The following is a 110,440-nucleotide window of genomic DNA, read 5'->3' on the forward strand; positions in this document are numbered from 1 at the left end:
ATCTGGGCGGCGATGCCGGTGGCCAGGTAGGAGCCGACGAGGACGATCATCGCGATGAGCGAGGCGCGGCCGGGGGTCTTGGCGGAGCCGGTGGTCTCCTCGTTGGTGGCCAGGCAGGCGTCCCAGCCCCAGTACATGAAGATCGAGAGCGAGAGTCCGGCGGTGAAGGCGCCCATGGACTCGACCGCGAAGGGGTTCATCCACTGCCAGGAGAAGTCCAGGCCGGTGTCGAAGCTGCCGGCGGAGGCCTTCTGGAAGGCCATCGCGACGAAGATCGCGAGGACCGCGAGCTGGAGGCCGACCAGGGTGTACTGGACGCCCTTGGTGGCGGTCATGCCGCGGTAGCTGATCGCGGTGGCGACGGCGATGAGGGTGAGGCAGGTGAGGATGTGGACGGGCTTGCTGTCGTCCAGGGCGGCGATCGACGGATTGCCGGTGATCTCGCCGGCCAGCAGCCAGAAGTAGGAGGTGGCGACGCCCGCGAGGTTGGAGAGCACGATGATCGTGGCGATCACCAGGCCCCAGCCACACATCCAGCCGATCCGCGGGCCGAAGGCCTTGACGGTCCAGGTGAAGGAGGTGCCGCAGTCGGGGACGGCCTTGTTGAGCTCGCGGTACGCGAAGGCGACCAGGAGCATCGGGATGAAGCCGGCCAGGAAGACCGCCGGCATCTGGACGCCGACCTCACCGGCGGTGGAGCCGAGGGTCGAGGTCAGGCAGTAGACGGGGGCGACGGTGGAGATGCCGATGACGGCACTGCCCACCAGTCCGACGGACCCCTTGCCGAGGCCCTTGCCGCGAACGCCGCCGTCTTCGGCGACGCCGCTTACCGTGTCTCCGACCTGAGGCCGAACGTCCAGCTGTGTCATGGGTCAGGACGTTAGAGGGTGCGGTTTCCTGATCCGGAAGACTTAAGTCCAGAACTCCACAGGACCAAATCCCTTGGAATCCCGAGATCAAGACCGTTCACGAACATGTAATACAAGGTTCACTCAGGCATCCATCCGGCCATCGACAGGCCGTGGAGCCACCCTTCCGGAATGCGGAAACCGCACCTGTGCCCGTTTTGCCCCATTCAAAACTTTCCCATGGCAATTTTCTGGGCCCGCAGCACCAGGGCACCGCCCGCCGGACCGGCCCCACGGCCACGGCGGACGGCCCCCTCGACGCGGATACCGTCAGTAACGCGCGCCGCGGCCCCTCATCGGGACCCTCGTCGGGCCCCTCATCCCGGCCACACCAGTGACTGGATCTCGCTGTACGCGTGCAGTGCGTACGAGCCCACGTCCCGGCCCACCCCGCTCTGCTTGAAGCCCCCGAACGGCGCCTCCATGTTCCGGCCGATCGTGTTGACCCCCACCCCGCCCGACCTCAGCCGCCGCGCCACCCGGAACGCGCGCGCCGAGTCCCCGGACCAGACGTAGCTGATCAGGCCGAACTCGCTGTCGTTCGCCAGGCGGACCGCTTCCTCCTCCCCCGCCTCGCCGTCCCCGTCGAAGGGGACCACCACGACGACCGGGCCGAAGATCTCCTCCCGGACCACCCGCATGTCGCTCGTGCAGTCCACGAGCAGCGTGGGCGCCACGTAGAAACCGCGGCCCTCCCCCACCACCGGGCGCTCCCCGCCGTACGCGATCCGCGCCCCCTCCTTGCGGCCCAGCTCCACGTACGACTCCACGCGGTCGCGGTGCGCCGCCGAGATCACCGGGCCGACCACCGTGCCGCGCTCGCGCGGGTCACCGACCTTCATGAAGGCCAGGTAGCCGGTCAGCTTCTCCACCAGCTGCGCGTACACCGACCGGTGGACGACCACCCGGGTGGGGGCGGTGCAGATCTGGCCGCTGTAGAAGGAGAACGTCGTCCCGATCCCCATCACCGCCGCGTCCAGGTCGGCGTCGCCGAAGACGACCGCCGCGCCCTTGCCGCCCAGCTCCATCAGCTGCCGCTTCATGGTCCGCCCGCACACCTCGGCGATGCGCCGGCCCACGCCCGTCGAGCCGGTGAAGGACACCATGTCCACGTACGGGGAGTCCACCGCCGCCTCGCCGACCTCCACGGACGCGCCCGAGACCACGTTCACCACCCCGGCCGGGACCCCCGCCTCGTGCAGGGCCTCGGCCATCTTGAACACCGACAGCGGATCCTGCGGGGCCGGCTTCACCACCACCGTGTTGCCCATCGCGAGCGCCGGGGCGACCTTCCCCGCCGGGTTCGCCCACGGGTTGTTGTACGAGGTCACGCAGGTCACCACCCCGACCGGCTGGCGCACCTCCAGCGCCCCCAGGATGGCCGCCTTCCCCATCGGGCCCGCCTCGGTGACCTGCGGGGGCAGCCCGCGCTCCACCGGCTCCAGCGCGCCCTTCGCGTACCGCCGGAACCGCGCGACCCCGACGCCGACCTGCATGCCGCGCGCGATGCCCGTCGGCGCGCCCGTCTCCGCCTGCGCCAGCTCCGCCCACGGCTCGAACTCCCGCTGCATGACGTCCGCGGCCCGGTCCAGGATCGCCGCCCGCTCCTCGGGGCGGGTACGGGACCAGGTGGTGAAGGCCTCCGCGGCCGCCCGGGCCGCCTCCTCGACCTGCGCGCGGGAAGCCTCGGGGGCCAGGCCCACCACCGACTCGTCCGACGGGTCGACGACCTCGTAGTGCCCGGCGGCGGGCTCGACCCACTCGCCGCCGATGTACAGCTTCTGCGGTCCCTGGCCCCTCATCGGGTGCTCACCGTCCTCGTGTCCCGGCCCGAACGCAGCACGGTCCCCGGGACCGCGCCCGTCACCTCGTCGTCGCGGACGGTCTCCACGCCGTTGACCCGCACCGACACGATCCCGATGGCGCGGGCGTCCAGGCGCGGGCTGTCCCCCGGCAGGTCGTGGACCAGCGTCGCCGGACCCGCCTCGATCCGCTCGGGGTCGAAGAGCACCAGGTCCGCGTGGAAGCCCTCGGTGATCCGGCCGCGCTCGCGCAGCCCGAACAGCTGCGCCGGGTCGTCGGTCAGCATCTTCACGGCCTGCTCCAGGGGGACCAGCTTGCGGCCGCGCAGGCAGTCGCCGAGGAACCGCGTCGTGTACGGGGCCCCGCACATCCGGTCCAGGTGCGCGCCGGCGTCCGAACCGCCCAGCATGACGTCCTCGTGCTGCCAGGTCTCGGCCCGCAGGGCCCAGCTGGCGGGGTCGTTGTCGGTGGGCATCGGCCACAGGACGGTGCGCAGGTCGTCGTTGGCGCAGATCTCGACGAGGCACTGGAAGGCGTCCTGGCCGCGTTCGGCGGCGATGTCGTTGACGACCCGGCCGGAGAGGCCCTCGTTCTCCTTGCTGTACGTGTCACCGATGACGTACCGGCCGAAGTTCGCGAGGCGCCGGAACACCCCGGCCTCCTTGCTGTCGGCACGCCGCAGCATCTCGGCGCGGACGTCCGCGTCGAGGAGCCTTTCGATCCGCTCGGGGACGGGGAGCGCGAGGACCTCGCCCCAGCCGGGGATGAGGTTCAGCGCGCAGAAGGTACCGAGGGACATGTTCATGGGGGTGAGGATCGGCATCGTGAGCGCCACGATCCGGCCGCCGGCGGCGCGGGCACGCTCGGAGGGGATCAGCTGGCGCGGGACCCGCTCGGGGACGGACGCGTCGATGGTGAGGACGTTCCAGTTCAGGGGGCGGCCGGCGGTGGCGCTCATCTCGACGAAGAGGTCGATCTCGGCGTCGGAGAACTGGTCCAGGCAGCCCGCGACGATCGCTTCGAGCTGCGTGCCCTCGTGTTCGGCGACGGCGGCGGAGAGTGCGAGCAGCTCGGCGGGGCGCGCGTGACGGGAGGCGACGGGGGCGCCGCTGCCGTCGGAGTGGGTGGAGGACTGGGTGGTCGACAGGCCCCAGGCGCCGGCGTCCATGGCCTCGTGGAAGAGGTCCAGCATCTGCCGCATCTGCTGCTCGGTGGGCTGCCCGCCGACGGCCGCCTCGCCCATGACGTGGCGGCGCAGGGCGCAGTGGCCGACCATGAAGCCGGCGTTGACGGCGATCCGCCCTTCGAGGGCGTCGAGGTACTCGCCGAAGGTCGACCAGGTCCAGTCGACGCCCTCCTCGAGCGCGGCGAGGGCCATTCCCTCGACCTTGCTCATCATGCGGCGGGTGTAGTCGGCGTCCTCGGGACGGTCGGGGTGCAGGGGCGCCAGGGTGAAGCCGCAGTTGCCGCCGGCGACGGTGGTGACGCCGTGGTTCATGGAGGGGGTGGCGTACGGGTCCCAGAACAGCTGGGCGTCGTAGTGGGTGTGGGGGTCGACGAACCCGGGGGTGAGGATCAGCCCGGTGGCGTCCTCGCGGGTCCGGGCGTCTTCCGTGACGGTTCCGGGGGCGGCGATCACCGCTATGCGGCCGTCGCGTATGCCGACGTCTGCGACGCGGGCGGGGGCGCCGGTCCCGTCTACGACGGTCGCGCCCTTGATCAGGTGGTCGAGCATGACGTCCCTTCTGCCGGTGCGCTGCGCTGGGCTGGGGGCTGCGTGGTGGTGGGTGCGGCGCCGCTCCTGGGGCTCCGCCCCAGACCCCGCGCCTCAAACGCCGGCGGGGCTGTAACTTGCTGCTGTCGGCCGGCGGCAGCGAAATCCAGCCCCGCCGGCGTTTGAGGCGCGGGGGTTCGGGGGCGGAGCCCCCGACAGCGGCGCCGCACCCTCACGGGCCGCCGGAGGCTACCGCCCCGGCCGGTGGCCGCCCGGCCGGGGCGTTGGGGGGACGGCGGTCCGGGAAGACGCCGCCCCGGTGCAGGGGCCGCGGCCCCGCTCCCCCGCCGGGTCAGACGGCCTGGCGGAAGCGGGTGGTGCGGTGGACCGGGTCCGTGTCGATGTGCGGGATGACGTGTTCGCCGATCAGCTTGATCGTGGTCAGCGTGTCCTCCTTCGACACCCCCGTCGGCAGGCCGAAGGACAGCTGGTCGGCGCCCGCCTGCTCCCAGCGCTTGCACTGCGCGCGGACCTCCGAGGGGTCACCGCAGATGAGGAGTTCCTCCGCGATGAGCAGCTCGATGATCTCCGCGTTGTACTCGGGGAGGGTCTCCGGCCACTGCGGGATCGCCTCCGGGCGCGGGAAGGTGTCGTGGTAGCGGAAGACCAGCGACTGGAAGCGGTTCATGTTCGCGTTGACCGCGATCTCGACCGCCTTGTCGTGGGTCTCGGCGCAGATCGCGGTCGAGGTGACCATGACGTTGTCGTTGACGAAGGCGCCGATGGCCTTCGCCTCCCGGATCGCCGTCTTGTACTGGTCCAGCACCCATTCCATGTCCGAGACCTTCTGGACGCTGAAGCCGAGGACGCCCAGGCCCTTGCGGGCCGCCATCGCGTAGGAGGAGGGGGAGCCGGCGGCGTACCACATGGCCGGGTGGGCCTTGCCGTACGGCTTCGGGAAGATCTTGCGCGGCGGCAGCGACCAGTGCTTGCCCTGGAACCCCTCGTACTCCTCCTGGAGGAACATCTTGGGGAACTCCGCGATGGTCTCCTCCCAGATCTCCTTGGTGTGGTTCATGTCCGTGATGCCGGGCATGAAGCCGAGGATCTCGTGGCTGCCGGCGCCACGCCCGGTGCCGAACTCGAAGCGGCCCTTGGAGAGGTGGTCCAGCATGGTGACCTTCTCGGCCACCTTCACGGGGTGGTTGACCGGGGCGAGGGGGTTGAAGATGCCCGAGCCGAGGTGGATGCGTTCGGTGGCGGCGGCCAGGTAGCCGAGGAAGACCTCGTTCGCCGAGAGGTGCGAGTACTCCTCCAGGAAGTGGTGTTCCGAGGCCCAGGCGTACTTGAAGCCGGACTGGTCGGCCTGGATGACGTACTCGGTCTCCTCGAGCAGCGCCTTGTGCTCCGCCTCGGGGTCGACCTTGGACCGCGCCTCAGGCACGTATCCCTGCACGAAGAGCCCGAATTCCAAGGGGGTTCACCGTCCTTTGGTTTCTGACGTTGCGTCAGATTTGATGAGTCGACTGTTCCATCGGGAGGGCGGGAGCGTCAATACCTGACGCTCCATCAGAGAATGCTGACGCCCGCCATCCAGCCGCCGTCGATGACGAACGGCTGGCCGGTGATGTACGAGGAGTCCTCGCTGGTCAGGAAGAGCGCCAGCTTCGCTATCTCCTCGGGCTGCCCGACCCGGCCCATCGGCACCACCCGCTTGTACAGCTCGGCCATCGCGTCGCGGGCCTCGTCCGTCATCCCGGCCGGGTCCAGCAGCCCGGGGTTGGCCATGGGGGTGTCCACCGCGCCCGGGCACATGGCGTTGACCCGGATGTTCTTCGCCGCCAGCTCCAGCGCCGCCACCCGGGTCAGCCCGAGGATCGCCGCCTTGGTCGCCGCGTACGAGCCCACGTACGCCATGCCCGTCAGGCCGGTGTACGAGGAGGTGTTGACGATCGTCCCGCCGCCGGCGGCCTCGATCTCGGGGGCCAGCGCCTTGATGCCGAGGAAGGCGCCGACCTGGTTGACCTGCACCACCTGCTGGAACTCCTCCAGCGGGGTCGCGGTCAGCTCGTTGAAGCGCAGGATGCCCGCGTTGTTGACCAGGCCGTCGACCGGGCCGAAGGCCTCCTTCGCGGCGGCCACGGCGGCCGCCCAGTCCTCCTCCCGGCTCACGTCCAGCCGTACGTACCGTGCCCGGTCCTCGCCGATCTCCTTGGCGACGGCCGCGCCCTGCTCGTCCAGTACGTCGCCCAGCACCACCTTCGCGCCCTCGGCGGCGAAGAGCCGGGCCTCCTGCTCGCCCTGCCCGCGCGCCGCCCCGGTGATGATGACGACGCGTCCGTCCAGCTTGCCCATCGGCTTGTCTCCTAGTCGTTGAGGAGCGGGGCCACCTCGGCCCCGAACGCGGTGATCTGGTCGGTGAGTTCGTCCCGGTCGCGGCTTCGGAAGCGGACCTGGATCTGGTCGACGCCGAGGGCCGCGTAGCCGCGTAGGGACTCGGCGAGGGCCTCCGCCTTGCCCGTGAGGGTGCGGCGGCCGGTGTCCCAGCCGGGCTCGCCGACGTACAGGGCCTCGGTGATCGCGCCGATCTCCACGGGGTCGGTGTTCCCGGCCGCCGCGCGGAGCTCGCGCAGGCGGGCGATCTGCGCCGGGAGCCTGTCGCGCGGGTCGCCCTGCGGCAGCCAGCCGTCACCGCGCACGGCGGCCCGGCGGACGGCGGCGGGCGAGGAGCCGCCGACCCAGAACGGGATCCGGGCCTGGGCGGGGCGGGGCAGCTGGCCGAGGTCCCGGAAGGCGAAGCGCTCCCCCGCGAACTCCGGGTACTCCTCGGGTCCGAGCGCCGCCCGCAGCGCGTCCAGGGTCTCGTCGAGGACGGCCCCGCGCCCCTCGAAGTCGGCGCCGAGGACCTCGAACTCCTCCTGGACGTGCCCGGCCCCGACCCCGAGGATCAGCCGGCCCCCGGAGAGGTGGTCGAGGGTCGCGTACTGCTTGGCGGTGACCAGCGGATGGCGCAGGCCGACGATCGCGACGTGGCTCAGCAGCCGTACGCGCTCGGTGACCCCGGCCAGGAAGGCCAGGGTGGCCACCGGGTCGTACCAGACGGTGCTCATGGGGCCGGCGAGCCGGCGCGGGATCGCGACGTGGTCGCAGGTGGCGACGTACGCGAAGCCCGCCCGGTCGGCGGCGCGCGCCACCTCGGCGAGGTCGGCGGCGCCGGCCGGGGCCTCCCAGGGTTCGGCGTAGAGGGTGCTCTGCGACTGGATCGGGAGCTGCATCCCGTACACCAGCCGGCCTTCGGGAAACACGCGTGCCATGCCGGGCCCGCCTCGCCTTCGTCCGCCGGTTCGGCCGCCGGTCCGACTTCGACTGCCGATTCGTCATACCGGTGTCGTGCCGAGCCATCGTCGTAGCTGACGGACCGTCAGGCAAGGGGTCGGGCGAGGCGGGTGGCGTTCCTACTGTGCGCCGGTGGCGTCCGGGGCGGGCGCGGGCTTGGTGTGGAGGATGTCGCGGGCCTGTTCTGCGGCGCGGGCGATGCTCTCGGAGACGAAGTCGAGGTAGCGGGCGATGTTTTCGAGGCGGGTACCGGCCGGGGTGTGGACGCCGAGGACGCCGACGCCCTGCCGCGAGGTCTCGACGAGCTGGGCGGTGGAGCGGGCGCTGGCCATCATCGCCTCGTACCAGACGTCGTCGTCGACGACGTACCGCTCACGGCGGCGCTCGTCGCGTTCGCGGCGGATGAGGCCCTGACCGTCGAGGAACGCCACCGCCTTCGAGATGGACGCGGGGCTGACCTGGAGGCGCTGGACGAGTTCGGCGGCGGTGAGGCTGCCGGAGTCGGAGGTGGTGAGGCAGGTCAGCACCCGGGCCATCATCTTGGGCGCGCCCGTCGCCATGAAGACGGCGGTGAGCGTCTCCTCGTACTCCCGCACCGCCTCCGGGTCGCGGCCGTGGAGCTGCGGGGGCGCTTCCACCCCCCGGGGCGCGGCCGGCTTGCGGCGGTGGGCGCGGTGTTCGGTGGCGCGGTGGGCGATGTCGGGGCGGTAGGAGGAGGGGCCGCCGTTGCGCATCACCTCGCGCGTGACCGTCGAGGTGGGGCGGTCGAGGCGCCTGGCGATCTCCGCGTAGGCGAGTCCGTCGGCCAGCCCCAGACCGATCTGCTGGCGTTCCTGCTGAGTGAGCCTGCCTCCCGGCACCGGAATCTCCCTTCGTGGCGTCCTTGATCTCCGCCAACATAGCGTTCACTTTCAATTCATTGCAATGCGCTGGGGGTTGTTGTTGCGTTAGGCCCCAGCCCCGTTGCAACAATTTCAAGGCTCTGACCTGCAATAACAACGATCCAGCGCAACACAGGTGTTGGCGCTTCTTCGAACGCAACGTAGCTTTTCCATCGTCAGAAACGAACGCAGCGAAGCGATACGAAGGAAGAGCCACCATGCAGAAGTTCGCCACCACCACCGCCGTCTCCGCCGTCCTGGACATCCCCGCGGGCCGGATCCAGTTCATCGCCGCCGACCGCTCCGACGCCACGGTCGAGGTCCGTCCCGCGGACGCCTCGAAGAGCCGTGACGTGAAGGCCGCCGAGCAGGTCCTCGTCTCCTACACCGACGGTGTGCTGCGGATCGCCGCCCCCGAGGCGAAGAGCAAGGTGTTCGGCAACTCCGGCGCCGTCGAGATCACCGTCCAGCTCCCCGCCGGCTCCCGTGTCGAGGCGAAGACCGCGACCGCGGAGGTCCGTGGTGTCGGCCGCCTGGGCGAGGTCGTCCTCGACAGCGCCCACGGCACCGTCAAGCTCGACGAGACCTCGGGTGCCCGCCTCACCCTCCAGGCCGGCGACCTCACCATCGGCCGCCTCACCGGCCCCGCCCACCTCACCACGCAGAAGGGCGACATCACCATCACCGAAGCCACCCAGGGCACCGTCGAACTCCGCACCGAACACGGCAACATCACCATCGGCGCCGCCCGCGGAACCTCCGCCACCCTCGACGCCGGCACCGGCTACGGCCGCATCCACAACACCCTCAGCAACACCGACGGCCCCACCCCCGCCCTCACCGTCACCGCCACCACCACCTACGGCGACATCACCGCCCGCAGCCACTGACCCTCGACTTCTGAAGGAGCACCCGTCATGACCGACCAGACCATCGCCGCGCAGGACCGCCCCGAACTGCAGCAGACGCTCCAGGAGATCGTCGGGCTCGGTTTCACCGGCATACAGATGCGCGTGCACGACCAGCGGGGCGAGTGGGCCGGCAGCGCCGGGGTGCGCGAGCTGGGCGAGACCGCCGCGCCGCCGACGGACGGACACACCCGGATCGGCAGCACCACCAAGACCTTCACCGCCGTCCTGATGCTGCAACTGGTGGGCGAGGGCGCGATCGGGCTCGACGACCCCGTGGCCGACCACCTCCCCAACCTCGGGCTGGACCCGCGGATCACGGTGCGGATGCTGCTCCAGCACACCAGCGGGGTGTTCAACTTCACCGGCGAGTACTACGAGGACGGGACGGTCGTCCCGGGGATCCCGTGGTCGGGCCGGGAATGGGTGGAGGACCGGTTCAGGACCTACCGGCCGGAGGAACTGGTGCGGCTGGCGCTGTCCAAGCCGGTGCGCTTCGCGCCGGGAACGGACTGGAGCTACTCCAACACCAACTACGTCGTCGTCAGGCTGCTCATCGAGAAGCTCACCGGCCGCCCCGCCACCGAGGAGATGCGGCGGCGGATCCTGGAGCCCCTCGGGCTGTCGGGCACCGTGGCGCCGACCACGCAGACGGAGCTCCCCGAACCGCACGCCCACGCCTACTACCGGTACCAGGTCGACGGCCGGGAAGAGACCGCCGACGTCACCCGCCAGAACCCCTCCTGGATCTCCAGCGGCGGCGACATGATCTCCACCACCCGGGACCTCCACACCTTCATCACCGCCCTGCTGGGCGGCAAGCTCCTGCCGGCCCCGCTGCTGGCCGAGATGTTGTCGCCGCACCCCAAGGCGGGCTACGGCCTGGGGCTGATGGTGCAGGACGCCGGGCCGGACGGCGGCAAGGTCGTCACGCACAACGGCGGCATCGCCGGCCACGCGGCGCTGATGTACAGCACGCCCGACGGCAGCACGACCCTCACCGCCGCGCTGAACTACGTCGACGACGCCGCGATGTCCCTGGCGGAGGCGTTCCAGACGGTGGTGCAGCGGCTCGTCGAGGAAGTGTTCGGCGGCGGCGGTTCGGCTGCGGCCTGACGGAACCCCTCGACGCGGGCCTGGCGGGACGGGCAGGCCGGGCCTAGGGTGCGGCGCGTGGATCTGATGCTCACGCTCGTCAGCGGGATCGCGTGGACCGTCGTGTACGTCGAGGCCGTCCGGGTCGGGCTGCGGGACCGGACGTACGCCATGCCCGTCGCGGCGCTCGCCCTCAACTTCGCCTGGGAGGCCACGTACGCGGTGTACGAGCTGCGCTCCGGGCTGTCGCCGCAGGGCGTGGTGAACGTGGTGTGGGCCGGCGCCGACGTCCTGATCATCTGGACGTACCTGCGGTTCGGGCGGGCGGAACTGCCGGAGTTCGTGACCCGGCCGCTGTTCGCGGGGTGGAGCGTGCTGCTGCTGGTCACCGGATTCGCCGTGCAGTGGCTGTTCCTCGCGCACTTCGGGGTGCACGACGCGACGCGCTACTCGGCGTTCCTGCAGAACCTGCTGATGTCCGGGCTGTTCGTCGGCCTCTACGCCGCCCGGCGCGGGCCGCGCGGGCAGTCCCTGGTCATCGCCGTCGCGAAATGGCTCGGCACGCTCGCGCCGACCCTGCTGTTCGGGGTGCTGGAGGGCTCCGGGTTCGTCCTCGGGCTGGGCGTGCTGTGCTCGGTGTTCGACCTCGTGTACATCGGGCTGCTGGTGCGGGGGCGTGCGGTCAGAAGCCCGGCGGGCCCATCACGATGACCGGCTTCGCCGCCGGGTCCAGGGTCTTCAGGAGCTGCTCCATGGCCTGCTTCGGGATGCCGACGCAGCCCTGCGAGGGGCCGTCGTGGTCCACGTGGAGCCAGATGTTGCCGCCCCTGCCCTCGCCGTCCGGTTTGGCCGGGTCGAGCGGGGACACGCCCTGCCTGCGGTTGTAGTCGATCGCCACGACGTAGTCGAAGGAACCCGCCAGGGACTCCCCGTTCACCCCGCGGCCCGAGGGCACGAAGGCGGCGTCCTTGTCGTACGGGAGCCGGGTGCCGGGCGGGGCGGGCAGCAGGCCGCCCGCGTCGGTGAGGGAGAAGACGCCCTGCGGGGAGGTCAGGTCCCCGTACTCGCGCTCGCTGGACCAGCCCTTGGCGCCGTTGCGGGCCGGCCACCGCGCGGTACGGGTCCAGTCAGCGGCGGGCGTGGTTCGCGTGTACAGGGCGGCCTCCGACTCCGAGGAGTCCTTCGCCCGGCCCGTGACCAGCACCAGCTGGCGGGAGTCCGCGGGGATCCTGGCGCGGGTGTCCTCGCTGAGTCCGGCCGGGAGGCCGTGGAGCGGGTCCGGGCGGGCGGTGCCGCGCGCGGCCCGGTCCTCGGTCTGCGGGCGGGAGTCCGAGCGGGGCGCGGGAACGGGTGCGCCCGGCTGCTCGTGCAGGGCGTGCACCCAGCCGACGCCGAAGGTCAGCAGGCCCAGGGCGGCGGCGAGCGCGAGGGCCCGCGGCGGCCGGGCGGCGGCCGGGCGGGAGCCCGTACGGGAAGGGCCGGGGGCGCCGGATCCGGAACCGGAACCGGATCGGCGGCCGAAAGCGGAACGGGGACGGGAGCGGGCCCGGGCGTGCTTGCTCATTGTTCCGACCGTACATCAGGTGATCTTCGTTCCCGCCGAACGGAGGGGCAGGTCGGCTCTTTCGGAGGCCGGTGGTGAGGTCCGGTGGTCGGGTCCCGCGGTCAGGTCCCGCGGTCAGGTCCCGCGGTCAGGTCCCGCGGTCAGGTCCGGTGCGGGCGGAGGGCCGGGGCGGACGGCTTGCTGGGCGGGAAGCGGAGGGTGAGGGTGAGGCCGCCGTCCGGGGGAGGGTTGGCCTCGGCGCGCAGCCGGGCGCCGTGGGCCCGCGCGATCGAGGCGACGATCGAGAGCCCGAGTCCGGCGCCCTCGCCCGCCGTGTGGCGGCGTTCCGCGCGGCGGCGGAAGGGCTCCAGGAGGCGGGGGACGTCCCCGGGCTCGATGACGGGGCCGGTGTTGGACACCGTCAGCCGCCCGTCGGGTGAGGTGCTCACGCGCAGCCGGCCGCCCGCGTGGTTGTGGCGTACGGCGTTGACCAGCAGGTTCCTGACGAGGTGTCCGAGCAGTGCCGCGTCGCCGCGCACCGTCAGCGGGGCGAGGTCTGCCGTCGCGGTGATGTCGGGGAGGGGGTGGGCGGACTGCCCGTCGGCGGTCACCTCCCGCAGTTCCGCGGCCACCAGGGCCGCCAGGTCCACCGGGCGCGGGGATTCCAGGCCCTCTTCGGAGACCGCGAGCAGCAGCAGGGACTCCACCAGGTGCTCGCTGGAGTCGGCCACCGCGATGAGGCGCTCCCGGATGCGGGCCACCTTGGCGGGGTCCGGGTCGCCGGAGAGGCCGATCTCGGCGGCGGCCCGCTGGACGGCGAGCGGGGTGCGCAGCTCGTGGGCGGCGTTGGCGGCGAACCGGCGCTGGGCGCCGAGCAGGTCCTCCATCCGGTCGAGCATGCCGTCGAAGGTGTCGGCCAGCCGCTTGAGCTCGCCGGGCGGGGCCTGGAGCCCGATGCGTTCGTGGAGGTTGGCCGCCGACAGCCGGCGGGCCGTCTCGGTGATCACCCCGACGGGGCGCAGGACGCGGCCCGCCATCCACCAGGCCAGCCAGGCCGAGAGGACGGCGAAGAGGGCGAGGGCGATGAGGGAGACCAGGGTCAGTTCGTGCAGGGCGGCCTGCTCGACGGCGTTGGAGATGTTCTGGGTGGCGCTCCACTGCGCCAGCTGCTCGGGGGTGGGGGCGGTGCCGGGCGGCAGTGTCTGCGCGGGGACGGAGGCGGCCGGGTCGTGGGGGAGCTCGCCGAGGTCGACGCGGGCTCCGGGCATGACGGTGGTGACGGCTCCGCTGATGCGGGAGTAGAGGCCCTTGCGGAGCAGGACGTTGACCAGGGCGACGAGGCCGCCGCCCGCGAGGAGCAGCAGGGTGCCGTAGAGGGCGGTGAGCCGGGCGCGCTCGGAGTGGAGCACCGCTCTCATCGCGGGCCGGTGCTCTCGGCGGGGCCGGTGGGGCTGGTGGGGTCCGTGTTCCCGTCGGGGCCGTCGGGGCCGTCGGTGATGCGGTAGCCGGCGCCGGGGACGGTCTCGATCAGCGGGGGCTCGCCCAGCTTGGCGCGGAGCTTGCTGAGGGTGACCCGGACGGCGTTGGTGCTGTAGGCGGTGCCGTCCTCCCACACCTGCTCGATCAGGTCGTCGCTGCTCAGCACCGCCCCCTCGGCCCGTAGCAGGGCTTCCAGGACCGCGAACTCCTTGCGCGAGAGGGCGAGCCGGCGCCCGTCGCGGGTGGCGGAGCGGCGCGCGGTGTCGAGTGCGGTCCCGCGGCGCTCCAGTACGGGCGGCAGCGCGGGGTGCGCGCGGCGGCCGAGGGCGAGGACGCGGGCGAGGAGCTCGTCGTAGGCGAAGGGCTTCGTCAGGTAGTCGTCGGCGCCGAGGCCGAGGCCCTCCACCCGGTCCCGTACGGTCCCGGACGCGGTCAGCATCAGCACGCGCGTGAGCAGCCGTTCGCGCACCACCTGCCGGCAGACCTCGTCGCCGTGCAGGCCGGGGAGGTCGCGGTCGAGGACGAGGACGTCGTACTCGCCGAGCCGCAGGCGCCGCAGCGCCTCGAGGCCGTCGCCCGCCTCGTCGACGGCCAGCGCGTCGCGGCGCAGCCCCTCGGCGATCATCTCCCGGAGGAACTCCTCGTCCTCCACCACCAGAACTCGCATGCCGCCCTCTCTACAGGAGAGCGGCATTTCGTCGTTGTAAGCGGACTGCGAGAGGGAAGCGAAACCCCCCTTTCCCGCACGCTCGGGCCCATGAAGCGATCCCTGACCATGACCACGGCCGCGGCCCTCACCGGCCTGACCCTCTTCGTCACCGCCTGCACGAACGGCAGCGGCGGCGGCAGCGGCGGCGGCTCGGGCGGCAGCGGCGCGAGCGCGGGGGCGGGCGGCGGCGGGACCGACGCCGACAACGCGCTGAAGACGCGCAAGTGCCTGCGCGACCACGGCATAGACGCCCCCGACCCGGAGCCCGGCCAGGACCCGCGCGGGATGACGGTCGGCGCCGGGGCGGACGCGCAGAAGATGGAGGAGGCCATGAAGGCGTGCGGGATGCAGGTCCCGGGCGCCGGGGAGGGGCCCACGCAGGAGCAGAAGGACAAGGAGCTCCGCTGGGTGCAGTGCATCCGCAAGAACGGCGTGGACGTGAAGGATCCCGAGTACAGCGGCGGCATGAAGAGCGGCCTGGAGATCCCCAAGGGGCAGGAGAAGGCCTTCGAGGAGGCCCAGAAGAAGTGCGAAGCGGCCTGATGGGCGCCGAAGCCGAAGCCGGTGCGGGCGCAGCCGATGCGGGCGCAGCCGATGCGGGCGCAGCCGATGCGGGCGCAGCCGATGCGGGCGCAGCCGGCACGGACGCCGCGGACGGGGCCGCTACGGGCGGCCCGCGCGGCCGCCGCCGGCGGCGCGGGGGGTGGCTGCTGGGCACGCTGGCCGCCGTACTGGCCGTCTCGGGCGCGGGCTACGCCGTCCTCGCCCCGCCCGCGCGCGACGGCGGGGTGCAGCGGCGCTCCGACGCCCTGCCGCCACAGACGGCCCCGGTGCAGCGGGGCGACCTCAGCGCCGGGATCCAGGTCGACGGCACCCTCGGCTACGCGCGGGAGCACAGGCTGAGCGCGTCCAGGCCGGGCGTCCTCACCTGGGTCGCGGCGGAGGGCTCTGCGGTGGAACGCGACGGGAAGCTGTACGAGCTCGACGGGAAGCCGGTCCGGCTGATGTACGGGAGCGTCCCCTCGTACCGGCCGATGAAGGCCGGGGACAAGGGCGAGGACGTCAAGCAGCTGAAGCGGAACCTGGTCGCCCTCGGGTACGGGACCGGTCTCGACGCGCAGGACGGCACCTTCACCGCCGGTACCGCGACGGCGGTCAAGCGCTGGCAGAAGACGCACAAGGCGCCGGAGACGGGTGAGGTCGCCCGCGAGGACATCGCCTTCGCCTCGGGCCCGCAGCGGGTCAAGCGCACCGACGCGGCGGTCGGCGACGAGCCGGGGCCGGGCAAGCCGGTGCTGACGGTGACCGGTACCGAGCGGGTCGTCCGGGTCCAGCTGGACGCGGCGAAGGCGGGCGCGGCCCGGACCGGGGACAAGGTGTCCGTACGGCTGCCGGACGGGAGCACGGCGAGCGGGAAGGTCGACGCGGTGGGCGGTACGGCGGGCCCCGAGGGCGGCGGCCAGGACGGCGGCTCCGGCTCCGGCGGGGGCGGCTCCGGTGACAGGAAGGCCAAGGTGGAGGTCGGGGTGGTCTTCGACGACCCGGCCGCCGTCAAGGGCGCCGACCAGTCCCCGGTGTCGGTGAGCCTGACCGGGGAGACCCGTACCGGGGTGCTGTCGGTACCGGTCAACGCGCTGCTCGCGCTGGCCGGCGGCGGCTTCGGGGTCCAGGTCGTCGAGGACGGCCGGGTCCGTGAGGTCCGGGTCGGGCTCGGCATGTTCGGCAACGGCCGGGTCGAGGTGACCGGCGGCGCCCTGAAGGAGGGCATGCGGGTGGGGGTGCCGACGCTGTGAACCGGCACGCGCTCCCCGTCGTCGAACTGTCCGGGGTCTCCAAGGAGTACCCGGGCGGGGTCTCGGCCCTGCGCGGGGTCGACCTGACCGTCCTGAGCGGCGAACTCCTGGCCATCGTCGGCCCGTCGGGCTCCGGGAAGTCCACCCTGCTGCACATCGTCGGCACCCTGGACCGGCCGAGCGCGGGCGGCGTCCGCATCGCCGGCCACGACGTCGCCGCCCTCTCCGACCGGGCGCTGTCGGCGCTGCGCTCGCGGCACGTCGGCTTCGTCTTCCAGTCCTTCCACCTGGTGCCGGGGCTCAGCGCCCGGGCGAACGTCGCGGAGGGGCTGCTGTACTCCGGGCTCTCCCGCAACGAACGCGGGCGCCGCGCCGTACGGGCCTTGGAGCGGGTCGGTCTCGGCGACCGGCTCGAGCACCGGCCGTACGAGCTGTCGGGCGGGCAGAAGCAGCGGGTGGCCATCGCCCGGGCGGTGGCCGGGGAACCGGACCTGCTGCTGGCCGACGAGCCGACCGGGGCCCTGGACTCGGCGTCCGGGCGGTCGGTGATGGAGCTGCTGCGCGAGCTGAACGAGGACGGGGCCACCATCGCCGTGATCACCCACGACCACGAGATCGCCGCGAGCCTGCCCCGGCAGGTCCGCATCCGGGACGGGGAGGTCGTCGCGGACGTCCGGAACCCGCCGGGGCCGGAGGCCACACCATGACCCGTACCCGTACCCGTACGCGTACGCGCGCCGCGAAGCTCCGGCCGCCCCGGCTGTCCCCGCGCGACGTCCTGCACGCCGGGTCGGCGGGCCTGCGCTCGCGCCCCCTGCGGGTGTTCCTGTCGGCGCTGGGCATCGCCATCGGCATCGCGACGATGATCGCGGTGGTCGGGATCTCCTCGTCCAGCCAGGCCAAGCTGCTGCGCGAACTCGACGCGCTGGGCACGAACATGCTGGTGGCCACCCCCGGCCCGGCCGTGTTCTCCGGGCAGGACACCCGGCTGCCCGTCGACGCCCCCGGCATGATCGCCCGCATCGACGGGGTCCGGTCGGTCGGGACGACGGGCGACGTGCCGGTGTCGGTCCGCCGCTCGGAGAACATCCCGAAGGCGGAGACGGGCGGCATCACCGTCAAGGCCGCCAAGGACGACCTGCTGGGCACCCTGCGGGCCCGGCCGCGCAGCGGCGCCTGGCTGAACGGAGCCACCGCCCGCTACCCGTCCGTGGTCCTCGGGCACGTCGCCGCGCAGCGCCTGGGCATCACCGGGCCGGGGCAGCAAGTACTGATCGGGGGACGCTACTTCACGGTGACCGGCGTCCTGGAGCCCGTACCGCTGGCCCCGGAGATCGAGCGTGCGGCGCTGGTCGGCTGGGAGGCGGCCCGGCAGCTGCTGGACTTCGACGGCCACCCGACCGCCGTCTACGAACGCTCGGCGGACGACCGGGTGGCGGCCGTGCGCGCGCTCATGGCGCGGACGGCGAACCCGCAGACCCCGAGCGCGGTGTCGGTGACCGACCCGTCGGCCGCGCTCCAGGCGAAGGCGGCCACGGAGGGCGCGTTCAGCACGCTGCTGCTCGGGCTGGGCGGGATCGCCCTCCTGGTGGGCGGGGTCGGCGTCGCCAACACCATGATCATCTCGGTGCTGGAACGCCGCCACGAGATCGGCCTGCGCCGCTCGCTGGGCGCCACGAAGGGGCAGATCCGGATCCAGTTCGTCACCGAGTCGCTGCTCCTGTCCGGGCTGGGCGGGCTCGCGGGCATCGCCCTGGGCGGGGCCGCGACGGGGGTGTACGCGCGGGTCGGCGGCCTGCCGTGGGTGGTACCGCCGTGGGCGGTGACGGGCGGCTTCGCGGCCACCCTGGCCATCGGCACCCTGGCCGGCCTCTACCCGGCGGCCCGCGCGGCCCGCCTCTCCCCGACCCTGGCGCTCCAGGCGGCGTAGGGCGCCCGCGGGGGTCGGCGCCACGGCGCCGACCCCTCCCCCCGCGGCACCCCCGCGACTTACCCTGAGCCGATGAGAACTCCACGTCAGGCAGCGCGGATCGTGATCGTCTCCCCCAGCGGATCGGTCTTCCTCTTCCGGGAGAACAACATCGAGGTGGGCATCCACTGGCTGCCCCCGGGCGGCGGGATCGATCCCGGGGAGAGCCCCGAGGAGTGCGTGCGGCGCGAGCTGCGCGAGGAGACCGGGTGGACCGACCTGGAGCCGCAGCGGCTGCTGTGCACCTGGGAGCACGACTTCACCCACCAGGGCGTCCCGGTCCGCCAGCACGAGCACATCTACGTCACCACGGGCCCGGACCGCGAACCGGCCCTCGAAGCCCCCGGCATCCACTGGCAGTGGCTCCCGCAGCAGCGCCTGGCCACCCTCGGCGAACCCCTGTGGCCGCCGCGCCTGCCGGACCTCCTCGCGCAACTCCCGGCGGAACCGGTCCACCTGGGGCTGGTGACGTAGCCCCGGACCCTCAACCCCCGTACCCGCTCCGGGTGTTACGGTCACGCCATGTCCAAGTCCGAGATAGACGCGCTGACCGCCGAGTTCTTCGGCGCCTTCGACAACCGGGGCGGCAAGCCCGCCGACGTGGCCCGGATCCGTCGGCTGATGATCCCGGGCGGGGTGATCGTGGCGACCGGCCCGAAGTTCACGGCCTACACCGTGGACGAGTTCGTCGAGCCCCGCGTGGAACTGCTCGGCGGCGGGCGGCTGGTGGAGTTCGCCGAGTGGGAGACCTCCGAACGCACGGACATCGAGGGGGACATCGCGTCCCGGTTCGGCGAGTACCGCAAGTCCGGCGTCCTGGACGGGGAGCCCTACGAGGGCGGCGGGACGAAGACCATCCAGTTCGTCCGCACCCCCGAGGGCTGGCGGATCACCGCCTTCTCCTGGTACGACCGCCCCTGAGCCGGGACGCCCGGGTCAGCGGCCCGCGGCGGCCTTCGCGTAGAGCTGGGCTGCGTAGTCGCCGAGGACCGTGCTCGTGGAGACGTCGTCGGTGTCGCCGCCGGTCAGGATGCCGATGATCTTTCCGTCGCGGCCGATCCAGGCGCTGCCGCTGGTGCCGCCCGGGAAGTCGTCGCAGTCGAAGCGCTGCTCGGTCGGGCTCAGCCGGACCGTGACGGACGTGCAGGTGCGGGGGACCTTGCGGTCGGCGGGGTAGCCCGTCACCGTGACCTCCTCGCCCGCACGGCCGGAGGTGTCCAGGGCGGCCGCCCCGGTGACGTCCTCTATGTTGCGGCCCTTGTCGTCGGGGGCGAGGCGGGCGAAGGCGAGGTCGTAGTCGTCGTCGGTGCCCTCGGCCCAGCGCTCGTCCTCGTAGACCTGCTCGATCTTCCACGTGCCGTACGGGGCGAAGCCGTTGGCGTACGCGGGTGCGAAGACGGCGCCGCCGTCACGTGACTGCTTGCCCTCCAGCAGGCAGTGCCCGGCGGTGACGATCAGGTTCTTGCCGGGGCTGCGCACGACCGTCGCGGTGCAGAAGTGGTCGCCGTCCAGGCCGCCCGTGAACAGGGCCCCGGTGAAGGCGGCGGGGCCGCCGGGCTTGGGGGTCGCGGGGGCGGGCTGGGGGGTCGAGAGCTGAGCCTTGGGTGCTTGCGATCGCGACGGGGTGCCCTGCTTGCCCGCCGACGGAGCCGCCTTGGCCTGCGCGGGGGCAGCCCCTTCGGGCGGCGGGGCCAGCTCGGCCACCACCGCGGACGCACCCAACGCCGCCGCCGCACACAGCACCGCCGTCACCACGGTCCGCTTGTCCACCGCCACGATCCCTCCCCGCTTTGCCCTGGCGAAGCATGCCCCGACGGCCGCCCGGGGTGCAAGGGGAGACGCCGCCTGGCCGGTTCCCAGGGCCCGGGCGTGGCGCAATCGGCACCGGTGCGCCCGCCCGCGCCCCGCCTTCCCCCCTACGCCCCCGGCCAGAGCCCCTCCGGTGTCAGTCCCAGCAGGTCTATCGCGTTGCCGCGGACGATGCGGTCCACCACGTCCGGGGCCAGGTGGCCCATCTGGGCCTCGCCGACCTCGCGGGACTTCGGCCAGGTGGAGTCGGAGTGCGGGTAGTCCGTCTCGTAGAGGACGTTGCCCACGCCGATCGAGTCCAGGTTCTTCAGGCCGAAGGCGTCGTCGAAGAAGCAGCCGAAGACGTGTTCCGCGAAGAGCTCGGACGGCGGGCGCAGCACCTTGTCGGCGACGCCGCCCCAGCCGCGGTTCTCCTCCCAGACGACGTTCGCACGCTCCAGGATGTAGGGGATCCAGCCGATCTGGCCCTCGGCGTACATGATCTTCAGGTTGGGGAAGCGCTCGAACTTGCCGCTCATCAGCCAGTCCACCATCGAGAAGCAGCAGTTGGCGAAGGTGATGGTGGAGCCGACGGCCGGCGGGGCGTCCGCCGAGGTGGACGGCATGCGCGAGGAGGAGCCGATGTGCATGGCGATGACCGTGCCGGTCTCGTCGCACGCCTGGAGGAAGGGGTCCCAGTCGTCCGTGTGGATGGACGGGAGCCCCAGGTGCGGGGGTATCTCGGAGAACGCGACGGCGCGGACCCCGCGCGCGGCGTTGCGGCGGACCTCGGCGGCGGCCAGGCGGGCGTCCCAGAGCGGGACGAGGGTGAGGGGGATGAGGCGGCCGCGGGCGTCGGGGCCGCACCACTCCTCCACCATCCAGTCGTTGTAGGCCCGTACGCCCAGCAGCCCCAGCTCGCGGTCCTTGGCCTCGGTGAAGGTCTGGCCGCAGAAGCGGGGGAAGGTCGGGAAGCAGAGCGCCGACTGGACGTGGTTGACGTCCATGTCCGCGAGGCGCTCGGGAACCGAGAAGGACCCCGGGCGCATCTGCTCGTAGGTGATGACTTCCAGTTTGATCTCGTCGCGGTCGTACCCCACCGCGGTGTCGAGGCGGGTGAGCGGCCGGTGCAGGTCCTCGTACACCCACCAGTCGCCGATCGGTCCGTCGTCGCCCTTGGCCCCCATGACGGGGGCGAACTTCCCGCCGAGGAAGGTCATTTCCTTCAGGGGGGCGCGGACGATCCGGGGGCCGGTGTCGCGGTACCTGGACGGGAGCCGGTCCCGCCAGACGTGGGGGGGCTCAACCGTGTGGTCGTCCACCGAGATGATCTTCGGGAAGGTCTCCATGTTCTCCACCGTAGCGCTGATCTGACGAACCGTCAGCTACTTGGACAGCAGTCGGCCCGCCGTCAGGAGGCGGTCACTCCGCTGCGGGCTGACGTGTACGTGCAACACAGGGCAGACTGACCCTTAAACCGACGGAAGGCAGGGGGGACGCAGATGGACGGCATGCCGGCCATTCCGCACCAGCGGAACCACCCCGAGGCGGCCCGGTCCCGGAAGAACACCGGCGCGCCCGACGCGCCACACGCGCCCGAAGCGCCCGAAGCACCCGAAGCACCCGCGGCGGAGGCCGCCGAGGCCGCGGAAGTGCCCCACGGCTCCCAGGCGCCGCCGTCCCCGCCGCCACCCCCCGTACGCGGAGCCGCCCCGCCGGCCGCGCCCGCCGAACCCACGGCCACGCCCACGCTCGCCCCCGCGCCCGCGCCCGCCGAACCCGCCCCCACCGACAACCGGTTCGCCGTCCTCGGCCCCGTCCGGGCCTGGCGCGGCGGGGAGGCCCTGCCGTCCGGGAGCCCCCAGCAGCGCGCCCTGCTCGCCGTCCTCCTGCTCCGCGACGGCCGCACCGCCACCGCGCCCGAACTGATCGACGCGATCTGGGGCGAGGACCCGCCGCAGCAGGCCCTCGCCACCATCCGCACCTACGCCTCCCGCCTGCGCAAGGTCCTCGACCCCGGCCTGCTCGTCACCGACGCCGGCGGCTACGCGATCCGGCTGCGCCACCAGGAGGCCCTGGACCTCGGGATCGCCCGCAGCCTCGCCGCCGACGCCGAGCAGGCCCGCACCGCGGGCGACCGCGCCCTCGCCCGGACCCTCCTCGCCCGCGCCCTGGACCTGTGGGACGGCGAACCCCTCGCCGGGGTCCCCGGCCCGCACGCCGACACCGAACGCACCCGCCTCGCCGAATGGCGCCTCCAGCTCCTGGAGACCCGCCTCGACCTGGACCTGGAGGTCGGCCACCACGCCGAGGCCGTCTCCGAACTCACCGCCCTCACCGCCGCCCACCCCCTGCGGGAGCGCCTGCGCGAGCTGCTGATGCTCGCCCTCTACCGCAGCGGACGCCAGGCCGAGGCCCTCGCCGTGTACGCCGACACCCGCCGCCTCCTCGCCGAGGAACTGGGCGTCGATCCCCGTCCCGAGCTGTCCGCCCTCCAGCAGCGGATCCTGAACGCGGACGCCGAACTGGCCCGCGCCGAGGACCCCGTCACCGCGGCCGCTCCCGTCCTCGTGAGGCCCGCCCAATTGCCCGCCACCGTCCCGGACTTCACCGGCCGCGCCCCCTTCGTCAGCGAGCTCGGGGAGATCCTCGCGGGCGCTGAGGGCCAGGTCATGGCCGTGTCCGCGCTCGCGGGCATCGGCGGCGTCGGCAAGACCACCCTCGCCGTGCACGTCGCGCACGCCGCCCGCCCGCACTTCCCCGACGGCCAGCTCTACGTCGACCTCCAGGGCACCGAACCCCGGCCCGCGCAGCCCGAGGCCGTCCTCGGCTCGTTCCTGCGCGCGCTCGGCACCCCCGACAGCGCCATCCCCGACTCCGCCGCCGACCGCGCCGCCCTCTACCGCTCCGTCCTCGACGGCCGCCGCGTCCTGGTCCTGCTCGACAACGCCCGCGACGCCGCGCAGGTCCGCCCGCTGCTCCCCGGCACCGCCGGCTGCGCCGCCCTCGTCACCAGCCGGGTGAGGATGTCGGGCCTCGCCGGGGCCCATCTCGTCGACCTCGACGTGATGAGCCCCGATGAGGCCTTGCAGCTGTTCACCCGCATCGTGGGCGCCGAGCGGGTCGGCGCCGAACGCCAGGCCGCCCTCGACGTCGTCGGCGCCTGCGGGTTCCTGCCGCTCGCCATCCGCATCGCCGCCTCCCGGCTCGCGGCGCGCCGCACCTGGACCGTGTCCGTCCTCGCCGCGAAGCTCGCCGACGAACGCCGCCGCCTCGACGAGCTCCAGGCGGGCGACCTCGCCGTCAAAGCCACCTTCGAGCTCGGCTACGGGCAACTGGAGCCCGCCCAGCAGCGCGCCTTCCGCCTCCTCGGACTCGCCGACGGGCCCGACGTGTCCCTGGCCGCCGCGGCCGCCGTCCTCGACCTGCCCGAGCACGACACCGAGGACCTCCTCGAAGCCTTAGTCGACTGCTCCCTGCTGGAATCGGCCGCGCCCGGCCGCTACCGCTTCCACGACCTCGTACGCCTCTACGCGCGTGCGTGCGCCGAACGCGACGAGCAGCCGCCCGGCGGCCGCGAAGCCGCCCTCGACCGGCTCCTGGACTTCTACCTCGCCACCGCCTCCGGGGTGTACGCCCTGGAACGCCCCGGCGACCGCCTCCCGGCCCACCTGTCGGCCACCCGCCACCCCGGCCTCGTCCTCACCGAACCCCGCGCCGCCCTGGACTGGCTGTTCGCCGAGGCCGACCCGCTGCTGGCCTGCGTACGGCAGTCCGCCGGGCGGCCGGGGGCGCTGCGCCGGGCCGTGGACCTGCTGTGGGCGGCCAAGGACCTCGCCGAGTCCGGGGCCAACTCCAAGCAGTACGAGTCGGCCGCCGTGACCCTGCTGGAGGCCGCCCGGGCCGCGCGGGACCCCCGCGCGGAGGGCCGTACCCGCACCACCCTCACCATGGTCCACCTCTTCGCGGGGCGCTTCGCCGAGGCCGACGACGAGGCCCGCCAGGCCATGGACCTGGCCCGCGAGGCCGGCGACCCGCTGCCCAGCTGCTGGGCGCCCAACGACCGCGGGATCATCGCCCTCTACCAGAACCGGTACGAGGACGGGGAGCGCTACCTGCTGGAGGCCATCGAGAACTTCCGGGCCGACGGCAACCACATCGGCGAGGCCAGCGCCCTGTGCAACCTGTCCCGGATCCACGTCGCGCTGGGCCGCCTCACCAGCGCCATCGACCTCGCCCAGCAGGGCATCGCCGTCTACGACCGGATGGGCCTGACCCTGCGCCTGGCCAACGGCCGCTACGCGCTGGGCATCGCCCTCACCCAGGCCGGCCGACTCGGGGAGGCCCTCGCCCAGCTCGGCGAGGCGCTGTCGCTGTTCCACGACAACCGCCAGCCCCTGTGGGAGGGCGTGACGCACTTCCGGCTGGCGGAGGCGCACCTGGCGGCCCGGCGGCCCACGCTGGCCGCCAAGCACGCCGAGCAGGCCATCGCGCTGCGCGGGATCGGCGGGGAGTGGCGCCGGGCGACGGTGCTGACGGTGCTGGGCAAGGCGCTGCGGCGGCTCGGCCAGCCGGACCGGGCGCGGGCCTGCTGGCGGGACGCGGAGACGGTCTTCAGCCAGCTGGGGTCGTCGGAACTGACCGAGGTGCAGGCGCTGTTGGCGTCCGAGCTGGCGGCCTGAGCGGCTGCGGGCCGCTGCTGTGAGCTGCGGCTCCGCCCGATGGACGACACGTTCATCGTTCGTTTATCGCCGCGCGGCATTCTTGAGTGCATCGACCCGGCGCGTCGGGGGGCACCCGGGTCGGCTGAGGACTACCCGTTCGGCGGTCCGCGGGGGAATCGCCGAACGGGCCCTACCACCCATCAGGAGATCCGATGACGACGAACGAGAACAGCCTGCCGCTCGACGGCGACATCAGACCGCTCGACAACCACGCCTCGGGCATCGAGATCAAGCCTCTCGACCCGACGGTCCCGCCGGTCGCACCCGGTGAGACCCCGCTCGACAACCACGCCTCGGGCGAGGAGATCGAGACGCTGGACAACCACGCGTCCGGTCCGCGCCCGTAGCCCGAGCGGCGACTGCACGACGTACGGGGGACGTACGGGGGAAACGTACGGGGGGCCCGCGAGCGGACGTACGGGGGAACGTACGGGGGAATCCGCCCGCGGGACGTACGGAGCACGACGCACGGGGGATCCGCGGGCGGACGTACGGGGGACGTACGGGGGAACCGCCCGCGGAGCGTGCGCAGCACGACGCACCACGCACGACGGGGGAACAGCACGGGGGAACGGCGGCCGCGGTGGCCAGGAGGGGGACCACCGCGGCCGCCGCACGCCCATGCCCGGGGCCGGGCGGGCCGGCTCAGCCCAGCTGGAGGAGGCGTTCCACTCCGCGCGCGGCCTGCGTCAGCGCCGGGGTGAAGCGTTCCAGCTCCCCGCGCACGGTGTGGACGGTCGTCGCGGTCAGGCTGATCCCGCCCACGGCGCTCCCGGCCCGGTCGAAGACGGGCACGCCGACGCAGCGGACCGACACCTCGCACTCCTCCTCGTCCACGGCGTGGCCGCGCTCGCGGATCCCCGCCAGTTCGGCGCCGAGCCGCTCGCGGTCGGTGAGGGTGCGGGCGGTCAGCGCGGGCAGTCCGGCGGTCCGCACGGCCTCTTCGGCCTCCGAGGGCGGCAGGTGCGCGAGCACCGCCTTGCCGACGGCGGTCGCGTGCAGCGGCAGCCGGGTGCCGACGCGGGAGGCCGTCCGGAAGGGGCGGCCGCCGTCGGTCTTCCGGACGCAGATGAGGGCGGGGCCGTCGCGCAGGGCCAGGTGGACGGTGTGGCCGGTGCACTTGTGGAGGAACTCCAGCAGTTCCACGATGCCCTCGCCGTGCTCGGCGCCGACCCCGGCGGCGAGCAGGCGCAGCCGCAGGCCGATGCCGTAGCGGCCCTCGCCGTCGGTGACGGCGTAGCCCTGCCCGACGAGGGAGACCAGGACCCGGTAGGTGCTGGACTTGGGGACCCGGCAGGCGGCCGCCACGTCGGCGAGCCGGTGCGGCCCGCCGGGGGCGGCGAGCACCTCCAAGACGCGCAGGGTCTTCTCCAGGGCGCTGCCGGAGGCCGGTCCCGGGCCGGGCGGGCCTGCCGGGCCGGGCGTGACGGGCGTGACGGGGCCGGGTATGGCGGTCACCACAGAAACCCCAAAGATTGGCAAAATGGACTTTTCCTACTGTACGACACCAGACCCACCCGTCCAGGACAGTCGAAAGTCCTTCCCCCTCCCCGCTCCCCCGGTCATTAGGCTGGGCGGGTGTTCACCTCACAGGGACCCGGCCTGCGCGAACTCGCCGTCCAGGCGCTCTCCTCCGTGGAGCGCGGCTACGACCTCCTCGCGCCCAAGTTCGACCAGACGCCCTTCCGCACCCCCGACCGGATGCTCGACGCCGTCGAGGAGGCCCTCGCCCAGCGGGAGGGCTCCTTCGGCTCGGGCCTGGACCTGTGCTGCGGTACGGGCGCGGCCCTGCCGATGCTGCGCAGGCTGTGCCGGGAGAGGGTCACCGGGGTCGACCTCAGCGCGGGCATGCTGGCCGAGGCCGAGCGGGCGCACCCCGAGGGGGTGGACCTCGTACGGGCCGACGCGCTGGCCCTGCCGCACGCGCTCGACGGCACCTACGACCTGGCGGTGAGCTTCGGGGCCTTCGGGCACTTCCTCCCGGCCGAGCGGCCCGCCCTGTTCTCCGGCGTGCACCGCGCCCTGCGGCCCGGCGGGGTCTTCGCGTTCCCCGTCGGCGCCCCGCTCCCGCTGTCCTCGCCCGTGTGGTGGGCGGTGGCCGGCTTCGACGCGGCGATGCGGGTGCGCAACGCCGTCTGGCGGCCGCCGTTCGTCATGTACTACCGCACCTTCCCCTTCGGGCCGGTCACCGCGGACCTCCGCGCGGCGGGCTTCACGGTGGAGACGACCCCGCTGACCCCCTTCGGGCACCGCCCGGACGGCACCCCCCAGTGGCGGCTGCTCCTGGCCCGCAAGGCGGCCTGACCCCGCCCGGCGGGGTCAGTCGACGGGCCGCAGCGCCCGCTCCGACCGCAGCGCCGCCCGGGCCGCCACGGCGGCGAGGACGGCGGCCGCGGCGAGGGCGAGGCCCGCGGTCAGGGGCGAGGCGTCGGGCGGGGCCTGGTTCCACAGGTACAGCTGGTACTGGGCCTCGGAGGGCAGGCCCAGCAGCTCGGCGATCCAGCGGTGCGGCAGGTACGGCGCCACCGGGAGCATCACGAGCGGCGCGGTCACCAGCAGCGGTCCGGCGCCGAGCGCGAGGGTCCCGACGACGCTGCGCAGCAGGGCGGCCGCGCACCCGGCGAGGGAGACGTAGAGGAACTGGACGAGGAGGGCCGCGGCGAGCGCGCCGAGGGCCTGGCCCCAGGTCGCGGACTCCACGGGCAGCGGATCCGGCGGCAGGGCCGGGGCGGCGCCGCCGAAGCCCGGGCGCGGGGTGGGAGGCCGTACGGGCCACAGCCGGGCGAGCGCCGAGGTGCCCAGCCACAGCAGCAGGCCGGTGGCGAGCTGCGCGGCGAACCCGAGCGTGAGCACGGCCGCCGTCTTGCGCGCCCACAGCACCCCGACCCGGTTCTCGAACAGCCGCAGGGCGCTCCAGGTTCCGCTCTCCAGGCTCTGGCCGGGGCCGGTCGCGACGACCACCGCGGTGAGGAGCAGCCCCAGCAGGGTCGCGGACTGCCAGGCGGCGGCCCGTAGCGCGGCCGGGAGCGAGGTGAGCGCCGCGACGGAGGGGTCGACGGCCCCGTACGGGGCTCCGGCGATCCACAGGCGGGCGACGAGCCCGAGGGTGAGGGCGCTCGCGGCGGCGGCCGCCGCCCACACGGGGAGCGTCCACAGGGCCCGCAACTCCCCCACCCAGGCGGCCCCCTCCCGACGGGCAGCCGTACGCCGGGCTGACCGGCCACGGCCGCCGTCGGCGCGGCGGGCGTCGGAGCGGCGGGCGTCGGAGCGGCCGGTGTCGGAGCGGCGGGCGTCGGAGCGGCCGGTGTCGGCGCGGCCGGTCCGCCTCCGGGTGCCGGCCATCAGGCGCGGTCCCGGGTCCGGTCGAGGCGGGCCATCCCGAGCCAGAGCAGGCCGATGAACCCGAGGGTCGGCAGGACGCGCAGCGCGGCGGGCACGGCGGAGGGGTCGGTGGAGATCCAGAAGTGGTCCCACACCCCGTCCACCGCGCCGAAGCCGACGAGGTCGGCCAGCGCGCCCCCGGGGAGCCAGGCGCCCAGCCCGGGGAGACCGGAGGTGCGGACGACGAGGACCAGCAGCAGCATCCCGGCGAGGACGACGCGCATCGGCCGCCGCAGCAGCCCGGCCAGCACGACCGCGACCGCCGCCGCCCCGGCCAGTACGGCGGCTCCCGCGAGGACCCCGCGCCCGGTGTCGGCGAGGACGGCGCCGAGGCCGCCGGGCGAGGGCAGCGGGTGGGCGCCGCGCCCGTACAGCACCCCGAACGCGGCGGTCAGTACGGAGGAGGCGGCGAGCAGGACCAGGCTCCACAGCCACAGGGCGACGGCCTTGGCGGCGAGCAGCCGGCCGAGGCGGGACTCGTGGAGGAGCAGCGGGACGATGCTGCCCCGGGTCCACTCACCGGCGACGGAGGAGGCCGCCAGCAGGACGAGGAGCACGAGCCCGGGGACGGACGTCAGCAGCCGTACGGTCCACAGCAGGGCCCCGACCGGGTGCTGGGCGTACGCGGCCCGCTCGCCCTGGGCGATGAACCGGTCCTGGATCCGCTCCAGTCCGGCGGCCGTGTGGTGCAGGTCGGCGAGGCATCTCGCCTTCTGCGGCACGGAGTCGCAGGACTCGGGGAGGAATTCGAGGTTGGCCCGCACCGTCGTGATGTTGGAGGAGGCCACGTTCTGGCTGACCCAGGCGCAGTAGAGGGAGCCGAGGGCGAACAGCACGGCGAGGGTGAGGGCGAGCGGATGGCGCAGCAGCCTGCGGGTCTCGGCGCGGACGAGGCGGTTCACCGGCGGCCACCGTCCCCGACGAGCCCGAAGAACCAGTCCTCGAAGGCGTCCGGGCCGCCGCGGGGGTCGTAGCCGAGCGCGTCGAGGGTGCCGGAGGCGACGACCCGACCCTGGGCGAGCATGATCACGCGGTGGCAGATCCGCTGGATCTCGTCGAGCTGGTGGCTGGACACGAGGACGGCGGCCCCGCGCTGCGCCTCCTCGGCCACGATCCGCCGCACCATGCGCAGCCCTTCGGGGTCGAGCCCGTTGGTGGGTTCGTCGAGGATCAGCAGGTCGGGCTGTTTGAGCAGGGCCGCGGCGATGGCGAGGCGCTGGCGCATGCCCTGCGAGTAGGTCCCGAGGCGCCGGTCGGCGGCGCCGGTCAGGCCGACGCGCTCCAGACTGCGGGCTATGCGCCCGCCGTCGGGCAGTCCGGCGGTGTCGAGGAGGGTGCGCAGCATGGCGCGTCCGGTGGACCAGCGGTGGAAGGCGGGCGCGTCGAGCGCGGCCCCGAGCCGGTCGAGCTGGCGGGGGCGCATGGGCAACGGCTCGCCGAACAGCCGGACTTCGCCGGAGTCGGGGGTGGACAGGCCGGTGATCACCCGCATCAGGGTGGTCTTGCCCGCGCCGTTGAGTCCGAGGAGGCCGACGATCTCGCCTGCTTCCACCCCGAGTTGGACCCCTTCCAGGACGGAGTGCTGCCGGAATCTCTTGGTCACGTCGTGACAGGAAAGGATCATCATCGTTCCGGATCTTCAGCTGTTCCGCCGATCCGGTCAAGTGGCTTGAAGCCGCCGGTCGTCACCAGATCCTTTCGAAGGTGAGGCGCAGCCGTTCCTGGTCGGTGAGGTCGTTGCCGTCGCGCAGGCGGGCCATGTCGTTGCCGGAGAGGGAGCGGGCGTAGATCCGTACGTCGTCCAGGGCGCCCGCGTAGAAGGCCTTGTAGTCGGGCTGCGTGCCGAGGTGGACGGTGAAGGTGCCGGTGGGGCGGAAGTCCAGCTGGTCCGGGGCGAGCCGGGTGGTGGCGGGCTTGCCGCCGTCCACGGACAGCTGGAGGCGGTCGCCCTGGCGCTGGAGGACGACGTGGTGCCAGGCGTCGTCGTCGGTGCGGGTGGGGCTGGTGACGGAGGCCGGGCCGGTGCCGGCGTTGACGGCGCCTTCGAGGCGGCCGGTCTCCGGGTCGGCCTCGATGCGGAACTGTTTGGCCTGCGGTCCCTGGCCGTAGCCCCAGACCAGGGGCTGGCGCAGGCCGCTGTCCCGGTCCTGGCCGCGGGTCTTGTACTTGACCCAGGTGGCGACGGCGAAGTCGCCGTCGCCGAGGCGCAGCGCGTCCGGGCAGTCGATCACGCGCAGGAAGTCGTCCTTGCCGTCGAAGCGCATCGCTTTGCCGCCGCCGGGCCGGTTGCCGAGCCGGGGGGCGCCGTGGACGACGGCGTGGTCGCGGTACGGGGTGAGGTCGCTGGTGCGGCGGGGGGTGAGGTCCTCGGCGGCGGTGCGCAGTTCGGCGGGGCTGAAGGCGGTGAACTTGACGTAGCCGTGCGGGGTTCCGTTGGCGGTCTCGTAGACCATGCCGACCTGCCCGCCGGGCAGGACGGCCATGTCGGAGTACCCGGCGCGCTCGCGCAGGACGACGGCGCCGTCCTTGGACCAGGTGCGGCCGCCGTCCTGCGAGGTGCGCACGGCGAGCGTCCAGCGGTCGGCGGACTCCGCGCCGGGGCGGCTGGGCACCGACAGCAGCAGGGGGCCGCCGGGCAGCTGGAGGACCGAGCCGGAGGCGGGCGGGGCCGGGAGCTCGGGGACGGGGAGGAAGCCGGGGGCGGGGAAGGCGGGCGCGGAGACGTCGGCGACGACGGCGGAGAGGCGGTGGTCGGAGGTGCCGCAGGCGGCGGTGGAGCGGGCGTTGACGTAGATCCGGCCGTCGGGGAGCTGGGTGAGGGCGGGTTCGCTGGGCGCCGGGGTGCCCTCGGGGGCGCCCCAGCGGGCACCGGCCTGCCAGGTGAGGCCGCCGTCGTCGCTGTAGAGGAGCTGGGCGCCGGACTCGTTGGACTCGGTGCGGTAGTCGGCGCTGACGACGAGCCGGCCGGGGCGGTCGGGGCGGGTCGGGGTGAGCTGGATGCCGTGGCCGGGTCCGACCGAGATCCAGGCAAGGCCGGCGGGCTTGAGGTGGGGCTGCGGGGCGGGTTCGGTGGTCCAGGTGGCGCCGCCGTCGGTGCTGTGGGTCAGGCGCAGTTCGCGGGGGCCGCGGACGCGGTGGCCGTCGGGGCCGGCGGTCCAGGTGCTGTAGGCGTGGAGCAGGGTGATCCGGCCGGAGGCGGCGTCCACGACGGGGCCGGGGTTGCCGTACGCGCCGGGGTCGCCGGCGCCTCGGACGACCTGCATGGGGCCCCAGGTGCGGCCGTTGTCGGTGGACCGCTTCAGGACCAGGTCGATGTCGCCGATGTCGTTGCAACTGGCGGTGCGGGCCTCGGCGATGGCCAGCAGGGTGCCGTCGCGGGTGGTGGTGAGGGTGGGGACGCGGTAGCAGTCGTAGCCCTCGGTGAAGGCGTTGAAGGGCGCGGAGACGGCGGCGGTCAGGCCGGCCCCCCGCTTGTGGGCGGAGCCCCCGCCGGGGCCGTCCGGGCCGTCCGGTGCGTCGGAGGGCAGGGTGACGGCCGCGAGGACGAGCGCCGCGGCAACGGTGACGACGGCGGCGGCCACGGCCCGCACACGGGTCCGTACACCCAGGCGGAATCGGACAACTGACTGGTTCGGGCTCACCCGTGCAGGCTAACGCGGGTGCGGGAGGGGGCTGCTGACACCCCGGGGCCGGGAGTGTCAGGGGTGACCCGGGGTCGTGGGGTGGGGGTGACCTGGGGTCGGGATCGGGGGGATGCCGGATGCCGGGCGGGCGGCGCGGCGAACATGATCGGTACATGACGAATCGAAGCGGGCGGGCCCGCGGCACGAACCTCACCCGGACCGCCTTCTTCGCGGCCCCCCTGTGCATGCTCGCCTACGGACTGGTCCGGCTCTCCGACCCGGACCACGGCCCGGGCGCCGCCTGGACCGCCGGGCACCTGGCGCTGACGGCCTCGGTGCTGTTGTTCGGCGCCGTCTTCCTGGGCCTGTACCGGATGGCCACCGTGGCCGCCGGGGGCGGGCCGGGCGGGGGCCGGCTCAGTGCGGCGGCCGCGACCGCGACCGGGCTGGCCGGGGTGCTGGCCGTCACCGCCCAGGCGGTCATCGACCTCGTCGTCGGCTTCCGCGCCACCGACCGGGCCGGCATGGACCAGCTCTTCGAGCAGATCCAGAGCCAGCCCGGCGTGCAGCCCGCCGTCTACACCGTCGGCCCGCTCCTGTTCTACGTGGGCCTGCTGTGGCTCACCGTCCAGCTCGCCGCCCAGCGCCGCATCGGCGCCTGGCGTCCGGCGCTGGTCCTGCTCGGGACGGCGGCCCCGGCCGTCAGCCTGGACCTGATCCCGCTCGGCGCCCTCCTGTTCGCCGCGGCCCTCACCCCCCTGGCCCGCGCACTGCCCGCCCCCGGGACGGCTTGGGCCGCCTAGGCCGTCCCGGTGCGGGTGCGGGAGCGGAGTTCGGTCTTCAGGACCTTGCCGCTCGCGTTGCGCGGCAGGGCGGTGACGAACTCGACCTCCCTGGGCACCTTGTAGTTGGCCATCTCGCGGCGGGACCAGGCGATCAGGTCGTCGGCGGTGAGGGTGGCGCCGGGCCGCCGGACCGCGTACGCCTTGCCGACCTCGCCGAGCCGGGCGTCGGGGATGCCGACGACGGCCACGTCGGCGATGTCCGGGTGCAGTCCGAGGAGTTGCTCGATCTCGGCGGGGTAGGCGTTGAAGCCGCCGACGATGAACATGTCCTTGATGCGGTCGGTGATCCGCAGGTTGCCCCGCGCGTCGAGGACGCCGACGTCGCCGGTGCGCAGCCAGCCGTCGGGGGTGACGGCGTCGGCGGTCCCGTCGGGGTCCTCGAAGTAGCCCCGCATGACGTGGTGGCCCCGTACCCGGATCTCACCGGCGCTGCCGGCCGGCAGCGCGGCCCCGTCGGGGCCGGCGATCCGTACCTCGGTGCCCGGGATGGCCCGCCCGGACGTCTCGGACACCACTTCGGCCGGGTCGCCCCGGCGGCACATGGTGACGATGCCGCTGGCCTCGGAGAGCCCGTACGCGGTGAGCACGGTGGCGATGCGCAGTTCGGCGCGGAGCCGTTCCACGAGCTGGAGCGGGACGACGGCCGCGCCGGTGACGACCAGGCGCAGGGCGGACAGGTCGTGGTGGTCGCGCTGGGGGTGGTCCAGGAGGGACTGGTGGAGGGTGGGCGGGCCGGGGAGTACGGAGATCCGCTCGGCGGCGATGTTGGCGAGGACGGTGTCCACGTTGAAGACGGGCTGGGGGACCATCGTGGCGCCGCGCATCAGGCAGGCGATGATCCCGGCCTTGTAGCCGAAGGTGTGGAAGAAGGGGTTGACGATGAGGTAGCGGTCGCCCTCGCGCAGTCCGGCGAGCCCGCTCCACACCTCGTAGCAGCGCAGGGACTGGGCGTGGGTGATGACGGCGCCCTTGGGGCTGCCGGTGGTGCCGGAGGTGAAGATGATGTCGGAGGGGGCGTCGGGGCGGATGGTGGCGGCGCGGGCCCGGACGGCTCCGGCGGGGACGGTGTCCCCGGCCGCGAGGAAGTCCTTCCAGGTGCGGAAGGCCTCGGGGGCGTCGTCGGCGAGGACCACGACCTGTTCGAGGTGCGGCAGCCCGGGCAGGGGGCCGGTGCCGGTGCCTTCGGCGGCGGCGCGGCGCAGGGAGGCCACGTAGGAGGTACCGAGGAAGGTACCGGTGACGAAGAGCAGGCGGGCGCGGCTGCGCTGGAGGACGTAGGCGGCTTCCGTGCCCTTGAAGCGGGTGTTGAGGGGGACGAGCACCGCGCCGGCGGTGACGGCGCCGAGGGCGGAGACGATCCACTCCAGGGTGTTGGGGGCCCAGACGGCGACCCGGTCGCCCGGCTCGACCCCGGCGGCCATGCACGCGGCGGCGGCGCGGTCGACGCGCTCGCCGAGCTGCGCGTAGCTGAGCCGCGTCCGCCCGTCGACGACGGCCTCCCGCCCGCCGAACCGCCGCACGGCATCCCGTACGAGCCCGGCGATGCTCCCCCACCGCAGGTCGCCCCGGGGGTCGCCGTCGCCGTCACCCGCCGCGCCGGAGCCTGCCCCGGCCCGGCCGCCGTCCGCCCCGGCCACGCCCCCGGCGTCGGCTGCGACCCCGGGCACGGCCCCGGGCACCGCCCCCGGCCGGCCGTCGGCGGCGTCGGCGGCGTCCGCCGTGGGTCCCGCCCCCGCACCGCCCTCGGCGGGCCCGGCGGCGCCGGCCGCGCAGGGCTCCGCCCAGGCCCAGGCCCGGCTGGAGGGGGCGCCGGCACGGGATCCCGCCCCCGCCTCCGTGCCGGGATCCGCCGATCCGTCCGCGCCCGCGCCTTCGTCCATCGCCCGGCCCCTCCCTGCGATCCCAGTAGCTGACTATCCGTCAGATTAGCTGTAGCCTTCGCGGCTGTCAGTACTGGCGCACCCCGGAGGTGGCGATGGCGGCAACGCTCAAGGACGCTACGGCAATAGTCGGCATCGGCCAGACCGCCTTTGCGAAACAACTGCCGCAGTCCGAAAAGGAATTGGCCTGCCGCGCCATCCTCGCCGCGCTCGCCGACGCCGGCATCGCCCCGTCCGAGGTCGACGCCTTCGCCTCCTACACCATGGAGGAGACAGACGAGGTCGAGGTGGCGAAGGCCATCGGCGCGGGCGACGTCACCTACTTCTCCAAGGTCGGCTACGGCGGCGGCGGTTCCTGTGCCACCGTCGGCCACCTCGCCTCCGCCGTCGCCACCGGCCAGGCCACCGTCGGCGTCGCCTGGCGCTCCCGCAAACGCGGCTCCGGCCCCCGCCCCTGGAAGAACACCGCCGTCCAGCTTCCCACCCCCGGCCAGTGGACCCGCCCCTTCGGCCTGCTGCGCCCCGCCGACGAGATCGGCATGCTGGCCCGCCGCTACATGCACGAGTACGGCGCCACCCGCGACCACCTCTTCAACGTCGCGATGGCCTGCCGCAACCGGGCCAACGAGAACCCGGCCGCGATGATGTACGAACGCCCGCTGACCCGCGAGATGTACATGACCTCCCGCATGATCAGCGACCCGCTCTGCCTCTTCGACAACTGCCTCGAGACGGACGGCGCGCTGGCCTGCGTGATCGTCTCCGCCGAGCGGGCCCGCGACTGCCGGCAGAAACCCGTCTACGTGCACTCCGTCGCCCAGGGCCTGCCCGCCCAGCACCACGGGATGGTCAACTACTGGAACGACGACCCCCTGTCCGGCCCCGCCTGGACCGCCGCCCGGCACCTGTGGAAGCAGGCCGACTTCGGACCCCAGGACGTGGACGTCGCCCAGATCTACGACGCCTTCACCCCCCTCATCCCGCTCTCCCTGGAGGGCTACGGCTTCTGCGGGCGCGGCGAGGGCGCCGCCTTCACCGAGGGCGGCGCCCTGGAGAGCGGCGGCCGGCTCCCGATCAACACCGGCGGCGGCGGGCTCAGCGAGGCGTACGTGCACGGCTTCAACCTGATCAACGAGGGCGTCAAGCAGCTGCGCGGCACCTCCACCGCCCAGGTGCCGGACGCCGCGACCTGCCTGGTGACGGCGGGCGAGGGTGTCCCGACGTCCGCGATCCTGCTGCGCGCCTGAGGAGGCCCCGCCATGACCACCACACCCGCGACACCCGGAGCACCGGCCGCCACGGAAGAAGCGGCGCTCCTGCTCCCCGTCCCCGACGAGGACGGCGCCCCCTTCTGGGAGTACGCCGCCCTCGGCGAGCTCCGGATCCAGGCCTGCGCCGCCTGCGGCCGGCTGCGTTTCCCGCCCCGCCCCTGCTGCCCGCACTGCCAGTCCTTCGACAGCGAGTGGCGCCCGATGAGCGGGCGCGGCCGGATCTGGTCCTACGTCCGGCCGCACCCGCCGCTGCTGCCCGCGTACGCCGCGCAGGCCCCGTACAACGTCGTCCTCGTGGAACTCGCCGACGCCCCGCACATCCGCCTCGCCGGGAACCTCGTCACCTCGCCCGACGCCCCCCTGGACTCGGTGGACCCGGCCCGGCTGCGCATCGGCGCCCGCGTGCAGGTGGCCTTCACCGAGTCGGGCGGGATGGCGGTGCCGCGCTGGATCCTGGAGAAGCCGTGACGGTGCGGGTGGAACGGGAGAAGGACTCCGGGGTCGCGGTCGTCACCCTGGACCGGGAACCCCGGCACAACGCGATCGACCTGCGGACGGCCGCCGAACTGGCGGCCACCTGGCGGGAGTTCCGCCACGACCCGGACGTGCGGGCGGTCGTACTGACCGGCGCGGGCACGGCCGCCTTCTGCACGGGGATCGACCGCAGCACCGAGGTGGCGCAGCCCGCCTCCCCGTACTCGGTCGACGACCCGCTGCTCACCGTCGGCCCGAAGGCCAACGACCTGTGGAAGCCGGTGGTCGCCGCCGTCAACGGCATGGCCTGCGGCGGGGCCTTCTACCTGCTGGGCGAGGCGGAGTTCATCGTCTCCTCCACCACCGCCACCTTCTTCGACCCGCACACCACCTACGGCATGGTCAGCGCCTACGAGGCCGTCTACATGGCGCAGCGGATGCCCTTCGGCGAGGTCGCCCGGATGTCCCTGATGGGCACGGCGGAACGCCTCTCCGCGCGGCGGGCCCACGAGATCGGGCTGGTCTCCGAGCTGGCGGAGCCGGGTGAGGTCGTCGAGGCGGCGCTGCGGTCGGCGCGGACCCTGGCCGGGTTCCCGACGGAGGGCGTGCAGGGCACCGTACGGGCCCTGTGGTCGGCGAAGCGGGCCGCGCTGGCGCAGGCCCTGGACCAGGCCCCGGCCCTGATCGCCCTCGGGAACCTGCCGGCGGAGCGGCAGGCGGAACTCTTCGCGTCCCGACGGCCGGGCACGGAGTTCCGCCTGCGCTGATCAGGCGCGGGGCTTGGCGGGCGTGGGCGCGGGCCCGGTGGCGGTGGGCGTCGCGCCGGGGCTCGGGTACCCGTCGAGGCGCACCCACCGCCCGGTAACTAAACCGAACGGTGTAGTTGCGGGACTGAACTACACGGTTTAGTCTCTGTGTTGTCGGCGCCGCACCGCCGAAGCGACAGCACCAGCCACCACACGGGGGGAACCACCATGTCCGACTTCAAGATCCTGGCCATCTCCGGCAGCCTGCGCGCCGACTCCCACAACACCGCCCTCCTGCGCGCCGCCCGCAAGCACCAGCCCGGCGGCCTCGACATCGAGATCTACGAGGGCCTGCGCGAGCTCCCGCCCTACGACCAGGACCTCGACAACCCCCAGGACCGCCCCGCGGCCGTCGCCGACCTGCGCCGGCGGATCAACGAGGCGGACGGCCTCCTCATCGCCACCCCGGAGTTCAACTACTCCATCCCCGGCACCCTGAAGAACGCCGTCGACTGGGCCAGCACCGACTGGACGCAGCAGGAGGGCCTGCCCCTGCTGCGCAAGCCCGTCGCGATCCTGGGCGCGGCCCCGACCAACTTCGGCACCGTCCGGGCACAGCTGGCACTGCGCCAGGTGTTCGTGTGGACCGACAGCGACGTGGTCGTGAAGCCCGAGGTGCACCTGTTCCGCTCCTACGAGCGCTTCGACGAGAACGGCAACCTGACCGACGAGACCTCGATCGGCCTGGTCCGCGACCTCCTCGGCGCCCTGAAGACGAAGATCGAGGGCGCGGCCCGATGACCGTGACCGCCGTCGCCCGCCTCCAGGCCCGCCCGGGCCTGGAGCCGGCGGTCCGCGAACAGGCCCTCGCCCTGGTCGCCGCCACCCGCGCCGAACCGGGCAACCTCTCCTACCGCCCGTACGAGGACCCGCTCGCCCCGGGCGCCTGGGTGATCCTGGAGGAGTGGCAGGACGAGGCCGCCTGGCAGGCCCACCTGGCCTCCCCGCACCTCGCCGAAGCCCTCGCCCGCACGGCGTCCCTCCTCGCGGACACCCCCGACGTCCAGGTGTTCACCGCCCCTTCCTGACGCCCCCCCGCACGGCTCGGCCCCGGGGGGGCCTCACCGGCTTCGCGCCGCCGCGCCGGACTCCGCCCGTCGTCCCCCGCGCTCCCCCAGGGCCTGCCCGACGTGTCGGGATACGCCACCCCACACCCGGAAGGCCCCCTTCCATTCCCTGCGCCACCAGCAAAAACACCCCCCACGCCCACCCACCCACCCGGAATCCGTGGTTGCATCCGACCACCGAACCCGGCGGCAAGCCGCACACCCCCACCCGCGTCCCTTCGGTGAGTACGAACCCACCACAAGGAACAGGGCACCAGTGCGCACCACCGCCACCGAGATCACCGTCGACGCCACCCCCGCGCAAGTCTGGGCGACCCTGACCGACCTGCCCCGCTACTGCACCTGGAACCCCGTCGTCCGGCAGGCGGCCGGCGAGGTGGCGGTCGGGGCGCGGCTGGAACTGACGATGTACGCGGAGTCGGGGAAGCCGACCGTCTTCCGCCCGACCGTCCTGACGGCCGTCCCCGGCGCCGAGCTGCGCTGGGCCGGCCGTTTCCTCGTACGCGGACTCCTCGACACCGAGCACTGGTTCCGCCTCTCCGAAGGCCCGGGCCGCACCACGCGCCTGGAGCACGGCGAACGTTTCCGCGGGCTGCTCGCCCCGCTCCTCGGCAGTCGCCTCACCGGCACCGCCCGCAACTTCACCCCCATGAACGAGGCCCTGCGCACCCGCGTCGAATCCGCCCGCAGCGCCCTCTGACCCCCCGGACCCCCGCCGCCCCGTCCGGCACGCGGGGGCCCGGGGCCCGACGTAGTCGGCGCTGATCGTGGCCGGCCCCGGAAACGGCGGCGGCCCCGGCCCCCGGGGAGGGGGCGGGGCCGACCGGCCGGCTGGCGGGGTGGGGATCAGGCGGCGGCGACGACGCCCGAGGAGGCGATCTCGATCTTGGCCTTGGTGCCGCCCGACTGGGTGCCCAGGGACTCGATCTTGTCGACGATCTCCTTGCCCTCGACGACCTCGCCGAAGACGACGTGCTTGCCGTCGAGCCACGAGGTGACGACGGTGGTGATGAAGAACTGCGAGCCGTTGGTGTTGCGGCCGGCGTTCGCCATCGACAGCAGGTACGGGCGGTCGTGCTTCAGGTCGAAGTTCTCGTCCGCGAACTTCTCGCCGTAGATGCTCTTGCCGCCGGTGCCGTTGTGGTTGGTGAAGTCACCGCCCTGCAGCATGAACTGGGGGATGACGCGGTGGAAGCCGGAGCCCGCGTAACCGAAGCCGTGCTCGCCGGTGGCGAGCTCGCGGAAGTTCTTCGCGGTCTGCGGGACGACCTTGTCGAAGAGCTCGAAGACGATACGGCCGGCGGGGGCGCCGTCGATGGTGATGTCGAAGTAGACGTTGCTCATGGGGTCCATCCTGTCACTCCTGGTGCCGTGCGCTACCTGGCGGGGCCCGAGTCGCCTTACGCGCACCGCGTAGCACCCCGCCTCTGCCCTGGCCGGGCCCGCCACCGGGAGCCGCCCCCGGACCCCCGCGCCTCAAACGCCGGCGGGGCTGAAAGACCCTGGGGCTCCGCCCCAGACCCCGCGCCTCAAACGCCGGCGAGGCTGATAAATCCAGCCCCGCCGGCGTTTGAGGCGGGAACGGTGGAAGGGCGGGTAGGGGAACGCCCCGCGTAGCGGCAACGGTCCGCAGACGACAGACGGGCTCGGCCACCCGGACCGGCCCCGCCCGGCCACCGACGGCCGGAGGCCGGCGCAGCGGTGCGAAGCCGGGGAGGCCGCTCGCGGCCGAGCCGCGCGAGCGGCGCGTCGGGAAATGGGCGCGGCGCGTCAAGAAGCGTGCCGGGTGCCCGTGCCCTTCGCCGCGTCCAGGGCGTACACGCAGCGGTCCTTGCTGCACGCGTACACCACGCCCGCCTCCGCCACCGGGGCGCCGGTGATCTCGCCGCCCGTGGCGAGCTTCCAGCGGAGCTGGCCGCCCGCCGCGTCCAGGGTGTAGAGGCAGTGGTCGGCGGAGCCGAAGTGGACCCGGCCGTCGGCGACCGCCGGCGGGCCGGTGATCTCGCCGCCGGCCGCGAACCGCCACTTCGGGGTGCCCGTGACGGCGTCGAGGGTGTAGAGGGCGCTGCCGGCGCCCAGGTGGACGTTGCCGCCCGCCACCAGGACCGGGTCGGAGGCCGGGCGCGGCTCGGTGGCGATGCGCCAGCGGTCCTTGCCGGTGGCGGCGTCCAGGGCGTAGACGGTGCCCAGGTAGTCGGCGAGGTAGACGCCTCCGCCGGTGACGGCCGCGCCGGGCGCGAACGCCGGGGGCGCGAGGAACACGGCGGGGGCCTCGAAGTGCCAGCGGACCCGGCCGGAGGCCCGGTCCACGGACAGGACGCGGGTCCCGGCGGCGACGTAGACGTTGCCGTCGGGGGCGGGGGTGACGCGGACGGGGACGTTGCCGCAGGACGCGGCGTCCCCGACGGGGTAGGACCAGGCTTCCCGGCCGGAGCGGGCGTCGAGGGCGCGCAGCCGGGCGTCCTGCCAGACGTAGACGGTGCCCTCGTGGAGGACGGGGGCGGCCTCGGGGGTCTCGAAGTCGCTCTGGGCGCCGGTCAGCTCCCACAGCTTCTGCCCGTTGGAGGCTTCCCACCCCTGGACGCCGCCGCCGCGCGTGGCGGTGATGACGGTGCCCCGGTCGGCGCGCAGGGCGTACACCCAGGAGTCGGTGGCCAGCCGCCACCGCTCGGCGCCGTCCTTGGCGTCGAGCGCGTACAGGGAGGGGCCGTCGGAGGCGTGGATGCGGCCGTCGGCGACGGCCATGGACCAGGCGACGTCCCGCGTCTTGAACTGGCGGCGGCCGCTGCCGACGTCCAGGGCGTGCACCTCGAAGGAGGTGACGTAGAGCAGGTCGCCGGCGACGGTCGGGGTGCCCCACACCTCGTTGGACATGCGGAAGCGCCACGGCCGCCAGCGGCCGCTGTCCGGGGACGGCCCGGGCGCCGGGACGCCGGTCGCCGCCGACGACGCGGCGGGGGCGGCGGACACCACGGAGGAGGACGCGCCGGGCGGGCGGACCCAGCCCGTGGCGGCGTTCCCGGCGGCGTGCCCGGCCGGGGCGGACGCCGTCGCGCGCGGGCCGGGCCCGATCGGTACGGGGGAGCCGCCGAGCCGGACGGGGGCGCCGGGCAGCGAGGACACCGGGGCCATCGGCGGCCGGTCGGGGCGCGGCGGGGCGGCCTGCCCGGTGCGCGGGTCGACCCACGGGTCGGCGGCGCCGCGCGGCTGGCGGTGCGTGGAGTAGCCCTGCGGGCCGGACGGCGGCCCGGACGGGGACGGGGAGGGCGCCGGGACCACGGGCACGGCGGGCGTACGGTTGCCCGCGCGCCGGGCCTCGATCATGGCGACGGCCCGCGTCGGGAGCCAGGCGGAGGCCGTGCCGCTCTCGTCGCCGCCCTCGAAGAGGTGCGGGGCGAGCTGCGCCTGGAGGTCGGCGGGGGTGGGGCGCTGGGTGGCGTCCATCTGCATGCAGGAGTCGATGAGCGGCCGCAGCTCGTCGGGCAGACCGTCCAGGTCGGGGCCCTCGCGCAGCAGCATGAACACCGTCTCGACCGGGTTCGCCCCGTGGTACGGGGGGTGTCCGGTCGCGGCGAAGACGAGGGTGGAGCCGAGGGAGAAGACGTCGCTGGCGCCCTTGACGCTGCGCGAGTCCTTCGCCTGTTCGGGCGACATGTAGGCGGGGGTGCCGACGGCGACGTTCGTCATGGTCAGGCGGGTGTTGGAGACGCCGCTCGCGATGCCGAAGTCGATCACGCGCGGGCCGTCCTCGACGACGAGCACGTTGGACGGCTTCAAGTCGCGGTGGACCAGTCCGGCACCGTGGATGGACTGGAGCGCCTCGGCGATTCCGGCGGCGAGCCACCGTACGGCCTGCGCGGGCATGGGCCCGCACTCGTTGACGATCTCCTCCAGGGAGGGCGCGGGCACGTACGCGGTGGCCAGCCAGGGCACGGCGGCCCGCGGATCGGCGTCGACGACGGCCGCGGTGTAGAAGCCGGACACGGCGCGCGCCGCCTCCACCTCACGGGTGAAGCGCACCCGGAAGAGCTGGTCCTCGGCGAGCTCGGTGCGCACCGTCTTGATCGCGACCCTGCGGCCGGACGCCGACCGTGCGAGATAGACCAGCCCCATGCCGCCGGCGCCGAGCCGTCCCAGCACCTCGAAGGGGCCGATCCGTCTCGGGTCGTGCTGCGTCAGCTGCTCCACCACTCGCCTCCACACCTCCCCGTACGGGCCACCGTCCGGACCCGTTTCCACCAGCACACGACCAGCTGCGCGCCGGGACGCACACGTCGCACCGGGCGGCGGTCGGCCGGCCCGTGCGGCGGTGTGCACACCCGATTCTGTCAGGCCCGCGCCTGGTCCGGCCCCGGCTCCCGCCGTGGTTTCACGCGCCGGTCCTCACGCGCGGCTCCGAGAGCAGTCCGAAGACGGCCCCCTGGTTGTCGGCGACGACCGCGATCCGCCCGTACGGCGTGTCGAAGGGGTCGGCGGTGACGCGTCCGCCGAGCCGCTGGGCGGTGGCGACGCTCTGGTCGCAGTCGGGGACGGCGAAGTACGCCAGGAAGTGCGCCGGCATGATCTCCGGGAAGGCGTCGGTGATGAGGCTGCGGCCGAGGACGGCACTCTCGCTGCCGGGGGCGCTGCCGGGCGGGGACCAGACGCGGTACTCGATGCCGCTCTCGGCGTCGTCCTGGTCCTGCGGTACGTAGCCGAAGACCTTGGCGTAGAAGACGTCGACGGCGTCGCGGGCGCGGGTGTAGACCTCCGACCAGCAGTACGTGTACGGCTCCTGCTGGGCGTCGAAGCCGTGGTGGGTGCCGGGCTGCCAGAGGCCGAAGACGGCTCCGCCGGGGTCGGCGGCCATCGCGGCGGTGCCGTAGGGGCCGACGGGCTGCGGGTCCATGACCATCTGGCCGCCGGCGGCGCGGATGCGGGCCGCGCAGGCGTAGGCGTCGGAGGTGTACAGGTACACGCCCCAGACGGTGGGCATGCGGCCGTCGGGCTTGGGGGCGAGGGCGGCGACGTTGCGGCCGCGGCTGTAGGCCTGGGTGTAGTGCCCGTACTCGGCTCCCGCGCTGTCGCCGAAGGTCCACCCGAAGAGCTCACCGTAGAAGCGCTTGCCCGCCTCGACGTCCGGGAGCGAGGCGTCGACCCAGCAGGGCGAGCCTTCCGCGAATGCGGCCATGAGCCGGGTCCTTCCGTCCGTCGGACCTTTCAGGCGGGTTTGCGCCTTTTGGCCATGATCTGCCCGAAACTTGTCCACAGCCTGTTGATAAGACTATTCGGGGGATACGCCACGATACGGGTGGGCCTGCCGGGGGCGGGCGGGAGGGGTGCGGGCTCGGTGCGGGCGGGTCGAGGGCGCGGTGCGGACTCGGTGCGGGCGGGGTGCGGCAGGGCCCGGCCCCGGGCCCCGGCCGCACGGCCGGAATGCGTCGCAAAGGCCACCGCGCGGACACTTCCGCCCAGGTCGACGGGGTCCCGGTAGCCGGGTAACCCCATTTGCAGGCGGCCGAATAGCGCGCCGATCCCCCCTCGGTAAGCTGACGGCATGACAGGACAAGTACGCACCGTCGACGGGCGTGTCGCCGGCCGGCGCGGCCAGGCGACGCGGCAGAAGCTGCTCGACTGCCTCAGCGAGATGCTCAGCTCCTCGCCGTACCGCGACGTCAAGGTGATCGACGTCGCCCGCAAGGCCGGCACCTCCCCCGCGACCTTCTACCAGTACTTCCCGGACGTCGAAGGCGCCGTCCTGGAGATCGCCGAGCAAATGGCCACCGAGGGTGCCCAGTTGACGGCGCTGGTCGAGGGCCGAAACTGGGTCGGCAAGGCCGGCTGGGCCGCCGCCGAGGAACTCGTGGAAGGATTCCTGGAGTTCTGGCGGCGCAACGACGCGATCCTGCGGGTCGTCGACCTCGGCGCGGCCGAGGGCGACAAGCGGTTCTACAAGATCCGCATGAAGATCCTGAACTCCGTCACCAACTCCCTCACGGAGTCGATGAAGGAGCTCCAGGCCAAGGGCAAGGTCGACAAGGACCTCAGCCCGGCGGCGATGGCGGGATCCCTGGTCGCGATGCTGGCCGCGGTCGCCTCGCACCAGAAGGGCTTCCAGACCTGGGGCGTCAAGCAGGCCGAGCTCAAGCCGAACCTGGCGCTGCTCGTGCACCTGGGCATCACCGGGAAGAAGCCGACCAAGTGACGGCGGACCCTCCCGAGTGAGGGTCCGCCGGCCTTGCCCGTCCTACGCCAACACCCCTGCCTGTAGCTGTGATCAGTACCTGCGATCAGTACGTGTGACCAGCACCTGTGATCAGCGCCTGTGATCAGCGTCGCCGCTCCAGGCGGAACAGCCTGATCTCGCGCTCGATGCGCGCCTGGTACGTCGCGTACGGCGGCCAGAACCTCAGCACCGCCTGCCATGCCTGGGCGCGCTCGGCCCCCTCCAGCAGCCGGGCCCGTACGGGGATGTCCCGCCCCTGCCAGTTCACGTCCGCCTCCGGATGCTTCAACAGGTTCCCGGTCCATGCCGGGTGGCCGGGGCGGCCGAAGTTGGAGCCGATCAGCAGCCAGCTCGCGCCACCTTCCTCGGGCATGCACGCGAGCGGGGTGGTGCGCGGCTCACCCGTCTTGGCGCCCCGCGCCGTGAGGATCACGCCCGGCAGCATCCGGGCGCTGAGCAGCACCTTGCCGCGGGTCAGCTTGTGCACCGCCTTGTCCATCGCCGGGATGACGTGCGGTGCGATCCTCGCGAACAGCATGGTCGAGGAGACCTTCTGCATCAGTTTGACGCCGGTGGTCACGGGAGACATCAGACGGCCACCCTCTCTGGTGTCGGCGGCGGTGTCGGCGGCCCGGCGAACAGGCCGGCGCTGTGCGCGGCGTGCGCGCGGATCCGGTGGACCGGGCCGAAGAGCAGTTCGTCGGCGGCGGCCCGTTTGAAGTACAGGTGTGCGTCGTGCTCCCAGGTGAAGCCGATGCCGCCGTGCAGCTGTATCGCCTCGCCCGAGGTGATCCGCAGGGCCTCCAGGGCCTGGGCGAGGGCGAGTGCGCCCTGGTCCGGGTCCCAGGCGGCGTAGTAGGCGGCGGAACGCGCCGCCTGGACGTGGACGTAGAGGTCGGCGAGGCGGTGCTTGACCGCCTGGAAGGAGCCGACGGCCCGGCCGAACTGCTCGCGCCCGCGCACGTACTCCACGGTGCGGGCGAGCGCCTGCCCGGCCGCGCCGACCGCCTCGGCGGCGAGCAGGGTGGCGGCGGTGCGTCCGGTGCCGGCGAGGGCGGCGAGCACGCGGGCGGCCTGGGCTTCGCGCCGGCCGTCGGTGCCGCTGCCGGTGCCGATGCCGCTGTCGATGCCGTTGCCGCCGTCCCCGCTTCCCAGCAGTTCCGCGGGGACGTCGCGCAGCTGCACGCGGCCCTGGGGGCGGGTCTCGTCGAGGGTGTTCTGCCGGTCCCGTACGAGGCCGGGCGCGTCCGCCCGTACGAGGAACAGCAGCGCCCGGCTGCGGGCGAAGCCGCCGGTGTGCGCGGCGACCAGGAGCAGGCCGGCGCTGTGGCCGTCCAGCACCTGCGGCACCTCCCCGTACAGCCGCCAGCCCCCGTCCTCGCCGGTCCGGGCCTGGACCCCGCCCGCGCGGCCCCCGCCGGCCCAGTCGCCGGGGGCGTTGTCCCCGGTCAGCGCGAGGGCGGTGGCGAGGGCCGGGCCGGGTACGGCGAGCGCGGCCGTCAGCTCCCCGGAGGCGAGCGCGGGCAGCAGGGCGGAGCGCTGCGCGGCGGTGCCGAGGGCCGTGACGAGCGGGGTGGCGAGCCCGGCGGTGGCCAGCAGCGGGGAGGGCAGCAGCACCCGGCCGGTCTCCTCGCAGGCCAGGGCCAGGTCGGCGGGGGCGCAGCCGACGCCGCCGTACTCCTCGGCGACGGCGAGGCCCGGCAGGCCGAGCTGCCGGGAGAGCTGCTGCCACAGCTCGGGGTCGTGTCCGGCGGCGGTCCGGACGGCGGCTTTGACCTCGTCCGGGCCGCAGCGTTTGCCCAGGATCTCGCGCAGGGTGCGGCGTATCTCGTCCTGCTCCGCGGTGAAGGCGGCGTCCATCGTCGGGCTCCTCCCGGGGGCACCTCCCAGCGGTGGCCGGGGGCGCATCTGACGGGCCGTCATGTTAGGGCTGCGGGGGCGAGAAACACAGGGGGCGGAGGTGTCCGACTGCGGAGCGGGGTCTAGCATCTGACAGACCGTCAGCTGTACCGTCCTGCCCATGCCTGGAACCGAATCCGGACCCGCCCCCGCCGCCCCGCTGCGCCGCCGCCGCGTCGCGGTGGTCGGCGTCGCCCTCTCCGACTGCGGCCGGGTCGACGGCCCGACCCCCTACGCCCTGCACGCGCAGGCCGCCCGGCGGGCACTGGCCGACTCCGGCCTGGACCGGTCCGTCATCGACGGCTTCGCCTCGGCCGGCCTCGGCACCCTCGCCCCGGTGGAGGTCGCCGAGTACCTGGGGCTGCGCCCCACCTGGGTCGACTCCACCTCCGTCGGCGGCTCGACCTGGGAGGTCATGGCCGCCCACGCGGCGGAAGCCATCGCCGCCGGACACGCCAACGCCGTCCTGCTGGTCTACGGCTCCACCGCCCGCGCCGACATCAAGGCCCGCCGCCGCACCTCGAACCTCTCCTTCGGCGCCCGCGGACCGCTCCAGTTCGAGGTCCCGTACGGCCACACGCTGATCTCCAAGTACGCGATGGCCGCGCGCCGCCACATGCACGAGTACGGGACGACCCTGGAGCAGCTCGCCTCGGTCGCCGTCCAGGCCCGCGCCAACGCGGCCACCAACCCGGACGCGATGTTCCGCACCCCGCTCACGGTGGACGAGGTGCTCACCTCCGAGATGATCGCGGACCCCTTCACGAAGCTGCACTGCTGCATCCGCTCGGACGGCGGCTGCGCGGTGCTGCTGGCCGCGGAGGACTACGTACCGGACACCGCGAAGACCCCGGTGTGGGTCCTGGGCGCGGGCAGCGCCGTCTCCCACACCACGATGTCGGAATGGGAGGACTTCACCGTCTCCCCGGCGGCCGTCTCCGGCCGCCTCGCCTTCGAACGGGCCGGCCTGACCCCGGCCGACGTCGACCTCGCGGAGATCTACGACGCCTTCACGTACATGACCCTGGTGACCCTGGAGGACCTCGGCTTCTGCGCGAAGGGCGAAGGCGGAGCCTTCGTCGAGAAGGGCCGCCTGCTCCGCGAGGGCGACCTCCCGGTCAACACCGACGGCGGCGGCCTCTCCGCCTGCCACCCGGGCATGCGCGGCCTGTTCCTCCTCGTGGAAGCCGTCCGCCAACTCCGCGGCGAAGCGGGCCCGGGCCAGGTGACCCGCCGCGACGGCCACCTCCCGGAGGTAGCCCTGGCCTCGGGCACGGGCGGGTGGTTCTGCTCGTCGGGGACGGTGATCCTGGGGCGGGGGTGATTGGGGGGGTGGGGCGGGTCTCTCAGGGGTGCGGCGGGCTGCCTTCGGCTGCCATCCCAGGCATCCGGCCAGCTCAGAGCCCCGTTCCGGGACCAAGGTGCGGCTCTACCCGCACGAAATGACGACGAGAACGCCATCCGGCCCCTCCAGCCCCCTCCAGACGCGTCAGATCGCTACGCGCTCCTCTTTTCTCAGCGACTGCGGCCCGTCCGGGGCTGGTCATAAGCCGCCAACGATCGCTACACAGCCGATGTCATATGGCGGCGAGCAGGCCGGCCGGACGATTCGAACGGGCTGTCGACGAAACGGGACGAAATCGGGACGGTCCCGTCGACGGACTGGCTTGCTCCGCACGGGACCCCCGGGGGAAGGTTTCTTCCGACCCAAGATCAACTTTTGGTGCCCGCAAGCACCGCAACTCAGGGGGAAGACTGTGCAGATCCGTAGGAAGCTCGCCACCGCCGCAGTGACGCTCGCCGTGGCCGGTACCGGCCTCGTCGCCGGGACCGGGTCGGCGTGGGCCGCGGACAACGGCCAGCAGATCCAGATCGACGACGCCTCCCGCAGGGCCCAGTCCGTCTACATCAAGGGGTCCAACCAGAACGGCACCACGGTAGGCAAGTGCTTCAACATCACCCCGGACTCGTCTACGAAGCTGTGGGGCTGGTGGTGGAAGAACACCGTCGAGGTCACCGCTTACAGCTACAACAACTGTGGCGGCGGCCGCATCTCCACCCGCACCGCCTGGATCAACACCACTCAGAGCTGGGGTGACTTCCAGGTCGTCAGCGTCCGCTGACCGACCCACAGCGCACACCGCCCCGGCCGCGACGCGGCCGGGGCGTTCCCGTACCCCAGAACGACCCCAGACGGCCGCCAGCCGCTGAGAAATGAGGAGCGCGTAGCGATCTGACGCGTCTCCCCGCTCCCGATGGCCTTCTCGTCGTCATTTCGTGCAGGTAGGGCTCTGCCTTGGTACGGGAAGGGGCTCTGAGCTGCCCGGATGGGTGGATGGCGGCCGGAGGCAGGTCATCTCTTCGCTGACGGGGCCGCTCCTCATCTCTTCTGCCCCGTCCCGTTTCTTTGGGGGTTTCCCGGCAGTCTTCTGTTTTTCCGGGGCGGGACGGTCTGTCAAGGGTGGCCGAAGGCCATCGCGAAGCGACGCGACGAAGGAGCGCCCTTGACAGGCCGGCCCGACACGGAAGGACGATGAGACTGACGGGAAACCCCCAACCCCTCCCTGAGACCGCCCCGCCGGGACGCTGCCTACCACCCCAGCTCGTCCACCGGCCGCCCGTCCCGGGCTATGCGGAGGGTGTGCGGGGTGTGGTCGAGGTCGATGAGGGTGATGTGGGTGGCGTCGGGCCAGGTGGCCTCCAGGACGCCCTTCGGGTACGCCGCTCCCGGGGCCGGGGCCGCGTACTGGGCCACCGGCCAGCGGCGGGTGGCCGGGAAGGGGCCCGCGTCGACGTAGATGCGCCAGACCGGGTCGGTGAGTGCCGAGGTCTGTTCCACCACCAGGCGGCGGTGCGAGCCGTCCGGGGCGGGGACGTCGAACTCGCGGTCCGGGAACGGGTCGGAGACCAACTCGTAGGCGGGGACGGCGAGTACGCCCAGGACGGCCACCCCCGCCAGGGCCAGCCCGGCGGCCTTGCGGATGTCGGGGTGGCGGGCGTGGAGGAGGGCCGCGCCGACGAGGCAGAGGACGGCCAGGGCCGCGAGGAGCACGGGGTGGTTCAGTTCGGCCAGCAGGGCCGGGCCGCCGGGCCGGTCGTAGAGGGGGGCTGCGACCGCTACGCCCACCGATATGGCGGCGAGGGCGAGCAGCCCGCGCCCCCCAACCCTGTGCATGTCCATGGGCCCGCACCCTAGCCTGGGGGCATGACCAGCGACTTCCACAGCACCCTGCACTCCCTGCGGGTGTGGGACACCCCGCTCCCCGGCTTCGACACCGGGGCGGCGCCGGACGAGCCGCTGCCCCTGTTCCGCGAGTGGTTCGTCGAGGCGGCGCGGGCGGGGCAGGCCGAGCCGCACACGATGAGCCTGGCCACGGTGGACGCGGCGGGGCGGCCCGACGTACGCGTGCTGATGCTGCACGACGCGGACGCGCGCGGCTGGCACTTCGCCTCGCACGCCACCAGCGCCAAGGGCCGCCAGCTGGCCGGGTGTCCGGACGCGGCGCTCGTCTTCTACTGGCCGGCGCGGGGCCGGCAGGTCCGGGTACGGGGGCGGGTGGGGGCGTGTGGGCCCGAGGAGAGCCGGGCGGACCTCGCGGTGCGTTCGCGCGGGGCCCTCGCGGCCGCGCTGACCGGGCGGCAGAGCGAGGTGCTGGAGTCGGCCGGGGAGCTGGCGCGGGCTTCGGCGGCGGCGTGGGAGCGGGCGGGGGCCGAGCCGGACGCGCCGGCGCCGACCTGGACCCGGTACGTCCTGGACCCCGTCGAGGTGGAGTTCTTCCAGGGCGACGCCGCCCGCCGCCACGTCCGGCTCCGCTACCGGCGGGCCGAGCGCGGCGACGGCGGCGACGGGTGGGTGCGCGAGCTGCTCTGGCCGTAGGGCGGGGGTGACGGAACCCCCGCCCGCGCCGGTGCTGCTTCTCGTGCCCGTGCCGCACGTCCCGGCACGGCCCCCGCACGCCGCCCGGTCAATTTCGGTCGCCGCCGGGCCGGGCCGGGAACTAGGCTCGACGCCCATGAGCATCCTGCGGTCGATCCACGGCATACCGGTCCTGATGTGCGCCCCCGAAGGCCCGGCCATCGGCGCCGAACGCGACGCCCTGGACCTCATCGGCGACGCCGGCTACCAGGGCGCCCGCTGGGCCGTCGTCCCCGCCGGGCGGTTCGACGACGCGTTCTTCGAGCTGCGTACGCGGGTCGCCGGCGACATCATCCAGAAGTTCGCCCAGTACCGCGTCGGCCTCGTCGTCCTCGGCGACATCTCCCGCCACACGGACGCGAGTTCGGCGCTGCGCGACTTCGTCCGCGAGTGCAACCGCGGCACCCAGACCTGGTTCCTGGCCGACGCCGATGAGCTCGACGAGCGCCTGAAGGGCTAGGCCGCCCCTCAGGCCGGTCGGAAGACCGCCACCGAGACCCCCTCCGCCGCCTCGCGGAAGGTGACCTGGAGGAGCATGCCGATGCGCAGGGCGCCGTCCGGGCAGTCGACGACCTCCGCCATCATCCGGGGGCCCTCCGCGAGGTCGACGACGGCGGCCGTGTACGGGACGCGGGTGCCGAAGGGCGGGAGGTCGTTGCGGTGGATCACGGACCAGGTGTAGAGGGTGGCGCGGCCACCGGCCTCCTCCCAGGTCACCCGGTCCTCCCCCGCCCAGCAGTGCGGGCAGAACTCGCGGGGGTAGTGGTGGGCGCGGCCGCAGTCGGCGCAGCGGCGCAGCAGGAGGCGGCCTTCGGCGGCGGCGTCCCAGTAGGGGCGGGTGAACTCGTCCGCCTCCGGGAGGTCGTAGCGCGGGGTGTTCGCGGGGGCGTTCGCGGTCACAGGAAGAGTCCGATCGAGGCGTCGAGGGACCAGGCCTGCCAGCCCATGGCGAAGAGCGCGACGAGCGAGATGAGCGCCATCATCGCGTTCTGGCCCTGTTCGGCCCAGTCGTGGATCATCAGCACGAGGTAGAGCAGGTTCAGCAGCAGTCCGCCGATCAGGGCGACCGGGGTGAGGAAGCCGAGCACCAGGCCGAGCCCGAGGGCGAGTTCGGCGTAGACGACGATGTACGCCATGAGTTTCGGGCGGGGCCGGACGACCTTCTCGAAGCCGCCCTTGACGAAGCCCCAGCGGTGTTTGCCGGCGACGTCGGCGGCCCAGGCTATGCCGGTGCCGCGTTCGAACCAGCCCTTCTTGTCCTTGTGCCGCCAGCTCTCCAGCCACCACAGGCCGAGGCCTATCCGCAGTACGGCGAGCCATTCGGCTCCGCTGAGCCAGACGGTCTGCATCGGCAGTCCTCCACCCTCCACCACCACCACCACCTGATCTGACGGTACGTCAGTTCAGCGGATGGCGGCCCATCCCGCAAGCCCCCTACGACGTCCGGCCGCCCCGGAACAGCGCGCCGTACCCCGTCACCGCGCCGACGGGATGCCCCGCCGCCGCCAGGGCCGCCCACAGCAGCACCTGGTTCGCGGTGAGCACCGGCCGCCCGAGGGTGGCTTCGAGGGCCTCGATCACCCCGACCGCGCGGAAGCCGTTGCCGCCGATCACGACCGCCTCGGCCGCGTCGGGGACCTCGCGCGCCACCCAGTCGTGCAGGGCCTGCGGCCGGACCAGCCGCTGCCCGCCGGGCAGCCCGCACGGGGCGGCGTACGCGACCTCGAACCCGGCCTCCTCGTAGTAGCCGCGCCCCAGCTCGTTCAGGGTGGCGTCGAACCACGGCGGATCGACGAGGGCGATCCGCCCGACCCCCAGCACCCGCAGCGCCTCGACGGCGGCCGCGCACGTCGCGACCACCGGCAGCCCGTGGGCCCGCTCCCGCAGCCGGTCCAGCATGTACGCCTCCCCGCGCGCCCCGATCACGTACGCGGAGCTGGTGAAGGCGTAGGCGATGGCCGCCACCGGGGCGGCGGCCAGCAGCACGGCCGCCTCGTCCACGTGCGGGGGCTCCGCGAAGGCCCGGACGGGCGCGAGCGGGATGGTGGCGTCCATCTCACCGCCGTCGCGCATGGCACCGAACGGCACCCGGGCGGCGTGCAGGCCCACCTCCGGCGGGGCCATGGCACGCAGCTCCGACTCGGGGCCCACGTCGGCGTGGGGGGTGAGGACACCGAGGCGGACGCGTACGTCCCATCCGTCGGGCTGCCACATCGCACCGCTCCTCTCCGCTGGGCCGGACCCCCACTGTGCAGCGCACCGCCCCCGGCACGGCGCTGCAACGCCGGACCGCCCGCCCGGACCGCCCGCCCGGGCGGCCCGTACGGCACAGCGCACACGGCCTCAGCCCCTGCGCCCGTCGCGCAGCCGCTTCCAGGCGGCCGCGCCGAGCGTGACGCCCCACACCACGAACAGGGCGTACCAGAAGAGCCCCCAGGCGGCCTGCGGGTGCGCGTCCTGCGCGGCGAAGGCCGGGGCGGAGACGACCCGTTCGGCGGCGAGCAGGTACTGGAGCGCGAAGTACGTGAACCCCCAGAGCGTCATCCCGGCCGAGGCGGCCAGCACCGGGACGGCGAGCAGCCGGCGCGGGAGCCGGCGGCCCCACGGCCGGACCAGGGCCAGCGCGACGACCGCGCCGAGCACGGCGACGCCGCCCATCCCCCAGTAGCCGACGGCGGCCTCCCAGGTGCCGTGCGGGGCCCCGGCGAAGTCGCCGGGGAAGGTGGCCCCGATCCCGGCGCCCCACCAGAAGTGCGGCGCCGCGTACGCGAGGGCCGCCGCCGCGGCCGCGTAGCCCGTCCATCCGTGCCGTACCGCCGTCGCGCCCATGACGTCCCCCGATGTCCCGATGTCCCGTCGGCGGGGGCCCGTCGCCGCCCGCCCGGAACCAGTCTGGCCGGGCACGCCCCCGCCGCGGATCGCCCGCCCGCCCGATCCGCCTCCCCCGCGGGAGGGAGGCGGGGCAGGGCCCGGAGGCGTACGCGACGGCCGCCGTGATCGATCCGCAATCGATTCCCTCCTCGTCCGAGACCCATCAACGCTGTGTGTCGATACGCTCACTCCTCATGCCCGAGCCCGACATGACCGCCACCCAGCCCCGTCCCGTGTACGTGATCGGCGGTGGTCCCGGGGGCCTCGCCGTCGCCGCGGCGCTGCGTTCCCGCGGGGTGCGCGCCGTGGTCGTGGAGAAGGCCGGCTCCGTCGGCACCTCCTGGCGCGGCCACTACGCGCGACTGCGCCTGCACACCACCCGGCGGCTGTCCGCCCTGCCCGGCCTCGCGATACCGCGCCGCTTCGGGCGCTGGGTGGGACGGGCCGACGTGGTGCGGTACCTGGAGAAGTACGCCGAGTTCCACGAGCTGGAGCTGGTCACGGGCGTCGAGGTGACCCGTATCGAGCGCGCCGCCGACGGCGAGGGCTGGACCCTGCACGCCTCGGGCGGCCGGCAGCTCGCGGCGGGGGCCGTGGTCGTGGCGACGGGCTTCAACCACACCCCCGCGCTCCCCGACTGGCCGGGCCGGGACACGTACACCGGTCCGCTGCTGCACGCGTCCGCGTACCGCGATCCGGGGCCGTACGCCGGCCAGGACGTGCTGGTCGTCGGCGTCGGCAACACCGGCGCCGAGATAGCCGTGGACCTCGCCGACGGCGGGGCCGCCCGGGTGCGCCTCGCGGTGCGCACCGTCCCGCACATCGTGCGCCGCTCGACGGCCGGCTGGCCGGCGCAGCGCACGGGGATCCTCGTACGGCACCTGCCGGTGCGGCTCGTGGACCGGCTCGGGGCGCTCACCGCGAAGGCTTCCGTCCCGGACCTGTCGGCGTACGGGCTGCCGCGGCCCGACACCGGCCTGTACAGCAGGGTGAAGCAGGGGGCGATCCCGGTGCAGGACGTCGGCCTGATCGACGCGGTGCGCTCCGGCCGGGTCGAGCCGGTCGCCGCCGTCGCCTCCTTCGACGGCGCCGAGGTGGTCCTCGCGGACGGTACGAGGATCAGCCCGGACGCCGTCGTCGCCGCGACGGGCTACCGGCGCGGCCTGGAGGCCCTGGTGGGGCACCTCGGCGTCCTGGACGAGCGCGGCCGCCCCCTCGCCCACGGCCCCCGCACCCATCCCGGGGCGCCGGGCCTGTACTTCACCGGGTACACGAACCCGATCAGCGGCATGTTCCGCGAACTGGCCCTGGACGCGGACCGCATCGCCAAGGCCCTGTCCCGCAAGCCCCGCCGCCGCCCCTGACCCACCGGGGCCGAAACGGGTCTGGCCCCTTCCCACCCACGTCTGCCACCGTTCCACACACCACCTCCACGACCTTTCCCGCGCAACCCCATTCCTGACGGCGTGTCAGTTGAGTAATCTGACACCACGTCAGCTAAAGCTGATTCCATCGGGGTTCATCGAGCAGGAGCGGGCGAAGCGATGCTTGGATCAACTCACGGCACCCTGACCACCGACCTCCGCGCGCGAGTCGAGGCCTGCGGGGAGAGCCCCAGGACGGCCGTCCACTCCACGGCGGCGCCGTCCGCCGAGGACCCGTCCGCCCTGGACGTCAGCGGACGGCCCCTGCACTCCGATGTGCCCGACCTGGACCGGTTCTTCCGGCCCGAGTCCGTGGCCGTCGTCGGCGCATCCGACACCGAGGGCCGGCCCAACACGGGCATCACCCGGCAGCTCATCGCCTGGGCCGAGCGCGTCGGCGCCCGCATCCACCCGGTCCATCCCACCCGCGCCACCGTCTTCGGCCTGCCCTGCCACGCCTCCGTGGCCGACCTGCCCGAAGAGGTGGACCTCGCCGTCCTCCTGGTCTCGGACCCCCTCCCCGTCATCGAGGAACTCGCCGACACCAAAGTGAAGTTCGCCGTCGCCTTCGCCTCCGGCTTCGCCGAGACGGGCGACGCCGGCGCCGCCGCCCAGACCCGCCTCGCCGCCGCCGTGCAGCGCTCCGGCCTGCGCCTCCTCGGCCCCAACACCAACCTCAACGCCTTCGAGGAATTCCGCGACGACCTCGACGGGCCGGCCATCGCCCTCATCACCCAGTCCGGCCACCAGGGCCGCCCGGTGTACACCCTCCAGGAGCTCGGCATCCGCCTCTCCCACTGGGCGCCCACCGGCAACGAGGCCGACCTCGAGACCTCCGACTTCATCTCCTACTTCGCCGAACAGCCCGAGGTCGGAGCCATCGCCTGCTACGTCGAGGGCCTCAAGGACGGCCGCGCCTTCCTCCTCGCCGCCGACCGGGCCGCCCGCAACGGCGTCCCCGTCGTCGCCGTCAAGGTCGGCCGCACCGAGACCGGCGCCCGCATGGCCGCCTCCCACACCGGCAAGCTCACCGGCGCCGACACCGTCGTGGACGCCGCCATGCGCCAGTTCGGGGTGATCCGCGTCGACGGCCTCGACGAACTCCAGGACACCGCCGCCCTCCTCGCCCGGGCCCGCCCCCCGAAGGCCGACGGGGTCGTCGTCTACTCCATCTCCGGCGGCACCGGCGCCCACTTCTCCGACCTCGCCACCGAGGCGGGCCTCTCCCTCCCCACCCTCTCCGAGGCCAAACAGGCCGAACTCCACCAGTGGATCCCGCCCTACCTCAACGTCGCCAACCCGGTCGACAACGGCGGCCACCCGGTGGGCGACTGGCGCGGCCGCAAAATCATCGACGCCCTCCTCGCCGACCCCACCGTCGGCGTCCTCATCTGCCCGATCACGGGCCCCTTCCCCCCGATGAGCGACAAACTGGCCAAAGACCTCACAGAAGCGGCCGAATCCACAGACAAACTCATCTGCGTCATCTGGGGCTCCCCCGTAGGCACCGAAGAGGCCTACCGCACCACCCTCCTCGGCTCCTCCCGCGTGGCCACCTTCCGCACCTTCGGCAACTGCATCACCGCCGTCCGCGCCTACCTCGGCCACCACCGCTTCACCGCCGCCTACCGCTCCCCCTTCGACGAAGCCCCCCGCACCCCCTCCCCCTCGTACCGCAAGGCCCAGGCCCTGATGCGCCCCGGCCAGCAACTCAGCGAGCACGCCGCCAAGCAGCTCCTGCGCGCCTACGGCATCCGGGTCCCCCGCGAACAGCTGGTCACCAGCGCGGCGGCGGCCGTCCGCGCGGCCGGCCTCGTCGGCTACCCGGTCGTCATGAAGGCCTCCGGCCCCCAGCTGGCCCACAAGACAGAACTCGGCCTGGTCAAGGTCGGCCTCACCTCCGCCAGCCAGATCCGCGACGCCTACCGGGAACTCACCGACATAGCCCGCTACGAGAACATCCCCCTCGACGGGATCCTGGTCTGCCAGATGGTCGAGCGGGGCGTCGAAATGGTCGTCGGCGTCACCCGCGACGACCTCTTCGGCCCGACCGTCACCGTGGGCCTGGGCGGGGTCCTCGTCGAGGTCCTCCACGACGCGGCGGTCCGCGTGCCGCCCTTCGGGGAGGACCAGGCCCGGCACATGCTCACGGAACTCCGGGGGCACGCGCTCCTCGAAGGGGTCCGGGGGGCGCCGCCGGCGGACGTCGACGCGCTCGTCGAGGTGGTCCTACGGGTCCAGCGGATGGCGCTCGAACTGGGGGACGTCCTCTCCGAGCTGGACATCAACCCCCTGATGGTCCTCCCCCGAGGCCAGGGGGCGGTAGCCCTGGACGCGCTGGCCGTCTGCCGCTGACCACCCCGCACGGTCCTCTCCCCGCCCCACCGTTCCCGCCTCAGAGCCGGCGCGGCTCAAACCCCTGGGGCTCCGCCCCAGACCCCGCGCCTCAAACGCCGGCGAGGCTGGATCGCGTAGCCGTTCGCGTGCGGGTCCGCTCCCGGGGGCCAGCCCCCGGACCCCCGCTCCTCAAACGCCGGAGGGGCTGGATTTGGCGGGGCTGGATTTGCTGGCGTTGCCGGGGAATGGGCCCACGCGGGATCAAGGGACCTGGCCCGGATCAGAGACGTGAGACGTGAGGGGTCGGGGACGGGGTGGGGTGTCGTCCGGGATGTAAAACGTGATTTGTTGGCGCGCGGTGCCGCCACACCAACGGAGCTTCGGATCGGGCGCCATAAATCATGCCTATCCCGGACGGCACCCCACCCCGTCCCCGACCCCGCCCCCACCCGCAGCCCCGCCCGGGCACCGGCCACCCCCGAACCCGCCCGGCCAACGCCCACCCCCGAACAGGAGACCCCGTGCCCCACGCCCCCGACGACGAGATCCGGCACCGCCAAGAAGGCAACGTCTCGTGGATCACCCTCAACCGCCCCGACGCCATGAACGCCCTCACCTGGGACCAGCGCGAGCGCGTCATCGCCCTGCTCGCCGACGCCTCCGCCGACCCCGACGTACGCGCCGTCGTCATCACCGCCACCGGCAAGGGCTTCTGCGCCGGCGCCGACCTCCGCGGCTCCCCCGCCCAGCCCGCCGCAGGCGACCGCGTCGCGGGCGACGTCGCCCGGATGATCCGCCAAGGCGCCCAGCGCCTGATCACCGCAGTCCTGGACTGCGAGAAACCCGTCATCGCCGCAGTCAACGGCACCGCCGCCGGCATAGGCGCCCACCTCGCCCTCGCCTGCGACCTCGTCATCGCCGCCGAACCGGCCCGTTTCATCGAGGTGTTCGTCCGCCGCGGCCTCGTCCCCGACGGCGGCGGCGCCTACCTCCTGCCCCGCCTCCTCGGCCCCCAGAAGGCCAAGGAGCTGATGTTCTTCGGCGACGCCGTCCCCGCCACCGAGGCGGCCCGTCTCGGCCTCGTCAACACGGTGGTCCCGGCCGAGGAACTGGAGGCGACGGCCCGCACCTGGGCCGAGCGCCTCGCGCAAGGCCCCACCCGCGCGCTCGCGCTCACGAAGCAGCTGGTCAACGCCTCCCTGGACAGCGACCGCGCCACCGCACTGGCCGCCGAGGCCACCGCCCAGGAGCTCAACATGACCACCGCCGACGCGAACGAAGGCGTGGCCAGCTTCGTAGAACGCCGCACACCGAAGTACACGGGCCGGTAAAAAACTACATCCGCGGATCCGGCTTCAGCAGCGCGAACACCGCCCCCGCCGGGTCGGACGCCCACGCGATCCGCCCGACCTCCGGCACGTCCGCCGCCGGCATCAGCACCTCGCCGCCGTTCCCCTCGATCGCCGTGACGGTGGCATCCGTGTCCGCCACCGCGAAGTACGGCACCCACCGCGGCACCATCGCCGACGCCCCGCCCGCGCCCTCGCCCTGTTCGGCGACCCCGCCGAAGGACCCGTCCTCCTGGTCCCCGTCGGCGATGCTCAGCACCCGGTACGTCATCCCGGGCGCCTGCATCTCGGCGTACCGCCACCCGAAGACCCCCCCATAAAAACGCACGGCCGCGACCGGATCCGGCACGTGCAGCTCCGCCCACACAAAGCTGTTCGGCGCGGAGGTCAGCTCCAGCCCGGCGGTCTTCCCCGGCTGCCAGCAGGCGAACTCGGCGCCCTGCGGGTCGGTGAACTGCGCCAGCCAGCCCTCCCCCATCACGTCCATGGGTTCCATCCGCACCCGCCCGCCCCCGCTGCGCACGCTCTCGGCGGTGGCCCGGACGTCCGGGCTGTTGAAGTGGATCATCCAGGCGGACTTCGCGCCCGCCTCGGTCAGCGGGCCGAGCGCGGCGACGGTCTTGCCCGCCACCTGGAAGAAGCCGTACCCGCCCGCCTCGGGCCCGGCGGAGGCGAACTGCCAGCCGAAGACGGAGGAGTAGAACGCGACGGCCGCGTCGGTGTCGGGGCTGCCGAGGTCGAGCCAGTTGGGGGATCCGGTACGGAAGTCGGTGCCGAGCATGGGCTCCTCCAGAGGGGTGCGCTACGGGGTGCACCCGCCACCATGCCGACCCCCCGCACCCGGGGCCCCGTACGAGCCCCGGACCCCGCCCCGTTTCACCCGTCCGGCGGATCGGCCCGCCGGCCCCCGCACCGGCCCCCACCCCGCCGCCCACACCACCCCGCGCAACCCCTTCCCATCTGACACTCCGTCAGTTTCAATCATCCATGTGATGGGACACGCAGGGATGGCGGCCACCGTCGTCCGATACCTCCGATCGGCCGGCTCCCCCACCTCCACGAGGCCGGGACCCGGGTCCGAGCACCTCGACACGCTCCCCCGCCCCGACCTGCGGGCCGTCGGTGAGGACGAGCGCGCGCCCGTCAGCCCCGCCGAATTCCGCGCGGTCCTCGGCAATTTCGCCAGCGGGGTCACGATCATCACCGCCCCGCCCGCCGAGGGCGAGGACGGCCCGGCCGGCTTCGCCTGCCAGTCCTTCGCCTCGCTCTCCCTGGACCCGCCCCTGGTCACCTTCATGGTGGCCCGTACGTCGACCACCTGGCCGCGCATCGCCCGCGCCGGAGTGTTCTGCGTCAACATCCTCGGGGCCGAACAGGGCGAACTGTGCCGGGCCTTCGCGGTCAGCGGCGCCGACAAGTTCGCCGGGGTGGGCCACCGGCCCGCGCCCGCGACCGGGTCACCGCAGCTCGACGACGCGCCCGCCTGGATCGACTGCCGGATCCACGCCGTCCACACCGGCGGGGACCACCTGATCGTCGTGGGCCGCGTCGAGGCCATGGGCGCCGCCGGCGAGGGCGACCCGCTCCTCTTCCACAAGGGCCGCTTCGGCCGCTTCACACACTGAAGTTGTCGCCGATGCCGGAGGCACACAGCGCGAAGCCGGCGCCGGTGGCACGGTCGAGCGCGACGACCGGCTCGTCATCGAGGACGGCAAGGGCGTACAGCAGACACTTGAACGGCTCCCCGGACAGCTTCGCGACCCCCACGACGGCCGAAAACCGCCCACGACCGAATACCATCCGCGCACCCTGACCGACCCCACGGACAGCCCCTCCGGGCCCTGCCGGACCGCGCACGCAAGCCCGGCAGGACCCGAACCGGAACCGCCCTAGAAGGTCAGCACCCCCCGGGCCACCCGCCCGTGATGCGCGTCGTCGACGGCCTTCGCGAAGTCCTCCACCGGGTAGACCTCGGTCACCAGCTCGTCCAGCAGCAGCTTCCCCTGCCGGTACAGCTCCGCGTACAGCGCGATGTCGCGCTGCGGGCGCGAGGACCCGTACCGGCAGCCCATGATCGTCTTGTCGAGGTACATGGACGAGACGAGGAATGACGCCTCCTCCGTGAAGCCCGGCACCCCCAGCAGGACCGCCTGCCCGTGCCGGTCGAGCAGGTCGATCGCCTGCCGGATCAGCTTCACGTTGCCGACGCACTCGAAGGCGTGGTCCGCGCCCGTCGGCAGGATCTCGCGGACGGCCGCCGTGGTGTCGGCGACGGCCGAGGCGTCCACGAAGTGGGTGGCGCCGAACTGCCGGGCGACCGCCTCCTTCGCCGGGTTGGCGTCCACGGCCACGATGGTCGTGGCCCCGGCGATCCGCGCGCCCTGGAGGACGTTGAGCCCGATGCCGCCGGTGCCGATGACGACCACCGTCTCGCCCCGGTCGACCTTGGCCCGGTTCAGGACGGCCCCGACCCCCGTGAGCACCCCGCAGCCGATCAGCGCGGCCGAGGTCAGCGGGATGTCCTCGGGGATCTTCACGGCCTGTACGGCCTTGACGAGGGTCCGCTCCGCGAACGCCGAGTTGGAGGCGAACTGGAACAGCGGCTGCCCGCCCCGCGAGAAGGGCCGGCCCGGCATCCCGATGGCCTTGCGGCACATCGTGGGCCGGCCCCGGTCGCAGTCGGCGCAGGCCCCGCAGTTGGCCAGGGTGGACAGTGCCACGTGGTCACCGGGCGCCACGTGCGTCACCCCCGCCCCCACCGCCTCGACCACACCGGCGCCCTCGTGCCCGAGCACGACCGGCGGCGGGAACGGAATCGTCCCGTCGATCACCGACAGGTCGCTGTGGCACAGCCCGGCCGCCCCGATCGCGACCAGCACCTCCCCCGGCCCGGGATCGCGGATCTCCAGATCCCCGACGACCTGGGCCTGCTTGCCGTCGAACACGACGCCTCTCACCTGGGCTCCTTAGGCAGGCCGAGCACCCGCTCGGCGATGATGTTCCGCTGGATCTCGTCCGAGCCGCCGTAGATGGTGTCGGCGCGGGTGAACAGGAAGAGCCGCTGCTCCTCGTCGAGCCCGAGTTCGTACGGGGCCCCCTGCGCCCAGAGCCCCGGCCCGGCGGTGGCGGCCGCGCCCCGGACGGCCACCGCGAGCTCCCCGAGGCGCCGGTGCCAGCCGCCCCACAGCAGCTTGGCCACGCTCGGCGCGCCCGGGTCGCCTTCCGCCCCCTGTGCCCCCTGTGGCCCCCGCGCCCCCAGCGTCCGCAGGGCGTTCCAGCGCATGACGCGCAGTTCGGCCCACTGCCGTACGAGGTGTTCGCGCACGACCGGATCCGGGGCGGGCGAGGCCGCGTAGGCGCGGATGACCCGTTCCAGTTCGGCCGCGAAGCCGATCTGCTGGACGAGCGTGGACACCCCGCGTTCCAGGGCGAGCAGCCCCATGGCGACGGTCCAGCCCTGCCCCTCGCCGCCGACGACCTCGGTGGCGACGGCGCCGTCGAGGAAGACCTCGTTGAACTCGGCGGTGCCGGACATCTGCCGGATGGGCCGGACCTCGATCCGTCCGGGCTGGTCCATGCGGACGAGGAGGAAGGACAGGCCGTGGTGGCGGCGGGAGCCGGCCTCGGTGCGGGCCAGGACGAAGCACCAGTCGGCGTCCTGGGCGAGGGAGGTCCAGATCTTCTGCCCGGTGACCCGGTACAGCCCGTCGGCCGGGTCGCGGACGGCGGCGGTGCGGACGCCGGCCAGGTCGGAGCCGGCGCCGGGCTCGCTGTAGCCCTGGCACCACAGTTCCTCGCCGAGGGCGATCCCGGGCAGGAAGCGGGCCTGCTGCTGCGGGGTGCCGTAGGCGATGAGGGTGGGGGCGAGGAGGTTCTCGCCGATGTGGCCGACGCGGCCGGGTGCGCGCAGCGCCGCGTACTCCTCTGCCCAGACGACCTGGCCGGTGAGGGAGAGCCGCTGCTGCCCGTACGCGCCGGCGGGGAGGTCCCAGCCGGTGCCGATCCAGCCGCCGCGTCCGAGTTCCCGTTCCCAGGCGCGCCGGGCCGCCACCTCCTGGTGCTCGCTGCCCGGGCCGCCGAGTCCGACGGCGCGGGCGTACGGGCCGGTGAGGTGTGCGGTGAGCCAGGAGCGGGCGCGGGCGCGCAGTTCCTCGGCCTCCGCGCCGAATGCGAAATCCACCGGGCCGCCTTCCCTACGCGTTGGGGCGGTCCTTGGCGGCCGCCGCCTTTGCCATGGCTTCGAGCTGCGCGAGCATCGGCATCGGGTCGGTGCCCACCGTCCCGGGCAGGAAGTCGGCGATCTTCTCGGGGGTCCAGGAGCCTTCGGCGTACCCGGCGCGCAGTTCGCGGGGCTGGGCCCAGACGGCGATCTTGGGGCCGGCGATCGTGTAGACCTGCCCGGTGATGTTCTCGGCGCGGGCGCGTTCGCTGAGGAGGTAGGTGACGAGGGCGGCGACGTCCTCGGGCTCCCCGATCTCCTTGAGTTCCATGGGGACGTTCGCGGACATGCGGGTGCGGGCGACGGGGGCGACGGCGTTGGCGGTGACCCCGTACTTGTGGAGGCCGAGGGCGGCGCTGCGGACGAGGGAGATGATCCCGCCCTTGGCGGCGCTGTAGTTGGCCTGGGCGACGGAGCCCTGGTGGTTGCCGCTGGTGAAGCCGATGAGGGTGCCGCTGCCCTGGCGGCGCATGACGGCGGAGGCGGCGCGGAAGAGGGTGAAGGTGCCCTTGAGGTGGGTGGCGACGACGGGGTCCCATTCCTCCTCGGACATGTTGAAGAGCATGCGTTCGCGCAGGATGCCGGCGACGCAGACGACGCCGTCGATGCGCCCGTAGCGGGCGAGCGCGGTGTCGACGACGCGCTGGCCGCCCGCCATGGTGGAGATGTCGTCGGCGACGGCGACGGCCTCGCCTCCGGCGGCGAGGATCTCCTTCACGACGCCGTCGGCGATCTCGCTGGTGGGTTCGTTGCCCTCCATTCCCACGCCGTAGTCGTTGACGACGACCTTGGCGCCCTCGGCGGCCGCGGCGAGTGCCACGGCCCGCCCGATGCCCCGGCCGGCGCCGGTGACGGCGACGGTCTTGCCTGCCAAGAAGTTCCCCACGTCCGGCCCCTTCCCGCGTTTTCTGACGGTCCGTTAGATTCTATGACCAGTCAGATCCCTGAGCACAAGCCCCTGTTGCCATCGATGCCGTCCGGAATCACCCGCATCCGCATCCGCACCCCGAGGAGCTGAACGAAGCCATGACCCTGCCCGCCGAGTTCCACGACATCGCCAAGCGCGTCAACAACTGGGGCCGCTGGGGCACCGAGGACGAGATCGGGACCCTGAACCTGATCACGGACGAGGTGGTCCGCACGGCCGCCGCCGAGATCCGCACCGGGCGCCGGATCCCCCTCGCGCTGCCCCTGAAGGAGGATGGGGTGCAGGCCGGCATGATCCCCGGCCGGATCAACCCGCTGCACACGATGGTGCAGATCAACCAGGAGATCTTCGGCCCCGGGACGGTGGCGTGCAGCGACGACGCCGTGACGATGGGCCTCCAGTCGGCCACCCACTGGGACGCCCTGACGCACGTCTCGCACTCGGGCCGCATCTACAACGGCCGCCCCGCCTCGACGATCACCGCGCACTCCCGCGCCGAGTTCAGCGGCATCGAGAAGGCCGGCCCGATCGTCTCGCGCGGCGTCCTGCTCGACGTGGCCCGCGCGAAGGGCCTGGACCGGCTCCCGGGCGGGCACGCGGTGACCCCGGAGGACCTGGCGGAGGCGGAGGAGTTCGGCCGTGTCACCGTACGGGCGGGCGACATCGCGCTGGTCCGCACCGGCCAGATCCAGGTCTACCTGGCGGGCGACAAGCACGGCTACGGCTTCCCCTCGCCCGGCCTCTCCGTCCGCACCCCGCAGTGGTTCCACGGCCGTGACGTGGCGGCCGTCGCGAACGACACCCTCACCTTCGAAATCTTCCCGCCGGAGATCGAGAACCTGTGGCTGCCGGTGCACGCGCTGGACCTCGTCGAGATGGGCATGCACCAGGGCCAGAACTGGAACCTCGAAGCCCTGTCCACAGCCTGTGCGGAAGTCGCCCGCTACTCCTTCCTGCTCTCCGCGATGCCGGAACCCTTCGTCGGCGGCACCGGCACCCCGGTGGCCCCGGTCGCGATCCTCTGAGCCCTCTCGCAACCCTTTGCCCTGTTTCGCGCCACGACAGCGGACCCCCTCCGCGGCGCGGGCGCGAGACCCGCGAACCCCGAGCCAGGACAAGGAAACCGAGTGCCGGCTACACCTTTGGGCACGCACATACGTACGAGACGGGCGGGGCTCCTGGGGCGGGAGCCCAGTGGTGTTATGCGCCCAAGAGTCCCGAGGCGACCGATTTCACCCTTCATGGGCCGCCAGACCTTCGAAAGGATGGTCCCGCGTCTCCGGGCCGCCCGTCACGAGCGGGTGGCTTCCAGGTCGCCGAAGCAGAGGGGAACAACCATGTCACCGCGCAAGACCCTGGCGATGATGACCGCGACCGCGGCCCTGATCGCGGGTTCCGTCCTGACCGCCCACGCCTCGACCGCAGCCGAATCCCAGCAGTCCACCGCGTCCTCCGCCTCCACCTCGGCTTTCACCGGGCAGGCCATAGGCGCGGGGCTGACCGGCCGGCAGGCCACCCAGCTCCAGCAGCGGGTCGACGACGTCCTCGCGAAGGACCCCCAGGCACGCCAGGTCTCCGCGAACAAACTCACCACCGCCGGCGGCACCCTGGTCCTCGCCGCCCCCGGCCAGACCGACACCCGCGACCTCGCCGCCCCCGGGACGGCCCTGGCCTGCGCGAACGGCCACCTGTGCATCACGGACGGCCGCGGCAACAACTACGACTACTACCGGTGCGGCTACTACGACTTCTACGGCATCGGCGACGGCACCTTCAACAACAACCAGACCTCCGGCACCCGGGCCCGCTTCTACAACGAGAACGGCACCGAACGCTGGTCGAACGTGGCCAAGTCCACCGGCACCGCCTCCTGGACCCCGGTCTTCCACATCCGCCCCTGCTGACCCGCCACCCGGCCGGTGCCCCGACCCCCGCTCCGGGGGTCGGGGCACCGGCTGGACCGGCTACTCCTCGGGCTCCCAGGCGATCAGCTGCTCGAACACCTGCGGGTCGCCCTCGATCTTCAGGTCGCTCAGCGTGAGGCGGCCCCAGACGAAGAGGAGCAGCTGCTCGGCCGTGCCCGTGGCCGAAGCGGAGGCGGGCGCGGCGTCGTCCGTGAGGGGTGCGGGCCAGGCGCCGGTGCCGTCCAGCACGAGGAGCCAGGAGCGGCCTTCGGTGGCGTGGTAGTGGATGGTGGCGGGCTCGTGCGGCCAGGCCGCCGGGGTGGAATTGCAGGTGTCGAGGAACTCGGCCACGCCGTCGATCGCGACGTCCGCCGGCATCGGCTGCACGGCGCCTGCGGCGAGCTGGGCGTCGTAGGTGTGCACCAGCACCTCGTGCACCCGGCGCCGGGCAACGCCCCAGGCGTTCGTCGGCGATACGCCGGCGCCCCACCACGTCCAGCACTCGCGCTCCGGGCCGGCCTCGCGCAGCGCACTCAGCAGCAGCTCGTTCGACTCGGCGTACCAGGCCAGCAGCGCGTCGAGCTCGCGCGGCACCTCCGCGGCATCCTTGGCCGGCGGAGCCTCGGCCGGGCCCGCGGCGACGATTGCGGCCCACCAGCGCTGGCCCGTACCCAGGTGCTGCACCAGATCGGACAACGTCCACTCGGGGCAGGACGGCACCGGCGCCTCAAGGCTGGGCGCGGCGGCAACCGCACTCCGGAACGCGGCCGACCGCTCGTCGATCAGTTGCAGCAGGGCGGAAAACTCAAGACTCTCTGTCACCTCGGTTATCTATCACCCCAGTTCAGCCGAGCACACCCTATTTTCCAGTGGCTGGTCGGCTCCTGCGGACAGGCGAGTCCAGGCATTGTGTTGGCTCCTCTTAACCCGTGGTGCGCGCCGCCGCCGCGCGCCTATCGTCCGTCCGGTGATCGACTGGAACAGCATCGAAGCCGCCGGCCGCACCGTGCCCGCCGACCGCCCCATGAACGAGCTCGTACGGGACCTCTCCCGCGCCCTGGCAGACCCCGACCCCCTCGTCCGGGACGGCGCACCCTACTCCGTCCTCGCCTCCTGGATAGCCGACGGGGTGATCGACGCACCCCGCCGCCTGGAACTCGGCGACGAGATGGCCGCCCGCCTCTCCCACCAGGAGGTCCAGGCCCGCACCTTCGCCCCGCTCGTGCTCGACATGCTCGTCACCCGGGGGGACTTCAGGCCGGGCTGGGCCGACGCGTTCGAGCGCTGGTACCCGGCGGAGGAGGACCTGCGCGGCCACGACGAGAAGCTCGGCTGGCTCCACGCGGTCGCGCACGGCGCGGACCTGCTGGGCACGTTCGGGCTCCGCCCCGAGGTGGACCCGGCGCGGATGCTCCGCCTGGCCGCCGCGCGGCTGACGGCGCCGACCGGGTCCGTATGGGACCAGCTGGAGGACGACCGGCTGGCGAGGGCCGTCGCCCGTGTCCTCACCCGGCCCGGCATCGACGAGCCCAACGCGACGGGGTGGCTGGACCGGATCGCCACCGCCTTCGGGTCCGACCGGATCGCCACCCCGGTCCCCGCCCAGGTCAGCAACTGCCTGCGCACCCTGCGCCTGCTGTACGTCCTCGCGGACCGCGGCGTCCGCCTCGACCCGGCATCACCCCCGACGCCCCTCCACCACCGCGAGGCCCTGAAGTCCCGGCTGGCCGACACCCTGGACCGCATCGTCAAGCGCTGACCCCTCAGCCGAGCGTACGGCTCCAGATCTCGGCCCCCGCCCAGACCGGGTACCAGAACGCCCACTTCGGTGCGACCAGGGCGGCGAGGAACCACAAGAAGGGCAGGGCCGCGACGAGCAGGCAGCACCACCCCCCGCCCTTGCCGGAGGCGGACGGCTGCGGTGTCGGTTCGGTGGCCATCCTCCGAACCTAGGCGCCGCCCTCCGGCCCCGCCTGAGTACCCGTACTCAGGCTGAACCAGACCACCTTGACGCAGTCTCCCTGCGCCACCGCCGCCCACTCGTCGGCGTACGCACCGACCAGCGCGAGCCCGCGCCCGCCGGTCGCCATGAGCGGTATCCCGCCGCCGCCGGAGGGCCACCGCTCGGGGGCGCAGTCGTAGACGTAGACGGTGACGCGGCCGTCCGCCAGCGCGGCTTCGACGGTGATCTCCCGCGTGTCGGTGTGCCGGTACGCGTTGGTCACCACCTCGGAGGTGCACAGCCGCGCCCGCTCCCGCAGCCCCTCTCCCCACCGGGCCCCGCGCAGCAGGGACACCACCCAGTCCCGCGCGATCCCGGGAGTCTCCGCCCGACTGGGCGCGGTCATCTTGTAGCTGAGCCCCTCGACGGGGGTCGGGTTGCCGACGGATTTCATCCCGGTCCTCTCCCAACACGGTTCGGGTCCGCGACTCGCCGTCCGTGGCATCGGCCGCCGGTGACGCACGCTCAAGGCGCGTACCAGCGGCTGCACTTCGGCCTTCCCGGCGTGCGGCGCGGTGCTGCGAGAACCGTAGGGGGCAAGCATGCACCGGTGCAACCTTGCCCCTCCATTCTTCAGCGGCCGGTGGACCCGTGGCAGGGTTAACGGCAGACTCGTGCCAGACAAGGGGAAGGGACACATGCCGCCCAGGGACAACCCGACCGCCCGTCAGGCACGTCTTGGCGCCGAGCTGCGGAAGCTGCGCGAGTCCGCAGGGAAGACGGCCCGCCAATCCGCCGGTCTGCTGTCGGTCGACCAGGCAAAGATCAGTCACATCGAGGCGGGTCGCCTCGGGATCGGCGAGGAACGGATCCGACGCCTGGCCGCCTTCTACTCGTGCGACGACGGCGCTCTCATCGACGCCTTGTGCGCCATCGCGAGGGAGCATCGTGGGCAGTACTGGTTTGACGAATACCGGGGCATCCTTGCCCCCGGATTCCTCGACATCGCCGAACTCGAACACCACGCGACAGCACTTCGGTCCACGCAGAGCATGACCCTGCCCGGCCTCTTCCAGACGGAGAACTACGCCCGCGCACTGTTCTCCGGCGCAACGCCGAAGCTCCCGGCGGCCGAGGTCGAGGCCCGCGTCGAGCACCGGATGAAGCGGATCACGCTGCTCGACCGGACGAACCCTCCGCACTACGACGCGATCATCCACGAAGCCGCGCTGCGCATGCGTTTCGGCGGTCGCGAGGTCGCACGCGAGCAGCTTGAGCACCTACTGGAGCTCTCGACCCGCTCCACGCTGACGGTGCGCGTCATCCCGTTCACGAGCGAGGACTTCATCGAGGTCACCCAACCCGTGCTGTACGCGTGCGGGGTGGTCCCCCAACTCGACACCGTCCAGATCGACAGCGCCGTCGGAGGCCGCTTCCTCGACGCCGACGCCGATCTACGCAAGTACCGCACGCTGTTCGAGATCGCGGAGAAGGCCGCCCTCGACCAGGAAGGATCCCGCCAGATCATCCACCACATCGCACGAGAACTGTGAGAGACAGCGGCATGAGCACACCCATCAGCTGGCAGAAGGCCACCTTCTCCGGCGGCAACGGCGAGAACTGCATCGAGGTCGGCCGGCAGGCCGACAGCATCGTGATGCGCGAGAGCGACGATCCCGACCTGATCATCACCACCAGCCCGGCCAAACTCTCCGCGTTCATCCAGGGCGTCAAGGCGGGCGAGTTCGACCACTTCGTGAGCTGACCCGCACGGCGACCCCGCCGCGGGCCCCCGGCCCCCCGTCTCACCCCGACGGGGGGTCTTCGCACGCCTGGCGACAAGTATGCACCGGTGCATACTTGCCACGCTCCTGAGCGTAGCGCTACGGTCACAGCACGTCGCAGCGACGGCATGACTTCGGCACAACCAGCCGTCCGTGCAGGCCAGTTACCTGCACTGTCATATCGCACGCGGCCGTAGCATCCCGCCACGGAAGGGCAGGCAAACCATGCCTCGAACGAACGCCCCCACTCCGCCCCCACAGGGGACCAGGACGGCACGGCCCCTGGACCACACGGTGTCCATCCGGACCGGATACTGGTTCGAGGCGCTCTGCTACAAGGACGCCTACGCCGGGCCCCCCGAGCTGCTCGACCGCGCCATGCTGGACACCCCCGAGGAGGCCGTCCGGCTGATCCGGGTGCAGATCCGGACCACGCACCCCTTCGCCCTGTCCCCCGACGAGGTCGCCCGGGCCCTCGCCTGGGCCGACGGCGGCGGCCGCGTCCAGGCCCTCGCCGCCCTCCACCGCGGCGAACCCGCCGGCTTCAGCATCGTCCTGCGCGACGGCCTGCGCCCCGAATGGCGTGTGCGCCCCGTGGACCACCTGACCCTCACCCTCACGCACCCCCAACGTAACGATCCTCCCTGCTCATTCACCTGAATGCCCCTTTCCCGCCATGCGCACGGGGCCAACCATGGCCGCCAACACCGCATCGGCCGACCGGAAAAGGGAGACGTTCCACAATCTGGGCCCAGAAGGAGTTCAACGAGCACGGCCGCGGCAAGCTGGTGGCCGTCGCGCCGCTGATCTGCAACACCATCCCCTTCTCGGGACCGGTCAAGAAGGAGTACGAGCAGTCCTTCTCGGTCGCCGTGTCCGAGTCGACCACCGTCGGGCGGGAAGTCAGCCTGACCGCCGAAGCCTCCCTGACCGTGAAGGGAGTCGGCGGAAAGATCGGTGGAACCGTCAAATGGTCGAACTCCACCACGAACTCGATGTCGGTGACGAAATCCGGCAGCGACAAGACGTCCTTCGAGGTGCAGGAAGGAAAGTTCCGCAAGCTCGACACCCGGCTCTGCGCCGGGGTCGGAGGCTGAGGAACATCCATGTCAGTCGGGTGAGCAGGCTGGGTACGGGGCGTTTGTCGGGGCGCCGTCCCGTACGGAGTTGGAGCGGTACTTCTTCCTGGACGACGCGGACCGCGAGGTGGTGCAGGCCAAGCGTCGTGCCCACAACCGGCTCGGGTACGCGGTGCAGCTCACGAGCGTGCGCTACTTGGGCCGGTTCCTGCCGGACCCGCGGCAGGTGCCGGCAGAGGTCGCCGAGTATCTGGCCGAGCAGTTGGGGATTGCGGACCCGTTGTGCCTGAAGGAGTACGGCGAGCGGGACGGGACTGCGCGCACCCATGCCGGGGAGATCCAGGAGGCCGGGGGCTGGCGGGACTTCGCCGAGGTCTCGGCGGAGCTGGGTGAGTGGCTGGACGCGCGGGCCTGGACGACCGGGGACGGACCGAAGGCGTTGTTCGACGCGGCGGCCGGGTGGCTGCGTGAGCGCAGGGTGCTTCTGCCAGGGGCGAGCCGCTTGTCGCGGCTGGTGGGCAATGTCCGGGAGGCGGCGAACCAGCGGCTGTGGGACACCCTCTACGGGCTGTTGAGCACTGGCCAGCGGGCGGTGCTGGATTCGCTGCTGACGGTGCCTGCCGGTGCGCGGGTCTCGGAGCTGGACCGGCTGCGGCGCGGGCCGGTGCGGGTGTCGGGCCCGCAGATGAAGTGGTCCTTGGACCGGGCGCGGGAGGTCGCCGAGCTGGGCATGGGCGCCCTGGACGTGTCGCGGATACCTCCGCGCCGGCTGGCGGAGCCGTCGCGGTACGGGGTGGACGGCAAGGCCACGCTGCTCAAGCGGCACAACGACGCGCGGCGTCTGGCGACGCTGCTGGCTACCGCGGTGCACCTGACGACGCGGGCGGTCGATACGCCCTTGACTTGCTGGAGGTCCTGATTGCCACGAAGCTGCTGGCCAAGGCGGAGAGGGAGACGGCCAGAGAGAAGATGAAGACGCTGCCAAGGGTGGAGCGGGCCGGGGCGAAGCTGGCGACCGCGTTCCAGGTCGTCTTCGACACCACGTCCGAGCAGGTCGACACCGACACCGGGGAGATCAGTCCGCCGAAGGTGGAGACGCTGGCGGCGATGTGGGAGCGGATCGAGGCGGTGGTGCCGCGCAGTGAGCGGCAAGGCCGGACAGCTCTACCAGCGCTACCAAGACGGCATGGAGGACCAGATCGGGCGCTGGGCCTGGTCCTCAATTCGCTCGTGCTGTTCAACACGCGGTACATGGATGCCGCAGTGAACCAGCTGCGCGGCGGACGGCTTCGACGTTCGCGACGAGGACGTGGCCCGCCTGTCGCCGTTCGTGCGGCACCACATCAACCTGCTCGGCCGATGCTCCTTCCAGCTCCCCGTCCTGCCGGGTGACCTGCGCGCGTTGCACGACAGGGACGCCACCGATGACGAGTGATGCGGTGATGCTGTACGGCATCACCGGTTCGTCATGGTTGCGACGATCACGACCAAAGCGTACCCGCTGGTCAGCGCCCCGGACGGGGTTCCGGGAGCCGTCCCGCCCGCTGGGGCCGTGACGGCTTCCCGGATCCGCCCGGCCCGTTGGCGGGCGCGGTGCGCCTTCTACCAGCACGAGGGTGGGCAGTACACGGAGTCGCGGAGGTACCGTGACCGAGCACGAACCAACGCCCCCTGACTACGCGGTGATGCTCCGCAGAGCACCGCCGCAGTCGCCCTTGACCGGCTGGACCAGCCCCACACCAGGCGCGCGTGGTGTCACTTGTCGGCGGCGAGCTTGCCGCCGACCCCGAAGCTGTCGGTGGGGGTCTCCTCGATGAAGACCATCACCGTCTCGGCCGGGATTTGGTAGGTCTCGACGAAAGCGTCGGTGATCTTCTTGATCAGCTCCCGCTTGATCTCGACGTCGCGGGGGCCCTGCTGGATGGTCACTGCGGGCATGGCTGCCTCCTGATCATTCTTGATGCCGTACAGCTTGTGCCGTGGCGTAGGACCAGTTCACTACCCCGGGCTGTGGTGATCAAGGTGCACTTGACTCATACACTCATCACAGATCGTGATGAGTGAAGGGAGCGGGTATGGAGCTGCGGCAGATCAGGTACTTCCTGGCGGTCGCCGAGGAACTGCACTTCGGACGCGCTGCCGGGCGGCTGCGCGTCGTCCAACCCACCGTCAGCCAGCAGGTCCGCAGACTGGAACGCGAACTCGGTCTGGAACTGTTCGACAGGACCACCCGCAACGTCACGCTGACGGCCGCAGGGCAGGCTTTCCTGCTACGTGCCAGGGCCATCGCGGCGGCCGAGGAAGCGGCACTGGAGACGATGGCCGCGTTCCGCACCGACCAGCTCGCGACGTTGCGCGTCGGCACCAACACCGGTCTCGGCACACGGCTGGAGCGGCTGTTGGCGGACATGGCACAACATGCGCCGGAGATCACCGTGGAACTGCACAGCGTCCCGCCCGCGCCTCGGTTGCAACAGGTACGAGACGGCGAACTGGACGCCGCCTTCGTCCGCGGGATTGTCCAGAGCCCGGGGCTCGACCTGATTCCGGTCTGGCGGGACGAACTGGTCGCGGCGTTGCCCGCGTCGCATCCGCTGGCCGTACGCGAACACGTCGAGATCGCCGACCTGGCCGCCATGCCGCTCCGCATTGCGCCTCGCCACGCCAACCCGCACCTGGTCGACCTGATTACCAGCGCCTGCCGGGCCGCGGGCTTCGAGCCCGTCATGGGCCCCGCCTTCACCACCGACCAGGACACCCTCGCGGCTATCGGCATCGGCAGGCCCACCTGGACTGTCTTCTATTCCTCCAAGGCTGCGATCCTGCCCACCGCCCGCACCGCCTTCCGCCCGTTCGCCCCGCCCGCACCCGCCCTGCAGACCTACCTCGCCGTCCGCCCGACCACCTCCGCGCGACGCCTCGCTCCCCTTCTCGACGCCTGCCGCTCTCAGGAATCCTGACCAGAAGGGCTTCTTCGGGCCGGGGTGTCGACGGTCACATGTCAGTTCCTGCGGGGCACGTACATGATGACGGCCATGCCGTTGAGGCAGACCAGGGCGGCCGATGATGTAGTAGCAGTCGGGGCGGTAGCCGTCGGCGACCATGCCCCAGGCGATCGACCCCGCGACGAAAATCACCCGGTGCCCAGCCCGCGAACGGCAGTGTGCTCGTCCAGCAGCGCGCGGGCCTGCCCGTACGACAGACGGGCGAATCCGGTGTCCGGGCAGACGTCGCGCGGGCTGACGACCTTCCCTGGTCCCGGACGGCGGTGGGTGACGAACACCGGCCCCCGCGTACGGCCCTTCAGCAGCCGGGGCAGCAGTCGGGCAGTGCCGGCGTCCCAGTAGACCGTCTCCAGGACGAAGTCCTCGCGCGCCTGTCCCCGGCGGCGGGACTTCGACTTCGCTCCCTTGGCCTTGACCGAGCAGCGGCGCCCGGCGAAGTCCAGGTCCTCGATGTTCACTCCCAGGATCTCCTCCGAGCGCCCGGCGCTCTCGTAGAGCATCCGCCACAGCGTCTTCTCCCGAAGGTGCACCTCCCGGCGGGCGATGAGCCGGTCGACGGCCATGCGCGAGCGGACCGGGGTCTCGGAGTCCGGCACCGCCAGCCGCTTCGCCCAGGCCGGGACAGACGGACCGTCGTAGCCCCGCTCTCCACACCAGCCCAGCCAGGACAGCACCGAGGCGCGACGCGCATTCCACGTGTTCACCGCCGAAGTGCCCCAGAGCAGTTCGAGGGCCTCGCCGATCTCGTCGTCAGCGACCGAGGCGAGCGGCCTGCTCTCGCCGAGCCGTTCGACGATCTTGCCGACCCCGATCCCGTAGGTGCGGATCGTGTTCGGGTTGCCGAGCGAGTCGAGAAAGACGTCGGCCACCGTCCGAACAGTGAGCGCCTTGCCGGTCGGCAGCTGTACGACGCTGGACACCTACTTTCCCCTAACCGCAGATAACAGGGCCGCTTCGTGTAGCAGCCGGAGAACGTCACCGCAGGTGGCGGATCAAACTACCGCAGATATTGGGGTGTTATCTGTGGGAAGACTTCAGACCGCTTTCACTACCCATGCTCTGTCAGTCGCCCACCAGGGGCGACGAGGGCTTAGCGCACGATCTGACGTGGATGTTCCTCAGCCCCCGGGTCTACGTCGGCTGGCTCGTCTACCAGTACTACGACCAGGGCGCGCCCTACGCCTACGGCATGTACCCGATGCGGCCACCCGTACAGGTGCCCGGCTTCTCGTCTCCCGTCGCGGTTCACCTCATGACAGCCGAAGCTTCCGCCTTCAGCCCCAAGGAACGGGCGCTCATCGACGAGTACGTGCGCATCGCGCAGGAGAACGACGAAGAGGTCCAGGCGTTGCTCTCCGCCGAAGCCGACGGCCAGCGACGGAGTCGGCGGACCACGGGCTTCAGAGGCTGCGGGCGGCGATGTCGCCGTAAGCGGTGGTGGCGGTGACGGTGAGGGCGGCGGCGGTGCCGTCCGCGTTCTGGAGGGTGTTGTGGATGCGGCCGTAGCCGGTGCCGGCGTCGAGGGTGGCGGAGGTGCCGCGGGCGGCGCCGATGGTGATGTTGCCGTGCTCGGTGCGGAGTTCGACCGCGCCCTGGGTGGCTTCGGTGATGGTGATGTCGCCCTTCTGCGTGGTGAGGTGGGCGGGGCCGGTGAGGCGGCCGATGGTGAGGTCGCCGGCCTGGAGGGTGAGGCGGGCACCCGAGGTCTCGTCGAGCTTGACGGTGCCATGGGCGCTGTCGAGGACGACCTCGCCCAGGCGGCCGACACCACGGACCTCCGCGGTGGCCGTCTTCGCCTCGACACGGGAGCCGGCGGGCAGCTGCACGGTGACCTCGACCGCACCCGAGTTGCCGAACACCTTGCTCTTCGCCTCGGGGGCGGCGATCCGCAGCACACCGTCGGTGAAGGAGACGAGGACCTGCTCGGCGGCCTTCACGTCGCGGCTCTTGGAGGAGTCCGCGGGACGGACCTCGACCGTGGCGTCGGAGCGGTCGGCGGCGATGAACTGGATCCGGCCCGCGGGGATGTCCAGGACGGCGGAGACGGTGGTGGTGGTGGCGAACTTCTGCATGATGGCTTTTCCTTCGTTTCGCTTCGCTGCGTTCGTTTCTGACGATGGAAAAGCTACGTTGCGTTCGAAGAACCGCCAACACCCGTGTTGCGCGAAATCTGCATCACCGCAGGTCAAAGGCGTGAGATTGTTGCAACGGGGCTGGGACCTAACGCAACAACAGACACCCGCACATTGCAATGAAATGCAAGCGAACGCTACGTCAGAGCAGCACCGGAAGGCTCGGCGGCTCGTACACTGACGAAAATGGAGGACCACACGGCCACCGGAATCGGTGCACGTCCGACTCCCGCCTTGCGGCAGTACGTCGACTCGTATGTCTGTTTCGACCTCCGCGGGCTCCCGGCGGGGGTGCACTGCGGCCCGCCGAGCCGCGGGCTCACTGCGGTGATCAGCCTGTCAGATCCTTTGGAGGTGGCGGCGGGCGTTGACGACGGGTCACCGGTCACCCGATTCAGCAGCGTGGCCGGCGGTCTGATGTGCCGGTCCGTCGCGATCCACCACGACGGACGCCAGCAAGGTGTGCAGGTATCGCTGACACCGCTCGGGGCCAGGGCCGTCTACGGCATGCCCGCCGCCGAGCTCGCCCACCGACTGGTCCCACTCGACGAGCTTCTCGGAGCGCTTGGCGTCGAGCTGGTCGACCGGCTCCGAGCGGCGACAACATGCGCGGCGCGGTTCACCGCGCTGGACGAATTGCTCCTCCGCGCCGTCGGCCGTGGCGCCGGCGACGACCGTGTGCGCCGTATGCGCCCCGAGGTGGCCGAGGCCTGGCGCCGCCTCGTCGCCGCGCGGGGCTGCGTCCAGGTTGGTGCGGTCGCCGCGGAACTCGGCTGGAGCCGTCGGCACCTCACCGAGCGGTTTCGCGGTGAGGTGGGCCTGTCGCCGAAGACCTTCGCCCGAGTTTTGCGCTTCGAGCGCGCGCACGAATTGGCGGCGGAGCAGAACCCGCTCCCGTGGGCCGATGTGGCGACCATCTCCGGCTACGCCGACCAGGCCCATCTCGTTCGGGACTGGCGCGAGTTCACGGGCCGGTCGCCGACGGCCTGGCGTCGCGGCGAAGTCCTCCTCGGGGCCGGGTAGTCGCCGACCGTCTGCCCGTCGCGTCGGCTTCCGTTCCCTTTTCTTCAAGACCGCCCGATCGCTGTCGTGGACGATCGTCGGCATGAGACTCGTCAATCACGAACGCAACGCCATGGACCTGCGGACCACCCCCGTGCACCTCGGGCTGGGATCGAGAGCGAAACCCGTCGAGGGCTTCGCCTGGGAACCGGAGGTGCTCCAGGCCTACAGCGCCGCAGTCGCCGCAGACGGCGCCGAGGGCCGGATGGTGATGATCTTCGACGGCGACGGCCTCGGCGACCATTGGGAGAGCCACCCCGCAGGCGACGAACTGGTCGTTTGCCTCAGCGGGTCAGTGACGGTCACCCGCGACGTGGACGGGGTGCCCGACCGCGTTCGGCTCGGGCCGGGCGAGGCCACCATCAACCCGGCCGGGGTATGGCACGTGGTCGACATGGAGGGGCCGACGTCCATCCTGGCCATCACCGCGAGCCTCGGCACCGACCACCGTCCTCGGACCGACACCCGCCCGACCGAACGCGCCGTCACGCCCGGCCCGGAGGAAGCGCCGTGACGACACGCATCGCGTGCCTCGGCGACAGCCTCACCCGCGCGCAGTTCAGCGTCGACTACCTGGACCTTCTCGGACGCCGCCACCCTCCCGGTGACGTGCAGCTCGCCCGCTTCGGCACCAACGGCGACTTCGCCTACAACCTCTTGCAGCGCCTCGACGCCGTCGTCACGAACCCGCCCGATGTGATCACCGTGTTGATCGGGACCAATGACGCCCGAGCGAGCCTTGCCGGCTACCCCGTCGAGCAGGCCATGAAGCGCAAACAGCTCCCATGTCGCCCGTCAGCCGGCTGGTTCCAACAGTGCCTGGGAGCCGTCGTCGCACGGCTGCGAGCGGAGACCGACGCGACGATCGGTCTGCTGTCGCTACCGGTACTCGGCCAACAACTCGACGGAGCAGCGGCACAGGCATCGCAGGCGTACAGCCGGATGATCGCCGAGGTCGCCGCCACCGACGGGGTGACCTACCTTCCGCTCCACGAACGCCAGATCGAGGAACTGCGCCGAGCGGACCCGCCGCCGATTTCATACCAGGAGGTGACGCCCGCAGGGGTCGTCGGCGTCCTCGTCCAGCAGGCAGTGCTGCGCCGCAGCCTCGACACGATCTCGCGGCGCCGAGGTCTCGTGCTCACGACCGACCACATCCACCAGAACAGCCGCGGCGCCACCTTTATCGCTGAGGTCATCGACGCCGGTCTGCTGACCCAGAGCGTGTAGCTGCCGTTTCCGGCCACCGCCTCCCGTCGCTTTCGGCCCGGCCCGGCATGCTGGGGCGGGGCGCGCGCCCCGCCGCACAGGAGGCAGGAGCGGAGATGAACGGCCATGCGTACGGGTTCCTGACCGCCGGGACGGTGGACCCGGGTGCCCTCGTGCGGGTGCTCGGCGAGGCCTTCGAGGTGAGCGGGAACGAGGTCGACGTCGCCCCGTACGGGCAGGTCGAGGGCCGGAACTGGGACGCGCCCGTCACCGGCGACCACGAGCACTTCGACGGGGGCGACATCGCCTGCGCGATCACCGTGTACGCCGGCCCCGCAGTCCCGGACCCTCCCACCGACGAGGCCCTCGGGCGGGCCCTCGCCCGGGGCCTGGGGACGACGGTCCTGCTGGACCGGACCTCCTACCCCTCGGTCCACCTCGTCCTCACCCCCTCGGGCAGCGCCACCTTCGCGCGCGTCGAGGACCCGGAGCCCGAGGACCCCGGGGCGGGATTCCGGGTGACCGCGACGCACACCGGGGTGGCGGCCTTCCCCCGGGCGGCCGTGGAGGGGCTCCCCGAGGTGGTGCGGGACCTGCCGCTCGCGCCCCGGGGCACCGACCCCCGCCTGTGGGAGTGGACCGACCTGATCTGCCGGATGGAGGCGGGGTGGCCGCCCCTGCGGTGGTACGGCATCGACCAGTACCGCGAGGACCTGCGGGCCCGGGACACCCTGGCCGCCGCCGCCCACGACGCCCCCGGTCTCCTGCTGCCCGAACTGGCGGCGCTCGACGCCCGCTTCCGCGCCGTCACTGTGGAGGACGGCGGCGAGGAGCTCGGCGCCGATCCGTCGGACACCGCCTGGTACTGGCACCGGCGGCCCGCCGTCCTGCCCTGGCGGGTCCTGCTGCCGGCCGACCCGGAGGGCGCGCACTGGCTGTGGGAGTGGGTCGGGGCGGGCTTCCCCGCCTACGGCGACCTCACCGCCCTCGACCTCTCCGGCGCCCGCCTGACCGGCGCCGACTTCACCGGCACCCTGTTCACCGGAGCCCGCCTCGCCGGTACCCGCCTGCTCGGCGCCGACTTCTACCGCTGCGACCTCCAGGGCGCCGACCTCACCGGCGCCGAAGCCACCGGCGCCTGCTTCGTGAAGGCGAACCTCGACGGGGCCGTGCTGCGCGGGGCCGTCCTCGACGGTGCCGACCTGGCCGGGGCGGACCTGTACGGGACCGACGCGCGCGGGGCCCGCCTGCGGGGCGCCCGCATCCTGGCGGCCACCCTGTGGGACACCGACCTGCGCGGGGCGGACCTCAGCGGCGCGGAGCTACGGGAGAACACCTTCAAGGTGCTCCTGGACGACGGCACCCGCGTGGCCGGCCTGACGGGCACCGCCTTCGGCCCGGCGCAGCTGTCGTCCCCGGACGGCACCCGCGCACCCCTGGCCGGAAGCGCCCTGGAGGACTGGATCCGGGCGCGCGGAGGCGACGTACGCGTCATCGAGCCCCTCGGCCCGCGCCCGCTCAGGGAAGCCGGATGACCCCCTCGGCATCCCGCACGATCGGCTCCGCCTCGACGGCCTCGTAGAAGCGCAGGCTCCCGACCGGACCGGCCGGGGCGGGGACGTACGGGGCCAGGGCCGCGAGGAACTCCTCGACGTCGATCCGGGTCTCCGCATGGATCTCCTGCCGGGCGGTGAGCCGCCAGCCGCCTCCCGGGGCCGGTGCGAGTACGGCGTCGAGGACCCCGCCGACCCGGTAGCCGGCCCCACGCCCGCAGAGCACCCGAAATTCCTCCACCTCCGCCTCCCCTTCCTCCCACTCCCCCCACTCCCCCTCAGCGGGCTCGGGCGTCAGGTGGAAGGCGATCAGCTCGAGGACCGACTCAGGAGTGGAGGCGTCAAGATCCAGGGCGAGTTCAAGGGCGTAGAGGTCTGCCATGGCCGTGATCGTACGGCCGGGAACCTACGGGTGGCGGCGTGCGTTCGTGCACACCCCGAGCGCGGCACGGCAGCCGCCACCCCACGACCCGCACTCGTCAAGGCAAGGACCCTTGGCGTCCCCTCGCGACGAATCGCTCACCACCAGGGTGATCAACAGGTGACGAACCGTCAACACCTCGTTAGAGGTACACGCGCGGTTCCCGGTGCCGGGCAAAGTTTTCGTCCGGTCCGCCCACGGGGGTTTCCGCCCGGTCGATCTCGCACCAGATGCGCTTGCCCGCGCCCTCGGGCTGCCAGCCCCACCGGTCCGCGAGCCCGTCCACCAGCTCCAGCCCGCGCCCGCCGGTGTCGTCCCCGCAGGCCTGCCGCCGGGCCGGCGCCCGGTCGCTCGCGTCGGCCACCTCGACCCGCACCCCCGGCCCGCCGAACAGCATGCGCAGCACGGCCGGACAGCCTGTGTGCACGACCGCGTTCGTGACCAGTTCGGAGATCAGGAGGATGAGCGTCTCCGCGAGCGGCTCGTCGTCCCCTATGCCGGACCCCGCCAGCCTGGACCGCGCCCACCGGCGCGCCCGGCCGACCTCGGCGGGGTCCGCCCCTACCTCCAGCTGCACCTGAAGCACCTGCACCGCTCACACCATCCGAACCGGCGGACACTTCGCCTCGCGAAAGGACGGGATCACCGACCGTGACCCCCGTGCCGAGCAGCATGGTTGACATACAGTCACCACAACAAGCGCTTCGGGCATATTCCAGCGCGAAGGAGTAGGCGTGGTGCATACTGTGCGGCGCTCACGCCGCTCAACCGCTCGCATTCGTGGGAGCGTACCGGAGCGCACCCCTGCCTCCGGCCCGCATCGAGCCGGGCGAAGGACACAAACCGATATCAACTCTCCGTAATCGGACATGCGTCCCGCCCCGTCCCTCCCGTAACAGCGGGCTACCGGACTCGTCGCCGTACGCATGGTTTCCCCGCCCACCGGTCTCCTCGGTTCGTAAGCTGGGGTGACAGCCGCAAGCAGAGGAACGGGAGTCGTCTTGACCTTTCGCGTGTTCGGTTCGTGGCACGACTGGGGCACCGCCCGCGGGGAGTTGGCGGTGCTTGCTCCCGGGGTTTCGGTGGGGCGGCTCGGGGAGGCCGTCGCGTTCGCCGAGCAGGCTCATGGGGATCAGAAGAGGCCTGCCGGTGAGCCGTACGTGGAGCACCTCCTGGAGGTCGTGGAGATCCTCGTCCGCGGCGCGGGGGTCCGTGAGGAGGACCTGCTGGTCGCGGCCGTCCTCCACGACGTCGTGGAGGACACCGACCGCACGATCGGGGAGGTCGGGGAGCGGTTCGGCCCCCGGGTCGCCGAGTGGGTGGGCTGGGTGACGAAGCCGGAGCCCGGGCAGCACGAGGATCCCGCCGAGGTGCGGGACCGCTACCTGCTCGGCCTGCGTTCCGCCCCGCCGGAGGTCCTGTCGCTCAAGCTGGCGGACCGGTTCAGCAACGTGCAGCGGCTCGACACCCACCCCCGGCCCGAGAAGCGGCGTTCCTACTACCGCGAGACGTGCCGCCACCTGGTGCCGCTCGCCGCCGGGGTCCCGTGGTTCGAGACGGCCTTCGGGGAGTGGCGGGAGTCCTACCGCCACCTGGAGGACGGGGCGCCCGCCTAGTGATCTGGTTCGGAGATGCGTGAGCAGTAGCGGCAGATGCGGTCGAGGATCTGGTCGGCAGTCTTGGTCCATTTGAAGGGCCTGGCCTCGTCGTTCCAGACCTTGATCCAGTTCTCGAGTGCGGCCTTGAGGTCGTCGAGGGAGCAGAAAACTCCGCGTTCGAGGCAGCGCCGTTCCAGCTCGGCGAACCACCGCTCGACCTGGTTGATCCACGACGAGTACGTGGGTGTGAAGTGGAGCTGGAAGCGGGGGTGCGCGAGCAGCCACTTGTGCACCACCGGTGCCTTGTGGGCGGAGAGGTTGTCGCAGATCACGTGGACCGCCAGGCCCTTGTCGGTCTGGCGGTCGATCTCGTCGAGGAAGTCCCGGAAGTCCACGGCCCGGTGCTGCGCGGACAGTTTCGTGATCACCTTGCCGGTTGCGGTGTTCAGGGCGGCGAACAGATCGACGGTGCCGTGCCGGACGTAGTCGAAACTTCGCCGCTCGGGGACTCCAGGCAGCATCGGCAGCACCGGTGCGGTCCGTTCCAGGGCCTGGATCTGCGGTTTCTCGTCCACCGCGAACACCACCGCGTTGGCCGGCGGGGCGAGGTAGAGGCCGACGACGTCACGGATCTTGTCGATCAGAAACGGGTCGGGGGAGATCTTGAAGGTCTCGGTCCGCCACGGCTGCAGGCCGAAGGCGTGCCAGATCCGCAGCACGCTCGCCGGAGAGATCCCCACGGCTTTGGCGAGCTCCCGCTTGGACCAGTGCGTCCCGCCCGCGGGAGTCTCTTCAAGGGTGCGGACCACCACCTCTTCGACCTGGGCATCCGTGATGGTCCGCGGCACCCCGGGCCGTGGCTCGTCCGCGAGCCCGTCCAGCCGGTCCCGCAGGAACCGGGCCCGCCACTTGGTGACGGTCCCCCGGTTCACGCCCAGTCGGGCGGCCACCGCCAGGTTCGGCCCGCCCTCCGCGCACGCCAGCACGATCCGGGCCCGCAGGGCCAGACCCTGCGCGGTCTGGCGGCGCTTGACCCAGTTGTTCAACACCTGCCGCTCGGTCTCACTCAAGACCAGCGGCTCCAGCCTGCTGTCACCCACAAACCACAGCAGACCGAAGCCGACCAGCACCCGTCAGCCGAACCCGGGAACTGGTACGGAACACGACTCACGTGGTGCCGAACGAACTCACAACCAGATCACTAGACCGGCGTCGTCAGGAGTTCCGCCGCCAGGAGTTCCTCCGCCTCCGTCGCCGTGTGCCACTGGTGGGCGCGGAGCCAGGCGCGCTTCAGGTGGAGGTGGACGTCCGACTCCCAGGTGAAGCCCATGCCGCCGTGCACCTGGAGGCAGTCCCGGGCGCCCTGGACGGCCGCCTCGTCCGCGAGGAGCTTGGCGGCGGCGATCTCCGGGCCCGCGCCCGTCACCGCTGCCGCGTAGACCGCCGTACGGGCCAGCTCGGCCCGGACCAGCATGCCCGCGCACAGGTGCTTGACGGCCTGGAACGCCCCGATCGGCTGCCCGAACTGCTCGCGCTCCCCCGCGTACCGCACCGCCAGCTCCAGCGTCGCGAGCGCGCTCCCGGCCTGGAGGGCCGCCGTCAGCAGCGCCCCCGCGTCCCGGTACTCCCGCGGCCCCGCGCCCGGCCCCGCCCCCGCCCCCCGTACCGCGTGCAGCGGGGTCAGCGGGTCCGTCGAGCGCACCGGCTCCCCGGGCGGCACCCCGTCGACGCCGAGTACCGCGTCCGACTCCGACAGGTACGCCACCAGCGGCCCGTCCAGGTCGAAGGCGGTGACCACCGCCTCCCCGGACGCCGCCCCGGGGACCACCCCGGCGGCCAGGTGCGTGGCCACCAGGGGACCCGGCAGCAGGGCCCGCCCGGCCTCCTCGAAGACGAGCACCGCCTCCGGCAGCCCCAGGCCCACCCCGCCCTCGGACTCGGGCAGCCGCAGCGCGAAGAAGCCGGCCGCGCCCAGCTCCCGCCACAGGGCCCGGTCGACGGCCGGGCCTCCGCCGTCCACCGCGGCCCGCAGCGCCTCGCGCCCGTACCGTCCGGCGAGCAGGCTCCGTACGCCCGCCCGCAGGTCCCGCTGGTCCTGCGTCAGCTGGAAGTCCACGGCCCCGCTCACCGCCCCTTCGGCAGGCCGAGGATGCGCTCGGCGACGATGTTCCGCTGGATCTGGGAGGTGCCCGCGGCGATCGTGTACGAGAGGGACGAGAGCCGGTCCATGGCCCATTCCTCGTCCAGCAGCAGCGAGCCCGCGCCCAGCACCTCGGCGGCCAGGTCGTAGAGCTCCTGCCGGGCGTGGGAGTACGCCAGCTTGAAGACGCTGCCCCCGGTGCCGGGGACGCCGCCCGCGCGCTGCGCCTCGCTGACGTTCCACTGCGTGAGCCGCCACAGCGCGCCGAACTCCCCGGACAGCCGTCCGAGCCTGCGCCGCAGCACGGGGTCGTCCCAGCGGCCGTTCGCCTTGGCCGTGCGGGCCAGTTCGCCCAGGGTGCGGCGGCAGGCGACGACCTCGCCGACGAAGGCGGTGCCGCGTTCGAAGGACAGCGTGACCATGGTGACCCGCCAGCCGTCGTTCTCCTCGCCGACCCGGTTGGCGACCGGGACCCGTACCTCGTCGAGGAACATCTCCGCGAACTCCGTCGACCCGGCGAGCGTGCGCAGCGGCCGTACGGTGACCCCGGGCGCGTCCATCGGCATGGCCAGCCAGGTGATCCCCCGGTGCTTGGCCGCCCCCGGATCGGTGCGCACCAGCAGCTCGCACCAGTCGGCGACCTCCGCGTGCGAGGTCCAGATCTTCGAGCCGCTGATCACGTAGTCGTCGCCGTCGCGCACCGCGCGGGTGCGCAGGGAGGCCAGGTCGGAGCCCGCGTCCGGTTCGCTGAAGCCCTGGCACCACACCTCGTCGCCGCGCAGCACGGGCGGCAGCCAGCGGGCCCGCTGCCGCGCCGTGCCCTCGGCGGCGATGGTCGGCCCGGCGTGCAGCAGCCCGACGAAGTTCGCGCCGACGTACGGGGCCCCGGCGCGCTCGGTCTCCTCCAGGAAGATCAGGTGCTGGGTGGGGGTGGCCCCGCGCCCGCCGGCGTCCACGGGCCAGTGGAGGCCCGCGTACCCGGCGTCGTGGAGCCTGCGCTGCCAGCCCAGGTCGTACGTGCGCCGGCCCGGCCAGTCGTCCGGTGACGGCTTCGCCGGGAGCTCGGGGAGCACCTTGGCGAGCCAGTCGCGCAGCCGGGCCCGGAAGTCCTGCTCCTCCTCGGTGTAGGTCAGGTCCATCAGCGGCTCTTGTCCAGATCCAGGCCGAGCATGCGGATGGCGTTGCCGCGCATCAGCTTGTAGACCGTCTCGTCGTCGAGGCCCTTGACGTGGTCGAGGGCGACCTCCTTGGTGTGCGGGAAGGTCGAGTCGACGTGCGGGTAGTCGGTCTCGAAGGTCGCGTTGTCGCGCCCCACCACGTCCAGCGAGGCGATGCCGTGCTTGTCGCGGAAGAAGCAGCAGAACATCTGGCGGTAGTAGTACGTGGACGGCGGCTCGGGGATCAGGTCGCGCACCCCGCCCCAGGCGCGGTGCTCCTGCCAGACGTCGTCGGCGCGTTCCAGGGCGTACGGGATCCAGCCCATCTGGCCCTCGCTGTAGGCGAGTTTCAGCGTCGGGAACTTCACCAGGACCCCACTGAAGAGGAAGTCCATCATCGAGGCCATGGCGTTGTTGAAGCTGAGCGAGGCCTGGACGGCGGGCGGTGCGTCGGGGGAGGCGGCGGGCATCTGGGAGCTGGACCCGATGTGCATGTTGACCACCGTGCCGGTCTCCTGGCAGACGGCGAAGAAGGGGTCCCAGTAGCCGGAGTGGATGGACGGCAGGCCGAGGTAGGTGGGGATCTCGGAGAAGGTCACGGCGCGCACCCCGCGGGCGGCGTTGCGCCGGATCTCCGCGACCGCGAGGTCGATGTCCCACAGCGGGATGATGCACAGGGGGATGAGCCGGCCGCCGCTGTCGCCGCACCATTCCTCGACCATCCAGTCGTTGTAGGCGCGGACGCAGGCGAGGGCGACCTCCTTGTCGTGGGCCTCTGCGAAGGTCTGCCCGCAGAACCGCGGGAAGGTCGGGAAGCACAGCGAGGCCTCCACATGATTGAGGTCCATGTCGGCGAGCCGGGCCTTGGGGTCCCAGCAGCCGCGCCGCATCTCCTCGCGGGTGATCCCCTCCAGGGTCATGTCGTCGCGGTCGAAGCCGACGGCGGCGATGTTGCGCTTGTACGGGAACTTCAGGTCCTCGTAGATCCACCAGTCGGTCGGCGGGCCGTCGGGGTCCATGGAGATCACGTACTTGCCGCCGGTGTACTCCAGCTCGCCGATCCCGGCGGTGAGCGCCTTGGGTCCGCGGTCGCGGTACTTGGCGGGCAGCCATACGTCGAACAGGTGCGCGGGCTCGATCACGTGGTCGTCGACGCTGATGATCCGAGGCAGTTCCATGGTCTCCCCAATTCACCGATCTGATGGATCGTCAGAAACAAGCTAGCCCCGCCACCCCTGGACCGACAAGCGTCGGCGCTCTACGCTCTGCGCTTGATCTGACTATCCGTCAGCTATGGGGAGGTCTGGGATGACGGACACCGCGACCGCGACAGAACTGAGCCGGTCCCGCACCCTGTGGGAACTGATCTCCCGCCGGGCCGCACTGACCCCGGACACCACCGCCCTCATCGAGGCCGCCGAGGACCCCGCCGACGACCGCACCCTCACCTTCGGGCAGCTGCGCGAGCGCGCCGAACGCGTCGCCGCAGGCCTGTACGCCACGGGCGTGCGCCCCGGCACCGTCGTCGCCTGGCAGCTCCCGACCCGCATCGAGACGGTCCTGCTCTCGCTCGCCCTCGCCCGCCTCGGCGCCGTCCAGTCCCCCGTGATCCCCTTCTACCGCGACCGCGAGACCGGCTTCGCGCTCCGCGAGTCCAAGGCCGAGTTCTTCGCCGTCCCCGGCACCTGGCGCGGCTTCGACCACACCGCGATGGCCGGCCGGCTCGGAGCGCGCGGCGTCTTCGAGGCCTACGACGCCCTCCCCGACGGCGACCCCGCCCTCCTGCCCCCGCCGCCCGCCGACGGCACCTCCGTCCGCTGGATCTACTGGACCTCCGGCACCACCTCCGACCCCAAGGGCGTCCTGCACACCGACCGCTCCCTGATCGCGGGCGGCTCCTGCCTCGCCGACGCCCTGCACCTCACCCCGGCGGACGTCGGCTCGATGGCCTTCCCCTTCGCGCACATCGCGGGCCCCGACTACACGGTGATGCTGCTGCTGTACGGCTTCCCGGCGGTCCTCTTCGAGAAGTTCGCGATGCCGGGCGCCCTCGACGGCTACCGCCGCCACGGGGTGACCGTCGCGGGCGGCTCCACCGCCTTCTACTCGATGTTCCTCACCGAACAGCGCAAGGACCCCGGCACCCCCCTGATCCCCACCCTGCGCCTCCTCGCCGGCGGCGGCGCCCCCAAACCCCCGGAGATCTACCACGCGGTGGTCCGCGAGCTGGGCTGCCAGCTCACCCACGGCTACGGCATGACCGAAGTCCCCATGATCACCATGGGCTCCCCCGACGACACCCCGGAGAACCTCGCCACCACGGAGGGCCGCCCCCCGGCCGGCATGTCCATCCGCATCACCACCCCCGACGGCGCCCCCCTGCCCCCGCACACCGACGGCGAGGTCCGCCTGCGCGGCGAGGCCGTCTGCCAGGGCTACCTGAACCAGGAGCGCTCGGACGAGGTCTTCGACGCCGACGGCTACCTGATCACCGGCGACCTCGGCCACCTCACCGCCGACGGCCACCTGGTCCTCACCGGCCGCAGCAAGGACGTCATCATCCGCAAGGGCGAGAACATCTCGGCGAAGGAGATCGAGGACCTCCTCCACCAGCTCCCGGCCGTCGCCGACGTCGCCGTCATAGGCCTCCCCGACCCGGAACGCGGAGAACGCGTCTGCGCCGTCGTCGAGCAGCCCCCCGGCGCCGCCCCGCTGACCCTGCCCCAGCTCACGGCCCACCTGCGCGCCCAGGGCCTGTCCCCCCACAAGCTCCCCGAACAGCTGGAGCTGGTGGACGCCCTCCCCCGCAACGACGCCCTGCGCAAGGTCCTCAAGTACAAACTCCGCGAACGCTACGCCTGACCCCGCGCGCGGGGCCGTACGGGCGCGAGGCGGCGCCCGTACACCCCACCACCGCCTACAGCCGGCTGAGGGACGCCGCCGCGAACAGCACGTCCCGGATCGCCTCGCGGTCGCCGGTCTGGCCCGCCGCGGCCTCCTCCGGGGAGATGTGGCCCGCAGCCAGCTGACAGAACTCCAGGCCGTCCAGCGCCACTTCCGCCACCGTGTGCTCCCGCGAGGGCTTCGCCGCCGGGGAGTCCAGGGCGATGTCCCAGCTGCCGCCGCCCGCACCCTCGATCTCCAGGTGCAGGGTCCGCCCCGGAGCCCCCGCCGCGACCAGCCCGCGCGCCGGCGCCGCCAGCCCCGACCGGCGGCGGCCCGCCAGCGCGCCCGGCAGCAGCCGCGCCGCGAGGTCGATCATCCGGTGCAGGTGCGGCCCCGAGGGCGGCTCGTACGGGTAGTCCACCGCGTCCGCGATGTCCCAGGCGTGCACCCAGCACTCGAAGGCCCGCTCCAGGAAGGCGTCGCCCAGCGGCAGGGCGAAGGCCCCGTAGTCCACGGCCAGTTCGGCGACGCCCCGGCCCGCGAAGGAGACCGTACGCACCAGCGTGTGCCCCTGCTCCCGCCACGGTTCGCGGACCTGTCGGGTGGCCGGGTAGGCGCCGGAGTTCCAGAAGTGCTCGGTACGTCCCGTGGGCCCGCCCGGCGGGGCCTGCGGTCCCAGCGGGTCGTCGAGGCCGAGGGCCGACGCCACGAGCCCGTCCACCGTCAGCAGATGCCCGATCACCCCCGCCACCGTGGTCCCGTGCGAGCGCCGCCGCTCCTCCTCGAACCACTTCAGCCGGACGGGGGTGTGCCACTCGGACTCCCCGAAGTCCCGCAGCAGCGCGTCGAGGCGCGCGGTCTCCGTGTCGTACGGGCTCGCCCACACCGGCACCGGGATCCGGGCCGGACGCTTGCCCAGGCAGTCCTCCAGCACCCGCGAACGCAGCAGCGGCTTGAGGTCGAGGCTCTCCTCGGGGTGCAGCAGCCCGACCGCGTCGCGCAGCCGCAGGGCCTCCTCGGCGCAGGGCGCGCACTCGGTGAGGTGGTCCTCGACGGCCTGGGTCTCCTCCGCGGAGCAGGCGGCGAGCGCCCACGCCCCGAGGAGTGACTTCAGCACGGCGTGCGAAGGCGCGGGCTCGGGCAGCGGCACCGGCGGCTCCAGGTCGTCACCGGCCGCCCGCGGACCCGGTATCCGCGCGGACCCGGCCGCGGGCCGCTCGTACGCGTCGTCTTCGGAGGGACCGGTCATCGGGTGGTTCCATATCCGCTCGGGCCGTGTCCGGGCGGAGCAGGGTCCTCCCGGGGAAGGACGTTGGCGGTCGACAGGAGCTGGAGGCCGAGCCGCAGCCGGCGCCGCGCCTCGTCCTCGCTGATCTGGAGGTCGGCGGCGGCCTGCCGGTAGTCGCGCCGCTTGAAGTAGGCCAGTTCCAGGGCGGCCCGCAACGGTGCGGGCATGGAGGTGACGATGTAGTCGGCGCGGGCGGCCGCGTTGGCACTGCGCACCTTCTGCTCGAGCTCCTCGCGGGAGCCGCGCCCCAGTTCGGCCTGGCGCAGCCGGGCGACGGCCTGGCCCTGGGTGATCCGGGCGACCCAGGAGCGCATGGAGCCCTGCTTGGGGTCGTAGGCGTCCGGGTTCTCCCAGATGTACCCGAAGACCTCGCGGGTGATCCGGTCCGCGGCCTTCTCGTCGCCCAGCACCCGGTGGGCGAGGCTGTGGACGAGCGAGGCGAAGCGGTCGTACAGCTCGCCGAGCGCGGCGGCCTCACCGCGGGCGAGGCGCTGCTGCATGCGACGGTCCCAGCGCGGTGGAACATCCTTCGCCATAGTGCCCCCAGCCGTGTGTCGACCCGTCGAATGTAGTCGCCACCCACGCGGTCGCGCCCGTTTTGCCAGAAGCTCCCCCTGGAAGTGTGGTCAGCGTGCTACATCGCAGCGGCGGCGCGGCGTTGGCACACCTGTACGCGCCCCACCGCGCTCCCCGTGCGCGGGTTCGATGCGGCCACCTCCTTGACCACTTCGCTTAACGCGCAGGCCACACAGGCCTTACGCTCCTGCCTGTCTTGAACTGCACCCCCACCGCACCCCATCGCACACGTGAAGGCGGAACGCCGAACATGGACAGCGCAGAATACGAGCGCAAGATCGCCGCCCGATTCGCCACCTTCGACCAGGACGGGTCCGGGTATATCGACCGGGAGGACTTCAGCACGGCCGCGAAGGCCGTCCTGGCCGAATTCGGCACCACCGCGCGGTCGGACAAAGGGCAGGCCGTCTTCAACGGCGCCGAGGCGTTCTGGCAGGGCATGGCCGGGATCGCCGACGTGGACGGGGACCAGCGGGTCTCCCGCGAGGAGTTCGTCACCGGTGCGGCGAAGCGGCTGCGGGACAACCCCCAGCGGTTCGCGGAGATCGCCCGGCCGTTCCTGGCCGCGGTGATCGCGGTGGCGGACGAGGACGGCGGCGGCACGACCCCGACGGCGGCGGCCCGCGTCATGCGCGTCCTGGGCACCCCGGCCGAACTGGCGGGCCCGGTCGCGGCAGCCCTCGACGCGGACGGCGACGGCCGCATCACGGAGAACGAGATCCTGGCAGCCTTCGCGGCCTACTGCGGCGTAGAAGCCCCGGACGCGTAACACCCACCGACGAGCCAGCCGGACAACGCGGGGCCACCCAGACGCCCCCGCCCCCGATCCCCGCAGGGCCGGGGTCGGGGTGGGGGGTCGTCCGGGGCTAAAACGTGATTTGTTGGCGCGCGGTACCGCCGCACCAACGGGAGCTCCGGATCAGGCGCCATAAATCATGCCCGCCCCGGACGGCCCCCCACCCCGGCCCCGGCCCCACCCCGCCGGGCGGGCCGGGCCGTGACCCCGCCGGCCTGCGCGCTGGGGCCGGGCCGGGGCCCCGTAGACCCCGTACCCCCCGGCCAGGGGCTACGCGAAGACGACCGTGCGCGTCCCGTTCAGCAGGACGCGGTGCTCGCTGTGCCACTTCACGGCCCGCGCCAGCGCCTGGCACTCCACGTCGCGCCCGATCGCGACCAGCTGGTCCGGCGTGACCTCGTGACCGACGCGCTCGACCTCCTGCTCGATGATCGGGCCCTCATCGAGGTCGGCGGTCACGTAGTGCGCGGTGGCGCCGATCAGCTTCACACCGCGCGCGTGCGCCTGGTGGTAGGGCTTGGCGCCCTTGAAGCTCGGCAGGAAGGAGTGGTGGATGTTGATGATCCGCCCGCTCAGCTCCTTGCAGAGGGTGTCGGACAGCACCTGCATGTAGCGGGCGAGCACCACGAGCTCGACCTTCTCCTCCCGCACCAGCTCCAGCAGCCGCGCCTCCGCGGCGGCCTTGGTGTCCTTGGTGACCGGGATGTGCACGAACGGGATGTCGTACGAGGCGACCAGCTCGGCGAAGTCGGTGTGGTTGGAGACCACCGCCGCGATCTCCACCGGCAGCGCGCCAATGCTCGACCGGAAGAGCAGGTCGTTGAGGCAGTGCCCGAACTTGGACACCATCAGGACGATCCGCATGCGCTCGTCGGAGAGGTGGATCTGCCAGTCCATCCGGAAGGACTCGCCGATGGCGGCGAAGCTCGCGCGCAGCTTGTCCACGGTGACGGCCGGCTCGGCCTCGAAGTGCACCCGCATGAAGAAGAGCCCGGTCTCCCGGTCTCCGAACTGCTGGCTGTCCACGATGTTGCAGCCGGTCATGAAGAGGTAGCTCGACACGGCGTGCACGATGCCCTGCTTGTCGGGGCAGGACACGGTAAGGACGTACTGGGGCTGCGGCTGCTGCTGTGCCACGGGGTGCGGGTCGCTCATGACCGCATAGCCTTTCACACCGCGCCGGTCAGGATCCTCAAGGCGTCGAGCGAGCGGGGCCGTACGTCCGGATCGTCCCCGTCCGCCCCGGCCAGCCGTACGTGCGCCTCGCGCGCCGCACGGACCGCCTCGGGCCAGGCGTGGTGTTCCAGGTACGCGGACACGGGCGCGTCGGGGCCGACCTGGTGCAGGATCCGCAGCACCCGCAGGACGGCGAGGTCGACGAGGGCGGCCTCCTGCGCGTCGCGGAAGATCGTGCCGACGTACTTGTCGGCGGACCAGCTGTCGAGCCAGGTGTCCTCGACCAGCCGGTACACGGCGTCGGTGACGTCCCCGTACCCTTCGGCGCCGGTCAGCCAGACCTCCTCCTGGAACACCGGGTCGGAGAGCATGTGCAGCGCCGAGCGCACGTTGCTGCGCCAGCGCCACCACGGCATGTCGTTGAGGGGCATGCCGCCCATGGTGGTGGAGCGGCCGCCGCGGCGGGAAGAGTTCTTCGAACCTTGGGCGAATGTCACGCTTTCGATCGTACGTTCCCCGCGAACGGGATCTTGAAGCGCCTGCGCACGCGCACTCCACCCCCACTCCCCGGTAGTTCACCTGGACGTCACCGGATGTTGTGTACACCTCACTCTCTCGTTCCCCGGCGAGCGGAATGGTCGGTGGACATGACCAATCGCCGACGCGCAACTCCCGCCTACCGCATCCTCCTTGCCGCGGCGATGGGCGTCTGTCTCACCACCGCGTGCGGGGTCGTCCCGGGGGGATCGGGCGGCGGGGGCACCCTCACGGTCGTGACCTTCGCCCCGATGGACACCAAGGCCACCAACATGCCCGGAATGCCCGGCATGGCCAAGGCCTACGAGCGCTGGGTGAATTCCAACGGCGGCATCAACGGCCGCAAGCTGCGCGTCCTGACCTGCAACGAGAAGAACACCGCGACCGGCGCCGCCGACTGCGCCCGCAAGGCGATCTCCGAGAAGGCCGTCGCCGTCGTCGGCTCGTACAGCCAGCACGGACGCGCCTTCATGGCCCCGCTGGAGGCCGAGGGCATCCCCTTCATCGGCGGCTACGGGGTCTCCGCCGAGGAGTTCCAGAGCACCCTGTCCTACCCCGTCAACGGCGGCCAGCCCGCGCTGCTGGCCGGCGCCGGGCACCAGCTGGGCCGGGCCTGCTCCCAGGTGGCCCTGGTCCGCCCGGACACCCTCGCCGGGGACTCGATGCCGGTGCTGCTGAACGCGGGGCTGAAGGCCAACAGGATCCCGGAGGCCGACGACATCCGCGCCGCCGAGGACGCCGCCGACCTCGCCCCGCAGGCCCGCGAGGCCCTGGCCGGCACCCCGGCCCCGACGGGCGGCCCGACGACGGGCGCCACGGGCTCCCCGAGCAGCTCCGCGAGCACCCCCGCCACCGGCTCCACGAGCAAGGACGGGACGGCCAAGGGGGACACCTCCGCCGCCGCCAAGGACACGGGGCCGAAGGACAACAAGAGCTGCGTGGCGGCCGTCCTCGGCGCGCGCACCGAGACCTTCTTCGACTCCTTCCGCCGCATCGACGCCCAGGGCTCCCGCAAGAACCCGCAGATCTCCTCCGTCCTCGGCAGCGTCAGCCAGTCCCTCGTCGACCGCACCGGCGGCAAGGAGAGCCCCCTGGAGGGCGCGTTCATCACCAGCTGGTACCCGGTGGCGGGCGACCCGCTGTGGGCGCCCATGCGCAAGGTCATCTCCGAGCAGGCCTTCGGCGACGACACCGTCGACCCCGACGACAGCGGGGCGCAGACGACCTGGATCGCGTACAGCGTGCTGACCGAGATCGTGCAGCGCTTCAAGAAGGACGAGGACGTCACCGCCCGCAAGGTGGCCCGCGCCCTCAACCAGTCGTCGAGCGTCAAGACGGGCGGTCTCACCCCCGACCTGAGCTGGCGCTACCAGGACATGCGGGCCGTGGCCGGCTTCCCGCGCCTGGTCAACGGCCGGGTCACCTTCCAGATCGTCCAGGCGGGCCGCCTCGTCGCCCAGCCCGGCGAACAGTCCCTGGACATGACCCAGACCCTGGAGCAGGCCCCCCGCTCGACCTGAGAGGCCCGCGAAGGCAGGCCTAGTCCTCGTAGTAGTCCTCGCGCGGCCGCTGATGGCCGCCGGGGACCTCCGTGCCGTCGTCGAAGCTGACGGTGGCGAAGAAGGATGCCGCCCAGACCTGGATGCGGCCCGGCTCGTGGACCGTCTCGAAGGGCGAGCCGGTCCACTCCCCGTACGAGGTCACGGTGAAGCGCTCGCCCGGCTGGAGCCAGTAGTCCTGGCCGAAGGGCTCCAGCCACAGCTCCAGCAGCTCCGTCCCGCCGTTGGAGACCGGCATCGGGACAGGGTTGCCCAGCTGCTGGATGCCCTCGAAGCTGAAGTCCCCCGCGCCCGGCATGTTCCGCTGCAGCGCGTCCACGACGTTCCGCAGACCGGACACGTCGTCGTCCACGCCGTCGGCGCCGCCGGGCGTGGTCCTGCCGCCCGCGGAGCCCGGGCCGCCGGTGGTGCCGAAGAGGCGCCCGAACGCGCCGCGCATGCTCACAGCTGCGACTTGTCGCGCTTGGTGAGCCCGTACTTGCCCGCGATCGTGTTCCACAGGGTCGCGGCCGACTCCTTGGCCTTGGTGGCCTCGCCGCTCGAGCGGTTGCCGGCGGCCGCGTGCTCGGTGGACTTCGCCTTGCCGTCCTTGCAGCCGCCCTTCTTGTCGTGGCCCACGTCGTCCGCCCAGGCCGCGTAGCTGTTGTCGGCGTCCGCCGAGGCCTTCCACGCCTTCGTGAGGGCGGCGGAGAGCCGTACGTGGTCCTGGAGCTCGTCGATCTTGAGCTCCTGGAGCCGGGTGACGAGCTCGTCGCGCTGGCGGGCGGCGTCGCGCAGGTCGTCGGCGGCCTGATCGAGGCTCTTGCAGTCCTTGATGTCGTCCACGGCCTTGATCACGGCGGCCCGGCTGTCGTTGCTGTCCTCGAGGAGCTTGTCGAGCTGGACGGCCTGCGGGCGGGCCGGGTCCGCCGGGGCCTGCCCGGCGGCGGGCGCGCCCCCGGAGGCGGACGGCGCGGGGGCCACCGCGCCCGGGTCGGAGTTCTGGGCCTTGCCGTCGCTGAGCAGGGCGCCGACCCCGAGCCCGGCCACGGCCAGGCCGAACACGCCGGCCGCGATGACCACCGCCGGAACCTTGCGGGGGGCGGGCGGCGGGGGCGCGTACTGCTGGTGCGGCGGGTGCTGGAGGTGCTGCGGCGGCAGCGGGGGCTGCTGCGCCCGGTGCGGCTGCGGCGGCGGGGTCGGGGTCCGGCGGGGCGCCACCGGCTCCTGGACGGGCGGGAGCTGCTGGGTGTGCCCGGCCTCGGCGCCGTCGCTGCGGAACAGCGCGTCGAAGCCCTCGGCGGTGTTCGGCGCGGGGCCCGCCGGGACGGGCGCCATGTACTGCGTCGCGGCCTCCGCGACCGACGCCCCGGGCGCACCCGGCCCGCCCGGCACGGGCGGTATGTACTGCGTGGCGTCGTCCCCGCCCGGCCCGGCGGGCACCGGCGGGATGTACTGCGTGGCGTCGTCCCCGCCCGGCCCGGCGGGCACCGGCGGGATGTACTGCGTCGCGGCGTCCCCGCCCGGGTAGGCGGGAGCACCCGCCGGGTGCTGCGCACCCGGGACCGGCGGAATGTACTGCGTGGCGTCCTCGCCCGGGTACGCCGGACCGCCCGGGCCCGCCTGGACGGCCGGCACGTACTGGGTGGCCGCCTCCGCGACCGAAGCCCCCGGCGCCCCGGGAACCGGCGGCGCGTACGGCGCCGCACCGGGCGCACCCGGAGCCGGCGGTGCCTGCTGCCCCGGGACGGGCGCTCCGTACGGGGTGCCGGCCCCGCCCGGGACCGGCGCCATGTACTGCGTCGCCGCCTCGGCGACCGGCGCGGCATGCTGCGGGGCCGCCCCCGGACCGCCCGGGACGGGCGGGATGTACTGGGTGACCGCGTCGGGCAGCGGCGGGTATCCGTACCCGTGCGGGTCCCCCGGGCCCTCGAAGCCGGGGCCCACCACGTGACCGGCTGGCGGGTACCCGTACGCGGGCTGCCCCGGCCCCGCCTGGCCCTGCTGGTCGTACTCCGGCCGCGGCGGCGGGTACGCGTACCCGGGCTGCTGCTCCGGCTGCTGCGGGTACGCGTACCCGGGCTGCGGCTGGGCCGGCGGCTGCCCCCACGGCTCCCCGGCCTGCGGGAGCCCCGCCTGCTGCTGCTCGGCGTGGGGCTGGCCGGGCTGCTGGGGCCAGCCCGGCGCGGCCGGGTCCGGCTGTGCCGGCTGCGGCGCCCCGGGCCGGGGGACGCCCCCTTGTCCGTTCTCCGTCACCGGGACTCCCTCTCGCCTTCTCCGACGTCTCCGAACCGAACCTGCGGAACCGTCGGGTCACGCTACCCGGTCACGCCGCGGACACGTCAGGCCACCTGGACCTCCAGCCGCGCCCCGAACTCCCTGACCGCCGCTTCCTCCCGGTACGGCTCCAGCCGCGTCCGGAAGTCGTCCAGGTACTCCGCGCCACGCCGCGAGCGCAGCGTCCCCAGCAGTTCGGCGGCCTTCGTCGCCGTCTGGCAGGCCTGCTCGACCTCCCGCTGCTGCACCTGCGCCGCCGCCAGCAGCAGCAGCCCGATGGCCCGGCGGCGGGCCTTGGTCACCGGCAGGCCGCGCAACGCCTCCTCGGCGCGTTTGCCCGCCGCGTCGGCCTGCCCCAGGTCCCGGTGGCAGTGCGCCAGCTCGTCGGCCAGGTACGCCTGGTCGAAGTGCCGGATCCACACCGGGTCGTCGCCGGACTCCGGTTCCGCCCGCTCCAGCGCCGTCACCGCCCGCCCGGACAGCACCGCCGTGGACCGGGCGTCGCCCAGCAGCGCGTGCCCGCGCGCCTCGGCGGCGTAGAACATCGCCTCCACCCTCGGGGTGACCTGCCCCCGCGTGCCCTCCTGCGCGGCCCGCGCCAGCTGCGCGATCTCCCTCGGGTTGCCCAGTTCGGCGGCGAGGTGGCTCATGGAGGCGGCCAGGACGTAGCCCCCGTACGCGCGGTCCCCGGCGGCCTGCGCCATCCGCAGGGCCTGGATGTAGTAGCGCTGGGCCAGGCCCGGCTGGCCCGTGTCCACCGCCATGTACCCGGCGAGTTCGGTGAGCCGGGCCACGGCCGCGAACAGCGCCCGCCCGACGGGCTCCCGGTAGGAGCCGCCGATCAGCCCGGACACCACCGAGTTGAGGTAGTGCACGACGACGGGCCGCACGTGCCCGCTGCCGAAGCGGTGGTCGAGTTCGGTGAGGGCCTGCGTGGTGGCCCGGACGGCCTCCACGTCGGACATCCCGACGCGCGCCCCGCCGCTGCGGGCGACCTGCGGGTCGGCGCCGGTGATCAGCCAGTCGCGGCTGGGCTCGACGAGCGCGGAGGCGGCCACGCTCGATCCGGAGAGGAAGTCGCGGCGCCCGACGTCGCTGCGCCACAACTCGCAGACCTGCTCGATGGCGCCGCCGACGGTCGGGGAGAACTGCAGGCCGACGCCGGAGGCGAGGTTCTTGCCGTTGGCCATGCCGATCTCGTCGATGGTGACGGTCCGGCCCAGTTTGCGCCCGAGGGCCTCGGCGATGATGCCGGGTGCCCGGCCGCGCGGCTGCTGACCGCGCAGCCAGCGGGCCACGGAGGTCTTGTCGTAGCGGAGGTCGAGGCCGTGCTCGGCCCCGCACATGTTGACCCGCCGGGCGAGCCCGGCGTTGGAGCACCCGGCTTCCTGGATGAGCGCCTGCAGCCGTTCGTTCGGCTGACGGGCGACGAGAGGCCTGGCTGCCATTGAAAACCCCCTGAAGCCACGGGAGAGCGTTGGAATGATCACTTCCCGCCTGAAGTGCGGAGAATCTTCCCCTCTGCGTCGTGTCGTTACCCAACGACCGCGCCCCGGCCTCCTACGCGCCCCCGTGCGTGCACCGGTGCGCCCCGTATGCAGGATCGATGCACCGCCCACCGGCTGGTTTACGCCCGTAACCCCCGGTGACCGCGGGAGTTGTGAAGGACGTGGAAGAGACCATCGGAGTCACGGAGACCGCGCCCATCCCCAAGCAGCGTGGCGAACAGCTGCTCGACCATGCCGTGCGGTACGTGGAAGAACGGCACTGGGACGTCTTCGCCGGTACGTGGCTGGAGCCCGGCGACGGCCGGGAAATGTGCTCCTGCGGGGCGGCGGACTGCCCGGCGCCCGGCGCGCACCCGGCGGTGAAGGACTGGGCCTCGCTGGCGTCGGGCAGCGCGGTCGGGGTCCGCCGGATCTGGGGCAAGCAGCCGCAGGCCTCGATCCTGCTGCCGACCGGCCGGACCTTCGACGTGCTGGACGTCCCGGACGCCGCCGGGTTCCTGGCGCTGGCCCGGCTGGAGCGGATGCAGCGCACGCTCGGGCCGGTCACCCTGACCCCCGACCACCGGATGCTGTTCTTCGTACTGCCGGGCGCCGGGGCGAAGATGGCGGACCTGGTGCGCAAGTCCGGCTGGTCGCCGTCGCTCCTCGACCTGGCGGCGCGCGGCGAGGGCGAGTACGTCGTCGCCCCGCCCACCCGCTTCGGCGGCAAGGGTCCGGTGCAGTGGGCGCGCAAGCCCACGCCGGCGAACCGCTGGCTGCCGGACACGGAGGAGCTGATCGACGCCCTCGCGTACGCCTGCGGCAGCGAGGCCGCAGCGGCCCGCAACCGCCGCAACGCGCAGGCCTGATCGCGGCCCGGTCGCGACCGGCCGGCCCGATCACCTGCGGGTTCATGACATACGTAACTACTGCCGCTCTCCCCTTCCTCCTATCGTGAGGAACGTACGACCACGGGGAACAGAACGAGAGGCAGGCGCATGCCGGACCAGGGTGATGCGGCGGGCAAGGCGGACGGCCAGGCGGGTGGCGCGCGACCCGCGCCGTCCGCGGCCGTGCGGGTGGAAGGACTGTGGAAGCGGTTCGGCGAGCAGATCGCCGTCGGGGGGATAGACCTGGAACTGCCGGCGGGCCGGTTCGTCGGCCTCGTCGGCCCGAACGGCGCCGGCAAGACGACGACGCTGTCGATGGTGACGGGGCTGCTGCGCCCCGACATGGGCCGGGTGTTCGTCGCCGGGCGCGACGTGTGGGCCGACCCCGTCGAGGTGAAGCGGCGCATCGGCGTCCTGCCCGAGGGGCTGCGGATGTTCGAGCGGCTCTCCGGGCGGGAGCTGCTCGGCTACATGGGCCGGCTGCGGGGGCTGCCGGGCGAGGAGACCGACAAGCGGGCGACGCAGCTGCTGGACGTCCTGGACCTGGCGGGTTCGCAGCACAAGCTGGTCGTCGACTACTCGACGGGCATGCGCAAGAAGATCGGCCTGGCGGCCGCACTGCTGCACAACCCCGAAGTCCTCTTCCTGGACGAGCCGTTCGAGGGTGTGGACCCGGTGTCCGCGCAGACCATCCGCGGGGTGCTGGAACGTTACACCGCGTCCGGTGCGACCGTCGTGTTCTCCTCGCACGTGATGGAGCTCGTCGAATCGCTCTGCGACTGGGTGGCCGTCATGGCCGCCGGGCAGATCCGCGCCGCCGGCCCGCTGGCCGACGTACGGGGTACCGCGCCCTCCCTGCAGGCCGCCTTCCTCGAACTCGTCGGCGCCCAGGACCGCGCCACCGGCGACCACCTCGACTGGCTCGGCGGCACGCGATGAGCGGCGCCGGCACCGGGCCCGCCGAGGCCTCCCTCACCCCGCTGTTCGTCCGCCTCAAACTGTCGCTGATGCGCAACGGCCTGAAGGGCTCCTCGAAGCGCAAGGCCGCCTGGATCGGCAGCCTCGTCATCTCGCTGGCCTTCAGCGTGCTGGTCACCCTCGGCCTGGCCATGCTGCACGGGCACGTCCACGCGGGCACCGTCGTCGTGCTGCTCGCCGCGATCCTGGCGCTCAGCTGGACCGTCATGCCGCTGTTCTTCCCCACGGGGGACGAGACGCTCGACCCGAGCCGGCTCGTGATGCTGCCGCTGCGTCCGCGTCCGCTCGTACGGGCCCTGCTGGCGTCCTCGCTGGTCGGGATCGGGCCGGTGTTCACGCTGTGCCTGGCCGTCGGCTCGGTCGCGGCCGTCGCGCGGGGCGCGGCGGGCGTCGCCGCGGCCGTAGTGGGCGCGCCGCTGCTGCTCCTCGGCTGCGTGACCCTGGCCCGCGCCGTGGCCACCGCCAACGTCCAGCTGCTGACCAGCCGCAAGGGGCGCGACCTCGCGCTGCTGAGCGGGCTGCTGGTCGCGATCGGCGCGCAGTTCGCCAACTTCGCCTCGCAGCGCCTGTTCCAGCAGGGCGGGCTGAGCCAGCTTGAGCCGGTGGAGGCCGTGGTGCGGTGGCTGCCGCCCGCGACGGCCGTCGGCATGGTGGACTCGGTCAGCGACGGCGCGTACGGGGTGGCGGCGGCGCAGCTCGCGCTGACGCTGGCCGCCCTCGCCGGCCTGCTGTGGTTCTGGGAGCGGAGCCTGACCCACCTGATGGTCACCCCCGACGGCTCGACCCTGGCCGCCGCCGCACCCCACAAGGACCGCGGTACGGGCGGGCCGTGGGCCCTGCTGCCCGGGGGCCGCACGGGCGCGGCGGTGCAGCGCAGCCTGCGCTACGTGGTGCGGGACCCGAAGACGAAGGCGGCCTGGGTGACGTCGCTGGCGATCGGGGCGATCGTCCCCGTCTTCAACGCCCTCCAGGGGACCGGCTCGGTGTACCTGGCGTGCTTCGGCGCGGGCATGCTCGGCATGCAGATGTACAACCAGTTCGGTCAGGACACCTCGGCGTTCTGGATGGTCGCGCAGACCATCTCGACCCCGCGCGACGCCTACGAGGAACTGCGGGCCCGCGCCGGTGCGCTGGCCCTGGTCACCGTCCCGTACACGGTCCTCGTCACGGTGGTCACGGCCGCCCTGGTGGGCAACTGGTCGGGCTTCCCGCCGGCCCTGGGCCTGGCGCTGGCCCTGCTGGGCTCGATGCTGTGCACGGGCGCGCTGGCCTCGGCGCGCTTCCCGTACTCGATCCCGACGGAGGGCGCCTTCAAGAACGTCGTCCCGGGCCAGGCCGGCCTGGCCTGGGCGGGCATCGCGCTGGGCATGCTGGCCTCGGCGCTGATCTGCTCCCCGGTGATCGCCCTGACGGTCTACCTGAACGTCGGGGACGGCCTGGACGGCCTGACCTGGCTGGTCCTCCCCCTCGGCATCGCCTGGGGCACCCTGGCCACCTGGGCGGGCCTACGCCTCTCCGCCCCCACGGTCGCCCGCAACCTCCCGGAAATCCTCCTGGCAGTCAGCAAGGGCTGACCCAGGTCCCGCGAGGGGGTGTCCGGCACGGGCCGGGCGCCCCCTCGTCGGCGTTGTCCGCCCGGACCCCGGGTGGGGCCTGTAGCGTGGAAATCTTCGGGTGGCGTAGGCCCCTGAAGTCCTGAGGGTGATGCCCGTGAGTGGTATCGAACCGACCGTCGTGTGGCGCCTGTCCGACGAGGACGCCCGGGCGGGACGGCATGCGCTGTGGTGGAGCACGGGGCCCGGCGGGGAACTCGCCGTGATGCTGGTGGACGGGCGCCACCTGGACCCCGAACGACGTCTACGCACCCCTTTCGATGCCGAACTGGTCGTCGTTTCCGCTACCGGGGAACGACGCACGCCGGTCGAGGGCATAGAGATGCGGCCCTGGCATCTGGCCCTGCTGCCGGGGGGACGCTTCCTCCTGACCTCCGGCCACACCGCCCCCGACGAGCGGGGCGCCTGGGAGGACAACACTGTCGCGTTCTCCGCCTCCGGCCGGCCGGTCGGTCCCCCCTTCTGCCTCGGTGACGACATCGAGGTCGTGGTCACCGACCGATGCGGCCGGATCTGGACCGCCTACGGGGACCAGGGCGTCTACGGCCGCCATCCCGAGTCACGATCCGGCCTCGCGGGCTGGAACACCGAAGGCGCCGCCACCTGGTTCCCGTCGAAGCTCCCCTCCCTACCTCTGGGCGCAGGCGCGGGCGCCACGGAGGGCGAGGCCGTCTGGATGGCCTGGTACAGCCACGAGGGCCGCTTCCTCTCCCGGATCGACCCTGCCGACGGCACCGTCACCAGCTACCACGACCCCGCCGACCGCACGGACGGGATCGCCGTACGCGGCAACCGGGCGATCCTGAGCCACCGCTTCCACAACACACCCACTGTCCGCCTCACCCGCGCCGAACTCATGGGAACGACCTGGGAGATCACCGGTCAGGAGCAGGTCCTCATGCCCGGCGGTGCGGTCCTTCAGAGGGCGCAGGGTCGCGACGGTGTCCTCTGGCTGCGCGCCGGCGACACCTGGTCCCGCGTCGAAGTCTGAGGTCGGGGTCCTCCCACGGCAGGGCGGGGAATGCGGGTCGTGCGATGTCACACTCGGCGCCCCGTCCTGCTCTAAGGAACAGACGCGGGCGGAACGCACCGCTGGACCGGAGGAGCGGCCATGGACCCGGTTTCACCCCTGACAGCGGCGGGAGCGGCGGTCGCCGCCTACTTGGTACGCCTCGGCTACCTCTGGATCAGGGCGTACGCGGAGGTGCGGCGCACGGCGCTCACCCAGCAAGGGCTGCTGGACAGGATCCGGTCCCTCCCCCCGGGGAGCCGGCTGACCGAGAGGTCCGCGGACCGGCACGTCGACGTCGTCGTCGGCGCAGCAGCGTTCAAGCACGACGAGGGCAGCTGACGTGGCCGAGCTCCCGAGCACCGCCGGGCAGGTCGGATCGCAACGGCAGTGGATCATCCCGGCCCCCGCCCGGACCCCCGACTTCGAGGCCTTCTACCGGCACGAGATGCCCCGGGTGACGGTGTTCCTGATGCACGTGGGCGCCACCGCCTACGAGGCGGCCGACGCCGCCCACGAGGCCTTCTGCGCTCTCCTGCCCGACAAGTGGGCCACGCTGGAGTTCCCGAAGGCCTACCTGCGCACGGCGGCGTACCGCTTCTACCTGCGGCAGGCCACGAGCCGCTCGACCCCCTGGGATCCCGTACCCGACCGGCCCGGCGGAACGTGTCCGCTGGCCACCGTGCTGATGTCCGAGGAACAGCGGCGCATCATGGACGCGTTGGCCCTGCTCCCTCCCGCCGAACGGCAGACCATGGCGTGGTCGCTCGACGGCTTCAACCACGAGGAGATAGCGGTTCACCTCGGAAAGTCGCCCGCCGCCGTGCGGAAGAGCTACCAGCGTGCCCGTGAGCGTTTGACGGCCCTCCTCGTCACGAGGAAGGAGGAGGCGCATGACTGACCACGGCGCTCGTGAAAGGGGCAACGAGGACGCGGCGGCGCTCGACCAGCTCCTGGCCCAGCACCATGCGGACCTTCTGCGGTCCGTCGACAAGGCCCTCGTCATCGGGGTCGGCTTCCGCAACATCACGGCCTTCGCCGCGCGGTCCGGCCTCGACCAGGGCGAGGTGGACCTGGCTGCCTTGGACGGGAACCCCCCGGTCGTCCCGGTGCACCCGCCCGGCTACGCCCATGAGCGCGACCGGAGCGAGGCCATGCGGGGCGTCCTGCGTGACATCGGGAACGAGCAACGGTTCCTGGACGCCTTCGCGCAGCATGCGCGGTCGCACGCGGCCTGGCTCGTGGACGTCTCGTCGGCACCGACGGACGGGACGGCCGTGGTCGACGTCCTCCTTGCGGCCCGGGAGGCTCTCGGCGACTTCGCGTACGGCCTGCTGGGCAACGGACTCACGCAGAGCGAGGCCGTCGCCGTCCTTGACCACCACCTCGCGGCGCTCCAGGAACAGCTGGCGCTCTGGGGCACGTTCGTCCGCGATCCGAGTCGGGAGGCGCTGGGGAAGAGCCGCTCCTACATCCACCTGCGCCGAGGACTCAGCTTCCGGATCCAGGCGATGAGCGACCTACGGAAGGCGGTCATCCGTCTCTTCTCACACTCCGACGACACCGAGATGCTGCCTTCCTGACGGACGTCCTGAAGGGCCGGTTTCCACTTTCCCCCCGGAGAGTGGAGACCGGCCCTTCGTGGTGGGGTCAGGGGGTGGTGGGGAGGGCGGTGGTGAAGGCGGTCGGGACGGAGACCACGTCGTCGAAGCTGCGCTTGCCGGCGCCGAATTCGTCGGCCGTCATCGCGCGCTTCTTGCCCGCGAGGACCTCCCAGACGGTGTTGCTGTCCTGGGAGAGGAGCATCGTGTGGTCGGCCGGGGCGGGCTTGGTCTTCGCCTCGGTGAGCCAGGTGCCGGGGACGGGGTCCAGGGGGCGCTTGTCGTAGCCGAGGGCGGTGAAGTCGGCGTAGGTCAGGCTGACGGCCTTGCCGCCCGCCATCACGAAGACGGAGGCGTCGGTGCCCGAGGCGTCCTTCACGATGCTGCCGTTCGGGAGCTGGCGGGCCACGGCGTTCGCCAGCCACTCGCCGGGGACGCCCATCAGGGCGCGCTGGTTGTAGCCGTTCGCCGTCCACTCGGCGGCCGAGATGTGCAGGGCGGTGCCGTTGACCATCACGTAGCGGGCCGGGTCCTGCTCGTTCTGGTTCATCACGACGCGGCCGTTGCCGACGGTGCGCTGGGCCGCGCTCTGCAGCCAGGAGGTCGGGACGCCCAGGTCGCGGCGGATGTTGTAGCCGCCGGACGTCCAGTCCGCGGCGCCGATCTTGAGGGCGGCGCCGTCGATCACCACGTAGCGGCTGTTGCCGCCGGCCTCGTCGTGGATGACGGTGCCGGCCGGCGGGGTGTCGGGCAGGGCGCGGAAGGCCGCGTCCTCGATCAGCACGATCTTGCCGAGGTCGTAGTGGTCGGGGGTGACGTCGGAGGCCGCGACCGCGATGCCCGCGCCTTCGATCAGCACCTTGACGGAGGCGCCGTTCGGGGACTTGACGAGGGTGCCGGAGCCCAGCGAGGCGGGGTTCGGGTAGGAGGGGCCCTCCGGGTACGGGTCGGCGTGGTCGGCGCCGAGGTGCGCGGCGGGGCCGCAGTTCGGCCAGGCCCGCTCGCCCTGGACCGCGAGGACCTTCTCGGCTATCCGGATCTGCTGTTCCTTGGTGGCCCGGTCGGCGCGGGAGGCGTAGGCGAGGCCGCCGAAGCCGGACCAGGTCTGCTGGGAGAACTGGAGGCCGCCGAAGTAGCTGCCGGTCGGGTCGATCGCCTTCCAGTTGTTGGTGGATTCGCAGGCGGCGACCTTGTCCCAGGTGGCCACGGACGCGGCCGAGGCGGGGAAACTCGCCACGAGCGGGACGACGAGGGCGAGGAGGGCGGTGGCGGAGACGGCGAGGGCGGAGTGCTTGCGCACGGCGGAGCTCATGGGCGGGTTCCTCGAAGGTCTGGGGGCGCGGCGGCGGCCGGGCGGGGCGGGGCCGAGCCGCCCGGCCGGGGGACGGCCGGGCGGCTCTTGGGGGGGGTGCGCGGTGGTACGTCGGGCCGGGGCCTTACGGGGCCGGCGGGGCCTGCACCGGGGCGGTCGGCAGGGAGGCCGTGAAGGCCACCGGGACGGAGACCACGTCGTTGAAGCTGCGCTTGCCGGCGCCGAATTCATCGGCCTTCATCGCGCGCTTCTTGCCCGCGAGGACCTCCCAGACGGTGTTGCTGTCCTGGGAGAGCAGCATCGTGTGATCGGCCGGGGCCGCCTTGGTCTTCGCCGTGGTCAGCCAGGCGGTCGGGACGCCTTCCAGCGGACGCTTGTCGTAGCCGAGGCCGGTGAAGTCGGCGTAGGTCAGGCTGACGGCCTTGCCGCCGGCCATCACGAAGACGGAGGCGTCGGCGCCCGAGGCGTCCTTGATGATCGTGCCGTCGGGGACCTGCTTGGACACGGACGAGGCCAGCCACGATCCGGGGACGCCCATCAGCATCAGCCGGTCGTACCCGTGGGCCGTCCACTCCTCGGCCGCGATGTGCAGCGCCGCGCCGTTGACCATCACGTAGCGGGACGGGTCCTTCTCGTCCTGGTTCATCACCACGATGCCGTTGCCCGGGGTCTTCGTGGTGGCGGCCTTCAGCCACTCGCCGGGGACGCCGACCAGGGTGTGCAGGTTGTAGCCGGCGGACGTCCACTCCTCGGCGGAGATGTGCAGCGCCGCGCCGTCGACCATCACGTAGCGGGACGGGTCCTTGCCGGTCTGGTCCATCACCACGAGGCCGGAGGCCACGCTGCGCTGCTTGGCCTCGTTCAGCCAGGCGGTCGGGACGCCCATGTCCCGGCGGGTGTTGTAGCCGGCGGCCGTCCAGTCGGCGGCGCCGATCTTGAGGGCGGCTCCGTCGACCACCACGTAGCGCTCGTTGCCGCCGGCCTGGTCGTGGACCACGGTGCCGGCCGGCGGGGCGCTCGCCAGGGAGCGGAAGGCCGAGTCGTCGATCGTCACGATCTTGCTCAGGTCGTACTGGTCGGGGCCGACGTCGGAGGCGGCGACCGGGATGCCCGCGCCCTCGATCATCACCTTGACGGCGGGGCCGCTCGGCGACTTCACCAGCGTGCCGCCGGCCAGCGAGGCGGGGTTGGGGTAGGAGGGGGCGTTGCTGCCGGTGGGCGAGATGTAGCCGCTGATCCGCTGGCTGCCCCACGGGATCTGGCCGACGCGCCAGTTCCTGGTGTTGTTGGTGCTGACGATGCCGGCGCCGCCGCCCTGGTTGCCGCCGGTGAAGGTGACGGTGGTGCCGTCGAAGCCGGTGACGAGGGCCACGTGGTCGTCGGCGTAGCTGCCGCCGTAGTTGAAGACGACGGCGTCGCCGACGTGCGGGGTGTTGGAGAGGGTGCCGTGCTTGTCGCCGTACTCGTAGAAGGACAGCGCCGCGTCGGTCAGGTCGTCCAGGTTCTTGACGCCGTTGCGGGCCCACACCCAGCCCGCGAAGTCGGCGCACCAGGCGTGTGCCGTCCGGCCGCCGGAACAGCTGCTGTGCTGCTCGGGGCCGCCGACGTAACCGCCGTGGGCACAGGCGCCGTTGCCGTTCTCGGCGCGGGCCGTCGACGCGATGCTGTCGCCGAGGGACGCGGCGTGCGCCGGGGCGGCGGTGACCATCGTGAAGGCGGTCGCGGCGAGTGCCGAGGTCGAGGCGAGACGTATGGCGATCGTCTTGAGGCGGGACATGGCGAAGCTCCGGTGGGTGTGGAGGAAAGTTCGACGGCGCTGCGGCGCTGCGGCGCGGGGAGGCCGCAGGGCGGGCCCGGTGCGGGCCTGAAGGGGTCGGGCGGGCCGTGGCGGCGGGGGACGGCTGCCCTGCAGGAGCAGCTGTCAGGCCGGCGGACGGACGGGGGCCCGGGGCGGAGCGGGGAAGTTCGGGGTGGGGCAAGGAAGTTCAGGGTGGCGCGCAGGGCGCGGGTGGTGCGGTGAGGGTCAGGCGGTGCGGGGGCCTCGGGCGGTGCGGGGGGCCTCGGTGGGGCCCGGGCCGGCTACTCCCAGGCGGTGGTGTTCTTGCCGGTCGGGGCGGTCTCCCAGGCGGTGGTGGCGGTGACGCGGGTCTCGTCGGCGGTGAACTGGCCGGCCAGGGCGGGGGTGAGGGCGGCGAGGGTCAGGGTGGTGACCGCGGCGGCCTTGGCGAGACGGTTGCGCAGCATGGGAGTGGTTCCTTCACGAGAGCTGTGACGAGTGGGCGATCCGGTCTCGCGTCCCGCGGTGACGCTTCGTCCGGTGTGCCTGCCGGGTGGTGTTCCCTGCTGGCGATGCCTAGCTTCGTCGCAGCTCAGGTGGGGTGGAAGAGCTTTCAGATGGACGGAAACGGCCCTGTCCCAATCCGTCCAGCGAGGCCGGAAGAGGTTTTCAGTAGGTGTTCGTAGTACGGGGCGACCAGCGGGGCGCCGACGCGGGTCACCGTCCAGCCGCGCAGGGCCCGTACTTCTTCGACCGCGCGGCGGCACAACACCTCCGCGGCCCGCTCGGCCGCCTCCAGGTTCTCCGCGAGGACGTACACCCCCACCACCGGATCGGGCAGCGCGTGCGCGTGCGCGGAGACGTGCTCGACCGGGGTGTTCACGTCCGTCTCCGCGAGGGCGAGCATGGACTCCGCCGCGCGTACGGGGAGCTGCCCGCCGCCGGAGGGGGCTCGAAGGCCGGCGTGGATGAGGTACATGGGCTCCACTCTGGTGCCTGACGCCCTCGGGCCGAAGCGATCATTCAGGACACTTCGGGCCCTGGCCGGAAGCGTCCACATGCTGGTTCCGTATAGGCCCGCGTGGGATGATGCCGTCACCTTGATCAACAAGGCGTCACACGGGGGGAACCGCTGTGCTAGCCACTCTCGGCCTGGACTCGACCGCAGAGGCCGTCTACCGCTCCATGCTCGCCCACCCGCGCGACGGGGTGCGGGCCCTGGCCGCGCGCTTGGACATGCCCGACGCCGACGTCAGGCGCAGCCTCGACGCGCTCAGCGAACTGGCCCTGATCCGCCCGTCCTACGAGCAGGCCGGGGAACTGCGCGCGGTCTCGCCCGAGGTCGGCATGGAAATCCTGATGGCCCGCCAGCAGGCCGAACTGGCGGCCCAGCAGCTGCGCATCGAGGCGTCCCGCGCGGCCGCCGCACAGCTCATCGCCGAGTTCGCGGACCTGAGTCCGGCGGCGGCCAGCCCCGGGGTCGAGCAGCTGGTGGGCCTGGACGAGATCCGCAGCCGGATCACCGGCCTGGCGCACGGGCTCCAGACCGAGCTGATGACCTTCGCCCCCGGCGGGGGCCACCAGCCGCAGACCCTGGAGGCGTCGAAGCCGAGCGACCTGGCGCTGCTGAGCCGGGGCGTGCGGATGCGGTCGCTGTTCCAGGACAGCGTGCGCAACAGCCTGGGCACGGTGGCGTACGCGACGTGGCTGTCCGAGCTGGGCGGCGAGGTACGGACCGCCCCGGACCTGCCGACCCGCCTGATGATCTTCGACCGGACCACGGCGGTCATCCCGGTCAGCAGCGACGACAGCTCGGCCGGTGCGGTGATCCTCACCGGCAACGGCACCCTGACGGCGCTGTGCGCGCTCTTCGAGAACGTCTGGGCGGGCGCGCAGCCCCTCGGCGCCGACCGGGACCGCGACGACAGCGCGCTCACCGCGCAGGAGACCACCGTGATCCGGCTGCTGGCGCAGGGCCTGACCGACGAGGCCATCGCCAAGCGCCTCGCGGTCTCCCCGCGCACGGCCCGCCGGCTGGCGGGCGGCCTGATGGAGCGTCTGGGGGCGGCCAGCCGCTTCGAGTTCGGGGTCCGGGCGGTCCAGCGCGGCTGGCTCCCGCACAACCCGTAGCCCCCGGCCGTGCCCGCGGCCGCGCCCGTTACAGGCGGGACGCCGTGAAGGCGCGGCGGTAGGCCGTCGGAGAGACGCCGATCGCCGCCGAGAGGTGCTGGCGCAGGGAGACGGCCGTGCCGAAGCCCGCGTGGGCGGCGACCTGGTCGACGGGCAGGTCGGTGGTCTCCAGCAGCCGCCGGGCGTGGTCCACGCGCCGCTGCGCCAGCCACTGCCCCGGCGGCATCCCCACCTCGTCCCGGAAACGCCGGCAGAAGGTCCGTACGCTCATCCGCGCGTGCTCCGCCAGCTCCGCGAGCGGCAGCGGCCGGTGGAGCTCCTCCAGGGCCCAGGCCCGGGTCGCCGCGGTGGTGGCGGCGTCGGGCTCCGGCATGGGCCGCTCGATGTACTGGGCCTGCCCGCCCTCCCGCCACGGCGGGACCACGCACAGCCGCGCCACCCGGTTGGCGATCTCGCTGCCGTGGTCGCGGCGCAGCAGGTGCAGGCACAGGTCCACCCCGGCGGCGACCCCGGCGGCCGTGTACACCCGGCCGTCCTCGACGAACAGGACGTCGGCGTCGACCTCGACCTGCGGGAAGGTCCGCTGGAAGTGCGCGGCCTGGTTCCAGTGGGTGGTGGCGCGGCGGCCGTCGAGGAGGCCCGCGGCGGCGAGCACGTAGGAGGCCGAGCAGATCGACACGACGCGGGCGGTGGCCGGCAGCCCGGCGAGGGCCCGGGCCAGCTCGCCGGGCAGCCAGTCGCGCGCGTCGTCGGCGTCGCAGGTGAACGGCGGGATGACGAGGGTGTCGGCGGTGCGCAGGGCCTCGCTGCCGTGGGAGACGGCGATGGTGAAGTCGGAACTGGTGGTCACCGGGCGGCCGTCGAGACTGCAGGTGACGATCTCGTAGAGCGGCTCGCCGTCCGGTCCGGCGGCCGTCCCGAAGATCTTCGCGGGGATGCTCAGCTCGAAGGGGTAGGCGCCTTCGAGGGCCAGGACGACGACACGATGCATGGCAAGATCCTGTCACATGCTGGCATTCTTGCCACTCGTTCCGCTCGCCCCGCTGCGCGAATCTTGCTCTCGACGGGCCACGGGAGGCCCACTGAGCTGGGAGAACGAAGATGTCGAAGACCACCATGCGGGCGATCGGCCAGGACGCCTTCGGCGGACCCGAGGTGCTGAAGGTCGTCGAGGCCGAGCGGCCGGAGCCCGGGGTGGCCGAGGTCCTCGTACGGGTCCACGCGGCCGCCGTGAACCCGACGGACTCCTGGCACCGGGCCTCCGGCGGGCTCGGCGGGAAGGTGATCCGGCTGGGCTGGGACCTCTCGGGGGTGGTCGAGGCCGTCGGCATCGGCGTCACCACCCTGGCCGTCGGCGACGAGGTGTTCGGCATGCCCCGCCACCCGCTCCCGGCGGGCGCGTACGCCGAGTACGTCACCTCCCCCGCCCGGCACCTGGTCCGCAAGCCGGCCGCGCTGAGCCACGTCCAGGCGGCCGCCCTGCCGCTGGCCGCGATGACCGCCTGGCAGGCCCTGGTGGACACCGCCGGTGTCCGGCCCGGGCAGCGGGTGCTGGTCCACGCGGCGGCGGGCGGCGTCGGACACCTCGCCGTCCAGATCGCCAAGGCCCGCGGCGCCCACGTCGTCGGCACCGCGCGCGCCGCCAAGCACGAGGTCCTGCGCGGCCTCGGTGCGGACGAGCTCGTCGACTACACCCGGGCCGACTTCGAGACGGCCGTCGACCCGGTGGACGTCGTCCTCGACACCATCGGCGGGGAGTACGGGCCGCGCTCGCTGCGCGCCCTGCGCCCCGGCGGGATCCTGGTGTCGCTGGCCTCGCCCGCCGAGGCCTACCTGACGGAGGTCGCCCGGCCGCAGGGGCTGCGGGCCGCCTTCATGGCGGTGGAGGCCGACCAGGCGGGGCTGCGGGAGGTCGCGGCGCTGGCGGAGGCGGGGCTGCTGCGGCCGGAGATCGACACCGTCCTGCCGCTGGAACTCGCCGGGAAGGCCCACGAACTCTCCGACACCCGCCGCACGACCGGCAAGATCGTGCTGTCCGTCACCGACTGACCGCCAAGGAGCCGGAGTTGAGCACGTACGTCCTCATGCCCGGCGCCTGGCACGGCGCATGGACCTTCGAACCGCTCGCCCGGGGACCGGCCAGGCCGCCTCTTCCGGATCGAAAGAGACGGCCTAGGGCCTCCTCGCCCCTAGGCGGTCGTCGCCTTGACTCCCTCCAGGAAGGGTTCGAGGGCCGCGCGCCAGGCGGCCGGCTGGTCGTAGTGGAGGTAGTGGCCGGCGTCGGGGATCTCGGCGTACTGGCCCTCCGGGAGGACGCGGACCATCTCCTGGGCCTCGGCGCGGCCCAGTTCCCCGTCCAGCCCCCGGACCACCAGGGTCGGGCAGCGGACCTGGGCCAGCTCCTCCCAGTGGGCGTCGTGCACCCAGGTCTCGCGGGC

Annotated in this window: 111 protein-coding genes and 3 pseudogenes (2 of these 114 cut by a window edge); 56 read left to right on the forward strand and 58 right to left on the reverse strand. The window is 72.8% G+C overall.

Annotated elements, in window-relative coordinates; all coding sequences use genetic code 11:
* The 7 genes from OOK31_RS32350 to OOK31_RS32380 all read right to left on the reverse strand — a co-directional run.
* Positions 1–869, reverse strand: partial view of an APC family permease gene (locus tag OOK31_RS32350; RefSeq protein WP_267090957.1) — the 5' portion only. Its footprint begins 700 nt before the window's first position; only the first 869 of its 1,569 coding nucleotides appear in the window; the start codon lies at positions 867–869; the stop codon falls past the left edge of the window.
* 356 nt (positions 870–1,225) lie between these two features.
* Complete coding sequence (locus OOK31_RS32355; RefSeq protein WP_267090958.1) at positions 1,226–2,710, reverse strand: aldehyde dehydrogenase family protein; 1,485 nt, start codon at positions 2,708–2,710, stop codon at positions 1,226–1,228.
* Positions 2,707–4,446: an amidohydrolase family protein gene (locus OOK31_RS32360; protein WP_267090959.1), complete on the reverse strand. Its 1,740-nt coding sequence runs from the start codon at positions 4,444–4,446 to the stop codon at positions 2,707–2,709. The genes OOK31_RS32355 and OOK31_RS32360 overlap by 4 nt, the downstream gene beginning before the upstream one ends.
* Before the next feature lie 331 nt (positions 4,447–4,777).
* Positions 4,778–5,899, reverse strand: a complete 1,122-nt coding sequence (locus tag OOK31_RS32365; protein ID WP_267090960.1) for an LLM class flavin-dependent oxidoreductase — start codon at positions 5,897–5,899, stop codon at positions 4,778–4,780.
* A 95-nt stretch (positions 5,900–5,994) separates the two neighbouring features.
* Complete coding sequence (locus OOK31_RS32370) at positions 5,995–6,780, reverse strand: SDR family NAD(P)-dependent oxidoreductase (protein WP_267090961.1); 786 nt, start codon at positions 6,778–6,780, stop codon at positions 5,995–5,997.
* Positions 6,781–6,791: 11 nt separating this feature from the next.
* The gene (locus OOK31_RS32375; protein WP_267090962.1) at positions 6,792–7,739 is read right to left on the reverse strand and encodes an LLM class F420-dependent oxidoreductase; all 948 of its coding nucleotides are present in this window, start codon (positions 7,737–7,739) and stop codon (positions 6,792–6,794) included.
* A gap of 141 nt (positions 7,740–7,880) precedes the next feature.
* Entirely contained in the window at positions 7,881–8,621 is a 741-nt protein-coding gene (locus tag OOK31_RS32380; protein WP_267090963.1) for a helix-turn-helix domain-containing protein, read from the reverse strand.
* A 239-nt stretch (positions 8,622–8,860) separates the two neighbouring features.
* Between OOK31_RS32380 and OOK31_RS32385 the strand changes: the two genes are divergently transcribed.
* The 3 genes from OOK31_RS32385 to OOK31_RS32395 all read left to right on the forward strand — a co-directional run bounded on the left by OOK31_RS32385 (position 8,861) and on the right by OOK31_RS32395 (position 11,356).
* On the forward strand, positions 8,861–9,532 hold the full coding sequence (locus OOK31_RS32385) for a DUF4097 family beta strand repeat-containing protein (RefSeq protein ID WP_267090964.1): 672 nt from the start codon (positions 8,861–8,863) through the stop codon (positions 9,530–9,532).
* 27 nt (positions 9,533–9,559) lie between these two features.
* On the forward strand, positions 9,560–10,666 hold the full coding sequence (locus OOK31_RS32390) for a serine hydrolase (protein WP_267090965.1): 1,107 nt from the start codon (positions 9,560–9,562) through the stop codon (positions 10,664–10,666).
* A gap of 66 nt (positions 10,667–10,732) precedes the next feature.
* Positions 10,733–11,356, forward strand: a complete 624-nt coding sequence (locus OOK31_RS32395; RefSeq protein WP_267091226.1) for a hypothetical protein — start codon at positions 10,733–10,735, stop codon at positions 11,354–11,356.
* On the opposite strand, the gene OOK31_RS32400 is transcribed toward OOK31_RS32395, so the two are convergent.
* The 3 genes from OOK31_RS32400 to OOK31_RS32410 form a co-directional block, all read right to left on the reverse strand.
* Positions 11,328–12,209 (reverse strand): L,D-transpeptidase family protein, encoded by an 882-nt coding sequence (locus tag OOK31_RS32400; protein ID WP_267090966.1) that lies wholly within the window; start codon positions 12,207–12,209, stop codon positions 11,328–11,330. The genes OOK31_RS32395 and OOK31_RS32400 overlap by 29 nt on opposite strands.
* Before the next feature lie 140 nt (positions 12,210–12,349).
* Entirely contained in the window at positions 12,350–13,606 is a 1,257-nt protein-coding gene (locus tag OOK31_RS32405; RefSeq protein ID WP_267090967.1) for a cell wall metabolism sensor histidine kinase WalK, read from the reverse strand.
* Positions 13,603–14,334, reverse strand: coding sequence for a response regulator transcription factor (locus OOK31_RS32410; protein ID WP_267090968.1), 732 nt, complete (start codon positions 14,332–14,334; stop codon positions 13,603–13,605). Before OOK31_RS32410 ends, OOK31_RS32405 begins: the two co-directional genes overlap by 4 nt.
* A 90-nt stretch (positions 14,335–14,424) precedes the next feature.
* Between OOK31_RS32410 and OOK31_RS32415 the strand changes: the two genes are divergently transcribed.
* The 6 genes from OOK31_RS32415 to OOK31_RS32440 all read left to right on the forward strand — a co-directional run bounded on the left by OOK31_RS32415 (position 14,425) and on the right by OOK31_RS32440 (position 19,059).
* On the forward strand, positions 14,425–14,919 hold the full coding sequence (locus tag OOK31_RS32415) for a hypothetical protein (protein ID WP_267090969.1): 495 nt from the start codon (positions 14,425–14,427) through the stop codon (positions 14,917–14,919).
* Complete coding sequence (locus tag OOK31_RS32420; protein ID WP_267090970.1) at positions 14,904–16,169, forward strand: peptidoglycan-binding protein; 1,266 nt, start codon at positions 14,904–14,906, stop codon at positions 16,167–16,169. Before OOK31_RS32415 ends, OOK31_RS32420 begins: the two co-directional genes overlap by 16 nt.
* Complete coding sequence (locus tag OOK31_RS32425) at positions 16,166–16,876, forward strand: ABC transporter ATP-binding protein (RefSeq protein ID WP_267090971.1); 711 nt, start codon at positions 16,166–16,168, stop codon at positions 16,874–16,876. The genes OOK31_RS32420 and OOK31_RS32425 overlap by 4 nt, the downstream gene beginning before the upstream one ends.
* Positions 16,873–18,099: an ABC transporter permease gene (locus tag OOK31_RS32430; protein ID WP_267090972.1), complete on the forward strand. Its 1,227-nt coding sequence runs from the start codon at positions 16,873–16,875 to the stop codon at positions 18,097–18,099. Before OOK31_RS32425 ends, OOK31_RS32430 begins: the two co-directional genes overlap by 4 nt.
* A gap of 72 nt (positions 18,100–18,171) precedes the next feature.
* The gene (locus OOK31_RS32435) at positions 18,172–18,612 is read left to right on the forward strand and encodes an NUDIX hydrolase (protein ID WP_267090973.1); all 441 of its coding nucleotides are present in this window, start codon (positions 18,172–18,174) and stop codon (positions 18,610–18,612) included.
* Positions 18,613–18,660: 48 nt separating this feature from the next.
* Positions 18,661–19,059: a DUF4440 domain-containing protein gene (locus OOK31_RS32440; RefSeq protein ID WP_267090974.1), complete on the forward strand. Its 399-nt coding sequence runs from the start codon at positions 18,661–18,663 to the stop codon at positions 19,057–19,059.
* 15 nt (positions 19,060–19,074) lie between these two features.
* On the opposite strand, the gene OOK31_RS32445 is transcribed toward OOK31_RS32440, so the two are convergent.
* Positions 19,075–19,908 carry a serine protease gene (locus OOK31_RS32445; protein WP_267090975.1) on the reverse strand — a complete coding sequence of 278 codons (834 nt, stop codon included), beginning with the start codon at positions 19,906–19,908 and terminating at the stop codon, positions 19,075–19,077.
* 146 nt (positions 19,909–20,054) lie between these two features.
* Positions 20,055–21,275, reverse strand: a complete 1,221-nt coding sequence (locus OOK31_RS32450; protein WP_267090976.1) for an amidohydrolase family protein — start codon at positions 21,273–21,275, stop codon at positions 20,055–20,057.
* A gap of 153 nt (positions 21,276–21,428) precedes the next feature.
* On the opposite strand from OOK31_RS32450, the gene OOK31_RS32455 reads away from it, so the two are divergent.
* Positions 21,429–24,608: a BTAD domain-containing putative transcriptional regulator gene (locus OOK31_RS32455; protein WP_267090977.1), complete on the forward strand. Its 3,180-nt coding sequence runs from the start codon at positions 21,429–21,431 to the stop codon at positions 24,606–24,608.
* A 194-nt stretch (positions 24,609–24,802) separates the two neighbouring features.
* Entirely contained in the window at positions 24,803–24,997 is a 195-nt protein-coding gene (locus tag OOK31_RS32460; protein ID WP_267090978.1) for a sigma-like protein, read from the forward strand.
* A 298-nt stretch (positions 24,998–25,295) separates the two neighbouring features.
* Here OOK31_RS32460 and OOK31_RS32465 read toward each other — a convergent pair whose 3' ends face one another.
* On the reverse strand, positions 25,296–26,108 hold the full coding sequence (locus tag OOK31_RS32465) for an IclR family transcriptional regulator (protein ID WP_267090979.1): 813 nt from the start codon (positions 26,106–26,108) through the stop codon (positions 25,296–25,298).
* Between the two features lie 120 nt (positions 26,109–26,228).
* On the opposite strand from OOK31_RS32465, the gene OOK31_RS32470 reads away from it, so the two are divergent.
* On the forward strand, positions 26,229–26,954 hold the full coding sequence (locus OOK31_RS32470) for a class I SAM-dependent methyltransferase (RefSeq protein ID WP_267090980.1): 726 nt from the start codon (positions 26,229–26,231) through the stop codon (positions 26,952–26,954).
* A 15-nt stretch (positions 26,955–26,969) separates the two neighbouring features.
* Here OOK31_RS32470 and OOK31_RS32475 read toward each other — a convergent pair whose 3' ends face one another.
* The 4 genes from OOK31_RS32475 to OOK31_RS32490 all read right to left on the reverse strand — a co-directional run bounded on the left by OOK31_RS32475 (position 26,970) and on the right by OOK31_RS32490 (position 31,672).
* On the reverse strand, positions 26,970–27,992 hold the full coding sequence (locus OOK31_RS32475) for a hypothetical protein (RefSeq protein ID WP_267090981.1): 1,023 nt from the start codon (positions 27,990–27,992) through the stop codon (positions 26,970–26,972).
* On the reverse strand, positions 27,992–28,933 hold the full coding sequence (locus OOK31_RS32480) for an ABC transporter permease subunit (RefSeq protein WP_267090982.1): 942 nt from the start codon (positions 28,931–28,933) through the stop codon (positions 27,992–27,994). Before OOK31_RS32480 ends, OOK31_RS32475 begins: the two co-directional genes overlap by 1 nt.
* Complete coding sequence (locus OOK31_RS32485) at positions 28,930–29,634, reverse strand: ABC transporter ATP-binding protein (protein WP_267090983.1); 705 nt, start codon at positions 29,632–29,634, stop codon at positions 28,930–28,932. The genes OOK31_RS32480 and OOK31_RS32485 overlap by 4 nt, the downstream gene beginning before the upstream one ends.
* Before the next feature lie 82 nt (positions 29,635–29,716).
* Complete coding sequence (locus OOK31_RS32490) at positions 29,717–31,672, reverse strand: sialidase family protein (protein ID WP_267090984.1); 1,956 nt, start codon at positions 31,670–31,672, stop codon at positions 29,717–29,719.
* A gap of 155 nt (positions 31,673–31,827) precedes the next feature.
* Here OOK31_RS32490 and OOK31_RS32495 point away from each other — a divergent pair, with 155 nt between their 5' ends.
* Positions 31,828–32,457, forward strand: coding sequence for a hypothetical protein (locus OOK31_RS32495; protein ID WP_267090985.1), 630 nt, complete (start codon positions 31,828–31,830; stop codon positions 32,455–32,457).
* Here OOK31_RS32495 and OOK31_RS32500 read toward each other — a convergent pair.
* Positions 32,454–34,379 (reverse strand): FadD3 family acyl-CoA ligase, encoded by a 1,926-nt coding sequence (locus OOK31_RS32500; protein WP_267090986.1) that lies wholly within the window; start codon positions 34,377–34,379, stop codon positions 32,454–32,456. The two genes, OOK31_RS32495 and OOK31_RS32500, sit on opposite strands and share 4 nt — an antisense overlap.
* A gap of 95 nt (positions 34,380–34,474) precedes the next feature.
* On the opposite strand from OOK31_RS32500, the gene OOK31_RS32505 reads away from it, so the two are divergent.
* The 6 genes from OOK31_RS32505 (at position 34,475) to OOK31_RS32530 (ending at position 38,697) form a co-directional block, all read left to right on the forward strand.
* On the forward strand, positions 34,475–35,626 hold the full coding sequence (locus OOK31_RS32505) for a lipid-transfer protein (protein WP_267090987.1): 1,152 nt from the start codon (positions 34,475–34,477) through the stop codon (positions 35,624–35,626).
* A 12-nt stretch (positions 35,627–35,638) separates the two neighbouring features.
* Positions 35,639–36,118, forward strand: coding sequence for a Zn-ribbon domain-containing OB-fold protein (locus tag OOK31_RS32510; RefSeq protein WP_267090988.1), 480 nt, complete (start codon positions 35,639–35,641; stop codon positions 36,116–36,118).
* Positions 36,115–36,891, forward strand: coding sequence for an enoyl-CoA hydratase/isomerase family protein (locus tag OOK31_RS32515; protein WP_267090989.1), 777 nt, complete (start codon positions 36,115–36,117; stop codon positions 36,889–36,891). The genes OOK31_RS32510 and OOK31_RS32515 overlap by 4 nt, the downstream gene beginning before the upstream one ends.
* A gap of 207 nt (positions 36,892–37,098) precedes the next feature.
* Entirely contained in the window at positions 37,099–37,671 is a 573-nt protein-coding gene (locus tag OOK31_RS32520; protein WP_267090990.1) for an NADPH-dependent FMN reductase, read from the forward strand.
* Complete coding sequence (locus tag OOK31_RS32525) at positions 37,668–37,958, forward strand: putative quinol monooxygenase (RefSeq protein WP_267090991.1); 291 nt, start codon at positions 37,668–37,670, stop codon at positions 37,956–37,958. Before OOK31_RS32520 ends, OOK31_RS32525 begins: the two co-directional genes overlap by 4 nt.
* A gap of 295 nt (positions 37,959–38,253) precedes the next feature.
* Positions 38,254–38,697 (forward strand): SRPBCC domain-containing protein, encoded by a 444-nt coding sequence (locus OOK31_RS32530; RefSeq protein ID WP_267090992.1) that lies wholly within the window; start codon positions 38,254–38,256, stop codon positions 38,695–38,697.
* A gap of 146 nt (positions 38,698–38,843) precedes the next feature.
* Here the strand turns inward: OOK31_RS32530 and OOK31_RS32535 are convergent, their stop codons facing one another.
* The 3 genes from OOK31_RS32535 to OOK31_RS32545 all read right to left on the reverse strand — a co-directional run bounded on the left by OOK31_RS32535 (position 38,844) and on the right by OOK31_RS32545 (position 43,167).
* Positions 38,844–39,341 carry a peptidylprolyl isomerase gene (locus OOK31_RS32535; protein WP_267091227.1) on the reverse strand — a complete coding sequence of 166 codons (498 nt, stop codon included), beginning with the start codon at positions 39,339–39,341 and terminating at the stop codon, positions 38,844–38,846.
* A gap of 426 nt (positions 39,342–39,767) precedes the next feature.
* The gene (locus OOK31_RS32540; RefSeq protein WP_267090993.1) at positions 39,768–42,188 is read right to left on the reverse strand and encodes a PQQ-binding-like beta-propeller repeat protein; all 2,421 of its coding nucleotides are present in this window, start codon (positions 42,186–42,188) and stop codon (positions 39,768–39,770) included.
* Between the two features lie 178 nt (positions 42,189–42,366).
* Entirely contained in the window at positions 42,367–43,167 is an 801-nt protein-coding gene (locus OOK31_RS32545; protein ID WP_267090994.1) for a VOC family protein, read from the reverse strand.
* 366 nt (positions 43,168–43,533) lie between these two features.
* Here OOK31_RS32545 and OOK31_RS32550 point away from each other — a divergent pair, with 366 nt between their 5' ends.
* Positions 43,534–44,181, forward strand: a complete 648-nt coding sequence (locus tag OOK31_RS32550; protein ID WP_053681170.1) for a TetR family transcriptional regulator — start codon at positions 43,534–43,536, stop codon at positions 44,179–44,181.
* Positions 44,182–44,305: 124 nt separating this feature from the next.
* Here the strand turns inward: OOK31_RS32550 and OOK31_RS32555 are convergent, their stop codons facing one another.
* Together OOK31_RS32555 and OOK31_RS32560 are read right to left on the reverse strand one after the other, a co-directional pair.
* Positions 44,306–44,791: a nitroreductase family deazaflavin-dependent oxidoreductase gene (locus tag OOK31_RS32555; RefSeq protein ID WP_267090995.1), complete on the reverse strand. Its 486-nt coding sequence runs from the start codon at positions 44,789–44,791 to the stop codon at positions 44,306–44,308.
* Positions 44,791–46,062: an acyl-CoA dehydrogenase family protein gene (locus OOK31_RS32560; protein ID WP_267090996.1), complete on the reverse strand. Its 1,272-nt coding sequence runs from the start codon at positions 46,060–46,062 to the stop codon at positions 44,791–44,793. Before OOK31_RS32560 ends, OOK31_RS32555 begins: the two co-directional genes overlap by 1 nt.
* Before the next feature lie 160 nt (positions 46,063–46,222).
* On the opposite strand from OOK31_RS32560, the gene OOK31_RS32565 reads away from it, so the two are divergent.
* Positions 46,223–47,425 carry an acetyl-CoA acetyltransferase gene (locus tag OOK31_RS32565; RefSeq protein WP_267090997.1) on the forward strand — a complete coding sequence of 401 codons (1,203 nt, stop codon included), beginning with the start codon at positions 46,223–46,225 and terminating at the stop codon, positions 47,423–47,425.
* Positions 47,426–47,858: 433 nt separating this feature from the next.
* Positions 47,859–48,224 (forward strand): hypothetical protein, encoded by a 366-nt coding sequence (locus OOK31_RS32570; protein ID WP_267090998.1) that lies wholly within the window; start codon positions 47,859–47,861, stop codon positions 48,222–48,224.
* A 467-nt stretch (positions 48,225–48,691) separates the two neighbouring features.
* Here the strand turns inward: OOK31_RS32570 and OOK31_RS32575 are convergent, their stop codons facing one another.
* Positions 48,692–49,282 (reverse strand): hypothetical protein, encoded by a 591-nt coding sequence (locus tag OOK31_RS32575; protein ID WP_267090999.1) that lies wholly within the window; start codon positions 49,280–49,282, stop codon positions 48,692–48,694.
* 24 nt (positions 49,283–49,306) lie between these two features.
* Between OOK31_RS32575 and OOK31_RS32580 the strand changes: the two genes are divergently transcribed.
* Both OOK31_RS32580 and OOK31_RS32585 read left to right on the forward strand, forming a co-directional pair.
* Positions 49,307–49,978, forward strand: a complete 672-nt coding sequence (locus OOK31_RS32580; RefSeq protein ID WP_267091000.1) for a pyridoxal 5'-phosphate synthase — start codon at positions 49,307–49,309, stop codon at positions 49,976–49,978.
* 136 nt (positions 49,979–50,114) lie between these two features.
* Positions 50,115–50,477, forward strand: coding sequence for a DUF4180 domain-containing protein (locus OOK31_RS32585; protein WP_267091001.1), 363 nt, complete (start codon positions 50,115–50,117; stop codon positions 50,475–50,477).
* A gap of 8 nt (positions 50,478–50,485) precedes the next feature.
* Here OOK31_RS32585 and OOK31_RS32590 read toward each other — a convergent pair whose 3' ends face one another.
* The 4 genes from OOK31_RS32590 to OOK31_RS32605 all read right to left on the reverse strand — a co-directional run bounded on the left by OOK31_RS32590 (position 50,486) and on the right by OOK31_RS32605 (position 52,846).
* Entirely contained in the window at positions 50,486–50,917 is a 432-nt protein-coding gene (locus tag OOK31_RS32590; protein WP_267091002.1) for a Zn-ribbon domain-containing OB-fold protein, read from the reverse strand.
* Positions 50,914–51,366, reverse strand: a complete 453-nt coding sequence (locus OOK31_RS32595) for a DoxX family membrane protein (RefSeq protein ID WP_267091003.1) — start codon at positions 51,364–51,366, stop codon at positions 50,914–50,916. The genes OOK31_RS32590 and OOK31_RS32595 overlap by 4 nt, the downstream gene beginning before the upstream one ends.
* Before the next feature lie 85 nt (positions 51,367–51,451).
* Positions 51,452–52,231, reverse strand: coding sequence for a maleate cis-trans isomerase (locus tag OOK31_RS32600; protein WP_267091004.1), 780 nt, complete (start codon positions 52,229–52,231; stop codon positions 51,452–51,454).
* A gap of 129 nt (positions 52,232–52,360) precedes the next feature.
* On the reverse strand, positions 52,361–52,846 hold the full coding sequence (locus OOK31_RS32605) for a DUF3995 domain-containing protein (RefSeq protein WP_267091005.1): 486 nt from the start codon (positions 52,844–52,846) through the stop codon (positions 52,361–52,363).
* 236 nt (positions 52,847–53,082) lie between these two features.
* Here OOK31_RS32605 and OOK31_RS32610 point away from each other — a divergent pair, with 236 nt between their 5' ends.
* From OOK31_RS32610 to OOK31_RS32620, 3 genes are all read left to right on the forward strand, one after another.
* Complete coding sequence (locus tag OOK31_RS32610; protein ID WP_267091006.1) at positions 53,083–54,252, forward strand: NAD(P)/FAD-dependent oxidoreductase; 1,170 nt, start codon at positions 53,083–53,085, stop codon at positions 54,250–54,252.
* A gap of 180 nt (positions 54,253–54,432) precedes the next feature.
* Entirely contained in the window at positions 54,433–56,667 is a 2,235-nt protein-coding gene (locus OOK31_RS32615; RefSeq protein ID WP_267091007.1) for an acetate--CoA ligase family protein, read from the forward strand.
* Positions 56,668–57,251: 584 nt separating this feature from the next.
* Entirely contained in the window at positions 57,252–57,980 is a 729-nt protein-coding gene (locus OOK31_RS32620) for an enoyl-CoA hydratase/isomerase family protein (protein WP_267091228.1), read from the forward strand.
* 4 nt (positions 57,981–57,984) lie between these two features.
* Here OOK31_RS32620 and OOK31_RS32625 read toward each other — a convergent pair whose 3' ends face one another.
* The gene (locus tag OOK31_RS32625) at positions 57,985–58,779 is read right to left on the reverse strand and encodes a VOC family protein (RefSeq protein WP_267091008.1); all 795 of its coding nucleotides are present in this window, start codon (positions 58,777–58,779) and stop codon (positions 57,985–57,987) included.
* A 226-nt stretch (positions 58,780–59,005) separates the two neighbouring features.
* On the opposite strand from OOK31_RS32625, the gene OOK31_RS32630 reads away from it, so the two are divergent.
* Positions 59,006–59,623 carry a flavin reductase family protein gene (locus tag OOK31_RS32630; protein ID WP_267091229.1) on the forward strand — a complete coding sequence of 206 codons (618 nt, stop codon included), beginning with the start codon at positions 59,006–59,008 and terminating at the stop codon, positions 59,621–59,623.
* Here OOK31_RS32630 and OOK31_RS32635 read toward each other — a convergent pair.
* The 4 genes from OOK31_RS32635 to OOK31_RS32650 all read right to left on the reverse strand — a co-directional run bounded on the left by OOK31_RS32635 (position 59,613) and on the right by OOK31_RS32650 (position 63,103).
* On the reverse strand, positions 59,613–59,798 hold the full coding sequence (locus OOK31_RS32635) for a hypothetical protein (protein WP_267091009.1): 186 nt from the start codon (positions 59,796–59,798) through the stop codon (positions 59,613–59,615). The genes OOK31_RS32630 and OOK31_RS32635 overlap by 11 nt on opposite strands.
* Positions 59,799–59,887: 89 nt before the next feature.
* Complete coding sequence (locus tag OOK31_RS32640) at positions 59,888–60,955, reverse strand: Zn-dependent alcohol dehydrogenase (RefSeq protein WP_267091010.1); 1,068 nt, start codon at positions 60,953–60,955, stop codon at positions 59,888–59,890.
* Entirely contained in the window at positions 60,952–62,178 is a 1,227-nt protein-coding gene (locus tag OOK31_RS32645; RefSeq protein ID WP_267091011.1) for an acyl-CoA dehydrogenase family protein, read from the reverse strand. Before OOK31_RS32645 ends, OOK31_RS32640 begins: the two co-directional genes overlap by 4 nt.
* A 13-nt stretch (positions 62,179–62,191) precedes the next feature.
* Positions 62,192–63,103, reverse strand: a complete 912-nt coding sequence (locus OOK31_RS32650) for an SDR family oxidoreductase (protein ID WP_267091012.1) — start codon at positions 63,101–63,103, stop codon at positions 62,192–62,194.
* 140 nt (positions 63,104–63,243) lie between these two features.
* On the opposite strand from OOK31_RS32650, the gene OOK31_RS32655 reads away from it, so the two are divergent.
* Together OOK31_RS32655 and OOK31_RS32660 are read left to right on the forward strand one after the other, a co-directional pair.
* Complete coding sequence (locus OOK31_RS32655; protein WP_267091013.1) at positions 63,244–64,170, forward strand: cyclase family protein; 927 nt, start codon at positions 63,244–63,246, stop codon at positions 64,168–64,170.
* A 312-nt stretch (positions 64,171–64,482) separates the two neighbouring features.
* Positions 64,483–65,049 carry a hypothetical protein gene (locus OOK31_RS32660; RefSeq protein WP_267091014.1) on the forward strand — a complete coding sequence of 189 codons (567 nt, stop codon included), beginning with the start codon at positions 64,483–64,485 and terminating at the stop codon, positions 65,047–65,049.
* A 60-nt stretch (positions 65,050–65,109) separates the two neighbouring features.
* Here OOK31_RS32660 and OOK31_RS32665 read toward each other — a convergent pair whose 3' ends face one another.
* Entirely contained in the window at positions 65,110–65,871 is a 762-nt protein-coding gene (locus OOK31_RS32665; protein ID WP_267091015.1) for a maleylpyruvate isomerase family mycothiol-dependent enzyme, read from the reverse strand.
* Between the two features lie 145 nt (positions 65,872–66,016).
* Here OOK31_RS32665 and OOK31_RS32670 point away from each other — a divergent pair, with 145 nt between their 5' ends.
* The gene (locus OOK31_RS32670; protein ID WP_267091016.1) at positions 66,017–66,808 is read left to right on the forward strand and encodes a DUF2785 domain-containing protein; all 792 of its coding nucleotides are present in this window, start codon (positions 66,017–66,019) and stop codon (positions 66,806–66,808) included.
* A 4-nt stretch (positions 66,809–66,812) separates the two neighbouring features.
* On the opposite strand, the gene OOK31_RS32675 is transcribed toward OOK31_RS32670, so the two are convergent.
* Together OOK31_RS32675 and OOK31_RS32680 are read right to left on the reverse strand one after the other, a co-directional pair.
* Positions 66,813–66,989, reverse strand: coding sequence for a hypothetical protein (locus tag OOK31_RS32675; protein WP_267091017.1), 177 nt, complete (start codon positions 66,987–66,989; stop codon positions 66,813–66,815).
* 9 nt (positions 66,990–66,998) lie between these two features.
* Positions 66,999–67,445, reverse strand: a complete 447-nt coding sequence (locus OOK31_RS32680; protein WP_267091018.1) for an ATP-binding protein — start codon at positions 67,443–67,445, stop codon at positions 66,999–67,001.
* A 244-nt stretch (positions 67,446–67,689) separates the two neighbouring features.
* Here OOK31_RS32680 and OOK31_RS32685 point away from each other — a divergent pair, with 244 nt between their 5' ends.
* The 6 genes and pseudogenes from OOK31_RS32685 to OOK31_RS32710 all read left to right on the forward strand — a co-directional run.
* Positions 67,690–68,544: a helix-turn-helix transcriptional regulator gene (locus OOK31_RS32685; protein ID WP_267091019.1), complete on the forward strand. Its 855-nt coding sequence runs from the start codon at positions 67,690–67,692 to the stop codon at positions 68,542–68,544.
* A gap of 11 nt (positions 68,545–68,555) precedes the next feature.
* Positions 68,556–68,756, forward strand: a complete 201-nt coding sequence (locus tag OOK31_RS32690) for a DUF397 domain-containing protein (protein WP_267091020.1) — start codon at positions 68,556–68,558, stop codon at positions 68,754–68,756.
* Positions 68,757–69,069: 313 nt separating this feature from the next.
* Positions 69,070–69,435, forward strand: a complete 366-nt coding sequence (locus tag OOK31_RS32695) for a hypothetical protein (RefSeq protein WP_267091021.1) — start codon at positions 69,070–69,072, stop codon at positions 69,433–69,435.
* Positions 69,436–69,563: 128 nt separating this feature from the next.
* Positions 69,564–69,872 carry a hypothetical protein gene (locus OOK31_RS32700; protein ID WP_267091022.1) on the forward strand — a complete coding sequence of 103 codons (309 nt, stop codon included), beginning with the start codon at positions 69,564–69,566 and terminating at the stop codon, positions 69,870–69,872.
* A 16-nt stretch (positions 69,873–69,888) separates the two neighbouring features.
* Positions 69,889–71,000: pseudogene (locus OOK31_RS32705) on the forward strand (DUF4158 domain-containing protein); the annotation flags it as partial.
* A gap of 1 nt (position 71,001) precedes the next feature.
* Positions 71,002–71,289: pseudogene (locus tag OOK31_RS32710) on the forward strand (Tn3 family transposase); the annotation flags it as partial.
* Between the two features lie 320 nt (positions 71,290–71,609).
* Here OOK31_RS32710 and dmpI read toward each other — a convergent pair.
* Positions 71,610–71,792, reverse strand: a complete 183-nt coding sequence (gene dmpI, locus OOK31_RS32715; RefSeq protein WP_267091024.1) for a 4-oxalocrotonate tautomerase DmpI — start codon at positions 71,790–71,792, stop codon at positions 71,610–71,612.
* Positions 71,793–71,929: 137 nt separating this feature from the next.
* Here dmpI and OOK31_RS32720 point away from each other — a divergent pair, with 137 nt between their 5' ends.
* Complete coding sequence (locus OOK31_RS32720) at positions 71,930–72,814, forward strand: LysR family transcriptional regulator (RefSeq protein ID WP_267091025.1); 885 nt, start codon at positions 71,930–71,932, stop codon at positions 72,812–72,814.
* A gap of 176 nt (positions 72,815–72,990) precedes the next feature.
* Here the strand turns inward: OOK31_RS32720 and OOK31_RS32725 are convergent.
* Positions 72,991–73,779: pseudogene (locus OOK31_RS32725) on the reverse strand (site-specific integrase); the annotation flags it as partial.
* A gap of 191 nt (positions 73,780–73,970) precedes the next feature.
* Between OOK31_RS32725 and OOK31_RS32730 the strand changes: the two are divergent.
* Positions 73,971–74,306, forward strand: coding sequence for a hypothetical protein (locus tag OOK31_RS32730; RefSeq protein WP_267091026.1), 336 nt, complete (start codon positions 73,971–73,973; stop codon positions 74,304–74,306).
* Here OOK31_RS32730 and OOK31_RS32735 read toward each other — a convergent pair.
* The gene (locus OOK31_RS32735; protein WP_267091027.1) at positions 74,260–74,931 is read right to left on the reverse strand and encodes a DUF4097 family beta strand repeat-containing protein; all 672 of its coding nucleotides are present in this window, start codon (positions 74,929–74,931) and stop codon (positions 74,260–74,262) included. The two genes, OOK31_RS32730 and OOK31_RS32735, sit on opposite strands and share 47 nt — an antisense overlap.
* Before the next feature lie 246 nt (positions 74,932–75,177).
* On the opposite strand from OOK31_RS32735, the gene OOK31_RS32740 reads away from it, so the two are divergent.
* The 4 genes from OOK31_RS32740 (at position 75,178) to OOK31_RS32755 (ending at position 78,797) form a co-directional block, all read left to right on the forward strand.
* On the forward strand, positions 75,178–76,014 hold the full coding sequence (locus OOK31_RS32740; protein WP_267091028.1) for an AraC family transcriptional regulator: 837 nt from the start codon (positions 75,178–75,180) through the stop codon (positions 76,012–76,014).
* Between the two features lie 82 nt (positions 76,015–76,096).
* A complete protein-coding gene (locus OOK31_RS32745; protein ID WP_267091029.1) occupies positions 76,097–76,567 on the forward strand; it encodes a cupin domain-containing protein in 471 nt (156 codons plus the stop codon).
* Entirely contained in the window at positions 76,564–77,283 is a 720-nt protein-coding gene (locus OOK31_RS32750) for an SGNH/GDSL hydrolase family protein (RefSeq protein WP_267091030.1), read from the forward strand. Before OOK31_RS32745 ends, OOK31_RS32750 begins: the two co-directional genes overlap by 4 nt.
* A 95-nt stretch (positions 77,284–77,378) precedes the next feature.
* The gene (locus OOK31_RS32755; RefSeq protein ID WP_267091031.1) at positions 77,379–78,797 is read left to right on the forward strand and encodes a pentapeptide repeat-containing protein; all 1,419 of its coding nucleotides are present in this window, start codon (positions 77,379–77,381) and stop codon (positions 78,795–78,797) included.
* On the opposite strand, the gene OOK31_RS32760 is transcribed toward OOK31_RS32755, so the two are convergent.
* Entirely contained in the window at positions 78,781–79,197 is a 417-nt protein-coding gene (locus OOK31_RS32760; RefSeq protein WP_267091032.1) for a hypothetical protein, read from the reverse strand. The genes OOK31_RS32755 and OOK31_RS32760 overlap by 17 nt on opposite strands.
* A gap of 181 nt (positions 79,198–79,378) precedes the next feature.
* A complete protein-coding gene (locus OOK31_RS32765) occupies positions 79,379–79,828 on the reverse strand; it encodes an ATP-binding protein (protein ID WP_267091033.1) in 450 nt (149 codons plus the stop codon).
* A gap of 409 nt (positions 79,829–80,237) precedes the next feature.
* Between OOK31_RS32765 and OOK31_RS32770 the strand changes: the two genes are divergently transcribed.
* Positions 80,238–80,852 carry an HD domain-containing protein gene (locus OOK31_RS32770; RefSeq protein ID WP_267091034.1) on the forward strand — a complete coding sequence of 205 codons (615 nt, stop codon included), beginning with the start codon at positions 80,238–80,240 and terminating at the stop codon, positions 80,850–80,852.
* On the opposite strand, the gene OOK31_RS32775 is transcribed toward OOK31_RS32770, so the two are convergent.
* From OOK31_RS32775 to OOK31_RS32790, 4 genes are all read right to left on the reverse strand, one after another.
* A complete protein-coding gene (locus OOK31_RS32775) occupies positions 80,849–81,934 on the reverse strand; it encodes an IS630 family transposase (protein WP_267088243.1) in 1,086 nt (361 codons plus the stop codon). The two genes, OOK31_RS32770 and OOK31_RS32775, sit on opposite strands and share 4 nt — an antisense overlap.
* Before the next feature lie 101 nt (positions 81,935–82,035).
* Positions 82,036–82,950, reverse strand: a complete 915-nt coding sequence (locus OOK31_RS32780) for an acyl-CoA dehydrogenase family protein (RefSeq protein ID WP_267091230.1) — start codon at positions 82,948–82,950, stop codon at positions 82,036–82,038.
* Between the two features lie 8 nt (positions 82,951–82,958).
* A complete protein-coding gene (locus tag OOK31_RS32785; RefSeq protein ID WP_267091035.1) occupies positions 82,959–84,113 on the reverse strand; it encodes an acyl-CoA dehydrogenase in 1,155 nt (384 codons plus the stop codon).
* Positions 84,113–85,309 carry an amidohydrolase family protein gene (locus tag OOK31_RS32790; protein WP_267091036.1) on the reverse strand — a complete coding sequence of 399 codons (1,197 nt, stop codon included), beginning with the start codon at positions 85,307–85,309 and terminating at the stop codon, positions 84,113–84,115. The genes OOK31_RS32785 and OOK31_RS32790 overlap by 1 nt, the downstream gene beginning before the upstream one ends.
* A gap of 130 nt (positions 85,310–85,439) precedes the next feature.
* Here OOK31_RS32790 and OOK31_RS32795 point away from each other — a divergent pair, with 130 nt between their 5' ends.
* Positions 85,440–86,993, forward strand: coding sequence for a class I adenylate-forming enzyme family protein (locus tag OOK31_RS32795; protein WP_267091037.1), 1,554 nt, complete (start codon positions 85,440–85,442; stop codon positions 86,991–86,993).
* Between the two features lie 55 nt (positions 86,994–87,048).
* On the opposite strand, the gene OOK31_RS32800 is transcribed toward OOK31_RS32795, so the two are convergent.
* Both OOK31_RS32800 and OOK31_RS32805 read right to left on the reverse strand, forming a co-directional pair.
* Positions 87,049–88,266 (reverse strand): zf-HC2 domain-containing protein, encoded by a 1,218-nt coding sequence (locus OOK31_RS32800; RefSeq protein ID WP_267091038.1) that lies wholly within the window; start codon positions 88,264–88,266, stop codon positions 87,049–87,051.
* Positions 88,263–88,841 carry a sigma-70 family RNA polymerase sigma factor gene (locus OOK31_RS32805; RefSeq protein WP_267091039.1) on the reverse strand — a complete coding sequence of 193 codons (579 nt, stop codon included), beginning with the start codon at positions 88,839–88,841 and terminating at the stop codon, positions 88,263–88,265. Before OOK31_RS32805 ends, OOK31_RS32800 begins: the two co-directional genes overlap by 4 nt.
* Positions 88,842–89,131: 290 nt before the next feature.
* On the opposite strand from OOK31_RS32805, the gene OOK31_RS32810 reads away from it, so the two are divergent.
* On the forward strand, positions 89,132–89,650 hold the full coding sequence (locus OOK31_RS32810) for an EF-hand domain-containing protein (protein WP_267091040.1): 519 nt from the start codon (positions 89,132–89,134) through the stop codon (positions 89,648–89,650).
* A 297-nt stretch (positions 89,651–89,947) separates the two neighbouring features.
* Here the strand turns inward: OOK31_RS32810 and purU are convergent, their stop codons facing one another.
* Together purU and OOK31_RS32820 are read right to left on the reverse strand one after the other, a co-directional pair.
* Positions 89,948–90,832, reverse strand: coding sequence for a formyltetrahydrofolate deformylase (gene purU, locus OOK31_RS32815; protein WP_267091041.1), 885 nt, complete (start codon positions 90,830–90,832; stop codon positions 89,948–89,950).
* 14 nt (positions 90,833–90,846) lie between these two features.
* On the reverse strand, positions 90,847–91,293 hold the full coding sequence (locus tag OOK31_RS32820) for a hypothetical protein (protein ID WP_267091231.1): 447 nt from the start codon (positions 91,291–91,293) through the stop codon (positions 90,847–90,849).
* A gap of 207 nt (positions 91,294–91,500) precedes the next feature.
* Between OOK31_RS32820 and OOK31_RS32825 the strand changes: the two genes are divergently transcribed.
* On the forward strand, positions 91,501–92,910 hold the full coding sequence (locus OOK31_RS32825) for an ABC transporter substrate-binding protein (RefSeq protein ID WP_267091042.1): 1,410 nt from the start codon (positions 91,501–91,503) through the stop codon (positions 92,908–92,910).
* Between the two features lie 19 nt (positions 92,911–92,929).
* On the opposite strand, the gene OOK31_RS32830 is transcribed toward OOK31_RS32825, so the two are convergent.
* The 3 genes from OOK31_RS32830 to OOK31_RS32840 form a co-directional block, all read right to left on the reverse strand.
* Complete coding sequence (locus tag OOK31_RS32830; protein WP_267091043.1) at positions 92,930–93,388, reverse strand: hypothetical protein; 459 nt, start codon at positions 93,386–93,388, stop codon at positions 92,930–92,932.
* A gap of 2 nt (positions 93,389–93,390) precedes the next feature.
* Positions 93,391–95,184 carry a hypothetical protein gene (locus OOK31_RS32835; protein ID WP_267091044.1) on the reverse strand — a complete coding sequence of 598 codons (1,794 nt, stop codon included), beginning with the start codon at positions 95,182–95,184 and terminating at the stop codon, positions 93,391–93,393.
* An 86-nt stretch (positions 95,185–95,270) separates the two neighbouring features.
* Positions 95,271–96,653, reverse strand: coding sequence for a transcriptional regulator (locus OOK31_RS32840; protein WP_267091045.1), 1,383 nt, complete (start codon positions 96,651–96,653; stop codon positions 95,271–95,273).
* Positions 96,654–96,865: 212 nt separating this feature from the next.
* Here OOK31_RS32840 and OOK31_RS32845 point away from each other — a divergent pair, with 212 nt between their 5' ends.
* From OOK31_RS32845 to OOK31_RS32875, 7 genes are all read left to right on the forward strand, one after another.
* Positions 96,866–97,561, forward strand: a complete 696-nt coding sequence (locus tag OOK31_RS32845; RefSeq protein WP_267091046.1) for a bifunctional DNA primase/polymerase — start codon at positions 96,866–96,868, stop codon at positions 97,559–97,561.
* Positions 97,562–97,690: 129 nt separating this feature from the next.
* Positions 97,691–98,521: an ABC transporter ATP-binding protein gene (locus OOK31_RS32850; protein WP_267091047.1), complete on the forward strand. Its 831-nt coding sequence runs from the start codon at positions 97,691–97,693 to the stop codon at positions 98,519–98,521.
* Positions 98,518–100,134, forward strand: a complete 1,617-nt coding sequence (locus tag OOK31_RS32855) for a transporter (protein ID WP_267091048.1) — start codon at positions 98,518–98,520, stop codon at positions 100,132–100,134. The genes OOK31_RS32850 and OOK31_RS32855 overlap by 4 nt, the downstream gene beginning before the upstream one ends.
* Positions 100,135–100,270: 136 nt before the next feature.
* Positions 100,271–101,164 carry a hypothetical protein gene (locus OOK31_RS32860; RefSeq protein WP_267091049.1) on the forward strand — a complete coding sequence of 298 codons (894 nt, stop codon included), beginning with the start codon at positions 100,271–100,273 and terminating at the stop codon, positions 101,162–101,164.
* Between the two features lie 120 nt (positions 101,165–101,284).
* Positions 101,285–101,524 carry a hypothetical protein gene (locus OOK31_RS32865; RefSeq protein WP_267091050.1) on the forward strand — a complete coding sequence of 80 codons (240 nt, stop codon included), beginning with the start codon at positions 101,285–101,287 and terminating at the stop codon, positions 101,522–101,524.
* A gap of 1 nt (position 101,525) precedes the next feature.
* Positions 101,526–102,083, forward strand: coding sequence for an RNA polymerase sigma factor (locus tag OOK31_RS32870; RefSeq protein ID WP_267091051.1), 558 nt, complete (start codon positions 101,526–101,528; stop codon positions 102,081–102,083).
* Entirely contained in the window at positions 102,076–102,765 is a 690-nt protein-coding gene (locus tag OOK31_RS32875; RefSeq protein WP_267091052.1) for a hypothetical protein, read from the forward strand. Before OOK31_RS32870 ends, OOK31_RS32875 begins: the two co-directional genes overlap by 8 nt.
* Before the next feature lie 67 nt (positions 102,766–102,832).
* On the opposite strand, the gene OOK31_RS39475 is transcribed toward OOK31_RS32875, so the two are convergent.
* The 4 genes from OOK31_RS39475 to OOK31_RS32895 all read right to left on the reverse strand — a co-directional run bounded on the left by OOK31_RS39475 (position 102,833) and on the right by OOK31_RS32895 (position 106,851).
* The gene (locus OOK31_RS39475) at positions 102,833–104,095 is read right to left on the reverse strand and encodes a transglycosylase family protein (protein WP_323188279.1); all 1,263 of its coding nucleotides are present in this window, start codon (positions 104,093–104,095) and stop codon (positions 102,833–102,835) included.
* Between the two features lie 124 nt (positions 104,096–104,219).
* Positions 104,220–105,872, reverse strand: a complete 1,653-nt coding sequence (locus OOK31_RS32885) for a CHAP domain-containing protein (protein WP_267091053.1) — start codon at positions 105,870–105,872, stop codon at positions 104,220–104,222.
* 302 nt (positions 105,873–106,174) lie between these two features.
* Positions 106,175–106,339 carry a hypothetical protein gene (locus tag OOK31_RS32890; protein ID WP_267091054.1) on the reverse strand — a complete coding sequence of 55 codons (165 nt, stop codon included), beginning with the start codon at positions 106,337–106,339 and terminating at the stop codon, positions 106,175–106,177.
* 146 nt (positions 106,340–106,485) lie between these two features.
* A complete protein-coding gene (locus OOK31_RS32895) occupies positions 106,486–106,851 on the reverse strand; it encodes a hypothetical protein (protein WP_267091055.1) in 366 nt (121 codons plus the stop codon).
* Between the two features lie 155 nt (positions 106,852–107,006).
* On the opposite strand from OOK31_RS32895, the gene OOK31_RS32900 reads away from it, so the two are divergent.
* Complete coding sequence (locus tag OOK31_RS32900; RefSeq protein WP_267091056.1) at positions 107,007–108,002, forward strand: helix-turn-helix transcriptional regulator; 996 nt, start codon at positions 107,007–107,009, stop codon at positions 108,000–108,002.
* A 28-nt stretch (positions 108,003–108,030) separates the two neighbouring features.
* Here OOK31_RS32900 and OOK31_RS32905 read toward each other — a convergent pair whose 3' ends face one another.
* A complete protein-coding gene (locus OOK31_RS32905) occupies positions 108,031–108,993 on the reverse strand; it encodes a GlxA family transcriptional regulator (RefSeq protein ID WP_267091057.1) in 963 nt (320 codons plus the stop codon).
* A gap of 110 nt (positions 108,994–109,103) precedes the next feature.
* On the opposite strand from OOK31_RS32905, the gene OOK31_RS32910 reads away from it, so the two are divergent.
* Positions 109,104–110,051 carry an NADP-dependent oxidoreductase gene (locus OOK31_RS32910; RefSeq protein ID WP_267091058.1) on the forward strand — a complete coding sequence of 316 codons (948 nt, stop codon included), beginning with the start codon at positions 109,104–109,106 and terminating at the stop codon, positions 110,049–110,051.
* A gap of 140 nt (positions 110,052–110,191) precedes the next feature.
* On the opposite strand, the gene OOK31_RS32915 is transcribed toward OOK31_RS32910, so the two are convergent.
* Positions 110,192–110,440, reverse strand: partial view of an alpha/beta fold hydrolase gene (locus OOK31_RS32915; protein ID WP_267091059.1) — the 3' portion only. 624 nt of this gene lie beyond the right edge of the window; 249 of the gene's 873 nt are visible here — the last part of the coding sequence; its start codon lies beyond the right edge, outside the window; its stop codon occupies positions 110,192–110,194.

The organism is Streptomyces sp. NBC_00249 (assembly GCF_026342355.1).
Classification (GTDB): domain Bacteria; phylum Actinomycetota; class Actinomycetes; order Streptomycetales; family Streptomycetaceae; genus Streptomyces.

What these genes read in the sequence shown, in the direction of transcription:
- OOK31_RS32655 (WP_267091013.1), top strand. Translation starts at nt 63,244, where the DNA reads ATGACCCTGCCCGCCGAGTTCCACGACATCGCCAAGCGCGTCAACAAC.
- OOK31_RS32745 (WP_267091029.1), top strand. Translation starts at nt 76,097, where the DNA reads ATGAGACTCGTCAATCACGAACGCAACGCCATGGACCTGCGGACCACC.
- dmpI (WP_267091024.1), bottom strand. Translation starts at nt 71,792, where the DNA reads ATGCCCGCAGTGACCATCCAGCAGGGCCCCCGCGACGTCGAGATCAAG.
- OOK31_RS32535 (WP_267091227.1), bottom strand. Translation starts at nt 39,341, where the DNA reads ATGAGCAACGTCTACTTCGACATCACCATCGACGGCGCCCCCGCCGGC.
- OOK31_RS32440 (WP_267090974.1), top strand. Translation starts at nt 18,661, where the DNA reads ATGTCCAAGTCCGAGATAGACGCGCTGACCGCCGAGTTCTTCGGCGCC.
- OOK31_RS32890 (WP_267091054.1), bottom strand. Translation starts at nt 106,339, where the DNA reads ATGCTGCGCAACCGTCTCGCCAAGGCCGCCGCGGTCACCACCCTGACC.
- OOK31_RS32875 (WP_267091052.1), top strand. Translation starts at nt 102,076, where the DNA reads ATGACTGACCACGGCGCTCGTGAAAGGGGCAACGAGGACGCGGCGGCG.
- OOK31_RS32450 (WP_267090976.1), bottom strand. Translation starts at nt 21,275, where the DNA reads ATGGAGACCTTCCCGAAGATCATCTCGGTGGACGACCACACGGTTGAG.
- OOK31_RS32435 (WP_267090973.1), top strand. Translation starts at nt 18,172, where the DNA reads ATGAGAACTCCACGTCAGGCAGCGCGGATCGTGATCGTCTCCCCCAGC.
- OOK31_RS32905 (WP_267091057.1), bottom strand. Translation starts at nt 108,993, where the DNA reads ATGCATCGTGTCGTCGTCCTGGCCCTCGAAGGCGCCTACCCCTTCGAG.
- OOK31_RS32635 (WP_267091009.1), bottom strand. Translation starts at nt 59,798, where the DNA reads ATGGTATTCGGTCGTGGGCGGTTTTCGGCCGTCGTGGGGGTCGCGAAG.
- OOK31_RS32685 (WP_267091019.1), top strand. Translation starts at nt 67,690, where the DNA reads ATGCCGCCCAGGGACAACCCGACCGCCCGTCAGGCACGTCTTGGCGCC.
- OOK31_RS32500 (WP_267090986.1), bottom strand. Translation starts at nt 34,379, where the DNA reads ATGGACGAAGGCGCGGGCGCGGACGGATCGGCGGATCCCGGCACGGAG.
- OOK31_RS32830 (WP_267091043.1), bottom strand. Translation starts at nt 93,388, where the DNA reads ATGCGCGGCGCGTTCGGGCGCCTCTTCGGCACCACCGGCGGCCCGGGC.
- OOK31_RS32360 (WP_267090959.1), bottom strand. Translation starts at nt 4,446, where the DNA reads ATGCTCGACCACCTGATCAAGGGCGCGACCGTCGTAGACGGGACCGGC.
- OOK31_RS32735 (WP_267091027.1), bottom strand. Translation starts at nt 74,931, where the DNA reads ATGCAGAAGTTCGCCACCACCACCACCGTCTCCGCCGTCCTGGACATC.
- OOK31_RS32560 (WP_267090996.1), bottom strand. Translation starts at nt 46,062, where the DNA reads ATGGACGCCGCCTTCACCGCGGAGCAGGACGAGATACGCCGCACCCTG.
- OOK31_RS32810 (WP_267091040.1), top strand. Translation starts at nt 89,132, where the DNA reads ATGGACAGCGCAGAATACGAGCGCAAGATCGCCGCCCGATTCGCCACC.
- OOK31_RS32395 (WP_267091226.1), top strand. Translation starts at nt 10,733, where the DNA reads ATGCTCACGCTCGTCAGCGGGATCGCGTGGACCGTCGTGTACGTCGAG.
- OOK31_RS32855 (WP_267091048.1), top strand. Translation starts at nt 98,518, where the DNA reads ATGAGCGGCGCCGGCACCGGGCCCGCCGAGGCCTCCCTCACCCCGCTG.
- OOK31_RS32615 (WP_267091007.1), top strand. Translation starts at nt 54,433, where the DNA reads ATGCTTGGATCAACTCACGGCACCCTGACCACCGACCTCCGCGCGCGA.
- OOK31_RS32505 (WP_267090987.1), top strand. Translation starts at nt 34,475, where the DNA reads ATGGCGGCAACGCTCAAGGACGCTACGGCAATAGTCGGCATCGGCCAG.
- OOK31_RS32690 (WP_267091020.1), top strand. Translation starts at nt 68,556, where the DNA reads ATGAGCACACCCATCAGCTGGCAGAAGGCCACCTTCTCCGGCGGCAAC.
- OOK31_RS32370 (WP_267090961.1), bottom strand. Translation starts at nt 6,780, where the DNA reads ATGGGCAAGCTGGACGGACGCGTCGTCATCATCACCGGGGCGGCGCGC.
- OOK31_RS32675 (WP_267091017.1), bottom strand. Translation starts at nt 66,989, where the DNA reads ATGGCCACCGAACCGACACCGCAGCCGTCCGCCTCCGGCAAGGGCGGG.
- OOK31_RS32805 (WP_267091039.1), bottom strand. Translation starts at nt 88,841, where the DNA reads ATGGCGAAGGATGTTCCACCGCGCTGGGACCGTCGCATGCAGCAGCGC.
- OOK31_RS32510 (WP_267090988.1), top strand. Translation starts at nt 35,639, where the DNA reads ATGACCACCACACCCGCGACACCCGGAGCACCGGCCGCCACGGAAGAA.
- OOK31_RS32795 (WP_267091037.1), top strand. Translation starts at nt 85,440, where the DNA reads ATGACGGACACCGCGACCGCGACAGAACTGAGCCGGTCCCGCACCCTG.
- OOK31_RS32620 (WP_267091228.1), top strand. Translation starts at nt 57,252, where the DNA reads ATGAACGCCCTCACCTGGGACCAGCGCGAGCGCGTCATCGCCCTGCTC.
- OOK31_RS32520 (WP_267090990.1), top strand. Translation starts at nt 37,099, where the DNA reads ATGTCCGACTTCAAGATCCTGGCCATCTCCGGCAGCCTGCGCGCCGAC.
- OOK31_RS32410 (WP_267090968.1), bottom strand. Translation starts at nt 14,334, where the DNA reads ATGCGAGTTCTGGTGGTGGAGGACGAGGAGTTCCTCCGGGAGATGATC.
- OOK31_RS32555 (WP_267090995.1), bottom strand. Translation starts at nt 44,791, where the DNA reads ATGTCTCCCGTGACCACCGGCGTCAAACTGATGCAGAAGGTCTCCTCG.
- OOK31_RS32885 (WP_267091053.1), bottom strand. Translation starts at nt 105,872, where the DNA reads ATGTCCCGCCTCAAGACGATCGCCATACGTCTCGCCTCGACCTCGGCA.
- OOK31_RS32755 (WP_267091031.1), top strand. Translation starts at nt 77,379, where the DNA reads ATGAACGGCCATGCGTACGGGTTCCTGACCGCCGGGACGGTGGACCCG.
- OOK31_RS32680 (WP_267091018.1), bottom strand. Translation starts at nt 67,445, where the DNA reads ATGAAATCCGTCGGCAACCCGACCCCCGTCGAGGGGCTCAGCTACAAG.
- OOK31_RS32355 (WP_267090958.1), bottom strand. Translation starts at nt 2,710, where the DNA reads ATGAGGGGCCAGGGACCGCAGAAGCTGTACATCGGCGGCGAGTGGGTC.
- OOK31_RS32545 (WP_267090994.1), bottom strand. Translation starts at nt 43,167, where the DNA reads ATGGCCGCATTCGCGGAAGGCTCGCCCTGCTGGGTCGACGCCTCGCTC.
- OOK31_RS32375 (WP_267090962.1), bottom strand. Translation starts at nt 7,739, where the DNA reads ATGGCACGCGTGTTTCCCGAAGGCCGGCTGGTGTACGGGATGCAGCTC.
- OOK31_RS32910 (WP_267091058.1), top strand. Translation starts at nt 109,104, where the DNA reads ATGTCGAAGACCACCATGCGGGCGATCGGCCAGGACGCCTTCGGCGGA.
- OOK31_RS39475 (WP_323188279.1), bottom strand. Translation starts at nt 104,095, where the DNA reads ATGAGCTCCGCCGTGCGCAAGCACTCCGCCCTCGCCGTCTCCGCCACC.
- OOK31_RS32460 (WP_267090978.1), top strand. Translation starts at nt 24,803, where the DNA reads ATGACGACGAACGAGAACAGCCTGCCGCTCGACGGCGACATCAGACCG.
- OOK31_RS32405 (WP_267090967.1), bottom strand. Translation starts at nt 13,606, where the DNA reads ATGAGAGCGGTGCTCCACTCCGAGCGCGCCCGGCTCACCGCCCTCTAC.
- OOK31_RS32740 (WP_267091028.1), top strand. Translation starts at nt 75,178, where the DNA reads ATGGAGGACCACACGGCCACCGGAATCGGTGCACGTCCGACTCCCGCC.
- OOK31_RS32720 (WP_267091025.1), top strand. Translation starts at nt 71,930, where the DNA reads ATGGAGCTGCGGCAGATCAGGTACTTCCTGGCGGTCGCCGAGGAACTG.
- OOK31_RS32895 (WP_267091055.1), bottom strand. Translation starts at nt 106,851, where the DNA reads ATGTACCTCATCCACGCCGGCCTTCGAGCCCCCTCCGGCGGCGGGCAG.
- OOK31_RS32600 (WP_267091004.1), bottom strand. Translation starts at nt 52,231, where the DNA reads ATGTGGCAGCCCGACGGATGGGACGTACGCGTCCGCCTCGGTGTCCTC.
- OOK31_RS32820 (WP_267091231.1), bottom strand. Translation starts at nt 91,293, where the DNA reads ATGGGCGGCATGCCCCTCAACGACATGCCGTGGTGGCGCTGGCGCAGC.
- OOK31_RS32430 (WP_267090972.1), top strand. Translation starts at nt 16,873, where the DNA reads ATGACCCGTACCCGTACCCGTACGCGTACGCGCGCCGCGAAGCTCCGG.
- OOK31_RS32800 (WP_267091038.1), bottom strand. Translation starts at nt 88,266, where the DNA reads ATGACCGGTCCCTCCGAAGACGACGCGTACGAGCGGCCCGCGGCCGGG.
- OOK31_RS32825 (WP_267091042.1), top strand. Translation starts at nt 91,501, where the DNA reads ATGACCAATCGCCGACGCGCAACTCCCGCCTACCGCATCCTCCTTGCC.
- OOK31_RS32605 (WP_267091005.1), bottom strand. Translation starts at nt 52,846, where the DNA reads ATGGGCGCGACGGCGGTACGGCACGGATGGACGGGCTACGCGGCCGCG.
- OOK31_RS32575 (WP_267090999.1), bottom strand. Translation starts at nt 49,282, where the DNA reads ATGGACATGCACAGGGTTGGGGGGCGCGGGCTGCTCGCCCTCGCCGCC.
- OOK31_RS32630 (WP_267091229.1), top strand. Translation starts at nt 59,006, where the DNA reads ATGGCGGCCACCGTCGTCCGATACCTCCGATCGGCCGGCTCCCCCACC.
- OOK31_RS32660 (WP_267091014.1), top strand. Translation starts at nt 64,483, where the DNA reads ATGTCACCGCGCAAGACCCTGGCGATGATGACCGCGACCGCGGCCCTG.
- OOK31_RS32850 (WP_267091047.1), top strand. Translation starts at nt 97,691, where the DNA reads ATGCCGGACCAGGGTGATGCGGCGGGCAAGGCGGACGGCCAGGCGGGT.
- OOK31_RS32595 (WP_267091003.1), bottom strand. Translation starts at nt 51,366, where the DNA reads ATGCAGACCGTCTGGCTCAGCGGAGCCGAATGGCTCGCCGTACTGCGG.
- OOK31_RS32475 (WP_267090981.1), bottom strand. Translation starts at nt 27,992, where the DNA reads ATGGCCGGCACCCGGAGGCGGACCGGCCGCGCCGACACCGGCCGCTCC.
- OOK31_RS32565 (WP_267090997.1), top strand. Translation starts at nt 46,223, where the DNA reads ATGCCTGGAACCGAATCCGGACCCGCCCCCGCCGCCCCGCTGCGCCGC.
- OOK31_RS32390 (WP_267090965.1), top strand. Translation starts at nt 9,560, where the DNA reads ATGACCGACCAGACCATCGCCGCGCAGGACCGCCCCGAACTGCAGCAG.
- OOK31_RS32580 (WP_267091000.1), top strand. Translation starts at nt 49,307, where the DNA reads ATGACCAGCGACTTCCACAGCACCCTGCACTCCCTGCGGGTGTGGGAC.
- OOK31_RS32840 (WP_267091045.1), bottom strand. Translation starts at nt 96,653, where the DNA reads ATGGCAGCCAGGCCTCTCGTCGCCCGTCAGCCGAACGAACGGCTGCAG.
- OOK31_RS32865 (WP_267091050.1), top strand. Translation starts at nt 101,285, where the DNA reads ATGGACCCGGTTTCACCCCTGACAGCGGCGGGAGCGGCGGTCGCCGCC.
- OOK31_RS32495 (WP_267090985.1), top strand. Translation starts at nt 31,828, where the DNA reads ATGACGAATCGAAGCGGGCGGGCCCGCGGCACGAACCTCACCCGGACC.
- OOK31_RS32730 (WP_267091026.1), top strand. Translation starts at nt 73,971, where the DNA reads ATGTTCCTCAGCCCCCGGGTCTACGTCGGCTGGCTCGTCTACCAGTAC.
- OOK31_RS32550 (WP_053681170.1), top strand. Translation starts at nt 43,534, where the DNA reads ATGACAGGACAAGTACGCACCGTCGACGGGCGTGTCGCCGGCCGGCGC.
- OOK31_RS32785 (WP_267091035.1), bottom strand. Translation starts at nt 84,113, where the DNA reads ATGGACCTGACCTACACCGAGGAGGAGCAGGACTTCCGGGCCCGGCTG.
- OOK31_RS32455 (WP_267090977.1), top strand. Translation starts at nt 21,429, where the DNA reads ATGGACGGCATGCCGGCCATTCCGCACCAGCGGAACCACCCCGAGGCG.
- OOK31_RS32400 (WP_267090966.1), bottom strand. Translation starts at nt 12,209, where the DNA reads ATGAGCAAGCACGCCCGGGCCCGCTCCCGTCCCCGTTCCGCTTTCGGC.
- OOK31_RS32525 (WP_267090991.1), top strand. Translation starts at nt 37,668, where the DNA reads ATGACCGTGACCGCCGTCGCCCGCCTCCAGGCCCGCCCGGGCCTGGAG.
- OOK31_RS32790 (WP_267091036.1), bottom strand. Translation starts at nt 85,309, where the DNA reads ATGGAACTGCCTCGGATCATCAGCGTCGACGACCACGTGATCGAGCCC.
- OOK31_RS32415 (WP_267090969.1), top strand. Translation starts at nt 14,425, where the DNA reads ATGAAGCGATCCCTGACCATGACCACGGCCGCGGCCCTCACCGGCCTG.
- OOK31_RS32760 (WP_267091032.1), bottom strand. Translation starts at nt 79,197, where the DNA reads ATGGCAGACCTCTACGCCCTTGAACTCGCCCTGGATCTTGACGCCTCC.
- OOK31_RS32625 (WP_267091008.1), bottom strand. Translation starts at nt 58,779, where the DNA reads ATGCTCGGCACCGACTTCCGTACCGGATCCCCCAACTGGCTCGACCTC.
- purU (WP_267091041.1), bottom strand. Translation starts at nt 90,832, where the DNA reads ATGAGCGACCCGCACCCCGTGGCACAGCAGCAGCCGCAGCCCCAGTAC.
- OOK31_RS32585 (WP_267091001.1), top strand. Translation starts at nt 50,115, where the DNA reads ATGAGCATCCTGCGGTCGATCCACGGCATACCGGTCCTGATGTGCGCC.
- OOK31_RS32610 (WP_267091006.1), top strand. Translation starts at nt 53,083, where the DNA reads ATGCCCGAGCCCGACATGACCGCCACCCAGCCCCGTCCCGTGTACGTG.
- OOK31_RS32385 (WP_267090964.1), top strand. Translation starts at nt 8,861, where the DNA reads ATGCAGAAGTTCGCCACCACCACCGCCGTCTCCGCCGTCCTGGACATC.